Genomic DNA, 87,656 nt, shown 5'->3' with positions numbered 1-87,656 from the left:
CCGGCGTGATCCGCGCGGCCAGATCGCCCGCCTCGGCCATGAAGTCATCCACCTTCGAGACCGTCCGGTTAAAAACCGAAATCGAAAACCCCTTCTCGGCAATGTTCAAAGACAACATCGCCCCCATCGTCCCCAATCCAATCAGACCTATTTGTGAACCGCTCATCCCGCTCTCCCCGCATTCCGTTAGCGCTAATAGTGTAGGCATTCCGGGGGCGGAAAACAGCCCGCTTGGTCAAAAAAGTTCCGGGCGCAATTTATTGAACGTCCAATTGCAGGATTTCGGCCAATCCACCGCGCCGAACGGCCAGTTCGGCCAGGGTATAGCGGTCAAACACCGCCAGAAAGGCCGCATAAGCCTCGCGGAAAATGGCGCGGGCGCGGCATTGCGGGGTGATTTTGCACAGGTTCGAACGGCCAAAACACTCCACCAGAGTGTCGCCCGGCTCGGTCCGGCGCAGCACCGCACCCAGGTTGATTCTGTCGGCCGGGCGGGCCAGCTGCATGCCGCCCGCCTTGCCGCGCGTGGTGGTGATGAACCCGCCTTGCGACAGGTCCCACACCACCTTGGTCAGGTGGCTGCGCGAGATGTCATAGGCGGTGGCGATCTCGGCCACGCTGACGCGCGTTTCGGGACGCAGCGCCAGATAGATCAGCACGCGCAACGCATAGTCGGAATGGGTGGTCAGCCGCATCAGAACCCGGCCAGCAGAAAGCCGAACAGGATCCACAGGGGCGCCGGGGCGGCAATCCAGACCAGCGCGGTGGCCAGCCATTTATATCCGGTATTTGTCATCTCATCCTCCGATCGGTCAGGCGGCCACAATCGTGGCGATGGAAAAGGCGAAGAACCCGCCATAGCCCAGCACGAACGCCACCTGAACCGCGCGGATCAGGACGCGCCCCACCGGGTCGGCCGGGGTTTCGAACACGTGGCCCTTGGACTGCGCGCCCCACAGGGCGGCACAGAACAGGGCGAAAAAGCCCAGCGTGGCGGCTTCGGCAACAAAAACGAGGGTGGGCATCGGGGGCCTCCTTAAACATTCATATGAGATGAATAATAATAGGGGCGCCCATTTGCAACCCGCGCGCGCCTGCGCGGATTGCCGCAGGGGTGGCGGTTACAGCGACAGTTTCTTGAACACCATTTCGGGGATGTTGCGGATGATCAGCATCACCAGCCACCAGATCCGCCGCACATAGATGTCATTGCGGCCCTTGCGCACCGCGTTCAGCACCGCGGTTCCCAGCTCGTCCGGCTCGGCGGTCAGCTTGGCGGGCAGGTCCATCCCGGCGGTCATCGCGGTGTTCACAAAGCCCGGGCGCACGGTGACAACATGCACGCCTGCGCCGGCCAGCCGGTTGCGCAGCCCCGACAGAAAGGCGGTAAAGCCCGCCTTGGCGCTGCCATAGATGTAATTCGTGGCGCGGCCCCGGTCACCGGCGACCGAGCTGATGCCGACAATCGCGCCCGATCCGCGCGCCTCCATCCGGTTGGCGAACACACCCAGCAACGTCGCGGGCCCTTCGAAATTGGCACGCATCACCTGCGCGGCCTTGGCCACGTCGCGTTCATTGTCCAACTGCTCGCCCATCGCGCCCACCGCGCAGATCACCACCGAGGGCAGGGCGGGCAGCCCGTCGACAAACCCCTCATGCGCGGCAATGTCGGTGGCGTCGAAGGCAAAGGTCTCCACCTCGACCCCGTGGCGCAGGGCCATGTCGGTCTTGGCGGCCTCCAGCTGCCCGGCATCGCGCGCGGCCAGCCACACCGGGTGGCCCTCGGCGGCAAAGGCATGCGCGCAGGCCAGCCCGATATCGGACTTGCCCCCAAGGATCAGAACGGGGCCCGGGATATTCATATTTTCAACCTTTCGGATTGAACGGATTGGAACGTCTCCGCGCGGCCTTTCTGGCCCCGCATCTCGGCAAATTCGCCCACGCGCGGATCAGCCCGGCGCAGCGTGTCGGCGCCCATGCGCGCGTCTTTGGCAAGGTAAAACCGCCCGCCATGGTCCAGCGTTATGCCATCCAGCCAGTCCATCAGCGCCAGCGCCGACGTTGTGGCGGGAAAGTCCAGCGCCAGCGTGTAGCCCTCCATCGGGAAGGAAAACCGGCTGTCCTGCGCGCCCAGCCGTTTCAGCACGGCAAGAAAGCTGCCCTGACCGGCCTCGGATATCGCGCTCAGCAGCGCCGTCAGACCATCGCGTGCGGTGGACAGGGGCAGGGCGCATTGGAACTGCAAAAACCCTTTGCGGCCATAGATGCGGTTCCAGCCCAGGATGCTGTCCAGCGGATAGAAATAGCTGTCCCAATCCACCAGGCTCTCGCCCTCGGCGCGGCAGCCTTTCCAATAGTAAAGCTTGTTGAAGGCCCGCACGGTATGCCCGTTCAGCATGAAACCCGGCATGTCAAAGGGCACCGACAGCTTGCGTTTGGGTGGGATGGCCAGCGGGCGGCGGGCGCGGGTCACGTCCAGATCACCGGCCGTCGCATGCTCGCCCAGCATCACCAAAGACCGGCCCAGCGCGTCGCCGGTGGCAAGGCAGTCGATCCACGCGACCGAATAGGTGGCGTCGTGATTGGCCTCGAACACCCGCATCGCGTCGCGCAGATTGGCCGCGGGCACCATGGTCTGACGGATCCACGCGCTTTCAACCGGGCGCAGCCGGATCGCCGCGCGCAGGATCACCCCGGTCAGCCCCATGCCGCCGATCGTCCACTCAAACAGCTTGCGGTTCTTGTTGCGGGCGCAGCGGGTGACGGTGCCGTCGGCCTCCATCACCTCGATCCATGTCACGTATTGGCCAAAGCTGCCCTCGATATGGTGGTTCTTGCCGTGCACATCCGCCGCAATCGCGCCGCCCAGCGTCACGAACTTGGTGCCCGGCGTGACATAGGGAAACCAGCCGCGCGGCAGGAACGCGTCGATGATATCGCCGATCAGCACACCGGCCTCGGCCACCAGCTCGCCCTTCTTGGCGTCAAAGCTGACCATCTTGTTCAGGTTGCGAGTGCTGATCGTGGTGGTTTTGCCCACCGCGCTTTGGCCATAGGCCCGGCCATTGCCGCGCGCGATCACCGGGCCGCGGGTCAGCGCCTCGGCCGCCTCGGACCCGTCGCGCGGTGCGGTCAACGCCGTGTCTTCGGCCCCAAACCGGCCCCACCCGCCCAGTTTCATGGCGCCACCTGCGCGGGCGCGGCAAAGACAAACCGGCGGTCCAGGAAGTATTTCGTGACGTAACCCACGGCCAGGCCCAGAACCGCGCCCAGCTCGCGCATCGCGTGGCTGTCCCAGATCAGCCAGAACGCCGTTTCGGTGCCCCAGAAGATCGCCGTGGTGATCAGCCCCATCGCGGTATAAAGGCCAAACTTGCGCCCATGCGCGGCCATGCCGGTGGACCGGTCGTCAAAGATCCAGCGTTTGTCCAGAACGTATTTCAGCACCAGACCCACCGCCGTGCCGGTAAACACCGCGATGGCAAAGCCCAGCGTGCCGTCGGATATGGCCAGAACCGCGCGCTGCGCGCCCAGATTGGCCACCGTCGCCAGCACCGCAAAGGCGCCGTATCGCAGGATCAGCGCGGCCGGGCTCATAGCATCGTCGCCGCCGCTGCGATGCCCAGAATGATCAGCGCGCAGATCTGGCTGACCCGGTCCTTGACCGCGTACACCACCGGATCGTCATGCATCTGCCCGCGATGGGCCAGCATCACCGTGCGGCTGACCCAATAAAGCAGCACCAGGCACACCCCCCACAGCAGGGTCGGGGCGGCGTAAAGCTCGCGCACCGTTTCCGAGTTGACGTAAAGCGCCAGAACCATGACCGAGACATAGCCCGACGCCGCCGCCATGGCCGCGACCAGCGGCGTGTCATCCACGTGATAGCCGCGCCCATGCGCCTTGGTCTTGCCCGACGCCGCGCCATCCACCAGCTCGGCCTGCCGTTTGACGGCAGCCAGCGAGAAGAAGAAAAAGACCGAAAACGCCAACAGCCAGACCGAAAGCGGAATACCCGTCGCCGCCCCGCCCGCAATGATGCGGATGGCATAAAGCACCGCCAGGGTGCAGACATCGATGATCAGCTGGCGCTTCAGGTACAGCGAATAGGCCGTGGTCACCACGTAATAACCGGCCATAACGAACAGGAAGTCAGCCCCCAAAGGCACGGCGAACATTGCCCCCATGAAAAGAAGCGCGGGCACCATCCACGTGCCCGCCGACAAGGGCAACGCGCCCGAGGCAAAAGGCCGGTTGCGCTTGCGCGGATGCGCGCGATCGGATGCCAGGTCCAGAAGGTCGTTCAGTACGTAAACCGACGAGGCCACAAGGCTGAACGCGATAAACGCCATGACCGAGCGGATCACGTTGACCGAGGTAAACTCATGCGCCATCAGCAAGGGCAGGAATACCAGCAGGTTTTTCAGCCACTGATGCGGCCGCATCGCCTTGATGGCGGGGCGCAGGGCCGGGGTGGGGTCGGTAATCTCGGCCACTTCGCCACCCTGCGTGGTGATCTGGCGCACAAGCGCGCGCGGCCCGTCCACCACGATGGCCTTGCGCGCATTGGCCCAAACGGGCAGGTCCGCCTCGGCATCGCCGATATAGTCGTAGTTTCCGACGCCAAACCGCTTTTCCAGGAATTTGGCCTTGTTGGCGCCCTTGAGGTTGTGCACCGCGTCCGAGCCATGCACCTCGTCAAACAGCCCCAGATGCGCCGCGATATCCTTGGCATAGGTGACATTGCTGGCCGTGACCAAAGCCACTTGCCCGCCGCCCTCGCGCCAATTGCGGATATAGTCCACCACCCCTTCGTTATAAGGCAGGGTGGCCGCATCAACGCTGGCCAACTCGGCCAATCGCGCCTTCAGCGCGGCCCGTCCGCGGGCTAGCGCGCCGATCACCTGCAACGGCGCGGTCCAGCGGGCTGAAAAAGCCGACCAAAAGCTTTCGAACAGCATATCCGAGCGGATCAGACTGCCGTCCAAATCCACCACCAACATATGCGCACTACGCAAAATCGCGGTATCCACTTTGCTCACAATCCCGGCCCACTGCTCTGGTTTTTCTCTGCTTGATTTGGTCAATAGCTGGGGTTTTGGACAAAATAATGGCGAAAACGGGGGATTGTTTCCGAATTTGAACGGGCCCGTTTCCAAAAGGCGCGCCTTGCGGCGCAGGTGATATCTCGCGCCCGGCCTTGCGGCCGGTCCCTCGGGGTGACGCGGGGCGCAGACGGTGCAGCACGCCCCCGCCCGAGCCGAAAGCCGAAGGCGACAGGCGAGATAAAAGAAATGCGCCGTCAGGCGCTCAATTTACCTGAATGGGTCGTCAGGATAGGTGACGTGAGCCAAATACAGGCCCTGGGGAGGGCAGACCGGCCCGCAGGCGGCGCGGTCGCGGGCCTGCAGCGCGGTTTTCACGTCGTCCGGCGCCCAGGCCCCCGCGCCGACGCGTTCCAGCGTGCCGACGAAACTGCGGACCTGGTTGTGCAGGAAGCTGCGGGCGCGGACGTGAAAACGGAACTCGGTGCCCGATGGGGTTTCGACCTTTTCGATCCGCAATTCGTCCAGCGTTTTGACCGGCGAGGCGGCCTGGCAGATCGCCGCGCGGAAGGTGGTGAAATCGTGTCGGCCCAAAAGGTGGGCTGCGGCCGCCTGCATCGGTTCCAGCTGCAGCGCGTGGCGCACCTGCCAGACCTTGCCGCGTTCATGCACCGCCGGGGCGCGGCGGGCGAGCAGGCGGAAGAGGTATTGCCGCTCTGTCGCCGAGAACCGGGCGTGGAAATCTTCGGTCACCTCGGTGGCGGCCACGATGGCCACGGCCGCGGGTTTCAGGTGGTGGTTCAACGCCTCGGACAGGCGGAACGGGTCCCAGTCGCGCGCCATGTCGCAATGGGCCACCTGGCCCAGCGCGTGCACGCCGGCATCGGTGCGTCCGGCTGCGGCAATGGATGGTACATCGGGTTCCAGCCGCGCCAGCGCCGCCTCAACCGCGCCCTGCACCGAGGGCTGATCGGCCTGACGCTGCCAGCCGGCGAATGCCGCCCCGTCATATTCGATTTTTAACGCGTATCTGGGCATGATCTGGCCCTAGCGCGATCCTGCCCGAAAGACAATCCGCCAAGGCGCTGGCAACGGTGCCCTATCGCGCCTATCTTGCGGGTGCATGGCATCGGAGGCGAGGCAAGTTTGGCAGGCATAGGCGATATCGCGGATGATCTGGTGCGCGGGGTTGAGGGCGTCGGTTCAACCGTTTCCGAGACGCTGTTCGAGCCGGTGATCCGCCTTGGCGTCACCGGCCTCTCGCGATCGGGAAAGACGGTCTTTATCACATCGTTGGTCGCGAACTTGATGAACCGGGGCAGGATGCCGGGGATGACCGACGCGGCCACCCACGAGATCGAAGCCGTGTACCTTCAGCCCCAGCCCGACGACACCGTGCCGCGTTTTGCCTTCGAGGATCACATGGCCGCCCTGTCGGGCCCTGCGCCCAGCTGGCCGAACTCGACCCGCCATATCTCGCAATTGCGCCTGTCGATCCGGCTGCGCCCGCGGTCGATGCTGGGGGCGTTGACCGGGCCGCGCACGGTGCATCTGGATATTGTCGATTACCCGGGCGAATGGCTGTTGGACCTGCTTTTACTGCAGAAATCTTATGCGGAATGGTCGGTGGAGGCTTTGGCCAAGGCCCGCGCGCGCCCGCAGGGGGCGGGTTTTGTGGCGGCCTTGGAGGGCATGGATCCCACCGCCCCGCTGGAGGAAAGCGTTGCCGTCACCCTGTCGCGGCAGTTTGCCGATTATCTGAACACAGCGCGCGCGGCGGGGTTTTCCGATTGCACGCCGGGGCGGTTCCTGCTGCCGGGTGAGTTGCTGGGCTCGCCCGTTTTAACCTTTGTGCCGCTGCCCGGCGCCGATACCCGCATGCCGCGCGGCTCGTTGGGGGCCGAGATGGCCCGCCGGTTCGAGGCCTATAAGCGCGCCGTCATCCGCCCGTTTTTCCGCAACCATTTCGCCCGGATCGACCGACAGGTTGTGTTGCTCGACCTGCTGGGTGCGCTGCATGCCGGCCCGCCCGCGCTGGAGGATTTGCGCCAGGCCATGGCCGATCTGCTGAGCGTGTTCAAACCCGGCACCAACCCGTTTCTGGCCCGCCTTCTGCGCGGCCAGCGGGTGGAGCGGTTGCTGTTTGCCGCCACCAAGGCCGACCATCTGCATCACACGCAGCATGGCCGCCTGACCGCGCTGGCCGATGCGCTGTTGGCCGAGGCGCGCGACCGCGCCGCCTTTGCCGGGGCCGAAACGCGGGCGATGTCCATCGCCGCGCTGCGCGCCACGGTCGAAGAGACGCACAGCCATAACGGCGCGCCGCTCAACTGCGTGCGCGGGCGCGGGGACGAGGGCGAGGCCGCTTGGTTCCCCGGCCTTCTGCCCGAAGATCCGGCCCATGTTCTGGCGCCGGCGCGGGCCGGGCAGGGGGCGTGGCTGGATGGCGATTATGGCCGCATGCGGTTCCACCCGCCGCGCCTGACGCTGGCCCCCGGCGACGGCCCGCCGCATATCCGGCTGGACAAGGCCGCGGGATTTCTTTTGGGAGGGCGGATCTGATGGCTGCAGACAGATGGAGACACCGATGACCGCCCCCAAAGGCCCCGTCACGATCCCGCTGGGCGATGACGACGCGGTGCCCGGCCCCGAACTGGCCCCGCCGGTGCCCGAACCCGATGACACGCCGCCGCTGCCCGCCGACATTGCGACGGCTGCACCGCCGGGTGGGTCGCGCCTGATGCGCTGGGTGCTGATCCCGGCGGGCGGGCTGATCGTGTTTGCAATCGGGCAATGGCTGTGGTCGCTGGTCACGGGGCTGTTGGCCGCCAACCCGGTGCTGGGCGGCGTGGCGGGGGCTTTGGTGGCGGTGATGGGGATCGCGGCGGTGCTGCTGATCCTGCGCGAGATGGCGACATTGTCGCGCATGCGTCGTATCGACGGGCTGCGCAAATCGGCGCAATCGGCCTTGTCGGGCAATGATCTGCCCGCCGCGCGCGACGTCATCACCCGGCTGCTGCGCCTGTACGAGGGGCGCGCCGATATGCGCTGGTCGACGGGGCGCATGGCGGATCGTCAGGACGACATGCTGGACGCCGACGCCCTGCTGCATCTGGCCGAAGACACGCTGATGGCGCCGCTGGACGCCGCCGCCACGCGCGAGGTCGAGGCCGCCGCGCGCCAGGTCGCCACCGTCACCGCGCTGGTGCCGCTTGCGCTGGCCGATGTTGTGGCCGCGCTGGTGGTCAACCTGCGCATGATCCGGCAGATCGCCGCCATATACGGCGGGCGCAGCGGGTTCTGGGGCAATATGCGGCTGGTGCGCAACGTCACCGCCCATCTGGCCGCCACCGGGGCCGTCGCGGTGGGCGATGACATGTTAGAGCCGATCCTGGGCGGCGGTGTCCTGTCGAAACTGTCGCGGCGCTTTGGCGAGGGGCTGGTTAACGGCGCCCTGACCGCGCGGGTGGGGGCTGCCGCGCTGGAGGTCTGCCGCCCGCTGCCCTTTTCGCGCGCCAAGCGTCCGCTGGTGCGTCAGATCGTCAAGCGGGCGCTGACCGGGCTGTTCGGCAAATCCGATGGCTAAGGTGATGGTCATCGGCGGTTATGGCCTGATCGGCGCGGCGATTGTGCACGCGGCCCGGGCGCAAGGCCACGCCGTGACCGCGCTGGGCCGCAGCAAGACCACCGCGCGGCGGGTGTTGCCGGATGTCACATGGCATATCGCCGATCTGCGCGACCTGACCGACCCCGCCGATTGGGCCCCGATCCTGGGCGGGGTTGATGTGGTGGTGAACGCCGCAGGCGCGTTGCAGGACGGTCCTGCCGATCATTTGGACGTTGTTCACCACACGGCCCCGGCCGCCCTATTTGCCGCTTGCGCGGCGCAAGACGTCCGCGTTGTGCAAATCTCGGCCGTGGGGGTTGCGCCGGGGGCGGACACCGCGTTTTTGCGCACCAAGGCGATGGGCGATGCCGCGCTTGTGGCCTCGGGCGCGCCGCATGTGATCCTGCGGCCAGGGCTGGTTCTGTCGCAGACCGCCTATGGCGGCACCGCGTTGTTGCGCATGCTGGCGGCGGTGCCGGTGGTGCAGCCGCTGGCCCTGCCAGAGGCGCAGATTCAGACCATTGACATGGACGACCTGACCCGGGCCGTCAATGCCGCCATCGCGGGCGACCTGTCTGATGGCGCCTCGCTGGACCTGGTCGCCGAGACGCCGGTGGCGTTACATCAGCTGGTGGCCGATCTGCGCCAATGGCTGGGCTTTGCGCCTGCGCGCCGGGTGATTGCCTTGCCGCGTATGGCCACCAGCGCGGTGGGCCGGATCGCCGATGCGCTGGGCCATCTGGGGTGGCGGTCGCCGTTGCGGTCCACCGCGATGCAGGTGCTGACCGAGGGGGTATTGGGCGACCCGGCGCCGGCCGCGGCGGCTGGGCTGCGCCCGGTGGATCACGCAACAACCCTGCGCCGCATGCCACCCGCCGGGGTCGAGGCGCGGTTGCACGCCCGCATGGCGCTGTTGATGCCGGTGGTGGTGGCGGTTCTGATCGGGTTCTGGAGCTTGTCGGGCCTTGCAGGCCTCTTCTCGCTCCAGGACGCAGCCGGGCATCTGACCAGCGCCGGGTGGTCCGATGCGGCGGCGGGGGCGGCGGTGGTGTTCTGGTCGCTTGTTGATGTCACGTTGGCGTCGGGGTTGGCGTGGCGGCGATCGGCGCGGGTGGCGTTGTGGGGGATGGTGGTGGTGCCGGCAATCTATGTCGGCGCCGCGACGGTTGTTACACCGTGGCTGTGGGCAGACCCGCTGGGCCCGTTGGTCAAGGCCATCCCGGCGGCGGTTTTGGCGTTGGTGGCGCTGCCCATGATCGAGGCGCGGTGATGGACCCGGAACTGGTTCTGCGGTTTCTGCATGTCATTGGCGCTTGCGTGCTGCTGGGCACCGGTGCGGGCATCGCGTTTTTCATGCTGATGGCGCATCGCAGCGGCGACGTGGCAGCCATCGCCCATACGGCGGGTGTGGTGGTGATCGCCGACACGATCTTTACCGCAACCGCCGCCATCGCCCAGCCGCTGACCGGGCTGTTGCTGGCCCGCGCGGTGGGCTGGCCCCTGACCGAGGGGTGGGTGTTGCTGGCCCTGATCCTTTACGGCGTTGTCGGGCTGTTCTGGTTGCCGGTGGTCTGGATCCAGATCCGCCTGCGCAACCTCGCGCGCGCAGCCGCCGCGCGGGCGCAGCCTTTGCCCGATCTTTACCACCAGCTTTTTCGCATCTGGTTCGCCTGTGGCATTCCTGCATTTGGTGCGGTTCTGGTCATCGTCTGGCTGATGCTTGCCCGCCCAGCCCTGGGCATCTGAGGGGGGCAGAAGTTTAAACTTCGCTCCGTCCGGGGTGCGGAAAGTTTAAAAGCCCCGTGAAACTTTTGGCCTTTCACACTGCTGTGAGGTGGCCGGGTAAGGTGTTTTAGCCACTTGTGTATAATATTATGTGATCGGGGTTGCGTCACACCATATTCAGGAGCTCCACCATGACCGCACCCATCTCTATCGCCCTTCCCGTGCTGCGGATCGGCCTGTTCGTCTTCATGATGTTCTGGGCCATCAGTAAATTGCTTGCGCCTGCGGGTGCTCAGGGAATTTTCCAAGGTTTCTATGGGCTTAGCCTGGGCCTGTCGCCCATCATCTTTGTTGGGATCGTACAGATTGTCATCCTTGTGGCCTTCGTTCTGGGCCTGTTTCGCACGGTTACCTATGGCCTTGTGGCGCTGATGAACCTGCTGACCCTGCTGGTCGCGGCCAAGCCCATCATCTTTGCCTTCACCGAGGGTGGCAACTTGCTTTTTGCTGCATCAATTCCGGTACTTAGCGCCTCGGTCGCGCTGTTCCTGCTGCGCGATCAGGACAGTTTTCTGACCGTAAAACTGCCCGCAAAATCGGCCGCCTGACGGCCTCAGCGCAGCTTGGGGATGCCGCCGGGCAGGGTCGCGCGTTCGACCACCCCGGCCCTCAGGCTGCGCCCGATCCGATGCGCCAGCGCCGACCACGCGGCTGCCTGATCAATGGTCAGATTTTCGGCTAACACCTTGTCAAACAAGGATAACCAGGTCTCGAACATCCCCGGTCGTACGTTGCCCGCCTGCACGTGTGCGGCCATGGGGCTGCCGTCATAGACGCGTTCATTGAGGATCGCGTTGGCCCAGAAATCGGTCACTTTGGCCTCATGCGCGGGCCAATCATCCACATGCACCGCAAAAACAGGGCCCAGCCCCGGATGCTGTCGGATCCGTTCATAGAACGTGGCGACCACGCCCGCGATCTCGTCACGGCTGATCTGGAATTTCGGCGGCAAAGCTGACATGCCCCCAACATCGGGTTTTTGATCAATCATACAAGGGCCAAATCGCCGCGCCGTGCCCTCTGGACGCGCGCGCCGGGGCGACTTATAAGGCGCTTTAGGATGTACATCGTGGCCATCATTATTCGAATTATCAGCCCGGCGCTCTGATCACCAACGAGCCGCCGGGACAAGGCGTTTGAGCCCTCGCGCCGCCCTTCGCACAGACCTAAATTCCCTGCCAAGGACCACAAATCATGTGTGCCGACACGCCTGAATACAAAGACACCCTGAACCTGCCGCAAACCGAGTTTCCGATGCGCGCGGGCCTTCCAAAACGCGAGCCTGAATGGCTGGCGCGTTGGGAAAAGATTGGCGTTTACAATAAGTTGCGCGAAAAAGAAGGCCGCCAGCCTTTCACCTTGCACGATGGCCCGCCTTATGCGAACGGCCATCTGCACATCGGTCACGCGCTGAACAAAACCATCAAGGACATGATCGTTCGGTCGCATCAGATGATGGGCTACGACAGCCGCTATGTCCCAGGTTGGGACTGCCACGGTTTGCCGATCGAATGGAAGATCGAAGAGCAATATCGTCAAAAGGGTCAAAACAAGGACGAGGTTGAGATCGTCGACTTTCGCCAGGAATGCCGGAAGTTCGCCGAAGGTTGGGTTGACGTTCAGCGCGAGGAGTTCAAACGCCTCGGCATCACTGGTAACTGGGAAGACCCGTACCTGACCATGAACTTTCACGCCGAACGCGTGATTGCCGAGGAACTGATGAAGTTCCTGATGAACGGCACCCTTTATCAAGGCTCCAAGCCCGTCATGTGGTCGCCTGTTGAACAAACCGCACTGGCCGAGGCCGAGGTGGAGTATCACGACAAGGAAAGCTTCACGATCTGGGTGAAATTCCAGGTTGTTGGCACGGGTGACGAACGTCTGGACAGCGCCAAGGTCGTGATCTGGACCACCACGCCCTGGACCATTCCGTCGAACAAGGCGGTGGTGTATGGCGAGCAGATTTCGTATGGTTTGTATGAGGTTACAGGGCGACCAGAGGAATGCTGGGCCGAAGTTGGTGACCATTACATCCTTGCCGATAACCTTGCCGCCGATGTGTTCAGCCGGGCCCGTTTGGACGACACCATGTATCGCCGTGTGGGCGATGTGTCCCATCAGGATTTGGCCAAGATCACGCTGAAACACCCGCTTGCGGGCGCCGAAGGCGCGAACGGTGAGTGGGATGATATCCGCGATTTCCGTGCCGCTGACTTTGTGACAGATACCGAGGGCACGGGCTTTGTGCACTGCGCCCCCAGCCACGGGATGGAGGAATACGAGCTTTACCGCGACCTTGGCATGCTGGAACAGGTGATCACCTACAACGTGATGGACGACGGCGCATTCCGCGACGACCTGCCGTTTTTTGGTGGCAAAAAGATCATCCGCGAAAAGCTTAACAAGAAAAACAAAAAGAACCCGTGGGAAGGCGACGCAAACACCGCAGTTATGGCCAAACTGGCCGAGGTTGGGGGTCTGCTGGCGCGCGGCGTCATCAAACACTCGTACCCGCATTCGTGGCGCTCAAAGGCGCCGGTGATCTATCGCAACACGCCGCAATGGTTTGCCGCCGTGGACAAGACGGTGGGCGATGGTCAGGACATGCATGGCACAACGATCCGCGACCGGGCGCTGACCAGCATCGACAAGCTGGTGAAATGGTACCCGCAATCGGGCCGCAACCGTCTGTATTCCATGATCGAAGCGCGCCCCGACTGGGTTCTGTCGCGCCAACGCGCCTGGGGGGTGCCGCTAACGGTGTTCACCCGCAAAGGGGTGCTGCCGACCGATGACACCTACCTGCTGCGCGACCCCGCAGTGAATGCCCGCATCGCCGAAGCGTTCGAGGACGAGGGTGCCGATTGCTGGTATGCCGAAGGGGCCAAAGAGCGGTTCCTGGCCGCGGATTACGACCCCGAGGACTGGGATCAGGTGTTCGACATTCTGGATGTGTGGTTCGACAGCGGCTCGACCCACGCCTTTGTGCTGCGTGACCGCGAGGACGGCACCGAAGACGGCATCGCCGATGTGTACATGGAAGGCACCGACCAGCATCGCGGCTGGTTCCACTCGTCGCTGCTGCAAGCCTGCGGCACGCTGGGCCGTGCGCCTTATCGCAACGTGGTGACCCATGGGTTCACGCTGGACGAGAAGGGCAACAAGATGTCCAAATCTCTTGGCAACACGATTGTACCGGACGAGGTGGTCAAGCAATACGGCGCCGATATCCTGCGTCTGTGGGTGGCACAGACCGACTATTCGGTGGACCAACGGATCGGTCCGGAGATCCTGAAAGGCGTGGCCGACAGCTATCGCCGCCTGCGCAACACCATGCGCTTCATGCTGGGCAGCCTGCACGGGTTTAACCCCGCCGACGCGGTGGCGGCCCAGGATATGCCCGAGCTGGAACGCTGGGTGCTGCACCGGCTGGCCGAGCTGGATCACCAGGTGCGTAAAGGCTATGCCGAGTTTGATTTCCAGGGCGTGTTCCAGTCGGTCTTCAATTTCGCCACGCTGGAGCTTTCGGCATTTTACTTCGACATCCGCAAGGACGCGCTCTATTGCGACGCGGCCGACAGCCTGAACGCCCGCGCGGCGCGCACGGTGCTGGACATCCTGTTCCACCGCCTGACCACCTGGCTGGCACCGATCCTGGTCTTCACCATGGAAGAGGTCTGGCTGGAACGGTTCCCCGGCGATGACAGCTCGATCCACCTGCAGGATATGCCCGAAACCCCCGGCGACTGGCTGAACGAACCGCTGGCCGCCAAATGGGCGGGTATCCGGCAGGTACGCCGCGTGGTGACCGCCGCGCTGGAGGTGCAGCGCCGCGACAAGGTGATTGGCGCCTCGCTGGAAGCGGCCCCCGTGGTGCATGTGCGCGACGCGGATGTGGTCGCGGCGCTGAAAACCGTCGATTTCGCCGATATCTGCATCACCTCGGCCATCTCGGTCACCGGCGATCCCAGCCCGGCCGAAGCCTTCCGCCTGCCCGAGGTTGAAGGCGTCGGCGTGGTGTTCGAAAAGGCCGATGGCGAAAAGTGCCTGCGCTGCTGGAAAATCCTGCCCGATGTGGGGCTGTTCGCCCATCCCGGCGTCTGCGGCCGCTGCAACACCGCACTGGGCTGAGAAACACCCCCAACGGTGCGGCTGCGCACCCACCCGAGGGTTCGGGCCAACCGGCCCGGGCCCGAGATATCTCTTGCGCCGAAAGGCGCACCTTTTAACAGGTTTCGGGTTGAGAATCAGCCGCCCTGCGCGCAGCATCTGCCCATGGCGCAGCAATCGGTTCATACGCAGTTTGGCACCTTGTCGGTGGTCGAGGATGACGGGGCAATCACCCGTCTGACCTGGGGCTCGGTGGATCCCGCCCCCTCGGCCCTGACGCAAGCGGCCTGCGCGCAGCTGGCCGCCTATGATGCCAAGGAACTCACCAATTTCGACCTGCCGACGCGGGTTGCGGCAAACGCCTTTCAGCAGGCCGTTTGCGCCGTAATGGCGGCGATCCCATTTGGCGAGACCGTCACCTATGGCGACATTGCCAAGGCTCTCGGCAAACCGGCGCAGGCCGTGGGCAGTGCTTGTGGCGGCAATCCGATCCCAATTATCATTCCCTGCCATCGTGTCTTGGGGGCCGGCGGTAAACTGACCGGTTTTTCTGGCGCTGGCGGGGTCGAAACCAAGGTGGCGCTTTTGCGTCACGAAGGCGCAGCAGGGCTTTTGATCTGATGACACGAACCGTTCGCTATCTGACCCACCCGCAAGTGCAGATCGACCGCAATGTGCCGGTGCCTGAATGGGGGCTGTCCGATCTGGGGCGGTCCCGGACCGATGCCCTGGCACAGTCGGGCGTTTTGTCAGGTACACAGACGATCATCAGCAGCGCCGAGGTGAAGGCCGTCGAAACGGCCGCGATCCTTGCCCAGAGCCTGAACGCCATACACCTGATCCGTCCGGACATGCACGAGAATGACCGCTCGGCCACCGGGTTCCTTCCAGGGCCGGAATTCGAATTGGTTGCCGATGCATTTTTCGCCGAACCCGATACCTCGATCCGGGGGTGGGAGACCGCCCGCCATGCGCAATCGCGCATCGTTTCCGAGACCCGCGCCGCCCTGTCGGAAATTCCAAGCGGCGACGTGCTGTTTGTGGGCCATGGTGGGGTGGGGACACTGCTTTATTGCCACCTGGCCGGCGTCGCGATCAGCCGCGCGCATGACCAGGGGCCCGGTGGTGGCGGCAATGTCATAACCTTCGATCCGCAGATGGGCCCGCCCGCACAGGGCTGGCAACCGATGGAGGCGCTTTTCGGCGCCGCCTGAGCGCAAAACAAAACGGCCGGGAAAACCCGGCCGTTTGCAATTGTTACCAACAGGGTAACACGGTCACTCGGCGCTGATACGCACTTCTTCCAGCGGGTACGCCAGCGCGTCCTGGTCTTCCCAACCAACATGGCAATCGTGGCAGAACGACTGCTTGATCTTCAGCGGTTTGCCGTTCGGCTGAATGCCGCCATACAGCCAATCGCCGTATTCCGGGGCTGCACCTGCCTCCAGTTTGGTCATCAGGAACAACGGGCCAACCTTGACCACGCCCTTTTTGTTCGCCTTGAAGCTTTCTTTGGCCAGGATCGAGCCAACAGGCATCTGCACGCCTTCATCTTCGAACTTCAGGTATTGTTCGGCAGCAATGTCATTGGCGAAGGTCATCAGGAACCGTTCGCTATGTGCACCCGCAACTGCGGGACGGGTCGCGGTGGGAGCCCAGCTGCGATAGGCAGTGGCCAGTTCGTCACCGCCCTTGGCATACGCTTCGACCATCTGGTCCTTGATGCAGTCATAGATTGCGTTAACGCCGGCATCGTCCAGATCGTACGAGTCGCCGGCAATGACGCAGGTATTGGCGGCATATGCCGAGGTCGACAGCGCGGCACCGGCGGCAAATGCGGCGATGGCAATGGCGCGTTTGGCTTTCATGTGAATCAGGTCCTTTTGGCTCTACAGAATTTGCGGCCACATTGTCGCAGTCTTGCCGCGTATCAAAATGACAGGCGTACAAGTTTGCGTGAGGGCTCGAAATATTTGGTCAGGCCTTGGGGTGCGCGCGGGTGTAGGCATCCATGATTTGGGCGCTGTCGACGGCCGTGTAGGCCTGTGTCGTGGTCAGGCGCGCATGTCCCAGCAATTCCTGGATCGCGCGCAGGTCACCGCCGGCAGCCAAAAGATGCGTGGCAAAGCTGTGACGCATGGCATGGGGCGTGGCCGAGGCGGGCAGGCCAAGCTGTACCCTTGCGCGTGCCATCACGCCGCTGACCAGACGCGGGTTCAACGGCCCACCGCGCACGCCCCGAAACAGGGGCAGGTTGGATTGAACCGGATGCGGGCAAAGTTCCAGGTACCGACCCACGGCGGCTTGCGCGGCGGGCAGAACGGGAACCAGGCGTTCTTTGCCGCCTTTGCCTTCAATCCGCAACACATCGGGCAACGGGGCGTCGGCTCCGGTCAGGCCCAGAGCCTCGGATATGCGCAATCCACAGCCATAAAGCAGCGTGATGACCGCCGCGTCCCTTGCATTGACCCATTCCTTGTCATGTTGCAGTGCCACGGTTTCGATCACGTCGCGGGCGCTGTCTTTGGACAGGGGCCGCGGAAGCTTGGCGTGGAAGCGCGGCGCGCGCGTGGACAGAACCGGTGTTGGATCGAACCCGGCGCGCGGGGCGTGCCACCGATAGAAGGATTTAACCGCGGAAAGCGCGCGTGCAAGGGCGCGGGCCGAAAGGCCGTCCGCACGTTCGGCCGCCATCCAAGCCCGCATGTCGCGGATCGAAACCGTGGCCAAGGCGGTTTCGCCAAGAGGCCCACCCAAGTGCCCGGTCAGAAATCCCAAAAATCGCACAAGATCGGAACGATAAGCTTCGATCGTGTTGTCTGCGCGGTTGTTCAGCACGCGCTGTTCGGTCAGCCAGGTTTCCAGCAGATCGCGCAGCCCGGCTGACAATTCCAGTGTCACGATAACCAGCGCCGCATTGCGCGTTCAAAAACGCCGCCAAAGAATGACAATAGATCCGTGCCCTGGCTGGGGGCGAATTGATGCGGATCCTCTGCACCCAGAACCAACATACCGGGCAGGCGGCCCTCGCCAAAGTCAAGGCGCAGCAAAGCCTCAGAGCGCACCCACTCTGCGCGGTCCCCATAGACGAAGTCATCGCCGCGCTGCATCTGGCGCAACGTCACGGGGCGGCCCGTGGATCCGCCAATAAAGCGCTCGACATAGCCGGGTTCGGCCACGGCCAGAGCTTCACCCAGTTTGCGGACGGCATTGCTGTTGCCGTCCTGCAGGGTTTCCAGCACCAGACGCACGCGGTCCACGCGCAATATCTCGGCCACGGGACCGTTCAGGTAGGCCAGGAAATCTGTGAACTCATGCGGGTCCAGCAGCGCCAGAACAGCCTTGTGAATCTGGTTGGTCCCAGCAAGGTTTTCGTAGGCAGCCGCGATAACAGAACGGTGGGTATCCTCCAGCCGTTCAAGGCGCGCCTCAAGCCGGTCCATCGCGATGCCGCGCAGGTCCACAACGTTGCTGCCCATGCTCTTTTCATTGGCCGAGACAAGCACGCGCATCAGGTCGCGGTCTTCCAGGATCACGCCGGGATCGGAAATGATACGGTCACGCAAATTGGTTTCGGTCAGTGCCGTGCTGCTCATTAATCTGCCTCAACTTCGTATTGGGGCGCAGGTTACACGAAACAGTTACGGAAATCTCTACCCATTTTTTGGGAACCGAATAAATGTTGCACCCCTGCGGCGGTGGCCGTTGGCAGGGCTTGAACCGCATCGCCAAGACGCGCATTGTGACGCCCCGAACCCATCGTAAAACCGATCAAGGACGAACCAACCGTGCAGGCGCCCAGCTTTTTCGAACAAGGCACGCTGGTTTCGGTTCTGACCACGCAACCACTAGACCGGCTGTTGGATTACAAGGCCCCTGAAGGCGGGTGTTTCGCAGGGGCGTTTGTCGAGGTGCCTTTGGGGCCTCGGTTGGTGTTTGGCGTTGTGTGGGGACCGGGCGCGGGTGGCTATGACCCATCGAAAATCCGGGCGGTGAACAAGGTGCTGGACGTGGCGCCGATGCGCGAAGAGATGCGGCTGTTCCTGACCAAGGCCGCCGACTATACCGTGTCGCCCATGACGTCGATGTTGCGACTTGCCACACGCGCGCCGGGGCTGGGTGATCCACCTTCGATGCAAAAGATTTATCGCTTGGGCGAAGGTGCGCCGGATCGCATGACGCCCGCCCGCCAAAAGGTTCTGGCGGTGCTGGAGGAATTCGGCGGGCTATCCTTTACGCTGGGCGAATTGGCCGAAATGGCCGGCGTGTCGACGTCAGTGGTCAAAGGGTTGGTGAAACAAGGGGTGGTGGCCGAACAGGACACGCCACGCGACCGGCCTTACCCGCAATTGGACCCCGAGATGTCGGGCAAAGATCTGACCGAAGCGCAGGCCAAGGCAGCGGGCCAATTGTCGGCGAAAATACGCAACGGCGACTTTGGCGCAACATTGCTGCGTGGTGTCACCGGATCGGGCAAGACCGAAGTCTATCTGGAGGCCGTTGCCGAATGCCTGCGGGCCGGGCGGCAGGCGCTGGTGCTGCTGCCCGAGATCGCGCTGAGCGCCGAGTTTCTGAACCGTGTTCAGGCGCGGTTTGGCGCTGTCCCGGCCGAGTGGCATTCCGGCGTCACCATGACCGAGCGCCGCCGGTGCTGGCGCATGGTGGGGCAGGGCGGCGCGCAGTTGGTGGTGGGCGCGCGATCGGCGCTGTTTCTGCCGTTCCGCGACCTGGGGTTGATCGTGGTGGATGAGGAGCATGACAGCTCGTACAAGCAGGAAGACGGCGTGCTGTACAATGCCCGCGACATGGCGGTGCTGCGCGCGTCGATGTGCGGGGCGCAGGTGGTGCTGGCTTCGGCCACGCCGTCGCTGGAAAGCTGGGCCAATGCCGAGACAGGTAAATATGACCGCGTGGATCTGACCGCGCGCTATGGCCCGGCGGTGATGCCCGACATGCGCGCCATCGACATGCGCGTGCAGGACCTGCCCTCGAACCGCTGGATCTCTCCGGCGCTGGAGGGGCTGGTGCGCGGCCGTCTGGCGGCCGGTGAGCAGGCGATGCTGTTTTTGAACCGCCGCGGTTATGCGCCGGTGACGCTGTGCCGGGCCTGCGGGCATCAGATCGCCTGTGACGATTGCGACGCGCGGATGGTGGAACACCGGTTCCTCAAGCGCCTGATGTGCCACCAATGCGGCGCCACCAAACCGATGCCGCAGGCCTGCCCGTCCTGCGGGGTTGAGGGCAAGCTGGCGCCGGTGGGCCCGGGGGTGGAGCGTCTGGCCGAAGAGGTGGCCGAACTGTTCCCCGACACCCGCGTCGCAGTCTTGTCGTCAGACCTTTACGGTTCGGCCCGCGCGTTGAAAGAGCACATTCTGACCATCGCCGATGGCGGGGCTGACCTGATCATCGGCACGCAGTTGGTCGCCAAGGGGCACAACTTTCCAAAGCTGACGCTGGTGGGGGTGATCGACGCCGATCTTGGCCTGCAGGGCAGCGACCTGCGCGCCGCCGAACGCACGTTTCAGCTAATGCGGCAGGTGGCGGGTCGGGCTGGGCGGGCCGACAAGCCGGGGTTGGCGGTGCTGCAAAGCTTTCAGCCCGAACACCCGGTGATCCGCGCCATTCTGGGTGCCGATGACGAGGCGTTTTGGCGCGCCGAAGCGGCCGAGCGACTGGCCGCCGGCGTTCCGCCCTATGGGCGCATGGCTGGCATCGTGGTCAGCGGGCCGGATGTGCAGGCGGTGTTTGATCTGGCCGGCGAAATGGCCCGGCGCACCGCGCCGTTACAAAAGATCGGGGCGCAGGTTTTTGGCCCCGCGCCCGCTCCGATTGCGCGCATCCGTGGCCAACACCGCGTGCGTTTGCTGATCAAGGCCGCCAAGTCCGCACCCATTCAGACCGCATTGCGTCAATGGGCCGGACAATTCCGCGTGCCGCCATCATTGCGTCTGCAAATCGACATCGATCCGCAGAGCTTCTATTGACAGGGTACAATTTCGCGGTCGCATTTTCTGGCCGGGCGTCCTAAGTCAGGGGCATGCCTAAATACGTTCATCTTGACCATATCGGTGATCTACCGTTTTGGCGGCGCCCGATTTTCCTGTTGGCGCTGATGGCCTTCGCCATGCCTATGGCGTTTTCCACCTGGTCGGCTCTGTTGAACAATTTTGTCATCGAAAAGGCCGGGTTCACGGGGGTGGAGATCGGGCTGCTGCACACGGTGCGCGAGATCCCGGGCTTTCTAGCGGTGGGCGTGATCGCGCTGATCATCTTTATTCGCGAACAGGTGCTGGGGCTGGTGTCGCTGGGCCTGTTGGGCGCGGCAACGGCGGTGACCGCGTGGTTCCCGTCGCTCAGCGGTATCCTGATTGTCACCATGCTCAGCTCGATCGGGTTTCACTATTACGAGACAGTCAACCAGTCGGTGCAGCTGCAATGGATCGACAAGAAACGCGCCCCGCAAGTGCTGGGCAAGTTGGTGGCGGTGGGATCCGGCGCGTCGCTGTTGGCCTATGGTCTGATCGTGATCGGGTGGGAGCGGTTCGGGCTGTCGTACAACACGGTCTACCTCGCCTCGGGCGGGCTGTGCCTGATGATCGCGATCTATTGCCTGCTGGCCTTTCCGCAGTTCGAGACACCGCACCCCCAAGTCAAGAAGATGATCCTGCGCCGGCGTTATTGGCTTTATTACGCGCTGCAATTCATGGCCGGGGCGCGGCGGCAGATCTTTGTTGTCTTTGCCGGGTTCATGATGGTCGAACGCTTTGGCTTCGAGGTGCACGAGGTGACCTCGTTAATGCTGGTCAATTTCGTGGCCAATATGGCTTTTGCGCCGCTGATGGGCCATGCGGTGGCGCGCTGGGGCGAACGCCGGGCGCTGGTGTTTGAGTATGTCGGGCTGATCGGCGTGTTCCTGGCCTATGGCGGGGTCTATTACTTTGCCTGGGGCTGGATCATTGCGGCGGCCTTGTACGTGCTGGACCATCTGTTCTTTGCCCTGGCGCTGGCGCTGAAAACCTATTTCCAGAAAATCGCAGACCCGGCCGACATTGCGCCGACGGCGGCGGTGGCCTTTACCATCAACCACATCGCGGCGGTGTTCCTGCCGGTGCTGCTGGGGTTCTTGTGGGTGGTCTCGCCGGGCTCAGTTTTTGTGCTGGCTGCCGCAATGGCGGGCATTTCGCTGCTTTTGGCGCTGCTGATCCCGCGCCACCCGGCGCCGGGATACGAAACCGTGTTCGGACGCGGGGTTGCGGCACCGGCAGAGTAGAAACCCAGCCCGCAACATCCTAGGTTATAGGCGTGGGCAATGACGGAGGGTGCGATGTTCGGACTGACACGCGACAAATCGACGATGGTGACTGCGGATGCGGCTTTGCCGGGCCGCCAGATGGCGATCCCAACGGCCCAGACGCATTACGTGTACGACCGTCCGCTCAAAGCTCCGGTGCCCGACGGGTTTCAGCAGGCTTTGTTCGGCATGGGCTGTTTCTGGGGTGTTGAACGCATGTTTTGGCAAGAGCCGGGCGTGTGGATGACCGCCGCGGGCTATGCCGGCGGGTTCACGCCGAACCCCACGTATGAAGAGGTTTGTTCCGGCCAGACCGGCCATAACGAGGTTGTTCACGTGGTCTTTGACCCCGCTCAGTTGAGCTTTGAACGTCTGTTGCAGGTGTTCTGGGAAGGCCACGACCCGACGCAGGGCATGCGGCAGGGCAATGATCGCGGCACGCAGTATCGGTCGGGCATCTATGCCTATGACGCGGCCCAAAAGGCGGCGGCCGAGGCGTCAAAAGCCGCGTTTCAGCCGCGCCTTGCGGCGGCCGGGCTGGGGGCGATCACGTCCGAGATCATCGACGCGCCCGCCTTCTATTATGCCGAGGACTACCACCAGCAATACCTGGCCAAGAACCCGGGCGGCTATTGCGGGCTGGGTGGCACCGGAGTGACCTGCCCAATTGGCACCGGCGTCTGACGCCATGTCGACGCAGTACCGCATCCATGTGCTGGGCGCCTCGGGGTCCGGCACCTCGACGCTGGCGCGCGGGCTGGCCAGCCGGCTGGCGCTGCAGATGTTCGACACCGACGATTTCTATTGGCAACCGACTGAGCCCGCCTTTACCACCAAGCGCCCGGCGGCAGAGCGATTGGGCCTGATGGAGGCGCTGTTCCTGCCGCGCGCAGACTGGGTTCTGTCCGGTTCGATGATGGGGTGGGGGGATCCGGTGATCCCGCGCCTGACGCACGTTCTTTTCTTGACCCTGCCCGCCGCGCAACGTCTTGCCCGACTGCGTGCGCGTGAACGCCGCCGCTTTGGCAATGCCATTGATCCGGGCGGGGCCCGACACGCCGCTTATCGTGGCTTCTTGGACTGGGCGATGTCTTATGACGATCCCGGGTTTGCGGGCCGATCGCGGGCGCGACAGGAAAGCTGGCTGGCCGGGTTGCAATGCCCGGTGATCCATCTGGACGCCTCCAAACCGGCATCGGAACTGTTGCAATGTGCCGTAGACGCGCTTGACCCCGCGTCGGCAAGCGCCTAGGCGCATGGGGTTGTTCATCAGCCCCGGAGCCGCACCATGCCAACCTTCACCGCCCTGACCACCCTGACCGGCAAAGCCAGCGCCGACGCGCTGGGCGAAGCGATGGAGACCCTGAACCCCGAACCCACCGGCGTGGGTGTGTTCGAGGTCGAAGATGGCTCGGGCCTGTGGGAAGTCGGGGGGTATTTCACCGAAGAGCCAGATCTGGCGGGGCTTGCTCTGTTGGCATCCATGCATGGCGCAAAGGATTTCGTGGTGTCCGAACTGCCCGACCAGGATTGGGTGGCCAAGGTGCGACGCGAGTTGGCCCCGGTCGAGGCCGGGCGGTTCTTTGTCTATGGCGCGCATGACGCCGACAAGGTGCCCGAGAACGCGATCGCTCTGCTGATCGAGGCCGCAATGGCATTTGGCACCGGACACCACGGCACGACGCTGGGCTGTTTGCGTGCGTTGGACCGGCTGGCCGGGCAGGGATTTGAGGGCAGGAATGTGGCGGATATCGGGGCCGGAACAGCAGTTCTGGCGATGGCCGCTGCCAAGATCTGGCCACATCCGGTTTTTGCGGGTGACATTGATCAGGTTGCCGTTGACGTGGCCCAAGCCAATGTCGCGGCGAACGATCTGCAAGGCCGCGTGAAATGTGTTGAAGCGGCCGGTTTCGGTCATGCAGCGCTCAGCACCGCTGCCCCATTTGATCTTGTATTTGCAAATATCCTGAAAGGCCCGCTGATTGCGCTGGCACCCGATATGGCGGCGCATATGGCGCCGGGCGGGTATGCGATTCTGTCCGGTATCCTGAACCCTCAAGCTGACGAAGTTGTCGCAACCTATGCCGAACAAGGCTTTACTGTTTCCAATCGCGAGGAAATCGGTGACTGGACGACGCTTTGTTTACAATTAAGTGTTTGATTTTGCCTAACTTTTGCCACATTTTGAACGCATAAAAGTCTGCGTCAGTGTTCGAATGGGTTATTGTTATGGCAAACGTGCAAATGAAGGAGTTCCGCGGCCGTCTTCGCCGGATCGACAAGATCCGTCGCAAGGGGGGCGCGTTCGAAGCAACCGGGACGTTGGGCAGTCGTGCCTACGTGGTTCGTGAGCGTCGTTCGTTCTTTCGGCCTTTGCTGATAACGATTGCAATTGGTCTGTGCTTGAAAGCCGCGCTTTTGATGCAGATCGGTACAGAAGATTACCAGGACCGCGTGGATCGCCTTGCCCAGGGTGATCGGGTGGAAGCCTTTGGCGCGTTCCTGATGCAGGCGGACCCCGCGACGGTCTGGCTGTCGGAGAAAATGCGGGAGGTCTTCAAGACCCCCGTCTGAGATCAGTAGTGTGTAGTCAGAAAAAGACGGCCCGCGCATCGTGTGATGCGCGGGCCGTTACCTTTTCAGGTGCTTGAGGGTTACAGGCGGTTAACGTCTGCGCGGGTCAGGCCGATATCTTCCAGCATGTCGTCGCTGAGTTTCGACAGCGACTTGCGGGTCACGCGGCGGTCGTTCCATTCCAGCACCAATGCGGCCAGCGCACCGATGAAGCCAAAGGTCGGGCGGTCGGCCACCAGAGGCCGTGTCGTTTCAAATGCAGCCATTTTGTGGGCGTCCTTGTGGATGTTTGATTAATTGAGCGTCAAAATCGCTCTGACGCCTAGATGGTGCAGGTGGATCGACTTGACAACCGACAGATTCCGCAATGCCGCCCTGCAGAGACTGCATGCCAAAAACCAGTTCGTTCTGGCCGATGTTCACTTTTCGTGCTAGTTCGATGGGAAAGAAAGAACAAACGAGGCGAGCATGCGTGTTTTGGGGATCGACCCGGGGCTTCGCAACATGGGCTGGGGCGTCATTGACGCAAACGGATCGCGACTGTCCCATGTGGCCAATGGCATATGTCACACCAGTGCGGGGGATTTGGCGCCTCGGTTGCTGAGCTTGCATGCGCAGTTGAGCGATGTGATCGCGCAATACCAACCCGATTGCGCCGCGGTCGAGCAGACATTTGTGAACAAGGATGGTGTGGCAACCCTGAAGTTGGGACAAGCCCGCGCGATTGCCCTGCTGGTACCGGCTCAGGCGGGTCTGGATGTGGGTGAATACGCACCAAATGCAGTGAAAAAGACCGTGGTCGGCGTGGGGCACGCCGCCAAGCAGCAGATCGACCACATGGTGCGGCTGCAATTGCCGGGGGTTGAGATTGCCGGGCCCGATGCCGCTGATGCGCTTGCGATTGCGATGTGCCACGCGTTTCACGCGCGCAGCTCCGGCCGGTTGGCGGCGGCGGTGAGGGCCGCGTCATGATCGGGCGCATTGCGGGGCGGCTGGATTATCGCGGCGACGGGCATGTCCTGATCGACGTGCGCGGCGTGGGCTATATCGTGCATGTGTCCGAACGCACGATGGCCGGGTTGCCGGGCGTGGGCGAGGCGGTGGCGCTCTATACCGATCTGCTGGTGCGCGAGGATATCTTGCAGCTGTTTGGCTTTCCCAGCCTGCATGAGAAAGAGTGGTACCGGCTGTTGATTTCGGTTCAGGGTGTTGGGTCGAAAGCAGCGATGGCCATTCTGGGGGTGCTGGGCGGCGAAGGCGCGGGCCGCGCCATTGCGTTGGGCGATTGGGGGGCGATCAAGGCGGCGCCCGGTGTTGGGCCGAAGATTGCGCAGCGCGTGGTGAACGAGTTGAAGGACAAGGCGCCATCTGTCATGGCCATGGGCGTGCCCGTTGCCGATGTTGCGGCGGAGTCGGTCGTCGAGGGCATCGAGCCCTCTCCACCCGGTCGCGGCGGGGCCGCTCCGGCGCCTGCGGCGAGCGGGGGCGCAGGGGCGCAGGCCGAGGCATTGTCGGCGCTAGGGAACCTGGGCTATGCGCCGGGCGAGGCGGCCAGTGCCGTGGCCGAGGCGGCAGGCGCGGGGCCCGAGGTGGATACGGCGGCGCTGATCCGGGCGGCGCTGAAGCTGTTGGCTCCGAAAGGGTGACGGGATGACCGAACCAGACCCCACATTGCGCCCCGAGGCGCGGCCCGAGGATGCCGATCGGGCGTTGCGGCCGCAGGGGCTGGACGAATTCATCGGCCAAGCCGAGGCGCGCGCCAATTTGCGGGTGTTCATCGAAAGCGCAAAGATGCGCGGTGAGGCGATGGATCACGCCTTGTTCCATGGCCCTCCCGGGCTGGGCAAAACCACCCTGGCGCAGATCATGGCGCGCGAGTTGGGGGTGAATTTCCGCATGACCTCGGGGCCGGTTCTGGCCAAGGCGGGGGATCTGGCCGCGATTCTGACCAATCTGGAAGCGCGCGACGTGTTGTTCATCGACGAGATCCACCGGCTGAACCCGGTGGTCGAAGAGGTGCTGTACCCCGCGATGGAGGATTTCGAGCTGGATCTGGTGATCGGCGAGGGGCCGGCAGCGCGGACGGTGCGGATTGAGTTGCAGCCGTTCACGCTGGTGGGGGCCACCACGCGGTTGGGGTTGCTGACGACGCCGCTGCGCGACCGGTTCGGCATTCCGACGCGGTTGCAGTTCTACACGGTGGAGGAGCTGAACGAGATCGTGACCCGCGGGGCGCGGTTGCTGGGCGTGCCAGCCGACGCTGCGGGAGCGCGCGAGATTGCGCGCCGCGCGCGGGGGACGCCGCGGATTGCCGGGCGGCTTTTGCGGCGGGTGCTGGATTTCGCGCTGGTCGAGGGTGACGGGCGGATCACCCAGGCCATTGCCGATGGCGCGCTGACGCGGCTGGGGGTGGATCACCTGGGGCTGGACGGGGCGGATCGGCGGTATTTGCGCCTGATCGCCGAGAACTATGCCGGCGGGCCGGTGGGGATCGAAACCATGTCAGCCGCGCTGAGCGAAAGCCGCGACGCGCTGGAAGAGGTGATTGAACCCTTTCTATTGCAACAGGGCCTGATCCAGCGCACCCCGCGGGGGCGGATGCTGGCGCAGAAGGCCTGGACGCATCTGGGTCTGGCGGCACCGGAAAAACCCGGGCAGGGCAACCTGTTTGACGGGTAGGGTCGTGGCAACTATGCCTCGCGCAGAGATGTGTTGACGAAAATGAAGCCCATGACGCCCGATCAGATTGTCGATTTTTTCACGCGGCCCGATGGCAGCTATGCCTTTGCGCGTTGGGGGCGACCGATTGCGCCGGTGGTGTTTGGCGTCGCGGATGCGACGTTGGAAGTGCTGAAAGGCGCGTTGGAGGCGGTCGCGGCATTGTCCGGCCACAAGCTGGCAGAGACTGATCCCGAACTGGGCGCGAACCTGATGTTCTTTTTCTTTGAGGATTGGGACGAGTTGGTTGAGGTGCCGAACCTGGAACAGCTGGTGCCCGATCTGGCCGGTAAGGTGGCCGAACTGAAGGGGGCAGGCGCCAATCAATACCGGTTCTTTCGGTTTGATGATGACGGGGCCATTCAGGCGGCCTTTGTGTTTTTGCGCATGGATGCGGCGCTGTCCGCCATGGCGGCCGAGGATGTGGCGCTGGCACAGGTGGTGCAGGTGATGTTGCTATGGGGGCCGGGCGCCTTTGCCGGGGTCAGCCCGCTGGCGCACACGCCCGAGGGTGCCGTGATCCTGCGGCCCGAGGTGGCGGCGGTCCTGCGCGCGGCCTATGACCCGGTGATGCCGGTGGCGGCGAAGGATGCCAGCCACGCGCTGCGCCTGGCCGCACGGATGGGGGCCGTGGAATGACCCATCAACTGCCCGTCCGCGTTTACTACGAAGACACCGATCTGGCCGGGATCGTTTATTACGCCAACTACCTGAAATTTATTGAACGTGGGCGCAGTGAATGGGTGCGCGCTTTGGGCGTGGATCAAGCGGCTTTGCAGCGGCAGGGTTTGGTTTTTGCCGTAAGGCGGGTGGCGGCGGACTATCTGAGCTCGGCCCGCTACGACGATCTGTTGGACGTGCGCACGGAGCTTCTGAAGGTGGGCGGGGCCTCGCTGATGGTGCGCCAAGGGGTTTGGCGGGGCGATACACAGCTGTTCCGGGCGGATGTCACGGTTGCCATGGTGAATGAAAACGGGCGGCCGGCGCGCATCCCGGCAGATATTCGCCGATTGTTCGGGCAGGCCTAGGCCAAAACCCGCGATTGCGCGGTTCTGTTGGCAATTCCCCTTAATTCACTGTAAACTGCTCGATAAGCAGAGCCGGATCAATTCGGCCATAACAACGAGCAGGCATATGGAAACCGAAACCCTTGCAGCCGCAGCGGAGATTGATTTCTCCATGCTTGCGCTTTTTGCGCGTGCCACGTTTGTCGTGAAAGTGGTGATGATCATGCTGATCCTCGCCTCGTTCTGGAGCTGGGCAATCATCATTCAGAAGTCCATCACCTTTCGCCGCGCCCGCAAAGAGGGCGACGCGTTCGACACCGCGTTCTGGTCGGGCGAGCCGCTGGACGAATTGTTCGAGACGCTGGGCCCCGAACCCTCGGGCGCGTCGGAGCGGATCTTTGCCGCCGGCATGCTGGAATGGCGCCGCAGCCATCGGCAGGATGGCGGACTGATCCCCGGCGCGGCGCCGCGCATCGACCGGTCCATGGATGTTGCCATCGCGAAAGAGGCCGAGGGGTTGTCTTCGGGGCTGTCCTTCTTGGCCACGGTGGGCTCGACCGCGCCATTCGTGGGCCTGTTTGGAACTGTCTGGGGCATTATGAACGCGTTCGAACAGATCGCGTTGCAGCAGAACACCAACCTGGCCGTGGTGGCGCCGGGCATTGCCGAGGCGCTTCTGGCCACGGGTCTGGGCCTTTTGGCCGCGATCCCGGCGGTGGTGTTTTACAACAAGCTGTCGACGGATAGTGACCGGATCATCGGGGGGTATGATGCCTTTGCCGACGAGTTTTCGACCATCCTGTCGCGCCAGTTGGACGCCTGAGCCATGGGGGCGGGTGTTATCGGGGGCGGCAAGGGCACGCGGCGGCGGCGGCAGCGCGCGCGCAATCGCCACGCGGCCATGTCCGAGATCAACGTCACGCCGTTTGTCGACGTGATGCTGGTGCTGCTGATCATCTTCATGGTTGCCGCACCGCTGTTGACCGTTGGCGTGCCGGTAGAGCTGCCGGAAACCGCGGCCACGGCGCTGCCGTCCGAGCAGGAAGAGCCGCTGACTGTGACCCTGACGGCTGAGGGCGAGATCGTGCTGCAGAACACACCGATTGCGGCGGACGAATTGGTGGGCAAACTGCGCGCGGTGGCGGCCGAACGCGACGACAACAAGATCTTCCTGCGCGCCGATGGGGCCATTTCCTATGAACGGGTGGTACAGATCATGGGCGCGCTGAATGCCGCCGGGTTCCGCGATATTGGTCTGGTGACCGAAAGCGGCGGCCCGACGCTGGACGCCGGCACGGACCAATAGGGAACGGGTGAACCGGGGTGTTATCATATCGGGTGCGGGGCATGCGGCCCTGATCGGCTGGCTGTTACTGGGTGAATTGTTCCAGTCGCGCCCGCCCGAGGAAGACGTGACAGTTACAACGGTCAGCCTCATCTCGGCCAACGAACTGGCGGTGCTGAGCCTGCCCGAGGCCGCACCCAACGTGCCGCAAGACAGCGCCGAAGCCCCCCAAGCGCCCACTCCCGACGCCGCGCCCGAAACCCCTGCACTGACCTCGGCACCGCGTCCACAGCCGCGCCCGGACCGGGTGGAACAGCCCCCTGAGGAAACCGCGCCCGAGGCTTTGCCAGAGCCCGAAGCCCCTGCACCCGAGGACGTCGCCGAACAAGCCCCGATCCTGCCAACCCCGCCCGTTCAGGACACGGGCACGGATCTGGCTGCGTTGCCCGAGGCCGCGCCGCGCCCGGTGGACCGCGTTGCCCCGCGAGCCGCCCCGGCCCCCGCACCGGATGCGGTGATTGATGACACGGCACGTCAGGCCACCCAGCCCAGCCCGCAGGCCTTGCCCGACGCACCGCCCGAAGAAGAAACCACCGCCCCGCCCGAGGCCAATGACCGTATCGTCACCGAGGCAGACCAGGGCACGCTGACCAGTTCGCCCCGGCCGCGTCCGCGTCCCGCCCAACGCCCGCGTCCCCCGGCAGAGCCCACGCCCCCACCGGAAACCGAGACCGTAGACGCGCCCAGCAGCGCAACCGACGATGCCGTTCTGCAGGCGCTGCAGAACGCGCAGTCGGGTGCCGGTGGCGCCGGCTTGGCCCCTTCCGGCCCGCCGCTGACCGCTGGCGAAAAAGACGCGTTGAGGCTGGCCGTTCAGGAATGCTGGGTCGTCGATGCAGGTTCGCCAGCTGCCCGCGTTATCGTCACGTTGGCCTTCGAGTTGACAGAGGATGGTCGCGTGGTCAGCAACAGTTTGCAGCTGATCGAAAACTCGGCTGGCGATGACGTGGCGGTGCGGGCCGCCTACGAGTCTGCGCGCCGGGCAATCTTGCGCTGTGGCAGCAGCGGCTACGACCTGCCGCCCGAAAAATATGCGACGTGGCGTGCGGTTGAAGTTGTGTTTGATCCGTCGAGGTTGAGGAATTGATGGATTGGCGTTTGGTATTTTCGGCCCCTTGCTGCAATCTGATTGCAGTGTCATCGGGCTATTACAGTTTTGCGTCACGCCCTGCGTGCGCAGACCGACGAGGGTGAAGCGATGAAAGCGAACGTAATTCTGAGATGGCTGATAGTGGTCGTACTGGCCTTTGGCGCGCCCCTGGCTGCCGAGGCACAGCAGGGCCGGCTGCGGATTGTTCTGGATCAGCCAAATGTCGAACCCCTGCCGTTCGCTTTGCCGACCTTCGTTTCGGAAAACAACGCCGCCCGACAGTTTGCCGAAGATATCGCACGGGTCGTGGCGGCAGATCTTGTTGGCACCGGACTGTTCCGCGAAATCCCGGCCGAGGCGCATATTGCCCGGATCACCTCCTTTGATAGCCCCGTTCAATACGCTGATTGGAAAGCCATCAATGCACAGGCCCTTGTGACCGGGGCCGTATCTGTTGGCAGCAACGGTCGTCTGACCGTCAAATTCCGGTTGCAGGATGTGTTCGCCGAAGCGCCCCTGGGCGAAGGCCTGCAGTTCACGGGCACCACCGCTGGTTGGCGCCGGTTGGCCCATAAGGTGGCCGATCAGGTGTACAGCCGCATCACCGGCGAGGGGCCATATTTCGACAGCCGCGTGGTTTATGTGGCGGAAAGCGGACCCAAGAACGCCCGGCTTAAACAACTGGCATTGGCCGATTACGATGGCGCGAACACCACGTATCTGACAGACAGTGCCAATCTTGTATTGGCCCCGCGGTTTTCACCCAACGGTCAGCAGGTGCTTTACACCAGCTTCGAGACCGGTTTCCCGCGGATCTACCTGTTGGACGTTGCAACCGGGCAGCGCCGGGCGCTGGACGATCAGCCGGGTACGATGACTTTTTCCCCACGGTTCAGCCCCAACGGCAACCAGGTGTTGTTCTCTTTGTCGCAAGGCGGCAACACGGATATCTACGCGCTGGACCTCGGTAGCGGTGCGCGGCAACGTCTGACCTCGGCGCCGTCCATTGAAACGGCGCCCAGCTTTTCCCCCGATGGCAGCCAGATCGTGTTTGAAAGCGACCGTTCCGGCTCGCAGCACCTTTACGTGATCCCCGCAGGCGGGGGCGAGCCGCGCCGGATCAGTCGTGGCGACGGGCGCTATTCGACCCCGGTTTGGTCACCCCGTGGTGACCTGATCGCCTTTACAAAACGCGCCAAGGGCCGGTTTCACATCGGCGTGATGCGCACAGACGGGTCGGAAGAGCGGTTGCTTACGGCCTCGTTCCTTGATGAAGGGCCCACATGGTCACCCAACGGGCGCGTCATCATGTTCACCCGCGAAACCGCAGGCGCCGGAGGCACCGCCGCGCTTTACTCGGTCGACGTTTCGGGCCGAAACCTGAAAACAGTGCGCATGGACACTGCGGCATCGGATGCCTCGTGGTCGCCCCTATTGCCCTGACCTGCGCGTTCCAAAACGCACGGGTTGCTGATATGATGGCCGCAATCGAGCCAAGAACGACAACAAGGAACGTTGCAATGCGTATCAAGTCTCTACTTCTGTCTTTGGCGACGGCACTTGTCGTTGCGGGCTGCACATCAAACAATCTGTTTGACGGATCCGGTGATGCTGGCGCCAATCCGGTTGGCGATGGCGGCATCACCGACCCAACTTCGGTGGCATATTTCCAGTCTTCCGTGGGTGATCGGGTGTTGTTCGAAGTGGATCAGAGCACGCTGACATCATTGGCCGAACAAACCCTGCAAGGCCAGGTGCAATGGCTGCTGACCAACACGGACTATACCGTGATCGTTGAAGGCCATGCCGATGAACAGGGCACCCGCGAATACAACCTCGCCCTTGGCGGTCGTCGCGCCAATGCGGTACAGGAATACCTTGTGGCCGGTGGGGTTTCGCCGGCGCGGGTTCGTACCGTGACATTCGGCAAGGAACGCCCCATCGCTATTTGTTCGGATGAAACCTGCTATGCCCAGAACCGCCGCGCCGTGACCGTGGTGACCATCGGCACCGGCAGCTAGGAGGCCCCCCATGATTGCGCGCACCGGAATTCTTGGCGCTTTGGCGTTTACCGCCGGGATGTTGACGGCCCCCGTGGCCATGGCACAGGACCAGACATTGGCGGATATCCGCCAAGACCTTGCCGTTCTGTTTGTCGAGATTCAGCGGCTTAAGACCGAGCTTTCCACAACGGGTGCCGCAACAGGACCTGCCGCAGGTGGAACCGCCTTGCAGCGGATCGATGCCATCGAAGCACAGTTGCAGCGCATGACAGCCCGGACCGAAGACCTGCAATTCCGCATCGACAAAGTGGTGCGCGATGGCACGAACCGGGTTGGCGATCTGGAATTCCGTTTGTGCGAGCTGGAACCAAATTGCGACATTGGCAGCCTGAGTGACACGCCGACGCTGGGGGGAGAGTTGCCCACTGCAACAACCGTTCAGCCGCAGGGTGAGACAACGCAATTGGCCGTGGGCGAGCAAGCGGATTTCGACCGCGCCAAAGCCGTTTTTGAGCAAGGTGATGCCGCCGGGGCGGTGACCATGCTGGAAAGCTTTGTGCAGACCTATCCGGTTGGCAACCTGACAACCGAGGCGCAGTTTTTGCGCGGCGAAGCGCTGAAATCGCTTGGCCGTACCTCGGAAAGCGCGCGCGCCTATCTTGAGGCGTTTTCGGGCGCTCCAAACGGAACACGCGCACCGGATGCCTTGTTCGGCTTGGGGGTTGCTCTGAACGACCTTGGCCAGCAGCGCGAGGCTTGTGTGACATTGGCCGAGGTTTCGGCGCGTTTCCCTGGATCGGCGGCGGACGCAGACGCGCAATCCGCCCGCGCGACCTTTGCCTGTAATTAAACCGGTGAATGCCGACAATCTGACGACGCAATTCTGCCAGGGCTTGGGCGTTGCATTGCATGGTCCACTTGGTCTCGCTGTTTCAGGCGGTGGAGACTCCATGGCGATGCTCGATATCGCTGCTCGGGTTTCGGGCGTCGATCTGCATGTTGTCACGGTAAACCACGGTCTGCGGGCCGAAGCGGCGGACGAAGCCGCCATGGTCGCACGCCGTTGCGCAGAACTGAATATCCCGCATCGGACCTTGCATTGGCAGCATGAGGGCATTGACGGCAATTTGCAGGATCAGGCGCGGCGGGCGCGCTATCGGTTGATCGCAGAATGGGCCGCGCAACACGGAATTCCTGCCATCGCCTTGGCCCATACACAGGACGACGTGGCCGAGACATTCCTGATGCGCCTGTCTCGTGGTGCCGGGGTGGATGGGCTGGCGGCGATGTCGGCCCGGTGGGATGCGGACGGTGTGACATGGCTGCGGCCGCTACTGGCCGTGGGCCGCCAAGACCTGCGTGCATACCTGACCAACAAGGGCCTGAGCTGGGTCGAGGACCCCTCGAACACCGACCCGGCTTTCCTGCGCGTTCGCGCGCGCGCGGCCTTGGCGTCGCTTGGGATCGAGGCGGAAACGCTTGCATCGGTGGCCCGCAACATGACGACAGCGCGGGACACTTTGCGGTATGTCGCTGCCCAGGCGGCCAAGCGGATCGTGCGACTTGAGGCGGGGGGGCTTGTATTTGACCGTGCGGCCCTGCAGGACGAGCAACCTGAAACCGCTCGTCGAATGATCCAGGCTGCCGTGCTTTTTCTGACCGGTGCTGACTATGTGCCGCGTGCCGGAAAGCTGTCGACGTTCGTCGCCGAGGTTCTGGCAGGCCGGCAGGCCACGCTTTACGGCTGTATCGCCCTGCCGCAGGGAGACGTGACGCGCCTGACCCGTGAATACAATGCGGTGCGCGACACCGTCGCCGAACCCGGTTCACTTTGGGACGGCATGTGGCGGCTGACAACCGACGCCCCACCCCTTGAAACACAGATTCGCGCGCTGGGTCCCGACGGGCTGCTACAATGCCCGAACTGGCGCGAAACAGGCATTCCACGCCTCGCGCTTTTGGCCAGCCCGTCGGTTTGGCGGCAAGAAACGCTGATTTCTGCCCCCGTTGCAGGGCTTTCCAATGGCTGGACCGCAACATTGGCAACGAACCGCGTCAGTTTCGCCGCTTTTCTGCTATCGCATTGAACATGTCCGTCATATCTCTATTTTAGAAGGATGGCCTGCCACTCGGGCCACCACTTTCGAGGAGCACAACGTGGGTAACGCGCGAAATATCGCATTCTGGGTCGTCCTGTTTTTCCTGGTCCTTGCCTTGTTCAACCTGTTCAGCACCGATCAGGGTGCCAACAGCGCTGAAAGCTACAGCTATTCCGACTTTCTGGATGATGTAGAGGCAGGCAAGGTTTCGGCCGTGACCATTGACGGCGAAAAGGCCGTGATCACCGGTACGGATGGCCGGCAATCCACCACGATCGTGCCTGACGGCGTGGACCTGACCGACCGTCTGGTCGAAGCTGATGTCGAGGTGACGGCACGGGCCCAGGAACGCAATGGTCTGCTGGCCTATATTGGCACGCTGCTGCCCTTCCTGATCCTGATCGGCATCTGGCTGTTCCTGATGAACCGCATGCAGGGCGGCGGGCGCGGCGGGGCCATGGGCTTTGGCAAATCGCGCGCCAAGCTTTTGACCGAGAAACACGGCCGCGTCACATTTGACGACGTCGCCGGTATCGACGAGGCCAAGGAAGAGCTGGAAGAGATTGTCGAGTTCCTGCGTAACCCGCAGAAATTCAGCCGCCTGGGCGGCAAGATTCCCAAGGGTGCGTTGCTGGTGGGCCCTCCGGGTACTGGTAAAACCCTGCTGGCCCGCGCCATTGCGGGCGAGGCGGGCGTGCCGTTCTTCACCATCTCGGGCTCGGATTTCGTGGAAATGTTCGTGGGCGTTGGTGCCAGCCGCGTGCGCGACATGTTCGAACAAGCCAAGAAAAACGCGCCTTGCATCGTGTTCATCGACGAGATTGACGCCGTGGGTCGCCATCGCGGTGCCGGTTACGGCGGCGGCAATGACGAGCGCGAGCAGACGCTGAACCAGCTGCTGGTGGAAATGGACGGGTTCGAGGCAAACGAGGGTGTGATCATCCTTGCCGCCACCAACCGTCGCGACGTTCTGGACCCTGCGCTGCTGCGCCCGGGCCGGTTCGATCGTCAGGTGACCGTGCCCAACCCCGATATCAAGGGCCGCCAGAAAATCCTGGGCGTTCATGCCCGCAAGGTGCCGCTGGGCCCCGATGTCGATCTGCGCATCATCGCGCGCGGCACGCCGGGCTTTTCGGGTGCGGATCTGGCCAACCTGGTGAACGAGGCCGCACTGATGGCCGCTCGCGTTGGCCGCCGGTTTGTCACCATGATCGATTTCGAAAATGCCAAGGACAAGGTCATGATGGGCGCCGAGCGCCGATCGATGGTCATGACACAGGACCAAAAGGAAAAGACCGCCTATCACGAGGCTGGCCACGCCATCGTCGGTCTGAAGCTGACCAAGACAGATCCGGTTTACAAAGCCACGATCATTCCACGCGGTGGTGCGCTGGGCATGGTTGTATCGCTGCCCGAGATCGACAAGCTGACCATGTTCAAGGATGAGGCGGTCGAAAAGATCACCATGACCATGGCGGGCAAGGCAGCCGAGATCTTTAAATACGGCGCTGACAGCGTTTCGTCGGGTCCGCAAGGCGACATCCAACAGGCCTCGGGCCTGGCTCGCGCCATGGTGATGCGTTGGGGTATGTCCGACAAAGTGGGCAATATCGACTATGCCGAGGCGCATGAGGGGTATTCTGGCAACACCGCCGGTTTCTCGGTCTCGACCAAGACCAAGGAAATGATCGAGGAAGAGGTCAAGCGCATCATCGATAATGGCTATGAGCAAGCCTATAAGATGATCGAGGAAAACGCCGAGCAATTCGAACGGCTGGCCCAGGGTCTGTTGGAATACGAGACCCTGACCGGCGAAGAGATCGAACGCGTGATGCGCGGCGAGCCGCCCCATACCGAGGATGACGGGGATGAGGACGGCAGCGCCGGGGTCAAGGACGAGCCGTCGATCACGGCGATCCCCAAGACCAAGCCCAAATCCGCGCCCGATGGCGATATGGAGCCGGAACCCACGGCTTAAGCTCAAAGAAAAGGCGCCCGAGCTGCGGCGCCTTTTATTTTGCCTTGTCGAAATGTATGCCGTGGTATACAATTATCGCATGGCTGATTGGAACCCAACCAAATACGATGCGTTTCGCGACCTGCGCCTGCGCCCGGCGCTGGACCTTTTGGCGCAGGTGCCGCCATTGCCAAAGGGCGACGTGATCGACCTGGGCTGTGGCAGCGGGGCCATGGGCCCGGCTCTGGCCAACAGGTTTGGGACAGTGACCGGTATCGACAATTCGCCGGCGATGCTGACCAAAGCGGAACAGACCGGAGCCTATGGCGCACTGGCCGAAGCTAATGTCGAGGATTGGGCCCCCGAGACCCCACCAGCCTTGATCTATTCCAACGCCCTTTTGCACTGGCTGCCCGACCACGCCGAGCTGTTTCCAAAACTGGCCCGCATGTTGGGTGCCGGTGGTGTGCTGGCGGTGCAGATGCCGGTGCAATTCGACGCGCCCTCACACGCGCTGTCGCGCGAGATTGCGGCGCAGATGTTCCCGCAGCAATACCGCCCGCACCCGCCACAGGTTTCGGCGCCGCAGGTCTATTTCGACCTGCTCGACCCGCTGGGTGACCTGTCGATCTGGCGCAGCGAATACCTGCAAATCCTGCCCGCAGATGCACATGCACACCCGGTGCGGCGGTTCACCGAATCCACCGCACTGCGTCCCGTGCTGGACGCTCTGAACGCTGATCAACAAGCCCGGTTTCTTTCCGCCTACGACGATGCGCTACACACGGCATATCCTTTGCGGGGTGACGGGCGTGCGCTGCTGCCCTTTGCCCGCCTCTTCATGGTCCTGCGCAGAGACGATTAATTTCTGGGCAAACCTCCCCATCCTGGTGCAGGATCAACTCGTTACCGGTCGCGAGGGGAGGCGCGCCAGACCATGAAAACCGACATCCAGATCGCCCGCGCGGCGGCCAAGAAACCAATTGCCGAGATCGGCGCCTCGCTGGGTATCCCTTCGGGCGATCTGCTGCCATTTGGTCATGACAAGGCCAAGATCGGCGCCACCTTCATCGACGGGCTGCGCGACCGGCCAAACGGCAAGCTGATCCTTGTCACTGCGATCAATCCCACGCCCGCCGGCGAAGGCAAGACAACCACAACGGTGGGCTTGGGTGACGGGTTGCAGGCCATCGGCAAACGGGCAGCGATTTGCATTCGCGAGGCCTCGCTGGGCCCGTGTTTCGGCATGAAGGGCGGTGCGGCAGGCGGCGGCCATGCGCAGGTGATCCCGATGGAGGATATGAACCTGCATTTCACTGGCGATTTCCACGCCATCACCAGCGCGCATAACCTGCTGTCGGCAATGATCGACAATCACATCTACTGGGGCAATGAGCTGGGCATTGACGAGCGCCGGGTGACATGGCGCCGGGTGATGGACATGAACGACAGGGCGCTGCGCGACACGGTGACCTCGCTGGGCGGGGTGGCCAACGGCTTTCCGCGCCAAACCGGGTTCGACATCACCGTGGCGTCCGAGGTTATGGCGATCCTGTGCCTGGCGCGTGACCTGGACGACCTGCAAAACCGGCTGGGCGATATCATCGTGGCCTATCGGCGCGACCGTACCCCGATCTATTGCCGCGATCTGAAGGCCGATGGCGCGATGACCGTGCTGCTGCGCGACGCGATGCAGCCGAACCTTGTTCAGACCTTGGAACACACGCCCGCTTTTGTGCATGGCGGCCCGTTTGCCAATATCGCGCATGGCTGCAACTCGGTCATTGCCACCACCACGGCGCTGAAACTGGCCGATTACGTGGTGACCGAGGCCGGGTTCGGCGCCGATCTGGGGGCCGAGAAGTTCATGAACATCAAATGCCGCAAGGCCGGGCTGGCGCCTTCGGCGGTGGTGGTGGTGGCCACGGTGCGGGCGCTGAAGATGAATGGCGGCGTGGCGCGCGCCGATCTGGGCGCCGAAAACGTGGCCGCGGTGCGTGAGGGCTGCCCGAACCTGGGCCGCCATATCGAAAACCTGAAATCCTTTGGCGTGCCGGTGGTGGTGGCCATCAACCATTTCACCGCCGATACCGAGGCCGAGATCGCCGCCGTGCAAGACTATGTCGCCGATCACGGGGCCGAGGCTTTTGTCTGCCGCCACTGGGCCGATGGCAGCGCCGGGATAACCGATCTGGCCACCCGCGTGGCGCAGATCGCCGATGCCGACATGGCCAGTTTCGCGCCGCTTTACCCCGACGCGATGCCGCTGTTTGACAAGATCGAAACCATTGCCAAGCGCATTTATCGCGCTGACGAGGTGCTGGCCGACAAGAAAATCCGCGACCAGCTGCGCGCGTGGGAGGCCGATGGCTATGGCCACTTGCCGATCTGCATGGCCAAGACGCAATACAGCTTTTCCACCGATCCCAACCTGCGCGGCGCGCCCACTGGCCATGGCGTGCCGGTGCGCGAGGTGCGGCTGAGCGCCGGCGCCGGGTTCATCGTGGTGATCTGCGGTTCGATCATGACCATGCCCGGCCTGCCGCGCACACCCTCGGCCGAGGCTATCGGGCTAAATGACGCAGGTGACGTCGAAGGCCTGTTCTAGGGGTAACTTGTGCTTGGCCGCGACCTATCTTATCAGGCAGCGAACCCGATCAGGAGACGTGGCATGCGCAAACCGCAAGACTGCGCGAACATGACCGAACTGCGCGAAAACATCGACGCGCTGGATTTGCAGATCGCCAAATTGCTGGCGGAACGCGCGGCGCATATCGACCGCGCGGCCGAGCTTAAACCGGCCGAAGGCCTGCCGGCGCGCATCGGCCCGCGGGTGGATCAGGTGGTCGCCAATGCCCGCCGTAATGCCGAAACGCTGGGTCTGGATGCCGATCTGGCCGAGCAGTTGTGGCGCACCATGATCGAATGGTCTATTGCCCGCGAAGAACGCGTTCTGGGCAGCTGACGAAGGAGCATCGCGATGGTGGCACAGATTATCGATGGAAAGGCATTTGCAGCCAAAGTGCGGGGCCAGGTGGCCCAGCATGTCAGCGCGCTGAAGGCGCAGCACAACCAGACCCCGGGCCTGGCCGTGGTTCTGGTGGGCGAGGATCCTGCCAGCGAGGTTTACGTGGCCGCCAAGCACAAGGCGACGGTGGAAACGGGCATGACCTCGTTCGAACACAAGCTGCCCGCCGATGTGTCCGAGGCCGACCTCTTTGCCCTGATCGACCAGTTGAACGCCGACCCGGACGTGCACGGCATCCTGTGCCAGTTCCCGGTGCCCGAGCACCTGAGCGAACGCCGCGTGGTGGCGCGGATCGACCCTGCCAAGGATGTTGACGGGCTGAGCGTGGTGAACGCCGGCCTGTTGGCCAGTGGCGAGGCCGGGCTGGTGCCCTGCACACCGCTGGGCTGTCTGATGCTGTTGCGCGATCAGGTGGGCGATCTGACCGGCAAAGACGCGGTGGTTGTGGGGCGCTCGAACCTGTTCGGCAAACCTATGGCACAGCTTCTCTTGCGCGATAACTGCACCGTGACGGTCGCACATTCACGCAGCAACGACCTGCCAGGGATTTGCAAACGTGCCGATATCCTGGTTGCCGCCGTGGGCCGTGCACAGATGGTTCAAGGGGACTGGATCAAGCCCGGAGCAACGGTGATTGACGTTGGCATCACGCGCGTGCCGCATCCGGAAAAACCCGGCAAATCTCGGCTGATTGGCGATGTTGATTTCGGCCCAGCCAGCGAAGTCGCAGGCGCAATCACACCGGTTCCGGGTGGGGTTGGGCCAATGACAATCGCCTGTCTCTTGGCCAATACGTTGACAGCAGCCTGTCGCGCGCACGGTCTGGCAGAGCCGCAGGGATTGACGGCTTGATCACATCATTAATAAAAAACAAAAAATTTGTTGGATTACACGGTAATTCCGGGGCATTTTAGCGCCGGTTTGTAACGCGGTTTGGGTGGGGGCCTGAATTGTCGTCTTTTTGGCGTGATTTGAGAAAAGTATTGTGGTCGCCAGTGCCGGTTTTGTCTTGGGTCGCGTTGACCTTGATGATCGGCATTTCGGGACCTTTTGGCAGCTACGAAAACCTCGAGCTTCCGATGCGGCTGGCAATGTGGGCCGTGTTCAATATGGGTGCCATCGTCCTGGGCGTGATCGTCCGGCTGGGCATGTGGCGCCTATTGCGCACAAAAGGTTATTGGACAATTTCGGTTTTGACCTCTGCCGTGTTGGCCTTGTCGCTTGCTGGCCCGTTGCATGTCTTTGTGCTGTTTCTCGCCGAAGAGACACAGCAACGCATCCCCTCATTGGTCGAAAACGTGATGATCCTGTTTTCGATTGGATTGGGTCTCAGTTCTTTGCGTATTCTTCTGGACCGCCCCGAGCCGCCAGAGGACGCGCCGCCGCCGCGACTGGTGCGTCGTCTTTCACCGGGCGTCCGCGGTCAACTGATCCGCTGCGCAGTGGATGATCACTATGTCATTGTCGTAACCGAGCAGGGCGAAGAGCAACTGTTGATGCGGTTCTCTGATGCGATATCCGAGCTTGAGGGCGTGGATGGCCTGCGTGTGCACCGCTCACACTGGGTCGCAATGGATGCCGTCACCGGGCATGCCAATGAAAACGGCCGGTTGTTTCTGTTGTCCAAGGACGGCGCCCGTATACCTGTCAGCCGCAATTACCGTCAGGCGGTAGAGGCACGGCTGTCTGCCTGATCCCCGCAGGGTAGGGGTACAGCCAAGGCACGTTTGCCGGTCAAAATCGCGCGCGCAGGGGGCTGCATCAGCCCCGCTAGCGCGGCATCGCTGTGCCTGAGGCCGCCGGTGAAAGTGCCGAAAGCCGGCAGGATCACCCGCCGTTCGTCCAGCAGGAATGCCCGGTGCGACCCGGCGCCAAACCGCATCTTTGGGTGGTAATGGCCCGAAACCTCGCCCGGTCCGGCATCCGGCGCGGCGATATGGCGAAAGGTCAGCGGCCCCATCGCCATTTCGGCCAGATGCGCGCCGCCAAAGGCGGTGGGGCCGGGGTCGTGATTGCCCTCGATCCACACCCATTCGCGGCCCGCCATCAGCCGCGTCAGCCACAACGCCTCGTCCTCACGCAGATTGTCCATCGCATCTAGATCGTCGAACGTATCCCCCAGACAGACCACTTTGCGTGCGCAAGAGGTATCCAGCACCGCCTCCAGCCGCTCCAGCGTCTCGCGCACCTCGTAAGGTGGCAACATCGCGCCACCACGCCGCGCCATGCGTTCCGATTTGCCCAGATGCAGGTCCGACACCACCGCCAGCGCCTGATCTGGCCACCACAGCGCGCCCGAGGGCAGGGCCACCAGATCGGCACCGTTCAGCGAAAAGCGATAGTCGTTCATGCTTCGTTCTGACCGTATCCACCCACTGATTGCAAGCCCTAACTCAACCCTGCCGCTGCCATCGCGCTCTCGGCGGCTTGCGCCAGCAGATGCTCGCGCGCCTCGCCCTTGATCGGCACCTTGCCCACCTCCAGAAACAGCGGCGCGGCCAACGGGCTGACCCGGTCCAGCTTCACATGGTCGATCCGGTCACCCACGCGGGCCAGCATGTGCTCGATCCGACCAAAATCGACCAGCCCCTTCATTGCCTCCTCGCGCGTGATCTGCATCAGCAAATGGTTGGGGTCGTATTTGTTCAGCGTGTCATACAGGATGTCCGACGAAAACGTCGCCTGCCGCCCCGACTTGCGCTTGCCATTTGGGATATTGCGTTCAATCAGCCCGGCGATCTGCGCGCTGTTGCGAAAGGTCCGCTTCATCACGTAATTGCCGTTCAGCCAGCTTTCGAACCCCTCGCGCATGTCGGTGGCATCAAACAGCCACCCGGGCTTGGTCACCTCGCGCAGGCCCCAGATCAGCGTGGCGTAATCGGTGGCGACAAAGCCCAGCGGCTGCAAGCCGTCGGCCTCCATCTGCTGCGTCAGCAACAGCCCCAGCGTCTGCTGCGCGTTTTTGCCGGCAAACCCATAGGCGCACATGTGCCAGCGCCCGTCATGGGGGAAGGTTTCCACCAGCAGCTTTTCGTCGCCCGGCAGGCGCGACATGTCGCGCTGCAAGGCCAGCCAGTCGGCGGTGTGACCCGGCAAGTCCGGCCAACTGGAAAGTTTAAACAGTTGCAATATTCGGTCCGACAACTGGGTCGAAGTTGCAAATTTTGTGCCCGAGAACACAGCGATGCGCGGTGTGGCGCCCGGTGTGCGGGTGACCTCTACCGTCATCTCGCGCAGCCCCTCATAGCGCACAACCTGCCCGCCGATCAGAAATGTTTCGCCCTTGGTCAGGGTGGCGGCAAAGGCCTCCTCCACCTCGCCCAGCGGCATGCCGCCGCGCGCGTGTTTCAGGCGCACTTTCATCAGGTCGGCATCGACGATGGTGCCAATATTCATCCGAATGCGGTTGCCCGCGCGCGGGTCGCGCAGCTGCCACAGCCCGTCCTTTTCCACCAGCCGCTGCCATTGGTCATACGCCCGCAGCGCGTATCCACCAGTGGCGGCAAACTCCAGACAATCGTCAAATTCCTGTTTGGTCAAAGCGGCATAGGCGCCGCAGCTTTGCACTTCGGCATACAGATCCTCGGCCGCAAACGGCCCCGCCGCGGCGCGGATCAGGATATGCTGGCACAACACGTCGCGGGGCCCCGGCCCGCGCGGGTCGCCGTCCAGATCATGGTCGCGCGCGGCCGCAAGTGCGGCGTGGCATTCGACCACCTCGAACCGGTTTGCCGGCACCAACAGGGCCTTCGAGGGCGCGTTATAGCGGTGATTGGCCCGCCCGATCCGCTGAATCAGCCGTTTCACGTTCTTCGGCGCACCAACCTGGATCACCAGATCCACATCGCCCCAATCAATCCCCAGATCCAACGACCCGGTGCACACCACCGCCCGCAACTGGCCCGCCACCATCGCCGCCTCGACCTTGTCGCGCTGCTCGCGCGCCAGCGAGCCGTGGTGGATGCCGATGGGCAGCGCGTCGTCGTTGGCCAGCCACAGCGCGTGAAAAAAGATCTCGGCCTGCGCGCGCGTGTTGTGGAAAATAAGCGTTGTTTTGTGGGCCTTTACCTGGTCCAGCACCGCCGGGATCGCATAGCGCCCGCCACCACCCGACCAGGGCGGCAACTCGGCCGTTTCCAGCATCGCAATATCGGGATCGGGGCCGGGATCGGCGTGCAGAACCGGGCAGGGATCGGGGTGGCGGGCCAAGTAATGCGCCAGTGCAGGCGGGTCCTCGACCGTGGCGCTCAGCCCCACGCGGCGCAGGTCGGGGCACATGGCTTGCAACCGCGACAGGCACAGCATCAGCTGATCGCCGCGCTTGCTTTCGGCCAGCGCGTGGATCTCGTCCACCACCACCCGCTGCAGCCCGGCAAAGGTGCGGTGCGCGTCGTCATAGCTCAGCATCAGAGCCAGGCTTTCCGGCGTGGTCAGCAGGATATGCGGCGGGTCGGCACGCTGTCGGCGTTTCTTGGTATAGGACGTGTCGCCGGTGCGATCCTCGATCCGGATCGGCAGGGCCATCTCGTCAACGGGCGTGCGCAGATTGCGGCCAATATCGGCCGCCAGCGCCTTGAGCGGCGAGATATAAAGCGTGTGCAGGCCCTTATGCGTGCCGTCGGCAAGCTCTGCCAATGTTGGTAGGAACCCGGCCAGCGTCTTGCCCCCACCGGTGGGCGCGATCAACAGCAACGAAGGCTCGGTGGCGCGCTGCACCATCTCGGCCTGATGCGGATGGACCGACCAGCCGCGTTCCGCGAACCATTGCGTGAAGACCTTGGGCAGAACATGCATTGGGAGAGTGTAGGATTGATGGGTGCGGATGCCCACAGCGAATGGTGGCTTTGGGCGCTAGTCGTTGATGTTCAGGATTGCTATACACATTTTATGAAGCGTGCCGTTATCATTGTGTTCGGCCTCATAGGTTTGTCTGTGAGTGTACTCCTGCTCAATGTTCATTTTATCAGAGCAAGCTGCCTTCGAAATGGCGCTGTCCCGACTTCTATCGCTGAGGCGTCCGAACAAATCGGGAATCGGCTTCACCATACAAGCATGGAAGAGTGGTCTGCCATGGGCGTTTCTAAGCAAGAATTGCTTAGTTCAATCGACGTAGTCGAAGTGAAAGGACCAGCAATGACGTTTGAACACCCCTCCACAAGATATGTGACTTTCAGGCTGTCGAATTGCCCCGCGATTCTTAGACCAATCACCATTGGTGTTGACTGTTATGGCAGAGCAAATCTTGGCTGGATCGCCGGACGCTGCCTTGGAAACCAAGAATAGACGCGCGCCAACACTTCGCTGAAAATCAAAAGCGTTAAAAACAGTGCGACGGTCACTTTGTCCGCGATACGGCCTTTGGCGGCCATGAACGCTGGCAATATCAGTGTATGATCTCTTCCTGTTTCACGAACATGTTTGCCCAGGCGCGGTCGATCAGGTCGGGGGACATCTGATAGGGGATGCCTTCGAACTCGCAGATGGCGATCATCTGGTCGATCAGGAATACCGGCTGATAGTTGGCATAGACATTGTCGATGGTCGGATATTTCTTTTGCAGCAGATAGATCAGCGTGTCTTCGTTCAGCGGCATTTTCTTCTTGCGCGCCACCAAAGCGAAGATTTTCAGGAAGTCCTCCTGACACGGCCCGTCGATCTTGATCTTGAAGAAGATCCGGCGCAGGGCGGCTTTGTCGAAGATCTCGTTGGGGTGGAAGTTGGTCGAGAAGATGACCAGCGTGTCGAAGGGGACCTCGAACTTTTCGCCCGATTGCAGGGCCAGGATGTCGCGGCTTTCTTCCAGCGGCACGATCCAGCGGTTGACCAGCGCCTGCGGCGGTTCGGCCTGGCGGCCAAGGTCGTCGACGATGAAGACGCCGCCGGTGGATTTCATCTGCAGCGGCGCCTGATAGGTGCGCGCGGTGGGGTTATAGACCAGATCCAGCATGCTGAGCGACAGCTCGCCCCCGGTCACAACCGTTGGCCGTTCGCACAGCACATAGCGCGTGTCATAGCGGCCCGACGTGCGGCGCAGTGAGGTGGGGTCGTCGACCTGCTCTTCGGCCTTGGAATGCACGATCGGGTCGTAAACGGTGATCACCTGACCGGCGTATTCGATGGCGCGCGGCACATAGATTTTGTCGCCCAAAGCATCACGGATGCCGTTCGAGATCGACGATTTACCGTTGCCCGGGGGGCCGTACATCAGGATCGAACGGCCCGATGACACCGCGGGCCCGAGATGGCTGAGCAGGTCGTCGGGCAGGATCAGGTGGCCCATGGCGCCGGTCAGCTGGTCGCGGGTGATCTGAATGTTGCGGATCGACTGGCGTTTGATCTGTTCGCGATAGACCTCCAGCGGCACCGGCATCGCGCCGTAGTATTCGGACTGCGTCAATGCATCCTGGGCGCGGGCCTTTCCGCCATCGGTCAGTTGATACCCCATCTCGCCACCCGAATTGGCGTGCAGGGTGCCGGTTGCCTCGATCAGCTTCTGGCTGCGGGCCAGATCAACCAGTTCCTGTGTCACCGGCACAGGCAGGCATATGGCGCGCGCGATCTCGGTAACCTGGTCCACGTTCTTGCGAAACACGGTTTTCAGCAGGATGTCCCGCATCATAACGATGGGCAGGCGCATTTGGTCCAGCGACCTTGGAGCGGGCGGGGCCATCACGTTGCTTGTCTGCATATTCATTACAATGCGCCTTATTTCTGCTCAATTGTTCTGCGATATCGTGCCTGAACGGCGTGTTGAGGCATCGAATACCGCGCAAAGCGGGCCGAAATGAGGCCACAGTTTGAAATTGCGAAAGAAACAAGCAGGGCAGGCATGAACAAATCGCAATCATTGAAGTTTCTGGCATTCCTATTTGTCGTTTTGGGTTTTTACGCATTGGCCACTCTGGCAAAGGGCGGGCTGTTCATTGGCAATTACGAAGGCGACACGGCGCATTTGCTGGACCTGTCGTTCCGGCTGGCCGCGGGCCAAGAACCCCATGCCGATTACATGACGCCGCTTGGGGTCATGGCCTACGCGCCGATTTCCTTGTTCCTATGGCTGGGGCAGGGGGCAGGGCATGCCGTGATCTATAGCCAGCTCTTTTTCGCGCTATGCATGATCCCGTTCGTCTGGTGGGCCATGAGCAGCCGGTTGAGCATGGGTTGGGCATTTTTCCTTGGGTTCTACGTGATCATGATGGTTGTTGCCCTTTCGCAGGGTCAGACCGCCACCCATGTCTCTTTGGCCATGCACTATAACCGCTGGGCCTGGGCGGTGGCCTACGTCGCTGTCATCGTTGCGGTTCTGCCGCCTGCCCATCGCCAAAGCGCGCTTGCAGATGGCTTGACGATTGGTCTTTGCATGTCGTTCCTGGCGCTCAGCAAAGCCACGTATTTCATCGCTTTCGCGCCGCCGGTCGTTCTGGCTCTTCTACTGCGCAAGGACAGCGCCGCCTTGGCGGCGTCGCTGGCGACCGGGCTTGCCGTGATTGCCGGTGTGACAACGCTGGCGGGTGTTGGATTCTGGCAGGCTTACCTAGGGGACATGTTGGCGGTGTCGCAGTCCGAGGTGCGCCCTTACCCGAACAAGCCGTTTCTCGATATGCTGCGAATGCCGAACTATATTGGTTCGACCCTGACGATCCTGATTGCGGTCATCTTCCTGCGCCAGGCGCGGCAGGCGCATATGGGTCTGATGCTGTTGGTTCTGGCCCCTGCATTTTTCTATGTCACTTTCCAGAACTTCGGGAATGATCCGCAATGGTTAATCCTGGCAATGGTATTGGTTCTTGCTGCGCGGCCGGCTGTGGGGATAGTTAACAAATTCGGATGGGACTTGCGTCAAGCGCTTGGATTGACGGCGGTTGCCCTTGCGGCTTTTGCGTCTCCCGCCGCGGTGAATATGGCCTTCAGCCCCAAGATTCACTATGGGGCCGAGATTACCGAGCACGATGTGTTCCTGCCCACGCAGTCGCGTCATGCTGACCTGTTGGGTAAAAAGGATCGGTCATTCGAGCTGAAGGCCAACATCCGCCTGGACATCGCCGAGGCCGCGCCAATCGTTGCCTCGCACGTGCCAGAAGAAGAATACACCATTTTGAACGGCGAAGCCTTGCCGGCATGTGAAATCTTCGCAGGCGCAGTGGGGTTCTTCAGCAGCCTCGCAGAGGAGCTGAATACAGCTGGCTACGGACCCGAGGACCAGATTTTGGTGACGGACATCGTGAACGTGATCTGGATGTTCGGGGACCTTACGCCATTGAAAGGGGGGGCACCCTGGTACTATGGCGGCGCACCGGGCTTGGAGAATGCTAACTACGTGCTTGTTCCCACGTGCCCATACCGCATGTCTGAACGCCACCGTATCCTGGGCGTGATCGAAGACCGCGGTATCGCGTTGGCCGAAGTGTATCGCAGCCCGGCCTTTATCTTGTTGGAGGTTGGTGGTCAGCCCTACGACACAGCGGCAAACACCAGGTAAATTGCCAAAACAGGCCCCAAGGCCAGGCCCATCGGAAACTTGCGACTGTCCCATGACACCCAGTCAGGGGCAGCTTTGCGGACCGGCGGTAGCATGCGCGCGCCACGGTGAATGAAGAACGACGCGGGCAAGATTGCGCAGAACAGCAACATAAACCAAATGGCGTCACCCAGCGGGATGAAAGGTGCCATAGCCGCCGCGTATTTCGCGTCTCCCGCGCCAATCATGCGCAACAGGTTCAATACGAACCCAATGGCCAGAACGACGGCCAGATGCGACCACCGCCACAGGTATTCGCCAAACGGCAGCACAACGATCCCAACAACCGCAAAGCACAGGGCCAGCGCAAAGACCGCGCGGTTGGGAATTTTCATGAACTTAAGATCGCTCCACGCGACCCACAGCCCGATGACGCTCGCAAAAGGGAGAAAGGCCAGGGCGGCAGTAGATGACAGATGCATCGGTGGCTCGATCAGCCCGTCTCTGAATCCAGCGCGCGCAACGACCGCACAGCTTGTTCAAAGTGTTGCGGGTGGGTCGAAATCGCGTCCTCCAACAGACCACGTCCAATGGCGACATCGCCCTGTTTGACCGCCGACAACGCCGCCGTGTACAGCAATTGAGCCCGTTCGATCTGCGACATCTCGATGACTGGCAATTGATAGTTTCGCTGTGCACCACGGGCCAGAACAAGGTTGTTCTTGGCGGTGAACAGGTTGCGGTCATAGCTGATGGCGTCAACAAAAAGCCCCTCGGCGTCGCGGAAATCACCGCGGCTTAGCTTGGAGTAACCCCAGTTATTCAAAACGTTTGCCGGGCGGGTGGTAAGACCCACGGCCGTTTCATAAAAGTGGTCTGCCGCGTCCCATTCCTGATTGCTGTCAGCGACCATGGCCTCAAGTCGATAGCGTTTGTAGGTTTCCACGGTCGGCGGAACACTGTCCAAAACTTTTTCGGCGTCATCCCACTTGCCGCCGCGGATCAAGGCGTCTGCCAAGTCAATCTTGTCGTCGGGCAAAGCTTCGGGATGGGCAACCACGGCCTTCCACGCGCTGATCGCCTCGGTCGCCAGTTTGGCGCGAACCAGAGATTTCGCCAGTCCACGCTGGAAATCGATCCGGTCGGGTTGTTCTGCAAGTTGCCGCTTGAAGAATGTTACCGCCTCGTTGGGGTCGGCAACGCTCAGCATGATATCGTTCAGGCTGGCCTCGTCTGCTGCCACAACTTCGGCAACGGCGCGTTCAACTTCTTCTTCAGTCGTACCCCCCAAGCAGCCGGCAAGTGCCATAGTGCTGCCGAGGCATAGCGAAACAAGGGTAAATCGGCGCATTTTTGCGTCCTTTTACTGCTCTGGCCTCATGGTGTGGAAAGCAGCAGGTAGCGCCCGTTTCCTCTCCGCACCAACTCGAAATTATAGTTTTGTTGACTATCATACGCAGGATTGTCGGTTTTTGCGATAGCCAAGCGCAGATTTTCGCGAATTTCGTCGGAATTGCCACTGTCCAGCGCAAAGGCACGCTGAAAGACCAATTTGGCTTCGCCGTATTCGCGTCGCTCCATCAAGACCACGCCCAAGTTGTTCCACGCGGCGGGAAAGGTTTCGTCAAGGTCAATGGCTTTGCGCAGCAGTTCTTCTGCTTGCCCCAACCGACCTAATCGCAAATTGGCGGAACCAATGGCCGAGTAGGTGTCGGCGTTCAAACCACGTTCGCCGCCGGAACGGTAGTAGGCTTTGAGGGCAAGTTCGTATTCCCCCGCAGCCATGAGCCGGTGACCCACAATCAACCCATCCACAGCCTCCGAGACTTTGGGTGTACCTGCCGGGGGCGGGGGGCCTTCGTATTGTGCGCCAAGGCCGCCGGTCTCCTGACAGGCGGCCAACAGGCAGGCGGTTACCAAGGCAGCCGCCGAATTTCGAAACATCACATCAAACTGCCGCGCTGTTGAGCATCTGGTAGATACCGTAGCACGATGGCCCGATTAAGATAATCAACAATGGCGGAACCGTGAACATCATGGTGCCGAGGGTCAGTTTGGTCGGCAGTTTGTTCGCGGCCTCTTCGGCGCGCATCACACGCTTGTCCCGCATCTCGGCCGCATACACACGCAGAGCATCGGCGATCGAGGTACCAAAGCTGGTCGATTGGATCAAAACGGTCACGAAAGAGGAAACGTCTGCGACACCGCAGCGTTCGCCCATGTCTTTCAAGACGCTGGTTTTGTCTTTACCGGCCTTGATCTCGTGGCTGACAATCTCGAACTCTTCAGCCAGCGCGGGATAACCTGCGCGGATTTCCTTGGAAACACGGATGATGGCCTGATCCAGCGATTGGCCGGCCTCGACACATACCAAAAGCATGTCCAAGCTGTCCGGGAATCCGTTGATTATTTCTTCCTGGCGTGACTGCACGCGACGGGTCACCCAGTATTTCGGAAGGAAATAGCCGACTCCACCAGGCACAAGAACCGAAAGCATCAATTGCTGCGTCGAGATCTCTTCGGACGTGGCCGACGTAACCACGGCATACATCACGCCCAGAAATAGAAAACCCAGGCCCAGCACAAGCTGAGCAAAGTGAAAGGCGCGCACGGCCGACTTTGACCGATAGCCCGCACGCAAAAGCTTCAGCCGCGCCGCTGAAAGCTCTTCTTCGTCTTGCGGTTCAAGAAAGTTGGCGAATTTGTCGAGTTTTTCAGTGCTTTTGTTGCCGTGGCGTAGTTTCGCCTGCGGGATCTCGGCAATTGGTTCCACCGGCTGGCGAGGCGCCTGGGCCCCTTTCAGCCGATCCAACGGGTCCACCTGTTTGCGCAAGAACATCGGCAAGGTGATCACAATGCACAGCACACCCAGCAAACCAACGGCATAGAGCGGCCCAAGCTCGCCGAAATTCTGCGTCAGGTATTCGTTGATTGGTTGCAGGAATTCCATAGTTCGACCTCTTACACCTTAATATTGACCATGATCCGCATGAAGATCACGTTCGCCACCAAAAGCGCACCAACAACCAAAACGGCAGGGATGAACACCGCTGTGTCCTTCACCTCGTCATAGTAATCGGGCTGCACCATGTTGATCATGACCGTCGCCGCGATCGGGAAAGCCGACAGGAACATGCCCGACCACTTGGCCTCGGCGGTGATTGCCTTCACCCGGCGAAACAGTTTGAAGCGCGCGCGGATCACTTTCGCCAAACCATCCAGAACCTCGGCCAGGTTACCACCAGATTGCTGCTGAATGGTCACGGCCACGGCAAGAAAGCGCAAATCCTGCATGTCCATCCGTTCGGCCAGATCTTTCAGACTTTCCGAAACGTCGCGGCCATAGGCGCTTTCGTCAGCGATGATGCCGAACTCGGACCCCAGCGGATCGGGAACTTCCTTGGCCACAATCGAAATCGCCGAAGCGAAAGGGTGGCCAACGCGCAAGCTTCGCACCATCAGTTCAACAGCGTCGGGTAGTTGTTCTTCGACCATGGCCAGGCGTTTCTTGGCTTTGCCGTTGACCCAGAAATACACGCCGCCGACGCCCATGACGACAGCCACAATTGCGCGAACAGGTGTGTCCGCCTCGGTGGCTACGGCCAGCGCAAAGAACGAAAAGATCGATAGGCCTATCATGATCACGATCAGCGCCTTCGGCGAAAAGGCAATATTGGCCTTCTGCGCTTTGTCGGCCAACATCGAATACAGCGGAATGCCGCGAGCGTGCATGTGCTGGCTCATCTCCTTGCGGAGCTGTTCCAGAACCTGTTCGCGGGCCGCGCCTTTTTCCAGCATGTCGAGGCGGCGATTGACACGGTTGTTCAGGCTGATCGACTTACCAAAAACGGTCAGATAGATGCCTTCGACCAGCGCAAGCACGGCCACGAAGATCAAGCCATAGATAATCGGTTCTGCCGAAATCTGCATCGTGGTTACTCCGTGATGGGTTCAAAGATGGCCGGCGGCAGGTCGTATCCCCACTGCTTGAACCGCTCTGAATAATGGGACCGCACGCCTGTGGCGTTGAAACGGCCAATGATCTTGCCGTCTGTGGCCAGGCCCAGGCGTTCGTAACGGAAAATCTCTTGCATCGAGATCACTTCGCCTTCCATGCCCGTGATTTCGGTGATCGACACCATGCGGCGCGAGCCGTCCTGCAGGCGGCTGGCCTGTACGATCAGGTTCACAGCGCTTGCGACCTGGCTGCGCACCGCCTTCAGGGGCATCTCGATCCCGGCCATGGCGACCATGTTTTCCAGACGGCTGACACCATCGCGGGCGCTGTTGGCGTGGATCGTGGTCATCGAGCCGTCGTGGCCCGTGTTCATGGCCTGCAACATATCGATCACTTCCTCGCCGCGCGTCTCGCCCACGATGATGCGGTCAGGTCGCATCCGCAGCGCGTTACGCAGACAGTCGCGCTGACTAACAGCGCCTTTGCCTTCGACGTTGGCGGGGCGGCTTTCCATCCGGCCCACATGGGTCTGTTGCAGCTGAAGTTCGGCCGTGTCCTCGATCGTCAGAATGCGTTCGGCATCGTCGATAAATGAGCTGAGCGCGTTCAGCGTGGTGGTTTTACCCGAGCCCGTACCGCCTGACACGATCACGTTCAGCCGGCAGGCCACAGCGGCCTGCAGATAGGCGCCCATTTCCTCGGTAAACGCCCCGAACTTGATCAGGTCGTTAATGCCAAGCTTGTCCTTTTTGAACTTACGGATCGACACCAGCGAGCCGTCCACCGCAATCGGCGGCACCATCGCGTTAAAGCGCGAGCCGTCGGCAAGGCGGGCGTCCACATAGGGGTTGGATTCATCCACGCGGCGTCCAACGGCCGACACAATCTTGTCGATGATCCGCAGCAGGTGCTTTTCGTCTTTGAACGTGATGTCGGACAGTTGCAGGCGACCGGCACGTTCCACAAAAATCTGTTTGGGACCGTTAACCAGAATATCGTTGACGTCTTCGTCTTTCAGCAAGGTTTCCAGCGGGCCAAGGCCCGTAACTTCGTCAAACAGGTCCTGGTGGATGTTTTGGCGTTCGTCCTTTGTCAGAACGACGCTCATTTCTTCCAGAGCTTCTGCCGAGATGGCCTGAATCTCTGCCTTGAGATCGGATTCCGAGGCATGCTCCAGCGCCGAAAGGTTCAGGTCGTCCAGCAAACGCTTGTGCAGGTCCACCTTGATCTCGGACAGGCGGTCCTTGCGCTTGCGCTCTTTGTCTTCTGGGGCAGCTTTGGCCGGAGCTTTCTTGGCAGCCGCACGTTGTTGTGCGGGTTTGGGTTTTGTCTTCGTCGGAAGTTCCGTAACGACTTGAGCAGCCGCGCCATTGGCAGCGGCTGGCCGTTCGGTTTCTGGTTTTTTGTATCGCGAAAACATAGCGTTACCCGTTATCTCGTTTCAATTTAGCCCACGGCTGCAGCCGAGCCCTCGACGGCGTGGGCATAAAGTTGCGCGGCAAGCTTCTGGATTTCCTTGCGCAGTGGCAGCTTGGCGGCTGTTTCGGCAAGCGGCAGTCCGTGGTCGCCTGCCTGCGCGACGGCCTTGCCGCCGTCCGGCAACATAACCTCGATGTCGATATCCAAGTTCTCTGCCATCCGCTTGACACGGCTTTTGCCTGACAAATCGGTGAATTTCGGCGACCGGTTCAGAACATAGCGCAGCTTTTCATGCGGCAGATCTTCGCTTTTGAGGGCGCGGATCATGCGCAAGGTGTTTTGGGCAGACCGCATGTCCAACTCTACCAGGGCAAAGTAGACATGCGCGCGGTTCAAAACCGTTTCTGTCCACTGAACCAGCGTGCGCGGCATGTCGATCACCACGAAATCAAAATTCGCCTGCGCACGATCAATCAGGTTGTTCACGTCGTCCGGCACAATGAAATCCAACGGCAGGATTTCCGAGGGCGCGGTCAGAACGTGAAGTTTTTCGTTGAATGGCAAGGTTGCCTGAACAAAGGATTCGTTGTCCATCGCTTCGGTGTCTGCGACCAGTTCATAAACCGCGTCCCGGCGCGGCAGGTCGAGATAGGTCGAAGCCGAGCCAAACTGCAGATCGAAATCCAACAAGCAGACCCGCGGCGGCTCTTTCTTGTCGGCCAATGCCAGTTCCCATGCCAGGTTAACCGCAAAGGTCGATGCACCCACGCCACCTGCCAGACCGTGAACGGGCAAAACCACGCCGTCGCGGCTTTGGTCCGCGCCAACGGCGGTGATCCCCTCGGGCTGCTCTTGCTGAGCGACTTCGACGGCAATCATGGCCGGAGATGGCGTGCGCAGCTTTTCGATGGCTTCCCGCAGCGCGCCTTGGGGCAGGGGATACGGCACAAAGTCGTCCGCCCCAAGGCGCAGCAATTTGTGCAGCACCATGGGGCCCAGTTCATCAGCGATCAGGATAACGCCGATCCGGGCTTCTTTCGCGGTACGAACAAGGTTTTCGATAAGGTCCAAGCGGCCTTCGTCGTCAGAGTTCACTGCGATTGCAACGAACTCCAGGTTCTCGGCATCTGCTTCACCGAAAAAGGCGCTGGCGTCTTCAAAGGACAGATCGCCCCAGCCTTCGCCAAGCTCGGCCTCCATGTCTTCGATCAGCTGATCGAAGTTCTGAATGTCGCGCGACACCGTACAAGCGACGATTGGCGCCGGTTCTGGTTGCAACGCTGCGATACTCGCCATTCCCTCTGCATCCTTCCTGTTTCGCGTGTCTCGGAAACCGGATGCCTTGTGGCGATTATCCTGTCTCCGCAGCCACGCGGGCCCGACTCGATGCCGGGCCAGCTACTGCCTCACAGGAGAAGATGGAGTGCAATCTTGGCAACATTACGGCTTAAAAGCCGAAATTGTTTGGTGATCAGCGCTCTTCGCGGGACGCTTCTGGGTCGAACGGAACGTCCACATGTGTTTCCGTCGCGCTGCGGCGGTATTCGTCGTAGACGAACAACCCATACTTGCCATCAAGGATCTGATCGCGCGGCTTGATGAAGCCGGACACTTCGGTCACCGTGCGACGATTCTTGCGCTCGCGGTTCTCGGTCAGAACCAATGGCTGCGTTTCGCCAAAGGAAACAACGGCTTCCAGGCGGCTGCGGTCGATGCCCTGTGCAACGAGGAAGTTCACAGCGGCGCGTGCACGTCGCAGACCCAACGAGCGGTTATAGCCGTCGCTGCCCACTTTGTCGGTGTGACCATACACGCGGAAACGTGCGAGGTTATATTCCTTGATCCACGCGGCCTGCTGACGCAAAGCGGCCTGTGCTTCGGCATCCAGTGCCGCACTGTCGAAGGCAAAATTGATCGTTGCCGGAGCTTCGTCTGCGAACTTGCGTGTCAGGTTGATGATGGCGTTCAACTCGCCGGTCATAACCTGGATGTTGTTCATCGTCGGATTGCCGAAACTGCCGGTATCCAGATCGTCCCCTGCAGGACGATAGAAATCGGCGATCGTGTTGGGCGTACAGGCCGACAGGGCCAGGGCCGCGGTGGTTGTCAGAGCTATCAGCTTGAAATTTGTCATCTCAATCACTCCAGAACGTAACCGTAGGAACCCGAGAAGTCCTGCCGGGCAACCTCGCCGGCGGCACCCGATTGCGGGCGACGTTCGGCGGCAACTTTGCCGTTGAGGAAAAGTTCGTGTTCACTGGGGGGCCTGACACGATCCGTTGGCAAGGCAAAAGCTTCGCCGGTTGTCGGTGTGACCAGATGTGCGGTGATGATGATCACCAGTTCGGATTGTTGGCGCTCGTACTCGGCACTGCGGAACAGCGCGCCAAGGATCGGCACATCACCCAACCACGGTACTTGACCGGTTGCCGAGCTGAAATCATCTTGCAACAGACCGGCAATGGCAAAGCTTTCGCCGTCGTGCATCTCAACGGTTGTAGATGTGGATCGGGTCGAGAATCCGGCAATCGACGTTGAACCATCCGTGAAGCTGGCGGCGGCGTCAATGCTGCTGACTTCTGCGTCAAGGCGCAGGTTGATGTTTTTGCCGACAACGCGTGGGGTAAAGTTCAGCTCAATGCCGAATGGTTTGAAGTCCACCGTGACCGATCCGTTTTCATTCGCAACGGGAACCGGGTACTCGCCACCGGCAAGGAAGCTTGCCGATTGGCCTGAAAGCGCTGTCAGGTTCGGTTCGGCAAGTGTGCGAACAAATCCTTTTGATTCAAGAGCTTCAAGAAGAACGGCGAACTCGACATTGCCAACGCCAAACCCGATCGAAGCCACACCCGTGGATGCCAGACCGCTGGCTACCGCCGTTGCGGGATCACCATCGAACAGGTTCGCCAGGTTGTTGTCTTGCGCGAAAGTGCCGTTACCACCGTTAAACCCGACATCGCCACCGCCAGAACTGCCGTTGAACGCGATGCTGGACGACAGGCTCTTGCGGACGGAACGGTTCATTTCCGAAAAGCGCACTTTTAGCAACACTTGCTGACTGCCGCCGATGGCCATCAGGTTAGAGACGCGGCCGGGCGCATAACGTTGTGCCATGTCCAAGGCGCGATCAATTGCAGCGGCCGAAGTGACAGTTCCGGAAAGGATCAACCCATCGTTAGCGGGGCGCACTTCAATCGGTTCACCCGGCAAAACCTCGCGCAGGCGTTCCTTTAGCTCGCTGATATCCGGCGTGACACGGACCAAAACGTTGGTGATCAAGCTGCCATCGGGGCCAAGCAGCGTCAGCGTTGTACGGCCCGGCTCCTTGCCCAAAACGTAGATGCGACGATCCGAAAGGGTCGAGATGTCGGCGATACCGGGGTTGGCGATGGACAGTTCCGCAAATGGAACGTCACTCTCAACCACAACGGCCCGGTTCATCGGAATGTCGAGATTGCTGGATGCTGCGCCGGACATGACACGCAGAGTGTTCGCTGAAACGGGAAGAGTTCCTCCGGCCGCGACAGCGATGCCCAACAGGGCTGCCCTGATAATGGTCTTCATTCGCATGTGATCCTGCCTCTCCGATCACTGTTTTTTAAGGGTCTATTTTTGCCCAATTGGCTGCACAATGCGCCAATTCGAGTTTTTTTGCAAGAATCAACCGTTTGGGCGCGGTAACTTATGTGGATAACCCGCAACAATACCGTTCACGACCCAACGCCAAAGCGGGCAGGAAAGCCCCCGCCCGCTTTGACAACCGTAATATTCGCGTACCCCTAGTTGGTGCAGGGGATAGGAATTTCGACCACATCTGCGCCGCGGCGCGTACGGATCGTGCAGATCTCTTGCGGTTCAGCTTCCACAACTTCCTGCTCTTCTTCGTCTTCGATGCCCAGCAGAAGGTTCTGGTCAATCTCTACTGCTGCAGCCACGGTTTCGTCGGTCGCGCCGACCAGCGACAGCGAAAGGCGACCCGTCGATTGGGCCTGGGCCAATGTCGCAACCTGCTGTGGGCTTGCTTCGACGGTGACCGTGCGCGCGATGGTTGGACCTTGGCGATTGCTGTCGGCGGTTTGGTCAACAGCAATCAAACGGACGCCAGCCTCAATCAGTTTCGTCACCTTGGCTTTGCCTCTGGCCGACCCCGTCCAGTAAACGTCCACGCGGTCACCGGGGCGCAAGAAGCCGGAAACGCCCGAGCTTACGTCAACCGAGATCGCAAACGCGCGCATGCCTTTGGACAGGCGCGACGTGATGCCCGCATCCTCGCCAGGCTGGGTTACCTTTACGGCCAGAAGCGGTTCGTTGGCTTCCATGGCGCGCAATACGAGGCGCGGTTTGGCGTTTTCTTCGGGGAACAGGGTCTCGGCAACCTGAAACACTCCCTCGGGCAGTGTTTCTGCCGGCCAGGGAACAAGTTTGGCGTCCTCAACCATCAGTTCCTCGCCATAGGCCAAGGCCCGCGTGGCGATGTAAACTTCGGTCAGCTTGATCTGTTTGGCGCGCTCTGCCTGCTCGTTTGCGAGGGCGGTTTGATACTGCGCGACATAGCCCTGCACCATGTAGACGGCAAAGCCCGCAAGACCCAGGCCCATTAGCAGAACAAATGCAAAAAGTAGCCGCATAGCCGTTCCTTTCATATGAACGGGCGCGCGGTTTCAATCCGTGTGAAATAACCGCACAGCCCAGCGATTGGTGAAAAGTTATTGGCGAAATGCGGCAGAAAGGTGGTCCACCGGTGGTGAAAACGGGGATTTTGCACGATTTCGCGCCAATGGCATGTTCCGCGGGCTGACTAGTCGCCGACGGCGACGGGCAGGCTGGTCAAGTTCCCGCTAAGCGAGTCAGCCAATGTCTCGGAGCCGTTTGCCATCGAGTAGATCACAGCAAATGCAAGGCCGGTGATGGCTGCCGTCAGAACCACCCAGTCGATGGTGACAGCGCCTTCCTCGTCGCAGAACAGCTTTTTCACAATCTGGCGCATGGCGCCCTCCATAATTACGGCCGAACACACGGCATTACCAAATACCAAACAGACGTCCGGCCATGGTTTGTCGCACCCCAATCGGGCCAAAAGAAGGCATTTTAGCTACTTTTTAGAGCCGAATGGCTCTTCGGCGCGGAAGCTAAGGGTAATGGCAAGCCGCCCACTCACATGCGCGCAAAAACAAAAAGGCCGCATCGAACGATGCGGCCCATTTGCGTGTTATGCGCGGTGACTATTAGTCGCCAGCAGCAACAGTAACACCAGCAACTTCGGTCGAGATGTTCGAACCCAGAGCGGTCAGACCACCGTCTACCGACTGGAATACTGCGAAGCCCAGGCCAACAACGGCCGCGGTCAGCACAACCCAGTCAACGGTAACAGCGCCGTCTTCGTCGTTGCGGAAGTTTTTGATCATTTCAAACAGTTTCATGGGATAACCCTCTCAGTTAAGTGTGTGTCAGTCAGTCAGTCAGTCAGTTTCTTCGCCTGTTTGGCTCCCGGGGTGTTTGTTGTCCCGTTTGCCTCGTTGGCATGGCGTTAATTAGCCCTTGGAATGGGGCAAGAGTTTGGCGGGTGCAGGGCAATTTTTGACGACTTCAAATTTCCCGGCAAAAACGACTTAAGTATTTGTTTTTAAATGGAATGTTTTTTTAAAGAAAATTTGGAATAACCTTTGGTTAAGGTGAATCACCCTGTGAAACTTGCCCCAAACACCGAATTTTCTGGCCGAAAAACTCAAAATTTGCGACTGTTTGCACGAAAACAGAGGCAGAGCAGAGCCCAAAATGAACCGAGTTTTTCTTGCAGCACTGGCAGGGGTTGTCCTGGCGGGCGGGGTTTTGGCCGAGGTGCCGGCCTCGTCCGGGTTTACATTCAAGCGCGTCAAGCCGCCCGCACCCGATACAAAGAAAAGGATCACCGTTCAGGTGCCGCCACGAGATAATCCCGCTGTGATTGCACCACCCAGCGATCTGCCACAGCCCGAAAGCACCGTTGCCGTTGCACCAAACCCTTTGTCCGGGATTGGCAGCTATGCCTGGTACTGGGAGCTCATCTCTCCCTCTCTGATTGATAGTGCCCCCGGGCGTTTACAAGAGGCCGTGACGGCGCTTGCCGCAGGACCGGAAGGGACGGGGGTTTCAAAACCACGATTGGCGCAAATGCAATCGTTGGCGGAAACCTATGGGACAGATTTGTTGATCGCCACGGTTGGAACGTCCGTATCGCCGGCGCTCGCGCTGGCTGTCGCCAGTGTAGAAAGCGGCGGCAACGCCGAAGCGTTGAGCCCAAAGGGTGCGCATGGAGTCATGCAACTGATCCCGGCGACCGCTGAACGGTTTGGTGTCGAGGATTCAGCGGATCCGGCACAGAACATCGCGGGCGGAGTCAAATACCTTGATTGGCTGATGCAAGAGTTCGATGGCGACCCTATCTTGGTCCTTGCCGCGTATAATGCCGGCGAAGGGGCTGTGAAGAAAAACGATGGCGTCCCCCCTTATGCAGAGACCCGCGACTACGTTCCAAAGGTTCTTGCCGCGTGGACTGTGGCGCAGGGTCTATGCATGACACCGCCGCAACTTGTCAGCGACGGCTGTGTGTTCCGCACAAGTGGCTCGCAGTAGATCACAGCGCTGTGTGCATATGTGCGCAGTAAAACTTTCAACCTCACGCTTCTGTGCATTGAAGCGAGCGAACCCCAACCCCAGATCGACATCATCAACGGCACAACGCCGTATCCCAAAACACTCTGATGGAGATCTGAACTATGAAAAACGTAATCCTTACTGCCGCCCTTGCCCTGTCTGTTGTTGCTCCTGCTTACGCTGACGAACGCGCCGACCGCGAATTCGCTCGTATCGCTGCCGAAGATGACAGTAACAACCGTGGTCTGTTGAACGCACGTCCGAACGCAGTGCTGTCGACCAAAGGTCAGGCACGTGCAGCTGAAATCTTTGCTGACATCTTTGCTCAGGACGAATCGAACAACCGTGGTCTGCTGTCCGACCGTTCGAACGCCGTTCTGTCGACCAAGAGCCAGTCTCGTGCAGCTGAAATCTTCCGCACGATCGAAGAAGCAAGCGACGGTTTCAACCACGGCCTGTAATAGCCAAGTTGAACTGGAACAAAAAAACAGGGGCCCGAACCGGGCCCCTGTTTTGATTTTAAGCGACGATTGTCGCTTCGGTTGCAGCGCGCAGTTCGTCTTCGGAGACGCCGTCTGCGGTTTCAACGATTTTCAGGCCACCCTCAACCACGTCCAGAACGCCCAGGTTGGTGATCACGCGGTCCACCACACCTTTGCCGGTCAGCGGCAGGGTGCATTCTTTCAGCAGCTTCGAGGCACCATGCTTGTTGGTGTGGTCCATCACCACAACGACACGGCCAACGCCGGCCACCAGGTCCATGGCGCCGCCCATGCCCTTTACCAGCTTGCCGGGGATCATCCAGTTTGCCAGGTCACCTTTCTCGTCCACTTCCATCGCGCCCAGGATCGCCATGGCGATTTTTCCGCCGCGGATCATGCCAAAGGATGTGGCGCTGTCAAAGTACGCAGTGTTGGGCAGTTCGGTGATGGTCTGCTTGCCGGCGTTGATCAGGTCGGCATCAACCTCGTCATCGGTCGGGAAGGGGCCCATGCCCAGCATGCCGTTTTCCGATTGCAGCGTCACCTCGACCCCGTCGGGGATGAAGTTGGGCACCAGCGTCGGGATTCCGATCCCGAGGTTCACATACGTGCCGTCCTGCAGTTCCTTTGCCGCGCGTGCGGCCATCTGATTGCGATCCCACATGGCTCAGCCCTCCCGCGTGGTGCGTTGTTCGATACGTTTCTCGTGCTGCCCTTGGATGATGCGGTGCACATAGATGCCGGGCAGGTGGATCGTGTCGGGGTCCAGGCTGCCAACGGGCACGATCTCCTCAACCTCCATCACGCAGGTCTTGCCGCACATGGCTGCGGGCGGGTTGAAGTTGCGGGCGGTCTTGCGAAAGATCGCGTTGCCCGTCTCATCGGCTTTCCACGCCTTTACGATGGACAGATCGGCAAAAATGCCTTCCTCAAGGATATAGGTCTCGCCGTTGAAGTCCTTGTGCTCTTTGCCATCGGCGATCACCGTGCCCACACCGGTTTTGGTGTAAAAGCCGGGAATGCCGTGGCCACCGGCGCGCATGCGTTCGGCCAGGGTGCCCTGCGGGTTGAACTCCAGCTCCAGCTCGCCCGAAAGATATTGGCGCATGAACTCGGCGTTTTCGCCCACATAGGACGACAGCATCTTCTTGATCTGTTTGTCAGCCAGAAGGATGCCCAGGCCAAAATCATCCACGCCGCAATTGTTCGAGGCGATGGTGATATCCTTGGTTCCGGCGTCGTTGATCGCCTGGATCAGCAGTTCCGGAATGCCGCACAGCCCAAAGCCGCCAGCCGCCATAAACATGCCGTCATGCAGTAGCCCGTCGAGAGCTTCGGCGGCATTGTCATAAATCTTCTTCATGATGCTCCCCTTTGAAATTTCGCGAAACCTGAACAGCGCGTCATGTGTTGTCAATTGCGTTTGCTGCGCCGCGGCGCGCAATTTTGGCAAACTAGGTGATGATACTTAGTATGTATGCCCGATTTTTGTGCAATTTATAACTGGACTTGGTGGTCTTCCCGTTCAGGCAGTGATGTCGCGCAGTCCAAGGATGCGCCGTGCCTGTGACGGAGTTGCGACAGGCCGGTCGTATTTTGAGCAGAGATCCGCTGCCCGTGCAACAAGTGCGGCATTTGAAGGGGCCAGGGTGCTTCGATCCAGGCGCACGTTATCCTCCAATCCGGTGCGGGTATGACCGCCGGCGGCGATGGCCCATTCATTAACGGTTAATTGGTTCGGGCCAATACCCGCGGCACACCAATTGGCATCTGGCGCACGGCTTTGCACAAGCTCAACGTAGAAGTCGAATACCTCCCGATCTACGGGCATAGCGTTTTTTACACCCATGACGAACTGAACATAAAGCTTGCCATGCAGGTTGCCTGCCGCATGCATGCGCATGGCGGTCAGAATATGGCTCAGGTCGAATGCCTCGATCTCTGGGGTGATTTCATAACGACGCATTTCACTGGCCAGCCAGTCCACGAGATCGGGCGGGTTCTCGTAAACGCGGGTGGGAAAATTGTTTGAGCCAACCGAAAGCGACGCCATGTCCGGACCAACCGGCAGCATCCCGCCACGTTCCCGGCCCGCACCCGAGCGACCGCCGGTAGAGAATTGGATGATCATACCGGGGCAGTGTTCCTCGATTCCTTCTTTCAGGCGGGCGAATTTTTCAGGGTCCGAGCTGGGGCTTTGATCGTCATTGCGGACATGGCAATGAGCAATGGCTGCACCCGCCTCGAACGCGGCATGGGTGCTTTCAACCTGTTCTTCAACCGTTATGGGAACAGCAGGATTGTTGGCCTTCGTGGCGACCGAGCCGGTGATGGCCACGCAAATGATACAAGGTTTGGTCATGGGGTTCTCAAGCAGTCAGGGATTTCGCCATCGCGGTGTCGAGCTTGTCGACCAACTCGGCGATTTGGTCCTGCGTCAGTATGAATGGCGGCGCTAAAAGCACATGGTCGCCACGCTGACCGTCGATGGTGCCGCCCATCGGATAACAGATCAGACCGGCCTCGAAGGCCGCACGCTTGATTCTGGCGCTCAGCTTCAGTGACGGTTCAAACGGAACCTTGGTGTCGCGGTTGGCGACAAGTTCCAGTCCCAGAAACAAACCGCGGCCACGGATGTCGCCGACATTGGGATGTTGCCCAAACCGGTCCAGCAACGCTGCCCGCAAGTCGTCACCGGTTTGAGCAGCCCGCTGGGTCAGGCCGCCATCGGTTAGCTTTGACACCACAACATTCGCTGCCGCGCACGCGGTTGGGTGGCCCATATAGGTGTGGCCGTGTTGGAAAAACCCACTGCCATTCTCTATCGCGGCGTAGATACGCTGTGTGCACATCATAGCACCAATAGGCTGGTAACCTGCGCCCAACCCTTTCGCGATGGTCACGATGTCCGGGGAAATGCCGTCCTGTTCGCAGGCAAAAAAGGTGCCCGTGCGGCCCATCCCGCACATGACTTCGTCCAGGATCAGCAGAACACCGTACTTGTCGCAGATTTCGCGAATGCGTTTGAAATATCCGGGCGCAGGCGGGACGGCCCCTGCTGTGGCGCCCACAACCGGTTCGGCAACGAAGCCGATCACGGTCTCGGGGCCTAGGCGCAGAATCTCGGCCTCCAATGCGTCCGCGGCGCGCCGACCGTATGCTTCGTTCGTTTCGCCACCGGTCTGCAAGCGATAGGCATAACAGGGGTCGATATGGCTGGTTTCCACCATCAGTGGTTCGAACGGTGCGCGACGCCACTGGTTGCCCCCGGTGGCCAGCGCCCCCAGCGTGTTGCCGTGATAGCTTTGCCGACGCGCGATAAACCGATGCCGTTCCGGCTGGTCGGTTTCCAGCATGTATTGCCGCGCGAGTTTCAGCGCGGCCTCCACGGCTTCGGACCCACCTGAAACAAGGTAAACCCGATCCAACCCATCGGGTGCGTTTTGAACAAGGCGGTCGGCGAGCTCTTCGGCTGCATCCGAAGTGAAGAACCCCGTATGCGCAAATGGCAGGGTGTCGATCTGCGCATGTATCGCCGCCAAAACATCGGGATCAGAGTGGCCCAAGCACGATACCGCGGCCCCGCCAGACCCATCCAAATAGGCCTTGCCCGTTTCATCAAACAAATACGCGCCTTCACCACGCATGGCTTTCGGCGGCGCCACCTTGGTGTGGCGTGGAAAAATATGGCTCATCGCGAGTTCCCCAGAACGTGCTGGTCGGAATTGAAACATATGAATCGAATGTTGACAATAATTGAAACACATGAAACGGTCGACAAATTGATAACGCTTGGGTGAAGTTTTTGAGCGGGTCTTACGAACAGCGGCTTTCAAAAAAATACGAGGTGCTGAGCGAAAAGCTGCGGCAGGCGGGGGACTATGTTGCCGCCAACCCTCTGGAGGTCGCCACGCGCAGTCTGCGCGCCGTTGCCACCGAAAGTGGCCTGGCTCCCGCCACCTATTCCCGCCTTGCTCGCGCGCTGGAATACGACAGTTTCGAAGACCTGCGTGAGGTGATGCGTCGTAAGATAAGCCGGCGTGAGGACAGTTTCGCCACGAGGGCAGAGCGTCTGCGGCACGATCATCGAGCCGGCAATGCCGGTTTCTTCGAGGCTCATCTTGCGGCGTGTCAAAACAACCTTCGCGATCTGGCGCGCGATATCGATCAAAATGCCTTGGAGCAAGCGGTCGACGCGTTGCTTAAGGCACGCAAGGTCCTCTTGTTCGGCGCGCTGGGGTCGACGGGCGTTGTCGAATACCTGTCCTATATGGCTGATTTCTGTCAGCCGAACTGGACTTTGGCCGGGCGCGCGGGGGCTTCGCTGGGCAGTGCCCTCACAGCACTTCAGCCGGGCGATGGCATATTGATTGTCACAAAGCCGCCCTTTGCCCCCAAATCGATCAATGCCGCACGGCTGGCCCGGGAAAAGGGCGCCTATGTGGTGGTGATCACCGATACCCATGCCTGCCCGGCGCTGCGCTATGCGTCGGCCGGGTTCATCGTGCCGACCAACAGCCCGCATTTCTATTCCTCCTATGTGGGCACAATGTTCCTGATGGAAGCGATGATCGGCATTCTAGTGGGCCGTCTTGGCCCGGATGGCAGCGACCGAATTGCCGCTGTCGAACAAAGCCACCGCCAACTCAACGAAGTTTGGGATGGCTAAAACACCAGTAAGCAGAACAGGGAGAACATGATGCTTGCGAAATTTAAACTGACCGTTGTCGGTGCTGCCGCCGCTGCCTTGATGGCGCCGGTTGCCATGGCCGAAGAGTTCATCACCATCGGCACCGGTGGTGTGACCGGGGTGTATTACCCCACGGGCGGCGCGATCTGCCGTCTGGTCAACAAGGGCCGCAAAGAGCACGGCATTCGCTGCTCGGTCGAATCCACCGGTGGCTCGGTCTACAACATCAACACCATCCGCGAAGGCGAGCTGGAATTTGGTGTGGCGCAGTCGGACTGGCAGTACCACGCCTATAACGGCAGCTCGCGCTTTGAAGAGGCCGGTGCATTCGAAGGTCTGCGTGCCGTGTTCTCGGTACACCCGGAGCCCTTCACCGTTGTTGCGCGTGCTGATGCGGGCATTTCGTCCTTTGACGATCTGAAAGGTAAGCGGGTGAACATCGGCAACCCGGGTTCGGGTCAGCGCGGCACCATGGAAGTGCTGCTGGAAGCCATGGGTTGGTCGACCGATGACTTCGCCCTTGCAACCGAGCTGAAGGCGGCCGAGCAGTCGGCGGCACTGTGCGACAACCAGATCGACGCTATGGTCTATACCGTTGGCCACCCTTCGGGCTCGATCCAAGAGGCCACCACGGCCTGCGACTCGGTTCTGGTGAACGTGACAGGTGACGCAGTGACAGGGCTGGTTGACGACAACTCGTTCTATCGTACCGCCACCATTCCGGGCGGCATGTATCGCGGGTCGGACGGCGACACCACCACCTTTGGTGTGGGCGCAACATTTGTCACTTCGGCCGACGTATCGGACGAGGCTGTTTATGCCGTTGTCAGCTCGGTCTTTGAAAACTTCGATGACTTCAAAAAACTGCACCCGGCCTTTGCTAACCTGAAGGCTGAAGAAATGATCGCGGATGGTCTGTCGGCCCCGCTGCACCCTGGTGCGGCCAAGTATTACAAAGAAAAAGGCTGGATCAACTAAGCCACCACTCACAAACTTGGGGTGCGCAGCACAGTTTGCGCACCCCCTTTAGCGCCAAAAGGCGCAACAAAAAACCGCAAGATAAAATCGCGGACAACAGGGGTGATTTACAATGGCCGACCAGGTTCCGGGCAATTCCGGGTTAAGTGAAGAAGAACTGCAGGAGCTTGTCGCCGCGTCCGACGCGGGTGCGCGCAACCCTGCTGGTCCCGTAGGAACCGCGCTGGCTATTGTTGCCGTTGTGTGGTCGCTGTTTCAGGTGGTGCTTGCCTCGCCCTTGTCGAACGTGCTGCTGCCGGGCGATCTGATCAATAACTCGCGCCAGATCCACCTGGCCTTTGCCATCTTCCTTGGTTTTTGTGCCTATCCGGCGCTGAAATCCAGCCCACGCGGGTATATCCCTGTGCAGGATTGGATCATGGCCTTTGTCGGCGCGGGCATCGCGCTTTATGGCTACTTTGTCTACGACAAGATCGTGAATTCCGGCGGCCTGGCTGACGATACCGACAAATGGTTCGCGCTGGCCGGTCTGATCCTGTTGTTCGAGGCCGCGCGGCGCGCGCTGGGCCCGGCTATGGCGATCATCGCCTCGATCTTCCTTCTTTATGTCTTCTTCGGCTCGTCCGAATACGTGCCAGAGGTTATCCGCTGGAAAGGTGCCAGCCTGAAAAAGGCAATGAGCCACATGTGGATCACGTCCGAGGGTGTGTTTGGCATCGCGCTGGGCGTGTCGACCAAGTTTGTGTTCCTGTTCGTGCTGTTCGGCGCCATGCTGGATAAGGCGGGCGCTGGCAATTACTTTATCAAGATGGCGTTTGGCGCGCTGGGCCACCTGCGCGGTGGGCCGGCCAAGGCGGCGGTTGTCGGCTCGGCCGCGACCGGCCTGATCTCGGGCTCGTCGATTGCCAACGTCGTGACCACCGGCACCTTTACCATCCCCCTGATGAAACGCGTGGGGTTCTCCAGCGAGCAGGCCGGCGCGGTTGAGGTGGCCAGTTCGGTCAACGGACAGATCATGCCCCCCGTAATGGGCGCCGCGGCGTTCCTGATGGTGGAATATGTGGGCATCTCGTATTTCGAGGTTGTCACCCACGCCTTCCTGCCCGCCGCGATCAGCTATATCGCGCTGGTTTACATCGTGCATCTGGAGGCGGTGAAGCGCAACATGCCAACCCTTGGCAACAAGGTGGTCAGCATGGGTAAAACCGTGGGCGGCATGACGATCTTCTTCGCCGGGTTCGCGGCGCTGTGTTACGGGGTGCAATACCCGGTGCGCGGCATCGTGGCCCTGGTTCCGGAAGGCGCGGGTTGGGTTCTGGCCGCCCTGGTGTTCCTGGCCTATGTCGCGCTGGTCTGGATGGCCGCGCAGACCGACGACCTGGTGCCCGATGACCCGAACGCCAAGCAGGTGGAGCTGCCCGAGATCGCCAAGATCTATAAGTCGGGCCTTTATTACCTGCTGCCGATCATCGTGTTGGTCTATTTCCTGATGATCGAACAGAAATCGCCGGGTCTGTCGGCCTTCTGGGCCACGGCGCTGCTGTTTGCGATCCTGCTGACACAGCGGCCGCTGAAATCGATCTTTCGCGGCACCAATGACACGGCCAATGCCTTTGTGGCGGGCGTGGGGGACCTGATCAACGGGTTGATCGACGGCGCGCGCAACATGATCGGCATCGGTCTGGCCACGGCCACCGCGGGCGTGATCGTGGGCACCGTGACCCTGACCGGCGTGGGTCAGGTGATGGCCGATCTGGTGGAGTTCCTGTCCGGCGGTAATCTGGTGCTGATGCTGATCATGGTCGCCCTGCTGTCGCTGGTGCTGGGCATGGGTTTGCCCACCACGGCCAACTATATCGTCGTCAGTTCGCTGATGGCGGGTGTGGTGGTCGAGCTGGGCGCCAATAGCGGCCTGATCGTTCCGCTGATCGCGGTGCACCTGTTCGTGTTCTATTTCGGTATCATGGCCGATGTCACACCACCGGTGGGGCTGGCCAGTTTCGCCGCCGCCGCGGTGTCGGGCGGCGACGCGATCCGCACCGGGTTCACGGCGTTTTTCTATAGCCTGCGCACGGTGGCCTTGCCGTTTGTGTTCATCTTCAACACCGATCTGCTGTTGATTGATGTTACAGGGTTCCAAGCGATTTTGGTCGCCATAACGGCAACCATTGCAATTCTTGTGTTCACGGCAGGTACAATGGGTTGGTTCCTGACACGCTCGCGTATCTATGAGAGTGTTGCGTTGGTCCTGATCGCGTTTGCGCTGTTCCGACCTGATTTCTTCATTAACCGGATCCAGCCACCGTTTACCTCGATCGATCCGGCACAGTTCGAAACCGCGCTGGCAGAGGCCTCCGAAGGGGGCGAGCTGCGGTTGGTCGTGTCAGGACCGGACTTTGATACGTTCGAGGTCAAGGACACCACCTTGGTTCTGCCGGTCACCGGCGAAAGCGCCGGGCGGTTGGAAGCGACCGGGCTGCTATTGTCGCCTGAGGACGGGGTGATCAAGCTGGAAGAACCACTTTTTGGCTCGCCCTTCGCCGAAACAATGCAAAGCTTTGATTTCTATGGCGACGACCCGGTGGTGCTGAAATCGGTCAGCGCACCGGCGGATCAGATGCCCAAAGAGATCATCTTTGTTCCCGCGCTGCTGTTGTTGGGCCTTGTCGCCTTTTTGCAATCGCAACGCGCCAAAGGGACCCGTGAAGAAGGAGCCACCGCATGACCCGTGCCGTTCTATGTGCTGTTGATATCAGCAACGCCAATCGCGACATCAACGTCTTGCAGGCCGCCGGTCAGCAAGCATCGTTGATGAACGCGCAACTGGACGTGATCACTGTTGTCCCTGATTTCGGTATGTCTGTTGTGGGCAGTTTCTTCAACGAAGGGCACCACAAGCAAGCAATCGAACACGCCAAGGAGGAATTGAACGCGATCTGCGAAAAAGCGTTGGGGGCCGATGTGAATGCCGGGATCCGGCATGTTGTTGCCACGGGTACGGCATATGAAGAAATCCTGAAGACAGCGTCGGCTGACGGGGCGGGGATGATTGTGATCGGCGCACACAAGCCGGACTTCAAGGATTACCTCCTGGGTCCCAATGCGGCGCGGGTTGTGCGGCATTCAACCTGCTCTGTCTTGGTGGTGCGCGACTAACCAGCCTTGCCTTCCTTCAAACGGTTTGCAAAACAGGGCGCAACACTCGGGGGAGGGCATAACGTGGCAGGCAAGTGGTTTGATGAATTGCAAGTGGGCGACACGTTCGACCACCCGATCCGCCGCACAGTGACCGAGACCGACAATGTCTTGTTCACCACAATGACTCACAACCCCGCCCAACTGCATTTGGACGAGGAATACTGTCGCGAACATACCGAGTTCGGCACCCGTATTGTAAACTCGTGCTTCACCCTTTCGCTGATGGTGGGCATCTCGGTGGCAGAGACGACGCTGGGCACAGCCGTGGCCAATCTGGGCTGGGACGAGGTGCGGTTCCCGAAGCCGGTGTTTCACGGCGACACGTTGCGGGTCGAGACCGAGGTGATCGCCCTGCGTGAAAGCAGGTCGCGCCCCGATCAGGGGATCGTTACCTTTGAGCATCGCGCGTTCAACCAAAAGGACGAGCTGGTGGCGGTGTGCAAGCGTTCGGGTTTGCAACGGAAGAAACCTGTATGAGCGCCTTGCGGTCTTTCCTGTTTGTGCCGGCCGACAGCCCGGACAAGATGACCAAGGCCGTTGCCTCGGGCACGGATGCGGTAATCTTTGACCTTGAGGACGCAGTTGCGCCCGAACATAAACCCGCAGCACGGGCCGAAGTGGCCCGGTTTCTGGTCGAGACCCCTGACCCCACTTGCCAGATTTGGGTGCGTGTGAACCCTCTGGACAGTGGCATGGCCGAGGGCGACCTGCAGACGATTCTGCAAGGCCCCCTTCCATCTGGCATCGTTTTACCCAAGGCCGTGGGGCCGGAAGATGTCGCAAAGTTGTCCAAGATGCTGGACGCGTATGATCCAGAGGGTGCAATTCGTATTTTGCCAGTCGCCACAGAAACGGCGGCTGCACCATTTCGGTTGGGCGACTATGCCGATGCCGACCTGCCGCGATTGTGGGGCCTGACTTGGGGGGCAGAAGATCTGTCGACGGCGCTGGGAGCCGCGACCAATCGCGATGCCGACGGCAATTGGGCCTTTACCTACCGCATGGTTCGTTCGATGTGCCTGATGGCGGCGCGCGCGGCGGGCGTGGAACCGGTCGAAACGCTTTACGCCAACTTCCGCGACACAGACGGATTGCGCGCCGACAGCCAGGCGGCAGCGACCGAGGGGTTTACGGCCCGCTTGGCAATTCATCCGGCGCAGGTTGGCCCAATCAACGACGCCTTCGTACCGAGCAAAGATGCGATCACCCATGCGCAACGCGTGGTTGCCGCCTTTGATGCAAACCCGGGGACAGGGACGGTTGGGCTGGACGGGCAGATGCTGGATATTCCGCATTTGACCCAAGCACGCGCTGTATTGGCTCGGGCCGCAAAGTTTGGTTTAGGTATCGGCGACGTATGAAAGGGCTGCTGTCAGATCGCATCCATATGCAGCGCGGGACCGATACGCCGCTGAAGCGCTTTGCTGTCATTGGCGAGAGGTGCAGCGGCACAAACTTTGCGGCCCATTGCGTTAACGTGAACCTTCCGCTTAAGGCGGCCACCTGGGAGGATTATGGGTGGAAACACGGGTTTCCAACCAAGCCGGCTTTTGCGGATGACACCTTGTTTGTCGTCATGCTGCGGGACCCGGTGGGCTGGGCCAAAAGCATGTATGTCAAACCGTGGCATGCGCGGTACCGGCTTATGACAAAGGATTTTTCGTCCTTCATACGCACCCGCTGGGACGCCCAGATCTCACCACCCCGAGCCTTTCACCTGGAAGACGATTCTGAGCTGGCCGAAAAGGTTCTGCAATGGGACCGCCATCCTATTACAGGTTTGCCCTACGACAATCTTCTGCGGCTGCGGAATGACAAGATGGCCGGTTTCCTCAGCATGTCGTCACGCGCTGCGAACGTCGTTTTTTTGCGTATGGATCTGCTTACCTCGGACCCCGAGCAGTCGATTGGCCGTATCGCAGAGTGTTTTGAACTGATCCCCCGCGATCTGGAGGTCGAAACGACGCCACGTAAAATGGGGCAGTTAAGGCGGCCTGTTCCTTTGTCGTCGCCACCGCCCGAAGAATTAAGCGCGAAAGATTTTGAATTTTTTTCATCAGAACTGGACATGAAGCAGGAGGAAAAACTTGGTTTTGTTCCCTTTTCCAACTGATGACGACGCCTTTGGGTTGCATCTTGTGGTGCTAATTGGCCACGGGAATTATTATTAATAATGGGCCGGAGGGAATTGAACTTGGCCGCTGCCTTGTCTCGGAACCTCGGGCACTCTAAATGCAATCCATGCGACATTTGATCCCCTTTCGAAAGCCACGCCCACATGTGGCCGTAATCCGCCTTGCAGGCGTGATTGCCGCGTCCGGTTCGCCGGGGCGAGCGTTGTCTGACGTCGTACTGGCACCGGTGATTGAGCGTGCCTTCCGAAAGGGAAAACCGTCTGCTGTTGCGTTGGTGATTAACTCACCTGGTGGCTCTCCAGCGCAAAGCTCTTTGATCGCCTCTCGAATCCGCAGATTGGCCGACGAGAAAGACGTCAAGGTTTATGCCTTTGTCGAGGATGTTGCGGCTTCTGGTGGCTATTACCTTGCAACCGCAGCTGATGAAATTTGGGTGGATGTGCACTCTGTTGTGGGTTCGATCGGCGTCATCTCGGCGGGATTTGGGTTTCACGAGTTCATCGCACGTCACGGGATCGAGCGGCGGGTGCATACGGCTGGCGAGTCCAAAAGCCTGCTTGACCCGTTCCAGCCTGAGAAGCCCGAAGACCTGGTGCGGCTGAAAGACCTCCAGGAAACTATCCATGCCGGGTTTATCGATCATGTGAAGACGCGGCGTGGCGCGAAACTGTTGGACGAAGCGGATTTGTTCACCGGAAACATCTGGGTCGGCGAAAAGGGTATTGAACCCGGTTTGGTCGATGGTGTGGGGCATTTGGTGCCCAAGATGAAAGAGGTCTTTGGTGACAAGGTGCGGTTTTCCATGCACGGACCGCGGCGTGGCATGCTGAGCCGATTTGGCGCCCGGATCATTGGTGACGTCGTTGGATCGGTTGAGGAACGGGCCCTTTGGGCGCGGTACGGCCTGTAACGTGATAGTCAAAGCGGTCTTTTTGTTCCTTGCGGGGATGGGGGTGCTGGCCATGTTCGGCAAGCTGCGCCTGCCCGGGCAAAAGTTGCTTACGAAAAGATGCGCCAAGTGTGGGCGACTAATGTTGGGCAAGGACAAGTGTTCTTGCGGTAAGGACGACACCTGATGCTCACCGACCTGTTTTTTGCGCTATTGGGTCTGGTGATCCTGTTGCTGGCTGGCGATAGCCTTGTGCGGGGCGCTGTAAATCTCAGCCTTCGGTTGGGTGTTCCCGCGCTTATCGTTTCGTTGACTATCGTGGCCTTTGGCACGTCCGCGCCGGAATTGCTGATCGCGGTGAGCGCGGTGTTAGAGCAGGCGCCCGGCATTGCGTTGGGGAACGTAGTCGGATCAAACACCGCCAACGTTTTGCTTGTACTGGGCGTTCCGGCGTTGATTTCAGGATTAGACACCGAAACCTGCGACACCCGACGCACCTATCTGATGATGTTGGCTGCAACGGTTCTGTTTATTGCAATGTGTCTGACCGGCATGTTGGTGTGGTGGCACGGGATCATTCTGCTGATTGTACTTTCTCTCGTTCTGGGCGACGCCTTCATGGCGGCCCGCGCGCATCAGCGGGCTGGGATCGAAGAGGATGACGAAGACATCGAGGGCGCAGATGCCGAGATGGAAGGATGGAAAATCGCGGTCTACATGGTTCTTGGTCTGATCGGCCTGCCCATGGGTGCGGAGTTCCTTGTCGACAGTTCTGTGAACATTGCGCGGTCCATCGGGGTGAGCGAAACGGTTATTGGCCTGACACTGGTGGCGGTGGGCACGTCCTTGCCTGAACTGGCCACAACGGTCATGGCTGCCATCCGACGCCAATCTGATGTGGCGCTGGGCAATGTGATCGGGTCCAACATGTTCAACTTGCTGGCCATCATGGGTGTGGCAACGTTGGTTGGCCCCATTCCCGTACCACCGGGCATGATGATGATGGACCTTTGGGTGATGTTGGCAGCCTCATTGGTCTTGGTGCCGTTTGTATTCAAAGGCTGGCCGATGCGCCGCGGCTGGGGAACGATCTTGACAACGCTTTATGTGACCTATGTCTTTGTGGTGCTTTTCACCGGGGCTTAAAGGGGGCGCTGCATGACCGCTGCACTAGTTACAGGCGCAGGCAAACGGATCGGGCGAGAGTTGGCCCTATGCCTTGCAGAGCAGGGCTATGATGTGGCCTTGCACTATAACAGCTCGTCAACCGGCGCAGACGAAGCCGCGACCGAGATCACCGCAATGGGCCGCAAGGCTGTCACCCTGCAGGCTGACCTTCTGGATGACACGCAGAGCGCCGCGTTACTTCCGCGCGCGGTTGAGGCCTTGGGTGCCCCGATCACCGTGTTAATCAACAACGCGTCGATCTTCGAATACGATACGCTTGAAACGGCAACGGCAGAAACATGGGATCGACATATCGGGTCAAATCTGCGTGCCCCGTTCCTGTTAAGCCAGGCGTTTGCAGCCCAGAATTTGCGCGCCGACAAGACGGAGGACGGCGAGCCACTGGCCACCGGCTTGATCGTGAACATTGTCGATCAACGGGTTCAAAAGCTGACGCCTGAATTCATGACTTACACGATCTCCAAGATGGGGTTGTGGGCTTTCACGCAAACCGCGGCCCGGGCTTTGGCGCCAGCTGTCCGAGTGAATGCAATCGGACCGGGCCCCACTTTGAAGGGCGGGCGGCAAAGTAAGCAGCATTTTGATGCGCAACGAAAAAACACTGTTCTTGGCCGTGGATCGGACCCGTCAGACATTGCGGCGAGCTTGGTCTATCTGCTTTCCGCACGCGCGGTTACGGGCCAATTGATATGCGTTGACGGTGGGCAGCATCTGGGCTGGGAAACGCCAGATGTCATCGGTGTCGAATAGCCGGATTTGTGGGACAAAGGGGCAGGTTTTCCACCTTTAACAAATTCGTCACGAAAGGGTTACAAATTTGCTAGTGAAATCAAGACTTTGCCGAGGTCAAAAAAATTTCACTGCAATTTCAACTACTTGAGTTGTTGCCTAAAAAATGGGCAAATTAACGAAACCCACCGAAAACAATGAAAAATCCTTGCTCACGATTAGTTATGCGCAGAGTTATCCACACAATTGGTGGAAATGTTTTATCTTGCCTTGCCGGATTTCTCGTTGCAGTCGCCGGGCAAGGATTCGCATAGTGGCATTCCATGTCTGATCAAAGTTCAGAACCTCTAAGCGGTCACGCTCTTATCCATTCGTATCTTTCTACGCTGGACAATTCGCCCGGCGTTTACCGGATGCTGGATAGCGAAAGCCGTGTTCTTTACGTCGGCAAGGCGCGCAGTCTGCGGAAACGTGTGTCAAATTATGCGAACCCTCATGGGCACACCGGGCGAATTGCCCGGATGATCAGCGAAACCGCGTCCATGATGTTCCTGACCACGCGGACCGAGACCGAAGCACTGCTGCTGGAACAGAACCTGATCAAGCAACTCAAACCGCGCTACAATGTGCTTTTGCGTGACGACAAGAGTTTTCCGAATATCCTTGTCAGCCGCGAGCACAGCTTTCCTCAGATCAAGAAGCATCGCGGCGCTAAGAAGGAACAGGGGGGCTATTACGGCCCCTTTGCCAGCGCCGGTGCGGTGAACCGCACGTTGAACCAGCTGCAAAAGGTGTTCCTGCTGCGCAATTGTTCCGACAGTACCTTTGAAAGCCGCACCCGGCCGTGTTTGTTGTTCCAGATCAAACGCTGCGCCGCGCCCTGTGTTGGTCGGATATCGGAAAGCGACTATGGCGACCTTGTCAAAGATGCCGAGCGCTTTTTGCAAGGCAAAAGTACCCAAATGCAGGCGCAACTGGCCTCGCAGATGCAGGAAGCCTCGGACGCGATGGAGTTCGAACGCGCCGCAGCAATTCGTGACCGGATTCGGGCGCTGACACAGGTACAATCAGCACAGGGCATAAACCCGCGAAGCGTGGCCGAGGCCGATGTGATTGCCCTGCACATGGATGGTGGGCAGGCTTGCGTGCAGGTCTTTTTCATTCGCGCCAATCAGAACTGGGGAAACCGCGACTATTACCCCCGCACCGGGGCAGGGGCGGATGCGGCCGAGGTGCTGCAAGCCTTCGTCGGGCAGTTCTATGACAACAAGGAATGCCCGCGGCTGATCCTGCTGAGCCATGGCGTCGAAGAACCGGAGCTTCTGTCACAAGCCTTGACCGAAAAAGCCGGGCGGCGCGTTGAAATCTCGGTCCCACAACGTGGCGAAAAGGCCGAGCTTGTGGCGGGTGCGGCGCGGAACGCACGCGAAAGCCTGGCGCGTCGTATGTCGGAGACCGCCACACAAGGCAAATTGCTGACGGGCATCGCCGAAGCGTTTGATATGGACAGTGCACCGCAGCGGATCGAGGTCTATGACAACAGCCATATTCAGGGTGCACATGCGGTGGGCGCAATGATCGTGGCCGGCCCGGAGGGGTTCGTGAAAAGCCAGTACCGCAAATTCAACATCAAGGGCACCGACCTGACCCCGGGCGACGATTTTGGCATGATGAAAGAGGTGCTGACCCGCCGGTTCAAACGCCTTTTGAAGGAAGATCCCGACCGGCAAGGCGACACTTGGCCCTCACTGCTGCTGATCGACGGCGGCGCAGGGCAGGTCAGCGCCGTCGCCGAGATTATGGCAGAGCTGGGTGTAGAGGACATCCCCATGGTCGGTGTGGCGAAAGGTGTCGATCGGGACGCCGGGAAAGAGGAATTTTATCGCATTGGCGAGAAACCCTTCGCCTTGCGCCATAATGACCCGGTCCTCTATTTCATTCAACGTCTTCGGGACGAGGCGCACCGGTTTGCTATCGGCACCCATCGCGCCAAACGGGCCAAGGCAGTGGGCGCGACACCGCTGGACGAGGTGCCCGGTGTCGGTGCCACCCGAAAACGCGCATTGCTTTCGCATTTCGGAAGCGCGAAGGCCGTCAGTCGTGCCAACTTATCAGATCTCAAAGCGGTGGACGGCATTTCAGACACCCTTGCCGAAACCATCTATGGCTTCTTCCATGAGCGTGGCTAACAGGCTATGCAGGCGGGCATGATCTGGACCATACCGAATATTTTGACCGTTTTGCGCCTGCTTGCTGCGCCTTTTCTTGCGTTGACCTTTGTGCTGTTGCCGCCACCTTACGCCGATGTCGTCGGGCTGGGCCTCTTTGTGGGGGCATCGTTGACGGACTACGTTGACGGCTATCTGGCCCGCAAAATGAACCAACAGTCCAAGTTCGGCACAATGTTGGATCCTATTGCTGACAAGGCAATGGTGGTGATCGCTTTGATGGTGATCGGCGCGCTCTACGGGTTAAACTTATGGGTGCTGGTGCCCGGCGCGATCATTTTGTTGCGGGAAGTGTTTGTCTCGGGCCTGCGAGAATTTCTGGGGGCAGACGCCGGCAAGCTGGCCGTTACGAAGCTGGCAAAATGGAAAACCACGGTCCAGATGGTGGCAATTGCGGTTCTGCTGGCTCGCGGCCTGTTCGAGCATTACTTTGGCATGAACAGTTTCGGCATGGATGCGACCATGGTCGCAGAAATTCTAAAGGGCAACCTGGCTGACGAGGCAGGTCTTGTGTGGAATTATCGCGCGATGATTGCCAGCTTCTATGGTGGCATTGCCTTGCTTTGGCTGGCCGCAATCCTGACCTTTGTCACTGGCTGGGACTATTTTGCAAAGTCACTGCCTTATCTGCGGGAGGAGCCGAAATGATCGACGTGTTGTATTTTGCCTGGGTACGTGAACGGATCGGCATTCCGAAAGAGCAGGTCCAGACCTCGGCCGCAACAGTTGCGGATTTGGTGGACGAGCTTCGCAGCCGCGAAGATCGCTATGCCGCTGCGTTTGAAGACCTTGCCGCATTGCGCGTTGCGCTGGATCAGGAACTAACGGATTTCAATGCCCCGTTGGAAGGCGTGCGTGAAGTTGCGTTTTTTCCTCCTATGACCGGAGGTTAAGCCGTGACGGTTCGCGTTCAGGAGAACCCGTTTGATTTCGGCGCCGAGGCGCAGGCCTTCGCCACGGGTCGGACAGATGCGGGCGCTGTGGTGACCTTCACCGGAATTGTCCGTGATTTGGTGCAAAGTCCGTTGCACGAAATGATGATCGAGCACTACCCAGGTATGACCGAGCGCGCATTGTCCGGGATTGAGGCCGATGCCCGCACCCGGTGGGATCTGCGCGATGTTCTGATTATCCACCGTCATGGCATATTGCGCCCGGGAGACATGATCATGATGGTTGCCACCGCCAGCCCACACCGCAAAGACGCGTTTGAAGCGGCAGAGTTCCTTATGGATTTCCTCAAATCACGCGCACCGTTCTGGAAAAAGGAACGCACCGGGGAAGGCGAGGAATGGGTTGCCAGCAAGTCCGAAGATGAATACGCCCTGAGCCGATGGTAAACCATGACCCTTGAGTTTATACGTCTGCCGCAAGTGCCTCTGTCCGAAATCGTTGCCCATATGTCTGACCCGCGCGTGGCAGAGCATATGCCGTTGCTGACTTTTGAGTGGGACGCACAGACGGCTGCGGACTTCGTGGCAGCAAAAGAGGCTTGCTGGACCCGCGACGGGTTGGGCCACTGGGCGTTCGTGTCAGACGACAATTATGTGGGCTGGGGTGGTTTTCAAAAGGAAGGGGACGAATGGGATTTTGGCCTCGTTCTGCGCCCTGACGCCTTCGGTATTGGGCTTCGCATTGCGCGAAAAGCACTCGAATTTGCGCGGTTGGATCCGCGAATTCCGTTTGTGACTTTCTTGTTGCCCCCTTCGCGCCCGCACCTAAGGGGTCTGCATAGGTTAGGTGCACAGCCGGTTGGTTCGGTTGACTATGGTGGCGAAAGTTTCCTGAAATTTCGGCTGGACTTGCATTAGTCGGCGGCACGTAGTGCTGAGGGCCACCTTCGAAGTGTCGTAATCACCGGAATGTCGGAACAAAGTTTGGGCACCAATCGGTCTAACACTCAGCCGGCGTTGATCCGTTCAATATGGGCGCGCAGTTCTTCAGCCTCGTGTCGCGCTTCGCGAAGGCCATCCATCGCGGCGCGCAGTTCGGCTTCGGTCTGGGTAAGCTGATTGGTAAGCTCTGCCTCGCGCTGTTGAAGATAAGTTATCGCCTGATCTCGCGTTTCTTCGGCCTCGTGCAGTTCTTTGGCCATTTTGTCCAACTCATCCATATCCGATTGCGTCACCCGCGCGATGCGGTGGATCAGCCACGAAGCGAACCAACCCAGAAGAAAGGCAACGAACAACACCAAGGTTGTGGTCAGAATAAACTCAGTTCTGTTCATCTTCGGCCTGCGTCTCTGTTTCTTTGGTTTGGTTTTCGGTTTTCTCAGCGTCGCCTGTGTCCGGTGTTACGAGTAGGAACTCGATCCGGCGGTTGGCTTCTCGCCCTTCTTCGGTTCCGTTGTCTGCGACCGGTTGCGCTTCGCCGTACCCGTGTGCGGTCAAATTGCGGGTTAGAACTCTGCGGGACACCAGGGCCATCATCACGGCATCTGCGCGCTGCTGCGAAAGTTGGGCGTTCATTTCTTCACGACCCTGGCTGTCGGTGTGGCCACCGATCTCTACCGCAATATCGGTACATTCGCGCAGAACCTCGGCAATGGCATCAATGATTTTCAATGAGCCCGGCTCAAAGTTGGCGGAACCCGGCGCAAAAGTGATTTTCTTGTCCACTTGTACCAAATTCAGTTGTTCCAAGCATTCCGTGGCGTTGACCTCTGGTTCGGCCTCTGGTTCTGGCGGTGGCACATAGGTAACGTCGATCTTGAAGTTTTGAGCTTCGCCCAGCTTCTCGCCGAACAGCCGCGCAATGTCCGCCTTGGCGCCCAAACGTTCCGTAACACCGGACAGTTCAACCAGGTCAGCCTGAACCACGACCCTGCCTTCCCGCAAATCGGCCAATGCCTGCAGCGCAGCCAGAACGCGGGTTGACCATGCACGCGGCAGAGTTTCGTCGGTGATCATTGCGGCTTGAACATTGCTCATACCAAAGAGGGCAACGGCATAGCTGTTGGCGGCGTCCCTCTCTAGATCGCCATGAACGCGGCCCCGCAACTGTACTTTGCCATCTTGCGCACGCGTTGCGATGAATCTTGACGGGCCGGTCGCATTGGGTGCGACGTCTGTTTCGGGTGGTGGCAGCGCGGCATGCAGTGTGAAGATATCGGGCAGGGCGGCTTCCAGTTCCCCCTTGACACGATCAAACAGTTCTTCTGGTGTGCCCCGCGCTGCGATGACGGACACATCCGCGTCCGAGAAGGTCAGGGTGCCCCCACCCAGTTTCGAAAGCGCCCCGATGCTTGCAACTACGGCGTCCGGCCAATCTGGGGATGGCACACCAAGGCCGATGATACAGGTTGCTTCTGATTTCATTCCCGCGGCCGCGGCAGCATTGAGAATACGCGCTCGACCCGAGGCCGTATGGGTCGAGCACGCATCAAAACGTGCGCCTTGGTCATCCAGCACAAATCGAAGCGTAAAGGGTGCAATCACCGGGCGCGGTGACGTGATATTCAGGACCACCCTCAGCCCTTGGGGCGTCAACTTGTTTAGTGTCTTTTCAAGTTCGGCCTTTTCTTCGACGGACCCGGAAACAGCGTTCACAACCACACGGTCAGGTCGCGCGGAAATCTTTGATCTGGGTAGCAGCTCCAAGGCGTCGATTGCGAATTTCATCGCAGCGGGCCAGGTATCGGGGGGTGAATGGCTGGCACCGTCCAGCATATCCGTCACTTTCGTCTGTCCGGCGATGTCGTTTGCGGCACTGGTCAGGGTTTCGCGGCTTGGCCCCGTGGGGATCAGCCCGATCATCGAAATGCCCTCGGCGTTGCGCAACAACTCGATTGAGAATTCCGGAGGTTGTACCGGCGAAGCCGGAGTGACCGTCATCAGGTCGATGACGCGAGAAGCATCAACAACAGTGCCAGTCAGCGAAAGCGCACGAAACCGCATCGCTTCATTAGGTGCCTCGCCCCGAATTTCGGCGCGAAGCCCGTCAGTGTCGACTTGGGCCCAAGTAATCCCTTCTTTTGAAAGCACGGCACGCACCTCAGCCGAGGCGCGGTTTTCCACGGCGTCCGCTGCAAGGTTGGCAGAAAGGAAGGAAAGACCCGCAGCAGCGAGGAAAGCGGCAAAAGCAAGCAGATAGATCGAAATTCGCATCAGGATGGGCCAGCAACTTCAGGTCTTGTGCGACCTTGCTTAGCGCCACCTGCGGTCATGCGCAATCATGCCAGTACGGCAGCGGCAAGAAACAGCGTGAAGATCAGGCCCGTATCGCGGTTCGCGCGAAACACTTGTTTGCAGTTCTCGGGGTCGTTGATATCCAACCGCGCCAATTGCCACGTCAGATGCCACCCCATCGCCCAGGCACCTGCAAGGCCAAATACCAGTGACAGCAAGCTGCCATTGCCTCGCAGCGCGCCAAGGCAGGCCCCCGCAATCAATAGCACAGCGACCATCATGAAACCGCGAAGCCACAGGGGGGACGATTCGCCAAAATGCAAAGCCGTGGATTTAACACCCACGATGGCATCATCCTCGGAGTCTTGGTGGGCATAGATCGTGTCATAGAACAATGTCCAGATAATGCCGCCCGCGTACAGAAGGATCGGGGCAAGAGACAACGATCCGGTATGTGCCGCCCAGCCGACCAGCGCACCCCAGTTAAACGCGATGCCAAGAAAAAGCTGCGGCCAATTCGTGAACCGCTTGGCAAAAGGATAGATCGCGACCGGCACCAAGGCGGCGATTGCCAGCCAGATCGTAAAGGTGTTGAACGTCAAAAGGATGCAGAAGGCGATGGCTGCCTGGGCACCCATCCAAACCACGGCACCACGGACGGTCACTTGGCCCGAGGGCAGGGGGCGCGAGCGGGTGCGTTCAACTTTGGCGTCGATGTCGCGGTCCGAGATGTCGTTCCATGTGCAACCTGCACCGCGCATCAGCCACGCGCCAGCCGCGCAGGCAATAATCAGCCACAGGTCGATCCATTTCCAACCGGTTGACGCCGCTGCCAACAAAATCCCCCACCAACAGGGCAGCAAAAGCAGCCAGGTGCCTATTGGGCGGTCCGCGCGTGAAAGGCGCAGGTACGGGCGGGTGGATTTCGGTGCCAAACTGTCCACCCAGTTGCCGCGCTGCGCGTCTGATACCTGCCCGCTTGGCTCTGGCAATTCTGGTATCTCGGTCATACTGTCCGCCTCATGAATCCACGTGTCACACCAAAAGTCAGGCTTTATGTAGAGCACCCGCTTGGTCTGGGGCAATCGGTTCCCTTGTCGCGGGAGCAGGCGCATTATCTCTTTGGCGTGATGCGGATGAACGAAGGCGGCGAAGTTGCGCTATTTGATGGCAAATCAGGCGAATGGCGTGCCGAAGTGGCCGAGGCCGGAAAACGCAGTGGTCGGCTGGTTTGTGCCGATCAGACCAAGCCGCAAATGGACCCACCCGATCTTTGGTTGCTGTTTGCGCCGATCAAAAAGGCACGCACGGACTTCATCGTTGAAAAAGCGGCCGAAATGGGGGCGGCGCGAATCTGTCCCGTACAGACTAAGTTCACCAATGCGGAACGGATTCGGCGCGATAGGTTGCAATCCCATGCGGTTGAAGCAGCAGAACAATGTGGCGGAACTTTCGTCCCCGAAGTTGCAGACATGGCACGGCTGGATAAGGTGTTGGCGGAATGGCCCCAGGACAGGCAGCTGATGTTCTGTGACGAGGCCGAGGCCGGAGCAGCGCGCGACCTTGCGATGGCCGCGACCGGCCCTTGGGCAATACTCATTGGGCCCGAAGGCGGGTTCTCGGACGCCGAACGCGCGCGATTGAAATCTATGCCGCAATCTCATGTTGTCAGTCTGGGGCCGCGCATCTTGCGCGCCGACACGGCGGCGGTCGCCGCGATGACCCTTTGGCAGCAGGTATTGGGAGACTGGGGATGATCTGGCAGCCCGCAGCACACCAAGACATTTCACACTTGGACGATTTCCTGAGCGCCCATATCCAAAGCTCGATGTTTCCTATCACAAATTTGCGACAATTCGGGCTGTCCGGGCAAGCGGATCGGGCCATGCGCGTGTGGCTGCACAAGGTCGACGGCCGTATTCTGAACATGTTGGCCATTACGAACGAAGGCATGTTGATGCCACAGATGCCGCACGAAGCGCCCGAGTTGCTGCAAGAGGCCTCGGCTCTATTGCAAGGGCGCAAACTGATCGGTTGCCTCGGCGAAGCTTTGCAGGTGCGCGCGCTGCTTGGGGCGCTGTCATTGCAGGACGTACCCTGCAACCTCAATACCGACGAACCGGGGTTTGTGTTGCCGCTGGATCAGATGACAATGCCGCAAACCGACGGCTTTCATGTCGAAACACTTACCGAGCGGCATCGCGAACTGACCACCGAATGGCGCCGTGCCTATTGTATTGAGATACTGGGAACCCAACCCGATCAGGCGATGGCCGAAGCCACACGTAACGTGGAGGGTTTTATTGCCGGCGGCAAACATGTCGTCCTGTTTCACAATGGCCAGCCAGTGGCGATGAGCGGGTTCAATGCAGCGCTGCCTGACGTTGTGCAGATTGGCGCGGTTTTTACCCCGCAACCGCTTCGTGGTCGTGGCTATGCGCGGCGGGCGGTTGCACTGCATCTGAAAGACGCGCGAAACGAAGGCGTTAAACACGCGGTTCTCTTTGCGGCCTCGGACCAAGCGGCGGCCGCGTACCGCGCCATCGGGTTTACGCGCAACGGAACCTACGCGCTTGTCCTTTTCACCGACGCCCATAAGGTTCCTATATGCCCCTGATCCGGCCCGAAGTCACAGAGGCGCTTGTTCGCTGGCGCGAAGTCATTCTTGGCGTGGCCATCGTCGTATTTGGGCTTTGGCTATTCAATCTCGGAGGGGTGTTTTACCCGGTTGTGGGCTTCTTCGCCGGTCTTCTGGGGGTAGGCTTGGCGATTGCAGCCTGGCGTCGCATGCGATTTCCCGGAGGTGGCGGTGGGCTTGGCGTTGTTGAGGTGGATGAGCGCCAGATCACCTATTTTGCACCGCAAGGCGGCGGTGCGGTATCGATCGATACCTTGGCGCGGGTCGAGATTCATACCAACAACGCAGGGCCATTTCAGCCAGACTTGTTTTGGGTGTTTCACAGCGACGGCGAGCCGATGCTGACCATTCCCGGAGGAGCCAAGGGCATCGAAGCTTTGTTTGACGCGCTTTCGGCGTTGCCCGGAGCCAACTATGCCGCTGCAACCGAGGCCGCAGGCAGCACTGAACAAGCCCTGTTCGTGATCTGGCAAAAAGAGAGATCCCGGTTGCATTGACATCCGGGCCGCGCCCCTACACCTGTAGGGGCAACACATTGCAAGCGAGGGCTAAACCCATGTCCATTCCCCAAACCGGTGGCGGTTTGATCGAGGATCAGGCGCAACTGGCCGCCTATCTGGAAAGTGGGTGCAAACCCCGTGACGCGTGGCGTATCGGGACCGAGCACGAGAAGTTTGGCTATTGCAAGGACACATTGAAACCATTGCCCTACGAAGGCACGCGGTCAATCAAAGCCGTGCTGGAAGGTTTGCGGGACAAGTTTGGTTGGAACCCGATCCTGGAAGGCGGTCATCTGATCGGCCTTGAAAAAGACGGCGCAAATATCAGCCTGGAACCAGGTGGGGCGGTGGAGTTGTCGGGCGCGCCGTTGGAAACCATTCACCAGACCTGCGACGAGGTTAACAGCCACCTAACCGAGGTGAAAGAGATCGCCGACAAGATCGGCGTGCGGTTCATAGGGTTGGGCGCAGCGCCGATTTGGTCACACGAGCAAATGCCGCTGATGCCCAAAGGCCGCTACAAGCTGATGGACGCCTACATGCAGAAAGTGGGTGAAACCGGCACTACGATGATGCGGCGGACCTGCACGGTTCAGGTGAACCTCGATTTCGAATCCGAAGCCGATATGGTGCAGAAACTGCGCGTCGCCTTGGCGTTGCAGCCCGTGGCGACGGCGCTTTTTGCCAACTCACCGTTTTTTGAAGGTAAGCCAAACGGGCACAAAAGCTGGCGCAGCCGGGTTTGGCGTCATCTAGACGCGGACCGGACTGGCATGCTGCCATTTGTGTTCGACGAGGGGTTCGGTTTTGAAGCCTGGGTAGACTACGCATTGGATGTGCCGATGTATTTTGTCTATCGCGATGGCAAGTACGTCGACGCGCTGGGCATGTCGTTTCGCGATTTCCTGAAGGGTGAACTGCCGGCCTTGCCGGGTGAAAAACCGTTAATGTCCGATTGGGCCGACCACCTGACCACGATCTTCCCCGAGGCGCGGTTGAAGAAGTTTATCGAGATGCGTGGCGCCGATGGTGGCCCCTGGCGGCGGTTATGTGCGCTGCCGGCCTTCTGGGTTGGGCTGACCTATGACCAAAGCGCGCTGGATGCGGCTTGGGATCTGGTGAAGAACTGGGACGATGAAACCCGCGAGGGGCTGCGGGTTGCTGCCTCCAAAGACGGACTTCAGGCGCAGGTGGGCGATGTAAACATGCATGACCTGGCCCGCAAAACGTTGGAAATCGCCCGTTCCGGCCTGCGCGCCCGCGCCCGCCCCGGCGCTGGCGGCATGGTCCCGGACGAGCGTCATTTCCTGCATGCCCTCGAGGACAGTGTCGAAGATGGCAAGGTGCCCGCTGACGAGCTGCTGGAACGTTATGACGGCGACTGGGGCGGTGACCTGACGCGGATATATGGCGACTACAGCTACTGATTCCGGTCCAGTGCAGGAATGACGGGCATGCGACTGGCCGCATAGCCAGCCACTTCGGTGTCCAAACGGTCAGCCAGTTCCGGCAATCGGCGTACCGGGACATTGGGAAACAGGTGGTGTTCGCGATGATAGAACATCAGATAGGCCAAACGTGCCAGCGGGCCGCGCTGGCTTCGCCCGGCCAACCCATGCGTCACGGTGCCTTGGTGGGTGATCCAAACGGCAAACAACGCGGTAAAACACTGCGCAACCACCATCGCCACCACATGCAGTATCAGGAACTGCCATCCTAACCACAGGCACAGCGCCGCGAAGCCAATGATGCACACCCAATCCGCCACGATCCGTCGCCGCCACCGTATTCCCCCTTGTTCCCACGCGGCGCGGAACTGATCCAATGGAAATTGTGGGCCGTAAAGAATGACCTGCCCCAAGGTCATATGCCCGCATTTGCCCTCGTGATCCTCGGGGCCCATGGCATGGCGATGGTGTACCATGTGGCAGTAAGCAACCGTGTGGTTGGACCCACCCATCAAAGCGCTGAGCCCATAGAGGATCAGGTTGTCGCCCCACCGGGGCAGGCCCAGATTGCCATGGATCGCCTCGTGGTTCAGCCGCAGCGCGCACAGGAAATACATAAAACTCGCCGCCGCCCCCAAAGGCCAGGCTGGCCCGGCATAAAGCCACCAGCTGAGCATCAACCACGGCAGTGGCAGGAGGATTTCGTTGATACGCTGCCACGGGGTGACTTCGGTCAGATCTTTCCAATGGATCGTGTTGGGTGCCTTTTCCCGGTACATGGGATCACTCCTTACCAGCCTCGAATTGCTTCTGGGCTTCAGCGGGTTGGCCACTGAACCTGCAGTAGAGCTCAAAGAATATGGCGCTCCAAAATGCCGCGAAAAGGCAACTGAATATCGCATACAGAGGATGAATTCCTTCGGGCACTACCATGTCAAAACATGCCAAAAATACTAGGTTTGCAACAAACCCAACGCAGGCAAACCCCCACTCGCGGTTCAATCCAAGTGCGACCGCGATCAAGAGGAACGGTGTGCCAAATATGAGATATGGTTTCATCCCAAAGACCAATGCGCCAGTTGGGATTAGCAAGTAAGGCGCGCCGATGACCCCAACCAAAACAGGTGCAAGGATCAAAGCACCAATAAACGCCACGACGTTGACCTTGTGAATTTTTATTCTTCCCATCATTTCTGTCATTTCAGAAATCTCCGCGCAAAATTTTTACTTCGACTTCGGCAAAATCCGCGCCACGCGGCCTCCCAGTTTCAGAAGGGTCAGGTGCATCGGCCGCGACAGGCGCGAGATCTCGGCGTACCAGGTGTCGAACATCTGCATGACATCCAGCGTTTCCTTGATCCGGGCCTTGACCTTTTCCGGGGTGCCATCGGCTTCGGCCTCGTCATGCACCGCGCGCAGGGCTTCGATGGTTGGCAGAAATTCTCTTTCACGGCGCCCTTCGACCACAGCCGTCACCAGATCGAACATGTCGCGGATCGAAGTGAAGTGGTCGCGCCGGTCGCCCAGCTGTCGGCTGGCTTTCACCAGCTTCCAGCTCTGCAGTTCTTTTAGACCCGTCGATACGTTCGACCGTGCAAGGTTCAACGTCTCGCAAATCTCGTCCGCCGTCATTGGGTCAGGCGCGATGTGCAGCAGCGCATGGATCTGTGCAACAGACCGGTTTACGCCCCAGCGGCTGCCCATTTCGCCCCAATGAAGGATAAAGTTCTGCATGGATGGTGTTAGAATCATCTCGGCGTCCTGTTGTTTCTGTAATTACAGAAACAACAGGATCTAAGAAATGTCAACATGGCGCTTCTTGGCACTAACAACCCTCGCAATTCCCGCCGCGTTTGGTTCGCTACAGCCATCGCAAACCGCTGTGCGTCACCTTTCAACGCATTGTTCCGCGATGAGCTTCTCAATGGTGAGCTGCTCCATACCTTAAAAGAGGCACAGATCCTGATCGAGCAATGGCGCATCCACTACAATACGATCAGGCCGCTTGGCGCATTGGGCTACTGCCCGCCCGCGCCCGAAGGCATCGTCGCAATGGACCAGAGGCCCACGATGCACTGACAATCAAACCGGATCACCCGATGGGGGCACGCCGCTGGCATCGTGACGCAGACGTAAAACTTGCCCCCTTTGCCTACAGTTTCACAAGGGTAGGGGAGTAGTGTTCGGTGCTTTTCACTGGTTCTGTATAGTCCAAAATATAGTCGCTCATACGGTCGTATGTACGTCAAACGCCCTTTAATTCAAGAAGTTCAGGTGCTTATTGTGCGATAGGGGTGTA

General features: G+C 60.5%; 93 protein-coding genes and 1 pseudogene. 55 read left to right on the top strand and 39 right to left on the bottom strand.

Annotated features, from left to right (window positions below):
* The 8 genes from ACMU_RS19140 to truA form a co-directional block, all read right to left on the bottom strand.
* Nucleotides 1-166, bottom strand: a 166-nt coding sequence (locus tag ACMU_RS19140) for an NAD(P)-binding domain-containing protein (RefSeq protein WP_161635707.1), incomplete at its 3' end; no start/stop codon positions are given.
* Between the two features lie 91 nt (nucleotides 167-257).
* Nucleotides 258-695, bottom strand: coding sequence for an RrF2 family transcriptional regulator (locus ACMU_RS18000; protein WP_035262667.1), 438 nt, complete (start codon nucleotides 693-695; stop codon nucleotides 258-260).
* Between the two features lie 117 nt (nucleotides 696-812).
* Complete coding sequence (locus ACMU_RS17995) at nucleotides 813-1,025, bottom strand: hypothetical protein (protein ID WP_035262664.1); 213 nt, start codon at nucleotides 1,023-1,025, stop codon at nucleotides 813-815.
* A gap of 96 nt (nucleotides 1,026-1,121) precedes the next feature.
* On the bottom strand, nucleotides 1,122-1,862 hold the full coding sequence (locus tag ACMU_RS17990; protein ID WP_035262661.1) for an SDR family oxidoreductase: 741 nt from the start codon (nucleotides 1,860-1,862) through the stop codon (nucleotides 1,122-1,124).
* Nucleotides 1,859-3,181, bottom strand: coding sequence for an FAD-binding oxidoreductase (locus ACMU_RS17985; protein ID WP_035262659.1), 1,323 nt, complete (start codon nucleotides 3,179-3,181; stop codon nucleotides 1,859-1,861). Before ACMU_RS17985 ends, ACMU_RS17990 begins: the two co-directional genes overlap by 4 nt.
* Entirely contained in the window at nucleotides 3,178-3,597 is a 420-nt protein-coding gene (locus tag ACMU_RS17980; protein ID WP_035262657.1) for a GtrA family protein, read from the bottom strand. Before ACMU_RS17980 ends, ACMU_RS17985 begins: the two co-directional genes overlap by 4 nt.
* Complete coding sequence (locus ACMU_RS17975; protein ID WP_236626298.1) at nucleotides 3,594-5,033, bottom strand: UbiA family prenyltransferase; 1,440 nt, start codon at nucleotides 5,031-5,033, stop codon at nucleotides 3,594-3,596. The genes ACMU_RS17980 and ACMU_RS17975 overlap by 4 nt, the downstream gene beginning before the upstream one ends.
* Before the next feature lie 282 nt (nucleotides 5,034-5,315).
* Nucleotides 5,316-6,083 (bottom strand): tRNA pseudouridine(38-40) synthase TruA, encoded by a 768-nt coding sequence (gene truA / locus ACMU_RS17970; RefSeq protein ID WP_035262652.1) that lies wholly within the window; start codon nucleotides 6,081-6,083, stop codon nucleotides 5,316-5,318.
* A 108-nt stretch (nucleotides 6,084-6,191) separates the two neighbouring features.
* On the opposite strand from truA, the gene ACMU_RS17965 reads away from it, so the two are divergent.
* The 5 genes from ACMU_RS17965 (at nucleotide 6,192) to ACMU_RS17945 (ending at nucleotide 10,985) form a co-directional block, all read left to right on the top strand.
* Nucleotides 6,192-7,607, top strand: a complete 1,416-nt coding sequence (locus ACMU_RS17965) for a YcjX family GTP-binding protein (protein ID WP_051588442.1) — start codon at nucleotides 6,192-6,194, stop codon at nucleotides 7,605-7,607.
* Between the two features lie 25 nt (nucleotides 7,608-7,632).
* Nucleotides 7,633-8,631, top strand: coding sequence for a YcjF family protein (locus ACMU_RS17960; protein ID WP_035262716.1), 999 nt, complete (start codon nucleotides 7,633-7,635; stop codon nucleotides 8,629-8,631).
* A complete protein-coding gene (locus tag ACMU_RS17955) occupies nucleotides 8,624-9,922 on the top strand; it encodes an SDR family oxidoreductase (protein ID WP_035262649.1) in 1,299 nt (432 codons plus the stop codon). The genes ACMU_RS17960 and ACMU_RS17955 overlap by 8 nt, the downstream gene beginning before the upstream one ends.
* Nucleotides 9,922-10,398 (top strand): DUF2269 family protein, encoded by a 477-nt coding sequence (locus ACMU_RS17950; protein WP_035262638.1) that lies wholly within the window; start codon nucleotides 9,922-9,924, stop codon nucleotides 10,396-10,398. Before ACMU_RS17955 ends, ACMU_RS17950 begins: the two co-directional genes overlap by 1 nt.
* 170 nt (nucleotides 10,399-10,568) lie before the next feature.
* The gene (locus tag ACMU_RS17945) at nucleotides 10,569-10,985 is read left to right on the top strand and encodes a hypothetical protein (protein WP_035262635.1); all 417 of its coding nucleotides are present in this window, start codon (nucleotides 10,569-10,571) and stop codon (nucleotides 10,983-10,985) included.
* Nucleotides 10,986-10,990: 5 nt separating this feature from the next.
* On the opposite strand, the gene ACMU_RS17940 is transcribed toward ACMU_RS17945, so the two are convergent.
* Entirely contained in the window at nucleotides 10,991-11,428 is a 438-nt protein-coding gene (locus ACMU_RS17940) for a group III truncated hemoglobin (RefSeq protein ID WP_236626297.1), read from the bottom strand.
* A 203-nt stretch (nucleotides 11,429-11,631) separates the two neighbouring features.
* On the opposite strand from ACMU_RS17940, the gene ileS reads away from it, so the two are divergent.
* The 3 genes from ileS to ACMU_RS17925 all read left to right on the top strand — a co-directional run bounded on the left by ileS (nucleotide 11,632) and on the right by ACMU_RS17925 (nucleotide 15,761).
* Nucleotides 11,632-14,568, top strand: a complete 2,937-nt coding sequence (gene ileS / locus ACMU_RS17935; protein ID WP_035262630.1) for an isoleucine--tRNA ligase — start codon at nucleotides 11,632-11,634, stop codon at nucleotides 14,566-14,568.
* A gap of 144 nt (nucleotides 14,569-14,712) precedes the next feature.
* Complete coding sequence (locus ACMU_RS17930) at nucleotides 14,713-15,168, top strand: methylated-DNA--[protein]-cysteine S-methyltransferase (RefSeq protein ID WP_035262626.1); 456 nt, start codon at nucleotides 14,713-14,715, stop codon at nucleotides 15,166-15,168.
* Entirely contained in the window at nucleotides 15,168-15,761 is a 594-nt protein-coding gene (locus ACMU_RS17925) for a histidine phosphatase family protein (protein ID WP_035262622.1), read from the top strand. The genes ACMU_RS17930 and ACMU_RS17925 overlap by 1 nt, the downstream gene beginning before the upstream one ends.
* 63 nt (nucleotides 15,762-15,824) lie before the next feature.
* Here ACMU_RS17925 and ACMU_RS17920 read toward each other — a convergent pair whose 3' ends face one another.
* The 3 genes from ACMU_RS17920 to ACMU_RS17910 form a co-directional block, all read right to left on the bottom strand.
* A complete protein-coding gene (locus tag ACMU_RS17920) occupies nucleotides 15,825-16,415 on the bottom strand; it encodes a cytochrome P460 family protein (RefSeq protein WP_035262615.1) in 591 nt (196 codons plus the stop codon).
* Nucleotides 16,416-16,524: 109 nt separating this feature from the next.
* Nucleotides 16,525-17,448 (bottom strand): tyrosine recombinase XerC, encoded by a 924-nt coding sequence (locus tag ACMU_RS17915; protein WP_035262612.1) that lies wholly within the window; start codon nucleotides 17,446-17,448, stop codon nucleotides 16,525-16,527.
* Nucleotides 17,445-18,143 carry a DUF484 family protein gene (locus ACMU_RS17910; RefSeq protein ID WP_035262607.1) on the bottom strand — a complete coding sequence of 233 codons (699 nt, stop codon included), beginning with the start codon at nucleotides 18,141-18,143 and terminating at the stop codon, nucleotides 17,445-17,447. The genes ACMU_RS17915 and ACMU_RS17910 overlap by 4 nt, the downstream gene beginning before the upstream one ends.
* Nucleotides 18,144-18,335: 192 nt before the next feature.
* On the opposite strand from ACMU_RS17910, the gene ACMU_RS17905 reads away from it, so the two are divergent.
* The 6 genes from ACMU_RS17905 (at nucleotide 18,336) to ACMU_RS17880 (ending at nucleotide 24,412) form a co-directional block, all read left to right on the top strand.
* Entirely contained in the window at nucleotides 18,336-20,531 is a 2,196-nt protein-coding gene (locus ACMU_RS17905; RefSeq protein WP_035262604.1) for a primosomal protein N', read from the top strand.
* A gap of 53 nt (nucleotides 20,532-20,584) precedes the next feature.
* Nucleotides 20,585-21,817 carry an MFS transporter gene (locus ACMU_RS17900; RefSeq protein WP_035262600.1) on the top strand — a complete coding sequence of 411 codons (1,233 nt, stop codon included), beginning with the start codon at nucleotides 20,585-20,587 and terminating at the stop codon, nucleotides 21,815-21,817.
* 54 nt (nucleotides 21,818-21,871) lie between these two features.
* Nucleotides 21,872-22,522, top strand: coding sequence for a peptide-methionine (S)-S-oxide reductase MsrA (msrA, locus tag ACMU_RS17895; RefSeq protein ID WP_035262711.1), 651 nt, complete (start codon nucleotides 21,872-21,874; stop codon nucleotides 22,520-22,522).
* 4 nt (nucleotides 22,523-22,526) lie between these two features.
* On the top strand, nucleotides 22,527-23,090 hold the full coding sequence (locus ACMU_RS17890) for a P-loop NTPase family protein (protein WP_035262596.1): 564 nt from the start codon (nucleotides 22,527-22,529) through the stop codon (nucleotides 23,088-23,090).
* A gap of 36 nt (nucleotides 23,091-23,126) precedes the next feature.
* Nucleotides 23,127-23,999, top strand: coding sequence for a 50S ribosomal protein L11 methyltransferase (locus tag ACMU_RS17885; RefSeq protein WP_035262593.1), 873 nt, complete (start codon nucleotides 23,127-23,129; stop codon nucleotides 23,997-23,999).
* A gap of 83 nt (nucleotides 24,000-24,082) precedes the next feature.
* The gene (locus ACMU_RS17880; protein WP_152544678.1) at nucleotides 24,083-24,412 is read left to right on the top strand and encodes a hypothetical protein; all 330 of its coding nucleotides are present in this window, start codon (nucleotides 24,083-24,085) and stop codon (nucleotides 24,410-24,412) included.
* Nucleotides 24,413-24,492: 80 nt separating this feature from the next.
* Here ACMU_RS17880 and ACMU_RS17875 read toward each other — a convergent pair whose 3' ends face one another.
* A complete protein-coding gene (locus ACMU_RS17875) occupies nucleotides 24,493-24,678 on the bottom strand; it encodes a DUF1127 domain-containing protein (RefSeq protein ID WP_035262591.1) in 186 nt (61 codons plus the stop codon).
* A gap of 202 nt (nucleotides 24,679-24,880) precedes the next feature.
* On the opposite strand from ACMU_RS17875, the gene ruvC reads away from it, so the two are divergent.
* The 18 genes from ruvC to ACMU_RS17785 all read left to right on the top strand — a co-directional run bounded on the left by ruvC (nucleotide 24,881) and on the right by ACMU_RS17785 (nucleotide 41,353).
* The gene (gene ruvC, locus ACMU_RS17870; protein WP_035262587.1) at nucleotides 24,881-25,384 is read left to right on the top strand and encodes a crossover junction endodeoxyribonuclease RuvC; all 504 of its coding nucleotides are present in this window, start codon (nucleotides 24,881-24,883) and stop codon (nucleotides 25,382-25,384) included.
* Complete coding sequence (gene ruvA, locus ACMU_RS17865; RefSeq protein WP_035262584.1) at nucleotides 25,381-26,058, top strand: Holliday junction branch migration protein RuvA; 678 nt, start codon at nucleotides 25,381-25,383, stop codon at nucleotides 26,056-26,058. Before ruvC ends, ruvA begins: the two co-directional genes overlap by 4 nt.
* Before the next feature lie 4 nt (nucleotides 26,059-26,062).
* Nucleotides 26,063-27,091, top strand: coding sequence for a Holliday junction branch migration DNA helicase RuvB (gene ruvB, locus ACMU_RS17860; RefSeq protein ID WP_035262582.1), 1,029 nt, complete (start codon nucleotides 26,063-26,065; stop codon nucleotides 27,089-27,091).
* A 51-nt stretch (nucleotides 27,092-27,142) separates the two neighbouring features.
* Entirely contained in the window at nucleotides 27,143-27,769 is a 627-nt protein-coding gene (locus tag ACMU_RS17855; RefSeq protein ID WP_035262706.1) for a hypothetical protein, read from the top strand.
* Entirely contained in the window at nucleotides 27,766-28,158 is a 393-nt protein-coding gene (gene ybgC / locus ACMU_RS17850) for a tol-pal system-associated acyl-CoA thioesterase (RefSeq protein WP_035262578.1), read from the top strand. Before ACMU_RS17855 ends, ybgC begins: the two co-directional genes overlap by 4 nt.
* Before the next feature lie 106 nt (nucleotides 28,159-28,264).
* The gene (gene tolQ, locus ACMU_RS17845; protein ID WP_035262575.1) at nucleotides 28,265-28,960 is read left to right on the top strand and encodes a protein TolQ; all 696 of its coding nucleotides are present in this window, start codon (nucleotides 28,265-28,267) and stop codon (nucleotides 28,958-28,960) included.
* 3 nt (nucleotides 28,961-28,963) lie between these two features.
* Nucleotides 28,964-29,443: a protein TolR gene (gene tolR / locus ACMU_RS17840; RefSeq protein WP_035262572.1), complete on the top strand. Its 480-nt coding sequence runs from the start codon at nucleotides 28,964-28,966 to the stop codon at nucleotides 29,441-29,443.
* A gap of 7 nt (nucleotides 29,444-29,450) precedes the next feature.
* A complete protein-coding gene (locus tag ACMU_RS17835; RefSeq protein WP_035262569.1) occupies nucleotides 29,451-30,569 on the top strand; it encodes a hypothetical protein in 1,119 nt (372 codons plus the stop codon).
* 111 nt (nucleotides 30,570-30,680) lie between these two features.
* Nucleotides 30,681-32,015 (top strand): Tol-Pal system beta propeller repeat protein TolB, encoded by a 1,335-nt coding sequence (tolB, locus tag ACMU_RS17830; RefSeq protein ID WP_051588440.1) that lies wholly within the window; start codon nucleotides 30,681-30,683, stop codon nucleotides 32,013-32,015.
* Between the two features lie 77 nt (nucleotides 32,016-32,092).
* A complete protein-coding gene (gene pal / locus ACMU_RS17825; protein WP_035262565.1) occupies nucleotides 32,093-32,593 on the top strand; it encodes a peptidoglycan-associated lipoprotein Pal in 501 nt (166 codons plus the stop codon).
* 10 nt (nucleotides 32,594-32,603) lie between these two features.
* Nucleotides 32,604-33,425, top strand: a complete 822-nt coding sequence (gene ybgF / locus ACMU_RS17820; RefSeq protein ID WP_035262563.1) for a tol-pal system protein YbgF — start codon at nucleotides 32,604-32,606, stop codon at nucleotides 33,423-33,425.
* Nucleotides 33,426-33,429: 4 nt separating this feature from the next.
* Nucleotides 33,430-34,662, top strand: coding sequence for a tRNA lysidine(34) synthetase TilS (gene tilS / locus ACMU_RS17815; protein ID WP_081805595.1), 1,233 nt, complete (start codon nucleotides 33,430-33,432; stop codon nucleotides 34,660-34,662).
* 70 nt (nucleotides 34,663-34,732) lie between these two features.
* Nucleotides 34,733-36,652 (top strand): ATP-dependent zinc metalloprotease FtsH, encoded by a 1,920-nt coding sequence (gene ftsH / locus ACMU_RS17810; protein ID WP_035262561.1) that lies wholly within the window; start codon nucleotides 34,733-34,735, stop codon nucleotides 36,650-36,652.
* 79 nt (nucleotides 36,653-36,731) lie between these two features.
* Nucleotides 36,732-37,496, top strand: a complete 765-nt coding sequence (locus ACMU_RS17805) for a methyltransferase domain-containing protein (RefSeq protein WP_035262699.1) — start codon at nucleotides 36,732-36,734, stop codon at nucleotides 37,494-37,496.
* Nucleotides 37,497-37,568: 72 nt separating this feature from the next.
* Entirely contained in the window at nucleotides 37,569-39,239 is a 1,671-nt protein-coding gene (locus ACMU_RS17800; RefSeq protein WP_035262560.1) for a formate--tetrahydrofolate ligase, read from the top strand.
* Between the two features lie 63 nt (nucleotides 39,240-39,302).
* On the top strand, nucleotides 39,303-39,596 hold the full coding sequence (locus ACMU_RS17795; RefSeq protein ID WP_035262559.1) for a chorismate mutase: 294 nt from the start codon (nucleotides 39,303-39,305) through the stop codon (nucleotides 39,594-39,596).
* A gap of 15 nt (nucleotides 39,597-39,611) precedes the next feature.
* The gene (folD, locus tag ACMU_RS17790) at nucleotides 39,612-40,511 is read left to right on the top strand and encodes a bifunctional methylenetetrahydrofolate dehydrogenase/methenyltetrahydrofolate cyclohydrolase FolD (RefSeq protein WP_035262558.1); all 900 of its coding nucleotides are present in this window, start codon (nucleotides 39,612-39,614) and stop codon (nucleotides 40,509-40,511) included.
* Between the two features lie 143 nt (nucleotides 40,512-40,654).
* On the top strand, nucleotides 40,655-41,353 hold the full coding sequence (locus ACMU_RS17785; protein WP_152544676.1) for a LytTR family DNA-binding domain-containing protein: 699 nt from the start codon (nucleotides 40,655-40,657) through the stop codon (nucleotides 41,351-41,353).
* On the opposite strand, the gene pdeM is transcribed toward ACMU_RS17785, so the two are convergent.
* From pdeM to ACMU_RS17770, 4 genes are all read right to left on the bottom strand, one after another.
* Nucleotides 41,323-42,009 (bottom strand): ligase-associated DNA damage response endonuclease PdeM, encoded by a 687-nt coding sequence (gene pdeM / locus ACMU_RS17780; protein WP_035262556.1) that lies wholly within the window; start codon nucleotides 42,007-42,009, stop codon nucleotides 41,323-41,325. The genes ACMU_RS17785 and pdeM overlap by 31 nt on opposite strands.
* A gap of 38 nt (nucleotides 42,010-42,047) precedes the next feature.
* Nucleotides 42,048-44,453, bottom strand: a complete 2,406-nt coding sequence (locus ACMU_RS17775; protein WP_035262553.1) for a ligase-associated DNA damage response DEXH box helicase — start codon at nucleotides 44,451-44,453, stop codon at nucleotides 42,048-42,050.
* A gap of 431 nt (nucleotides 44,454-44,884) precedes the next feature.
* Nucleotides 44,885-45,028 carry a hypothetical protein gene (locus ACMU_RS19540; RefSeq protein ID WP_161635706.1) on the bottom strand — a complete coding sequence of 48 codons (144 nt, stop codon included), beginning with the start codon at nucleotides 45,026-45,028 and terminating at the stop codon, nucleotides 44,885-44,887.
* A gap of 14 nt (nucleotides 45,029-45,042) precedes the next feature.
* Nucleotides 45,043-46,353, bottom strand: coding sequence for a P-loop NTPase family protein (locus ACMU_RS17770; RefSeq protein WP_035262550.1), 1,311 nt, complete (start codon nucleotides 46,351-46,353; stop codon nucleotides 45,043-45,045).
* Between the two features lie 135 nt (nucleotides 46,354-46,488).
* Here ACMU_RS17770 and ACMU_RS17765 point away from each other — a divergent pair, with 135 nt between their 5' ends.
* A complete protein-coding gene (locus ACMU_RS17765) occupies nucleotides 46,489-48,138 on the top strand; it encodes a hypothetical protein (protein ID WP_035262548.1) in 1,650 nt (549 codons plus the stop codon).
* Here ACMU_RS17765 and ACMU_RS17760 read toward each other — a convergent pair.
* From ACMU_RS17760 to ACMU_RS17705, 12 genes are all read right to left on the bottom strand, one after another.
* The gene (locus ACMU_RS17760) at nucleotides 48,111-48,599 is read right to left on the bottom strand and encodes an A24 family peptidase (protein WP_035262543.1); all 489 of its coding nucleotides are present in this window, start codon (nucleotides 48,597-48,599) and stop codon (nucleotides 48,111-48,113) included. The genes ACMU_RS17765 and ACMU_RS17760 overlap by 28 nt on opposite strands.
* Before the next feature lie 11 nt (nucleotides 48,600-48,610).
* Nucleotides 48,611-49,468 (bottom strand): tetratricopeptide repeat protein, encoded by an 858-nt coding sequence (locus ACMU_RS17755; RefSeq protein ID WP_035262539.1) that lies wholly within the window; start codon nucleotides 49,466-49,468, stop codon nucleotides 48,611-48,613.
* 26 nt (nucleotides 49,469-49,494) lie between these two features.
* Nucleotides 49,495-49,902 carry a tetratricopeptide repeat protein gene (locus ACMU_RS17750; protein WP_328286667.1) on the bottom strand — a complete coding sequence of 136 codons (408 nt, stop codon included), beginning with the start codon at nucleotides 49,900-49,902 and terminating at the stop codon, nucleotides 49,495-49,497.
* Between the two features lie 163 nt (nucleotides 49,903-50,065).
* The gene (locus ACMU_RS17745; protein WP_035262532.1) at nucleotides 50,066-51,067 is read right to left on the bottom strand and encodes a type II secretion system F family protein; all 1,002 of its coding nucleotides are present in this window, start codon (nucleotides 51,065-51,067) and stop codon (nucleotides 50,066-50,068) included.
* Nucleotides 51,068-51,078: 11 nt separating this feature from the next.
* Nucleotides 51,079-52,047, bottom strand: a complete 969-nt coding sequence (locus tag ACMU_RS17740; RefSeq protein WP_035262529.1) for a type II secretion system F family protein — start codon at nucleotides 52,045-52,047, stop codon at nucleotides 51,079-51,081.
* A 5-nt stretch (nucleotides 52,048-52,052) separates the two neighbouring features.
* Entirely contained in the window at nucleotides 52,053-53,495 is a 1,443-nt protein-coding gene (locus ACMU_RS17735) for a CpaF family protein (protein WP_035262525.1), read from the bottom strand.
* Between the two features lie 26 nt (nucleotides 53,496-53,521).
* The gene (locus tag ACMU_RS17730; RefSeq protein WP_035262523.1) at nucleotides 53,522-54,790 is read right to left on the bottom strand and encodes an AAA family ATPase; all 1,269 of its coding nucleotides are present in this window, start codon (nucleotides 54,788-54,790) and stop codon (nucleotides 53,522-53,524) included.
* 175 nt (nucleotides 54,791-54,965) lie between these two features.
* Nucleotides 54,966-55,628 (bottom strand): OmpA family protein, encoded by a 663-nt coding sequence (locus ACMU_RS17725; RefSeq protein WP_051588435.1) that lies wholly within the window; start codon nucleotides 55,626-55,628, stop codon nucleotides 54,966-54,968.
* Nucleotides 55,629-55,633: 5 nt separating this feature from the next.
* Complete coding sequence (locus ACMU_RS17720; RefSeq protein ID WP_035262518.1) at nucleotides 55,634-57,064, bottom strand: type II and III secretion system protein family protein; 1,431 nt, start codon at nucleotides 57,062-57,064, stop codon at nucleotides 55,634-55,636.
* A 209-nt stretch (nucleotides 57,065-57,273) separates the two neighbouring features.
* The gene (gene cpaB / locus ACMU_RS17715; protein WP_035262516.1) at nucleotides 57,274-58,122 is read right to left on the bottom strand and encodes a Flp pilus assembly protein CpaB; all 849 of its coding nucleotides are present in this window, start codon (nucleotides 58,120-58,122) and stop codon (nucleotides 57,274-57,276) included.
* Nucleotides 58,123-58,292: 170 nt separating this feature from the next.
* A complete protein-coding gene (locus ACMU_RS17710) occupies nucleotides 58,293-58,481 on the bottom strand; it encodes a hypothetical protein (RefSeq protein WP_035262692.1) in 189 nt (62 codons plus the stop codon).
* Nucleotides 58,482-58,719: 238 nt separating this feature from the next.
* Nucleotides 58,720-58,914: a Flp family type IVb pilin gene (locus ACMU_RS17705; RefSeq protein ID WP_035262512.1), complete on the bottom strand. Its 195-nt coding sequence runs from the start codon at nucleotides 58,912-58,914 to the stop codon at nucleotides 58,720-58,722.
* 355 nt (nucleotides 58,915-59,269) lie between these two features.
* Between ACMU_RS17705 and ACMU_RS17700 the strand changes: the two genes are divergently transcribed.
* Together ACMU_RS17700 and ACMU_RS17695 are read left to right on the top strand one after the other, a co-directional pair.
* Nucleotides 59,270-60,106, top strand: a complete 837-nt coding sequence (locus ACMU_RS17700) for a lytic transglycosylase domain-containing protein (RefSeq protein ID WP_051588434.1) — start codon at nucleotides 59,270-59,272, stop codon at nucleotides 60,104-60,106.
* A 143-nt stretch (nucleotides 60,107-60,249) separates the two neighbouring features.
* Nucleotides 60,250-60,588: a hypothetical protein gene (locus ACMU_RS17695; RefSeq protein WP_035262508.1), complete on the top strand. Its 339-nt coding sequence runs from the start codon at nucleotides 60,250-60,252 to the stop codon at nucleotides 60,586-60,588.
* 58 nt (nucleotides 60,589-60,646) lie between these two features.
* On the opposite strand, the gene ACMU_RS17690 is transcribed toward ACMU_RS17695, so the two are convergent.
* The 4 genes from ACMU_RS17690 to ACMU_RS17675 all read right to left on the bottom strand — a co-directional run bounded on the left by ACMU_RS17690 (nucleotide 60,647) and on the right by ACMU_RS17675 (nucleotide 64,304).
* Nucleotides 60,647-61,273, bottom strand: coding sequence for a 3-oxoacid CoA-transferase subunit B (locus ACMU_RS17690; RefSeq protein ID WP_035262506.1), 627 nt, complete (start codon nucleotides 61,271-61,273; stop codon nucleotides 60,647-60,649).
* Nucleotides 61,274-61,276: 3 nt separating this feature from the next.
* Nucleotides 61,277-61,972, bottom strand: a complete 696-nt coding sequence (locus ACMU_RS17685) for a CoA transferase subunit A (protein ID WP_035262687.1) — start codon at nucleotides 61,970-61,972, stop codon at nucleotides 61,277-61,279.
* 162 nt (nucleotides 61,973-62,134) lie between these two features.
* On the bottom strand, nucleotides 62,135-62,971 hold the full coding sequence (locus ACMU_RS17680; RefSeq protein WP_035262502.1) for a BKACE family enzyme: 837 nt from the start codon (nucleotides 62,969-62,971) through the stop codon (nucleotides 62,135-62,137).
* Between the two features lie 7 nt (nucleotides 62,972-62,978).
* Entirely contained in the window at nucleotides 62,979-64,304 is a 1,326-nt protein-coding gene (locus ACMU_RS17675) for an aspartate aminotransferase family protein (protein WP_035262500.1), read from the bottom strand.
* A 101-nt stretch (nucleotides 64,305-64,405) separates the two neighbouring features.
* On the opposite strand from ACMU_RS17675, the gene ACMU_RS17670 reads away from it, so the two are divergent.
* From ACMU_RS17670 to ACMU_RS17595, 15 genes are all read left to right on the top strand, one after another.
* A complete protein-coding gene (locus ACMU_RS17670; RefSeq protein WP_035262496.1) occupies nucleotides 64,406-65,278 on the top strand; it encodes a MurR/RpiR family transcriptional regulator in 873 nt (290 codons plus the stop codon).
* A gap of 30 nt (nucleotides 65,279-65,308) precedes the next feature.
* Nucleotides 65,309-66,277 (top strand): TAXI family TRAP transporter solute-binding subunit, encoded by a 969-nt coding sequence (locus ACMU_RS17665; RefSeq protein WP_035262684.1) that lies wholly within the window; start codon nucleotides 65,309-65,311, stop codon nucleotides 66,275-66,277.
* 112 nt (nucleotides 66,278-66,389) lie between these two features.
* Nucleotides 66,390-69,002, top strand: coding sequence for a TRAP transporter permease (locus ACMU_RS17660; protein ID WP_035262492.1), 2,613 nt, complete (start codon nucleotides 66,390-66,392; stop codon nucleotides 69,000-69,002).
* Nucleotides 68,999-69,433, top strand: coding sequence for a universal stress protein (locus ACMU_RS17655; protein WP_035262477.1), 435 nt, complete (start codon nucleotides 68,999-69,001; stop codon nucleotides 69,431-69,433). Before ACMU_RS17660 ends, ACMU_RS17655 begins: the two co-directional genes overlap by 4 nt.
* A 63-nt stretch (nucleotides 69,434-69,496) precedes the next feature.
* Nucleotides 69,497-69,952, top strand: coding sequence for a MaoC family dehydratase (locus ACMU_RS17650; protein WP_035262474.1), 456 nt, complete (start codon nucleotides 69,497-69,499; stop codon nucleotides 69,950-69,952).
* Nucleotides 69,949-70,836, top strand: a complete 888-nt coding sequence (locus ACMU_RS17645; protein WP_035262470.1) for an HpcH/HpaI aldolase/citrate lyase family protein — start codon at nucleotides 69,949-69,951, stop codon at nucleotides 70,834-70,836. The genes ACMU_RS17650 and ACMU_RS17645 overlap by 4 nt, the downstream gene beginning before the upstream one ends.
* Nucleotides 70,833-71,588 carry a hypothetical protein gene (locus ACMU_RS17640; protein WP_035262465.1) on the top strand — a complete coding sequence of 252 codons (756 nt, stop codon included), beginning with the start codon at nucleotides 70,833-70,835 and terminating at the stop codon, nucleotides 71,586-71,588. The genes ACMU_RS17645 and ACMU_RS17640 overlap by 4 nt, the downstream gene beginning before the upstream one ends.
* Before the next feature lie 128 nt (nucleotides 71,589-71,716).
* Nucleotides 71,717-72,520, top strand: a complete 804-nt coding sequence (locus ACMU_RS17635; protein ID WP_035262681.1) for a S49 family peptidase — start codon at nucleotides 71,717-71,719, stop codon at nucleotides 72,518-72,520.
* Between the two features lie 165 nt (nucleotides 72,521-72,685).
* Nucleotides 72,686-73,645 carry a calcium/sodium antiporter gene (locus ACMU_RS17625; protein WP_035262458.1) on the top strand — a complete coding sequence of 320 codons (960 nt, stop codon included), beginning with the start codon at nucleotides 72,686-72,688 and terminating at the stop codon, nucleotides 73,643-73,645.
* Nucleotides 73,646-73,657: 12 nt separating this feature from the next.
* Nucleotides 73,658-74,437 (top strand): SDR family oxidoreductase, encoded by a 780-nt coding sequence (locus tag ACMU_RS17620; RefSeq protein WP_035262454.1) that lies wholly within the window; start codon nucleotides 73,658-73,660, stop codon nucleotides 74,435-74,437.
* Nucleotides 74,438-74,739: 302 nt separating this feature from the next.
* Complete coding sequence (gene uvrC / locus ACMU_RS17615; protein WP_035262450.1) at nucleotides 74,740-76,605, top strand: excinuclease ABC subunit UvrC; 1,866 nt, start codon at nucleotides 74,740-74,742, stop codon at nucleotides 76,603-76,605.
* An 18-nt stretch (nucleotides 76,606-76,623) separates the two neighbouring features.
* Nucleotides 76,624-77,292: a CDP-diacylglycerol--glycerol-3-phosphate 3-phosphatidyltransferase gene (pgsA, locus tag ACMU_RS17610; protein ID WP_035262679.1), complete on the top strand. Its 669-nt coding sequence runs from the start codon at nucleotides 76,624-76,626 to the stop codon at nucleotides 77,290-77,292.
* Nucleotides 77,289-77,537 (top strand): molybdopterin converting factor subunit 1, encoded by a 249-nt coding sequence (gene moaD, locus ACMU_RS17605; protein WP_152544675.1) that lies wholly within the window; start codon nucleotides 77,289-77,291, stop codon nucleotides 77,535-77,537. The genes pgsA and moaD overlap by 4 nt, the downstream gene beginning before the upstream one ends.
* Before the next feature lie 3 nt (nucleotides 77,538-77,540).
* A complete protein-coding gene (locus tag ACMU_RS17600) occupies nucleotides 77,541-77,984 on the top strand; it encodes a molybdenum cofactor biosynthesis protein MoaE (RefSeq protein WP_035262448.1) in 444 nt (147 codons plus the stop codon).
* A gap of 3 nt (nucleotides 77,985-77,987) precedes the next feature.
* Nucleotides 77,988-78,455: a GNAT family N-acetyltransferase gene (locus ACMU_RS17595; protein ID WP_035262445.1), complete on the top strand. Its 468-nt coding sequence runs from the start codon at nucleotides 77,988-77,990 to the stop codon at nucleotides 78,453-78,455.
* Between the two features lie 89 nt (nucleotides 78,456-78,544).
* Here the strand turns inward: ACMU_RS17595 and ACMU_RS17590 are convergent, their stop codons facing one another.
* The 3 genes from ACMU_RS17590 to ubiA all read right to left on the bottom strand — a co-directional run bounded on the left by ACMU_RS17590 (nucleotide 78,545) and on the right by ubiA (nucleotide 81,781).
* The gene (locus ACMU_RS17590; RefSeq protein WP_035262442.1) at nucleotides 78,545-78,871 is read right to left on the bottom strand and encodes a hypothetical protein; all 327 of its coding nucleotides are present in this window, start codon (nucleotides 78,869-78,871) and stop codon (nucleotides 78,545-78,547) included.
* The gene (locus ACMU_RS17585; protein WP_035262439.1) at nucleotides 78,858-80,750 is read right to left on the bottom strand and encodes an OmpA family protein; all 1,893 of its coding nucleotides are present in this window, start codon (nucleotides 80,748-80,750) and stop codon (nucleotides 78,858-78,860) included. Before ACMU_RS17585 ends, ACMU_RS17590 begins: the two co-directional genes overlap by 14 nt.
* 65 nt (nucleotides 80,751-80,815) lie before the next feature.
* Complete coding sequence (gene ubiA, locus ACMU_RS17580; protein ID WP_035262436.1) at nucleotides 80,816-81,781, bottom strand: 4-hydroxybenzoate octaprenyltransferase; 966 nt, start codon at nucleotides 81,779-81,781, stop codon at nucleotides 80,816-80,818.
* Between the two features lie 12 nt (nucleotides 81,782-81,793).
* Between ubiA and ACMU_RS17575 the strand changes: the two genes are divergently transcribed.
* From ACMU_RS17575 to ACMU_RS17560, 4 genes are all read left to right on the top strand, one after another.
* Entirely contained in the window at nucleotides 81,794-82,528 is a 735-nt protein-coding gene (locus tag ACMU_RS17575) for a 16S rRNA (uracil(1498)-N(3))-methyltransferase (protein WP_035262434.1), read from the top strand.
* Nucleotides 82,529-82,599: 71 nt separating this feature from the next.
* Complete coding sequence (locus ACMU_RS17570; RefSeq protein WP_161635705.1) at nucleotides 82,600-83,388, top strand: GNAT family N-acetyltransferase; 789 nt, start codon at nucleotides 82,600-82,602, stop codon at nucleotides 83,386-83,388.
* On the top strand, nucleotides 83,379-83,906 hold the full coding sequence (locus ACMU_RS17565; RefSeq protein WP_051588432.1) for a hypothetical protein: 528 nt from the start codon (nucleotides 83,379-83,381) through the stop codon (nucleotides 83,904-83,906). Before ACMU_RS17570 ends, ACMU_RS17565 begins: the two co-directional genes overlap by 10 nt.
* A 59-nt stretch (nucleotides 83,907-83,965) precedes the next feature.
* On the top strand, nucleotides 83,966-85,336 hold the full coding sequence (locus ACMU_RS17560; protein ID WP_035262427.1) for a glutamate--cysteine ligase: 1,371 nt from the start codon (nucleotides 83,966-83,968) through the stop codon (nucleotides 85,334-85,336).
* Here the strand turns inward: ACMU_RS17560 and ACMU_RS17555 are convergent.
* The 3 genes from ACMU_RS17555 to ACMU_RS17545 are packed head-to-tail and all read right to left on the bottom strand — an operon-like array spanning nucleotide 85,330 to nucleotide 87,109.
* Complete coding sequence (locus tag ACMU_RS17555) at nucleotides 85,330-86,136, bottom strand: fatty acid desaturase family protein (RefSeq protein WP_035262424.1); 807 nt, start codon at nucleotides 86,134-86,136, stop codon at nucleotides 85,330-85,332. The genes ACMU_RS17560 and ACMU_RS17555 overlap by 7 nt on opposite strands.
* Nucleotides 86,137-86,140: 4 nt before the next feature.
* Nucleotides 86,141-86,557, bottom strand: a complete 417-nt coding sequence (locus tag ACMU_RS17550) for a hypothetical protein (RefSeq protein ID WP_035262420.1) — start codon at nucleotides 86,555-86,557, stop codon at nucleotides 86,141-86,143.
* 24 nt (nucleotides 86,558-86,581) lie between these two features.
* Complete coding sequence (locus tag ACMU_RS17545; RefSeq protein ID WP_035262417.1) at nucleotides 86,582-87,109, bottom strand: GbsR/MarR family transcriptional regulator; 528 nt, start codon at nucleotides 87,107-87,109, stop codon at nucleotides 86,582-86,584.
* 123 nt (nucleotides 87,110-87,232) lie between these two features.
* Between ACMU_RS17545 and ACMU_RS17540 the strand changes: the two are divergent.
* Nucleotides 87,233-87,436 (top strand): annotated as a pseudogene (locus ACMU_RS17540) (integrase core domain-containing protein); the annotation flags it as partial.
* Nucleotides 87,437-87,656 lie beyond the last annotated feature (220 nt).

This window comes from Actibacterium mucosum KCTC 23349 (assembly GCF_000647975.1).
Lineage (GTDB): Bacteria > Pseudomonadota > Alphaproteobacteria > Rhodobacterales > Rhodobacteraceae > Actibacterium > Actibacterium mucosum.
Note: the sequence above shows the minus strand (reverse complement) of the source record. Positions and strands in the feature narration are given on the sequence as shown.

Coding starts and splice junctions, on each gene's coding strand:
- ACMU_RS17950 (WP_035262638.1), top strand. CDS start 9,922: ATGGACCCGGAACTGGTTCTGCGGTTTCTGCATGTCATTGGCGCTTGC.
- ACMU_RS17575 (WP_035262434.1), top strand. CDS start 81,794: ATGAATCCACGTGTCACACCAAAAGTCAGGCTTTATGTAGAGCACCCG.
- ACMU_RS17550 (WP_035262420.1), bottom strand. CDS start 86,557: ATGACAGAAATGATGGGAAGAATAAAAATTCACAAGGTCAACGTCGTG.
- truA (WP_035262652.1), bottom strand. CDS start 6,083: ATGCCCAGATACGCGTTAAAAATCGAATATGACGGGGCGGCATTCGCC.
- ACMU_RS17710 (WP_035262692.1), bottom strand. CDS start 58,481: ATGCGCCAGATTGTGAAAAAGCTGTTCTGCGACGAGGAAGGCGCTGTC.
- ACMU_RS17885 (WP_035262593.1), top strand. CDS start 23,127: ATGCCAACCTTCACCGCCCTGACCACCCTGACCGGCAAAGCCAGCGCC.
- ileS (WP_035262630.1), top strand. CDS start 11,632: ATGTGTGCCGACACGCCTGAATACAAAGACACCCTGAACCTGCCGCAA.
- ACMU_RS17675 (WP_035262500.1), bottom strand. CDS start 64,304: ATGAGCCATATTTTTCCACGCCACACCAAGGTGGCGCCGCCGAAAGCC.
- pgsA (WP_035262679.1), top strand. CDS start 76,624: ATGATCTGGACCATACCGAATATTTTGACCGTTTTGCGCCTGCTTGCT.
- ACMU_RS17795 (WP_035262559.1), top strand. CDS start 39,303: ATGCGCAAACCGCAAGACTGCGCGAACATGACCGAACTGCGCGAAAAC.
- ACMU_RS17625 (WP_035262458.1), top strand. CDS start 72,686: ATGCTCACCGACCTGTTTTTTGCGCTATTGGGTCTGGTGATCCTGTTG.
- ACMU_RS17800 (WP_035262560.1), top strand. CDS start 37,569: ATGAAAACCGACATCCAGATCGCCCGCGCGGCGGCCAAGAAACCAATT.
- cpaB (WP_035262516.1), bottom strand. CDS start 58,122: ATGCGGCTACTTTTTGCATTTGTTCTGCTAATGGGCCTGGGTCTTGCG.
- ACMU_RS17680 (WP_035262502.1), bottom strand. CDS start 62,971: ATGACCAAACCTTGTATCATTTGCGTGGCCATCACCGGCTCGGTCGCC.
- ACMU_RS17725 (WP_051588435.1), bottom strand. CDS start 55,628: ATGACAAATTTCAAGCTGATAGCTCTGACAACCACCGCGGCCCTGGCC.
- ybgC (WP_035262578.1), top strand. CDS start 27,766: ATGACCCATCAACTGCCCGTCCGCGTTTACTACGAAGACACCGATCTG.
- ACMU_RS17940 (WP_236626297.1), bottom strand. CDS start 11,428: ATGATTGATCAAAAACCCGATGTTGGGGGCATGTCAGCTTTGCCGCCG.
- ACMU_RS17690 (WP_035262506.1), bottom strand. CDS start 61,273: ATGTGGGATCGCAATCAGATGGCCGCACGCGCGGCAAAGGAACTGCAG.
- ACMU_RS18000 (WP_035262667.1), bottom strand. CDS start 695: ATGCGGCTGACCACCCATTCCGACTATGCGTTGCGCGTGCTGATCTAT.
- ACMU_RS17925 (WP_035262622.1), top strand. CDS start 15,168: ATGACACGAACCGTTCGCTATCTGACCCACCCGCAAGTGCAGATCGAC.
- ACMU_RS17685 (WP_035262687.1), bottom strand. CDS start 61,972: ATGAAGAAGATTTATGACAATGCCGCCGAAGCTCTCGACGGGCTACTG.
- ACMU_RS17750 (WP_328286667.1), bottom strand. CDS start 49,902: ATGGCTGCGGGGGAATACGAACTTGCCCTCAAAGCCTACTACCGTTCC.
- ACMU_RS17960 (WP_035262716.1), top strand. CDS start 7,633: ATGACCGCCCCCAAAGGCCCCGTCACGATCCCGCTGGGCGATGACGAC.
- ACMU_RS17695 (WP_035262508.1), top strand. CDS start 60,250: ATGAAAAACGTAATCCTTACTGCCGCCCTTGCCCTGTCTGTTGTTGCT.
- ACMU_RS17730 (WP_035262523.1), bottom strand. CDS start 54,790: ATGGCGAGTATCGCAGCGTTGCAACCAGAACCGGCGCCAATCGTCGCT.
- ACMU_RS17555 (WP_035262424.1), bottom strand. CDS start 86,136: ATGTACCGGGAAAAGGCACCCAACACGATCCATTGGAAAGATCTGACC.
- tolR (WP_035262572.1), top strand. CDS start 28,964: ATGGGGGCGGGTGTTATCGGGGGCGGCAAGGGCACGCGGCGGCGGCGG.
- ACMU_RS17910 (WP_035262607.1), bottom strand. CDS start 18,143: ATGAGCAGCACGGCACTGACCGAAACCAATTTGCGTGACCGTATCATT.
- ACMU_RS17565 (WP_051588432.1), top strand. CDS start 83,379: ATGCCCCTGATCCGGCCCGAAGTCACAGAGGCGCTTGTTCGCTGGCGC.
- ACMU_RS17595 (WP_035262445.1), top strand. CDS start 77,988: ATGACCCTTGAGTTTATACGTCTGCCGCAAGTGCCTCTGTCCGAAATC.
- pdeM (WP_035262556.1), bottom strand. CDS start 42,009: ATGAACGACTATCGCTTTTCGCTGAACGGTGCCGATCTGGTGGCCCTG.
- ACMU_RS17945 (WP_035262635.1), top strand. CDS start 10,569: ATGACCGCACCCATCTCTATCGCCCTTCCCGTGCTGCGGATCGGCCTG.
- ACMU_RS17745 (WP_035262532.1), bottom strand. CDS start 51,067: ATGGAATTCCTGCAACCAATCAACGAATACCTGACGCAGAATTTCGGC.
- ACMU_RS17995 (WP_035262664.1), bottom strand. CDS start 1,025: ATGCCCACCCTCGTTTTTGTTGCCGAAGCCGCCACGCTGGGCTTTTTC.
- ACMU_RS17855 (WP_035262706.1), top strand. CDS start 27,143: ATGACGCCCGATCAGATTGTCGATTTTTTCACGCGGCCCGATGGCAGC.
- ACMU_RS17660 (WP_035262492.1), top strand. CDS start 66,390: ATGGCCGACCAGGTTCCGGGCAATTCCGGGTTAAGTGAAGAAGAACTG.
- ACMU_RS17700 (WP_051588434.1), top strand. CDS start 59,270: ATGAACCGAGTTTTTCTTGCAGCACTGGCAGGGGTTGTCCTGGCGGGC.
- ACMU_RS17880 (WP_152544678.1), top strand. CDS start 24,083: ATGAAGGAGTTCCGCGGCCGTCTTCGCCGGATCGACAAGATCCGTCGC.
- ubiA (WP_035262436.1), bottom strand. CDS start 81,781: ATGACCGAGATACCAGAATTGCCAGAGCCAAGCGGGCAGGTATCAGAC.
- ACMU_RS17955 (WP_035262649.1), top strand. CDS start 8,624: ATGGCTAAGGTGATGGTCATCGGCGGTTATGGCCTGATCGGCGCGGCG.
- ACMU_RS17920 (WP_035262615.1), bottom strand. CDS start 16,415: ATGAAAGCCAAACGCGCCATTGCCATCGCCGCATTTGCCGCCGGTGCC.
- ACMU_RS17620 (WP_035262454.1), top strand. CDS start 73,658: ATGACCGCTGCACTAGTTACAGGCGCAGGCAAACGGATCGGGCGAGAG.
- tolB (WP_051588440.1), top strand. CDS start 30,681: ATGAAAGCGAACGTAATTCTGAGATGGCTGATAGTGGTCGTACTGGCC.
- ACMU_RS17635 (WP_035262681.1), top strand. CDS start 71,717: ATGCGACATTTGATCCCCTTTCGAAAGCCACGCCCACATGTGGCCGTA.
- ACMU_RS17640 (WP_035262465.1), top strand. CDS start 70,833: ATGAAAGGGCTGCTGTCAGATCGCATCCATATGCAGCGCGGGACCGAT.
- moaD (WP_152544675.1), top strand. CDS start 77,289: ATGATCGACGTGTTGTATTTTGCCTGGGTACGTGAACGGATCGGCATT.
- msrA (WP_035262711.1), top strand. CDS start 21,872: ATGTTCGGACTGACACGCGACAAATCGACGATGGTGACTGCGGATGCG.
- pal (WP_035262565.1), top strand. CDS start 32,093: ATGCGTATCAAGTCTCTACTTCTGTCTTTGGCGACGGCACTTGTCGTT.
- ACMU_RS17665 (WP_035262684.1), top strand. CDS start 65,309: ATGCTTGCGAAATTTAAACTGACCGTTGTCGGTGCTGCCGCCGCTGCC.
- ACMU_RS17755 (WP_035262539.1), bottom strand. CDS start 49,468: ATGCGCCGATTTACCCTTGTTTCGCTATGCCTCGGCAGCACTATGGCA.
- ACMU_RS17890 (WP_035262596.1), top strand. CDS start 22,527: ATGTCGACGCAGTACCGCATCCATGTGCTGGGCGCCTCGGGGTCCGGC.
- ACMU_RS17775 (WP_035262553.1), bottom strand. CDS start 44,453: ATGCATGTTCTGCCCAAGGTCTTCACGCAATGGTTCGCGGAACGCGGC.
- ACMU_RS17990 (WP_035262661.1), bottom strand. CDS start 1,862: ATGAATATCCCGGGCCCCGTTCTGATCCTTGGGGGCAAGTCCGATATC.
- ACMU_RS17705 (WP_035262512.1), bottom strand. CDS start 58,914: ATGAAACTGTTTGAAATGATCAAAAACTTCCGCAACGACGAAGACGGC.
- ACMU_RS19540 (WP_161635706.1), bottom strand. CDS start 45,028: ATGGCCGCCAAAGGCCGTATCGCGGACAAAGTGACCGTCGCACTGTTT.
- ACMU_RS17585 (WP_035262439.1), bottom strand. CDS start 80,750: ATGCGAATTTCGATCTATCTGCTTGCTTTTGCCGCTTTCCTCGCTGCT.
- ruvB (WP_035262582.1), top strand. CDS start 26,063: ATGACCGAACCAGACCCCACATTGCGCCCCGAGGCGCGGCCCGAGGAT.
- ACMU_RS17720 (WP_035262518.1), bottom strand. CDS start 57,064: ATGCGAATGAAGACCATTATCAGGGCAGCCCTGTTGGGCATCGCTGTC.
- ACMU_RS17545 (WP_035262417.1), bottom strand. CDS start 87,109: ATGATTCTAACACCATCCATGCAGAACTTTATCCTTCATTGGGGCGAA.
- ybgF (WP_035262563.1), top strand. CDS start 32,604: ATGATTGCGCGCACCGGAATTCTTGGCGCTTTGGCGTTTACCGCCGGG.
- ACMU_RS17805 (WP_035262699.1), top strand. CDS start 36,732: ATGGCTGATTGGAACCCAACCAAATACGATGCGTTTCGCGACCTGCGC.
- ACMU_RS17655 (WP_035262477.1), top strand. CDS start 68,999: ATGACCCGTGCCGTTCTATGTGCTGTTGATATCAGCAACGCCAATCGC.
- ACMU_RS17570 (WP_161635705.1), top strand. CDS start 82,600: ATGTTTCCTATCACAAATTTGCGACAATTCGGGCTGTCCGGGCAAGCG.
- ACMU_RS17900 (WP_035262600.1), top strand. CDS start 20,585: ATGCCTAAATACGTTCATCTTGACCATATCGGTGATCTACCGTTTTGG.
- ACMU_RS17985 (WP_035262659.1), bottom strand. CDS start 3,181: ATGAAACTGGGCGGGTGGGGCCGGTTTGGGGCCGAAGACACGGCGTTG.
- ruvC (WP_035262587.1), top strand. CDS start 24,881: ATGCGTGTTTTGGGGATCGACCCGGGGCTTCGCAACATGGGCTGGGGC.
- ACMU_RS17930 (WP_035262626.1), top strand. CDS start 14,713: ATGGCGCAGCAATCGGTTCATACGCAGTTTGGCACCTTGTCGGTGGTC.
- tolQ (WP_035262575.1), top strand. CDS start 28,265: ATGGAAACCGAAACCCTTGCAGCCGCAGCGGAGATTGATTTCTCCATG.
- ACMU_RS17770 (WP_035262550.1), bottom strand. CDS start 46,353: ATGAATATGCAGACAAGCAACGTGATGGCCCCGCCCGCTCCAAGGTCG.
- ACMU_RS17740 (WP_035262529.1), bottom strand. CDS start 52,047: ATGCAGATTTCGGCAGAACCGATTATCTATGGCTTGATCTTCGTGGCC.
- ruvA (WP_035262584.1), top strand. CDS start 25,381: ATGATCGGGCGCATTGCGGGGCGGCTGGATTATCGCGGCGACGGGCAT.
- uvrC (WP_035262450.1), top strand. CDS start 74,740: ATGTCTGATCAAAGTTCAGAACCTCTAAGCGGTCACGCTCTTATCCAT.
- ACMU_RS17875 (WP_035262591.1), bottom strand. CDS start 24,678: ATGGCTGCATTTGAAACGACACGGCCTCTGGTGGCCGACCGCCCGACC.
- folD (WP_035262558.1), top strand. CDS start 39,612: ATGGTGGCACAGATTATCGATGGAAAGGCATTTGCAGCCAAAGTGCGG.
- ACMU_RS17980 (WP_035262657.1), bottom strand. CDS start 3,597: ATGAGCCCGGCCGCGCTGATCCTGCGATACGGCGCCTTTGCGGTGCTG.
- ACMU_RS17760 (WP_035262543.1), bottom strand. CDS start 48,599: ATGCATCTGTCATCTACTGCCGCCCTGGCCTTTCTCCCTTTTGCGAGC.
- ACMU_RS17645 (WP_035262470.1), top strand. CDS start 69,949: ATGAGCGCCTTGCGGTCTTTCCTGTTTGTGCCGGCCGACAGCCCGGAC.
- ACMU_RS17735 (WP_035262525.1), bottom strand. CDS start 53,495: ATGTTTTCGCGATACAAAAAACCAGAAACCGAACGGCCAGCCGCTGCC.
- ACMU_RS17590 (WP_035262442.1), bottom strand. CDS start 78,871: ATGAACAGAACTGAGTTTATTCTGACCACAACCTTGGTGTTGTTCGTT.
- ACMU_RS17765 (WP_035262548.1), top strand. CDS start 46,489: ATGAACAAATCGCAATCATTGAAGTTTCTGGCATTCCTATTTGTCGTT.
- ACMU_RS17560 (WP_035262427.1), top strand. CDS start 83,966: ATGTCCATTCCCCAAACCGGTGGCGGTTTGATCGAGGATCAGGCGCAA.